General features: G+C 36.0%; 95 protein-coding genes and 1 other annotated feature (2 of these 96 running past the window's edge). Of the genes, 84 read left to right on the forward strand and 11 right to left on the reverse strand.

Translation table 11 applies throughout. The features are described from left to right. From TY13_RS20940 to murJ, 5 genes are all read left to right on the forward strand, one after another. Window positions 1-1,299, forward strand: partial view of an S-layer homology domain-containing protein gene (locus TY13_RS20940; RefSeq protein ID WP_052344203.1) — the 3' portion only. 1,452 nt of this gene lie to the left of the window's left edge; only the last 1,299 of its 2,751 coding nucleotides appear in the window; its start codon lies off the left edge, out of view; the stop codon is at window positions 1,297-1,299. 342 nt (window positions 1,300-1,641) lie between these two features. After that, a complete protein-coding gene (locus TY13_RS02045) occupies window positions 1,642-3,747 on the forward strand; it encodes a methyl-accepting chemotaxis protein (protein WP_042471031.1) in 2,106 nt (701 codons plus the stop codon). A 269-nt stretch (window positions 3,748-4,016) separates the two neighbouring features. Beyond that, complete coding sequence (locus TY13_RS02050) at window positions 4,017-5,159, forward strand: polysaccharide pyruvyl transferase family protein (RefSeq protein ID WP_042471034.1); 1,143 nt, start codon at window positions 4,017-4,019, stop codon at window positions 5,157-5,159. After that, on the forward strand, window positions 5,156-6,235 hold the full coding sequence (locus TY13_RS02055; RefSeq protein WP_042471037.1) for a glycosyltransferase: 1,080 nt from the start codon (window positions 5,156-5,158) through the stop codon (window positions 6,233-6,235). The genes TY13_RS02050 and TY13_RS02055 overlap by 4 nt, the downstream gene beginning before the upstream one ends. 141 nt (window positions 6,236-6,376) lie before the next feature. Further along, window positions 6,377-7,891 carry a murein biosynthesis integral membrane protein MurJ gene (murJ, locus tag TY13_RS02060; protein ID WP_042471040.1) on the forward strand — a complete coding sequence of 505 codons (1,515 nt, stop codon included), beginning with the start codon at window positions 6,377-6,379 and terminating at the stop codon, window positions 7,889-7,891. An 81-nt stretch (window positions 7,892-7,972) separates the two neighbouring features. Here murJ and TY13_RS02065 read toward each other — a convergent pair whose 3' ends face one another. After that, window positions 7,973-9,316: a S41 family peptidase gene (locus TY13_RS02065; protein WP_042471042.1), complete on the reverse strand. Its 1,344-nt coding sequence runs from the start codon at window positions 9,314-9,316 to the stop codon at window positions 7,973-7,975. A 27-nt stretch (window positions 9,317-9,343) separates the two neighbouring features. Then, window positions 9,344-10,666, reverse strand: coding sequence for a branched-chain amino acid transport system II carrier protein (brnQ, locus tag TY13_RS02070; RefSeq protein WP_042471045.1), 1,323 nt, complete (start codon window positions 10,664-10,666; stop codon window positions 9,344-9,346). Window positions 10,667-11,041: 375 nt separating this feature from the next. On the opposite strand from brnQ, the gene TY13_RS02075 reads away from it, so the two are divergent. Together TY13_RS02075 and TY13_RS02080 are read left to right on the forward strand one after the other, a co-directional pair. Beyond that, window positions 11,042-11,911, forward strand: coding sequence for a C40 family peptidase (locus TY13_RS02075; protein ID WP_052344204.1), 870 nt, complete (start codon window positions 11,042-11,044; stop codon window positions 11,909-11,911). 480 nt (window positions 11,912-12,391) lie between these two features. Then, window positions 12,392-12,880 carry a C40 family peptidase gene (locus tag TY13_RS02080; protein ID WP_042471051.1) on the forward strand — a complete coding sequence of 163 codons (489 nt, stop codon included), beginning with the start codon at window positions 12,392-12,394 and terminating at the stop codon, window positions 12,878-12,880. Between the two features lie 191 nt (window positions 12,881-13,071). Here TY13_RS02080 and TY13_RS02085 read toward each other — a convergent pair whose 3' ends face one another. Together TY13_RS02085 and secA2 are read right to left on the reverse strand one after the other, a co-directional pair. Further along, window positions 13,072-13,980, reverse strand: a complete 909-nt coding sequence (locus TY13_RS02085; RefSeq protein ID WP_042471053.1) for an accessory Sec system S-layer assembly protein — start codon at window positions 13,978-13,980, stop codon at window positions 13,072-13,074. 2 nt (window positions 13,981-13,982) lie between these two features. After that, window positions 13,983-16,352, reverse strand: coding sequence for an accessory Sec system translocase SecA2 (secA2, locus tag TY13_RS02090; RefSeq protein ID WP_042471055.1), 2,370 nt, complete (start codon window positions 16,350-16,352; stop codon window positions 13,983-13,985). A gap of 306 nt (window positions 16,353-16,658) precedes the next feature. Between secA2 and TY13_RS02095 the strand changes: the two genes are divergently transcribed. Further along, window positions 16,659-17,702 carry a glycosyltransferase family 4 protein gene (locus tag TY13_RS02095; protein WP_042471058.1) on the forward strand — a complete coding sequence of 348 codons (1,044 nt, stop codon included), beginning with the start codon at window positions 16,659-16,661 and terminating at the stop codon, window positions 17,700-17,702. 235 nt (window positions 17,703-17,937) lie between these two features. On the opposite strand, the gene TY13_RS02100 is transcribed toward TY13_RS02095, so the two are convergent. After that, the gene (locus tag TY13_RS02100; protein ID WP_042471060.1) at window positions 17,938-19,008 is read right to left on the reverse strand and encodes an LCP family protein; all 1,071 of its coding nucleotides are present in this window, start codon (window positions 19,006-19,008) and stop codon (window positions 17,938-17,940) included. Between the two features lie 105 nt (window positions 19,009-19,113). After that, window positions 19,114-19,749, reverse strand: a complete 636-nt coding sequence (locus TY13_RS02105; RefSeq protein ID WP_042471063.1) for a YigZ family protein — start codon at window positions 19,747-19,749, stop codon at window positions 19,114-19,116. Window positions 19,750-20,113: 364 nt separating this feature from the next. On the opposite strand from TY13_RS02105, the gene TY13_RS02110 reads away from it, so the two are divergent. The 46 genes from TY13_RS02110 to prfB all read left to right on the forward strand — a co-directional run bounded on the left by TY13_RS02110 (window position 20,114) and on the right by prfB (window position 66,056). Further along, window positions 20,114-21,268, forward strand: a complete 1,155-nt coding sequence (locus tag TY13_RS02110; protein WP_074432914.1) for a sensor histidine kinase — start codon at window positions 20,114-20,116, stop codon at window positions 21,266-21,268. A 30-nt stretch (window positions 21,269-21,298) separates the two neighbouring features. After that, window positions 21,299-21,973, forward strand: a complete 675-nt coding sequence (locus TY13_RS02115; RefSeq protein WP_042471065.1) for a response regulator transcription factor — start codon at window positions 21,299-21,301, stop codon at window positions 21,971-21,973. A 196-nt stretch (window positions 21,974-22,169) separates the two neighbouring features. Further along, entirely contained in the window at window positions 22,170-22,703 is a 534-nt protein-coding gene (locus TY13_RS02120) for a nuclear transport factor 2 family protein (RefSeq protein WP_042471067.1), read from the forward strand. Between the two features lie 331 nt (window positions 22,704-23,034). Next, window positions 23,035-23,877, forward strand: a complete 843-nt coding sequence (locus TY13_RS02125) for a DegV family protein (RefSeq protein WP_042471069.1) — start codon at window positions 23,035-23,037, stop codon at window positions 23,875-23,877. 367 nt (window positions 23,878-24,244) lie between these two features. Further along, window positions 24,245-25,630, forward strand: a complete 1,386-nt coding sequence (locus tag TY13_RS02130) for a DEAD/DEAH box helicase (RefSeq protein ID WP_052344205.1) — start codon at window positions 24,245-24,247, stop codon at window positions 25,628-25,630. Then, window positions 25,623-26,219 (forward strand): ComF family protein, encoded by a 597-nt coding sequence (locus TY13_RS02135; RefSeq protein ID WP_042471072.1) that lies wholly within the window; start codon window positions 25,623-25,625, stop codon window positions 26,217-26,219. The genes TY13_RS02130 and TY13_RS02135 overlap by 8 nt, the downstream gene beginning before the upstream one ends. 63 nt (window positions 26,220-26,282) lie before the next feature. Next, the gene (locus TY13_RS02140; RefSeq protein ID WP_042471076.1) at window positions 26,283-26,696 is read left to right on the forward strand and encodes a TIGR03826 family flagellar region protein; all 414 of its coding nucleotides are present in this window, start codon (window positions 26,283-26,285) and stop codon (window positions 26,694-26,696) included. A gap of 126 nt (window positions 26,697-26,822) precedes the next feature. Next, window positions 26,823-27,083 (forward strand): flagellar biosynthesis anti-sigma factor FlgM, encoded by a 261-nt coding sequence (gene flgM, locus TY13_RS02145; protein WP_042471078.1) that lies wholly within the window; start codon window positions 26,823-26,825, stop codon window positions 27,081-27,083. Between the two features lie 27 nt (window positions 27,084-27,110). Continuing rightward, window positions 27,111-27,605 (forward strand): flagellar protein FlgN, encoded by a 495-nt coding sequence (locus TY13_RS02150; RefSeq protein ID WP_042471081.1) that lies wholly within the window; start codon window positions 27,111-27,113, stop codon window positions 27,603-27,605. A 57-nt stretch (window positions 27,606-27,662) separates the two neighbouring features. Continuing rightward, window positions 27,663-29,246: a flagellar hook-associated protein FlgK gene (gene flgK / locus TY13_RS02155; RefSeq protein ID WP_042471084.1), complete on the forward strand. Its 1,584-nt coding sequence runs from the start codon at window positions 27,663-27,665 to the stop codon at window positions 29,244-29,246. Window positions 29,247-29,282: 36 nt separating this feature from the next. Then, a complete protein-coding gene (flgL, locus tag TY13_RS02160; protein WP_042471087.1) occupies window positions 29,283-30,200 on the forward strand; it encodes a flagellar hook-associated protein FlgL in 918 nt (305 codons plus the stop codon). A 53-nt stretch (window positions 30,201-30,253) separates the two neighbouring features. After that, window positions 30,254-30,823 carry a DUF6470 family protein gene (locus TY13_RS02165; protein ID WP_326582592.1) on the forward strand — a complete coding sequence of 190 codons (570 nt, stop codon included), beginning with the start codon at window positions 30,254-30,256 and terminating at the stop codon, window positions 30,821-30,823. 17 nt (window positions 30,824-30,840) lie between these two features. Continuing rightward, window positions 30,841-31,284: a flagellar assembly protein FliW gene (fliW, locus tag TY13_RS02170; protein WP_042471090.1), complete on the forward strand. Its 444-nt coding sequence runs from the start codon at window positions 30,841-30,843 to the stop codon at window positions 31,282-31,284. Next, a complete protein-coding gene (csrA, locus tag TY13_RS02175; protein ID WP_042471093.1) occupies window positions 31,284-31,502 on the forward strand; it encodes a carbon storage regulator CsrA in 219 nt (72 codons plus the stop codon). The genes fliW and csrA overlap by 1 nt, the downstream gene beginning before the upstream one ends. Before the next feature lie 248 nt (window positions 31,503-31,750). Then, window positions 31,751-32,563 carry a flagellin N-terminal helical domain-containing protein gene (locus tag TY13_RS02180; protein ID WP_042471096.1) on the forward strand — a complete coding sequence of 271 codons (813 nt, stop codon included), beginning with the start codon at window positions 31,751-31,753 and terminating at the stop codon, window positions 32,561-32,563. A 305-nt stretch (window positions 32,564-32,868) separates the two neighbouring features. Continuing rightward, window positions 32,869-33,207, forward strand: coding sequence for a hypothetical protein (locus tag TY13_RS02185; protein WP_042471099.1), 339 nt, complete (start codon window positions 32,869-32,871; stop codon window positions 33,205-33,207). Between the two features lie 118 nt (window positions 33,208-33,325). Next, window positions 33,326-35,356: a sulfatase-like hydrolase/transferase gene (locus TY13_RS02190; protein ID WP_042471102.1), complete on the forward strand. Its 2,031-nt coding sequence runs from the start codon at window positions 33,326-33,328 to the stop codon at window positions 35,354-35,356. A 15-nt stretch (window positions 35,357-35,371) separates the two neighbouring features. Next, the gene (gene aepX, locus TY13_RS02195; protein WP_042471105.1) at window positions 35,372-36,970 is read left to right on the forward strand and encodes a phosphoenolpyruvate mutase; all 1,599 of its coding nucleotides are present in this window, start codon (window positions 35,372-35,374) and stop codon (window positions 36,968-36,970) included. Then, window positions 36,971-38,110 carry a phosphonopyruvate decarboxylase gene (gene aepY, locus TY13_RS02200; protein WP_042471108.1) on the forward strand — a complete coding sequence of 380 codons (1,140 nt, stop codon included), beginning with the start codon at window positions 36,971-36,973 and terminating at the stop codon, window positions 38,108-38,110. Continuing rightward, a complete protein-coding gene (locus TY13_RS02205; RefSeq protein ID WP_042471111.1) occupies window positions 38,107-38,814 on the forward strand; it encodes a phosphocholine cytidylyltransferase family protein in 708 nt (235 codons plus the stop codon). The genes aepY and TY13_RS02205 overlap by 4 nt, the downstream gene beginning before the upstream one ends. Then, window positions 38,811-39,896 carry a phosphonoacetaldehyde reductase gene (locus TY13_RS02210; protein ID WP_042471113.1) on the forward strand — a complete coding sequence of 362 codons (1,086 nt, stop codon included), beginning with the start codon at window positions 38,811-38,813 and terminating at the stop codon, window positions 39,894-39,896. Before TY13_RS02205 ends, TY13_RS02210 begins: the two co-directional genes overlap by 4 nt. Further along, a complete protein-coding gene (locus tag TY13_RS02215) occupies window positions 39,893-42,112 on the forward strand; it encodes a glycosyltransferase (protein ID WP_042471115.1) in 2,220 nt (739 codons plus the stop codon). The genes TY13_RS02210 and TY13_RS02215 overlap by 4 nt, the downstream gene beginning before the upstream one ends. Continuing rightward, on the forward strand, window positions 42,109-42,981 hold the full coding sequence (rfbA, locus tag TY13_RS02220; RefSeq protein WP_042471119.1) for a glucose-1-phosphate thymidylyltransferase RfbA: 873 nt from the start codon (window positions 42,109-42,111) through the stop codon (window positions 42,979-42,981). The genes TY13_RS02215 and rfbA overlap by 4 nt, the downstream gene beginning before the upstream one ends. Before the next feature lie 677 nt (window positions 42,982-43,658). After that, complete coding sequence (gene rffA, locus TY13_RS02225) at window positions 43,659-44,780, forward strand: dTDP-4-amino-4,6-dideoxygalactose transaminase (protein WP_042471122.1); 1,122 nt, start codon at window positions 43,659-43,661, stop codon at window positions 44,778-44,780. Further along, window positions 44,767-45,501 carry a class I SAM-dependent methyltransferase gene (locus TY13_RS02230; RefSeq protein WP_230199364.1) on the forward strand — a complete coding sequence of 245 codons (735 nt, stop codon included), beginning with the start codon at window positions 44,767-44,769 and terminating at the stop codon, window positions 45,499-45,501. The genes rffA and TY13_RS02230 overlap by 14 nt, the downstream gene beginning before the upstream one ends. Before the next feature lie 22 nt (window positions 45,502-45,523). After that, entirely contained in the window at window positions 45,524-46,387 is an 864-nt protein-coding gene (locus tag TY13_RS02235) for an NAD-dependent epimerase/dehydratase family protein (RefSeq protein WP_042471125.1), read from the forward strand. 7 nt (window positions 46,388-46,394) lie between these two features. After that, entirely contained in the window at window positions 46,395-47,366 is a 972-nt protein-coding gene (locus tag TY13_RS02240) for an ATP-grasp domain-containing protein (protein WP_042471128.1), read from the forward strand. After that, on the forward strand, window positions 47,347-48,039 hold the full coding sequence (locus TY13_RS02245) for a metallophosphoesterase family protein (protein ID WP_042471131.1): 693 nt from the start codon (window positions 47,347-47,349) through the stop codon (window positions 48,037-48,039). The genes TY13_RS02240 and TY13_RS02245 overlap by 20 nt, the downstream gene beginning before the upstream one ends. A 28-nt stretch (window positions 48,040-48,067) precedes the next feature. Further along, window positions 48,068-48,766 (forward strand): WbqC family protein, encoded by a 699-nt coding sequence (locus tag TY13_RS02250; protein WP_042471134.1) that lies wholly within the window; start codon window positions 48,068-48,070, stop codon window positions 48,764-48,766. Window positions 48,767-48,814: 48 nt separating this feature from the next. Beyond that, window positions 48,815-49,792 (forward strand): NAD-dependent epimerase/dehydratase family protein, encoded by a 978-nt coding sequence (locus TY13_RS02255; protein WP_042471136.1) that lies wholly within the window; start codon window positions 48,815-48,817, stop codon window positions 49,790-49,792. 658 nt (window positions 49,793-50,450) lie between these two features. Continuing rightward, window positions 50,451-50,840 carry a flagellar protein FlaG gene (locus TY13_RS02260; protein WP_042471139.1) on the forward strand — a complete coding sequence of 130 codons (390 nt, stop codon included), beginning with the start codon at window positions 50,451-50,453 and terminating at the stop codon, window positions 50,838-50,840. Between the two features lie 27 nt (window positions 50,841-50,867). Next, window positions 50,868-53,234 (forward strand): flagellar filament capping protein FliD, encoded by a 2,367-nt coding sequence (fliD, locus tag TY13_RS02265; protein WP_042471140.1) that lies wholly within the window; start codon window positions 50,868-50,870, stop codon window positions 53,232-53,234. Window positions 53,235-53,246: 12 nt separating this feature from the next. After that, window positions 53,247-53,606: a flagellar protein FliT gene (locus TY13_RS02270; RefSeq protein WP_042471143.1), complete on the forward strand. Its 360-nt coding sequence runs from the start codon at window positions 53,247-53,249 to the stop codon at window positions 53,604-53,606. 37 nt (window positions 53,607-53,643) lie between these two features. After that, a complete protein-coding gene (gene fliS / locus TY13_RS02275) occupies window positions 53,644-54,036 on the forward strand; it encodes a flagellar export chaperone FliS (protein WP_154661516.1) in 393 nt (130 codons plus the stop codon). A 149-nt stretch (window positions 54,037-54,185) separates the two neighbouring features. Continuing rightward, window positions 54,186-54,383, forward strand: a complete 198-nt coding sequence (locus tag TY13_RS02280; protein ID WP_042471149.1) for a hypothetical protein — start codon at window positions 54,186-54,188, stop codon at window positions 54,381-54,383. Between the two features lie 605 nt (window positions 54,384-54,988). Next, window positions 54,989-56,263 carry a glucose-6-phosphate isomerase gene (locus tag TY13_RS02285; protein WP_042471152.1) on the forward strand — a complete coding sequence of 425 codons (1,275 nt, stop codon included), beginning with the start codon at window positions 54,989-54,991 and terminating at the stop codon, window positions 56,261-56,263. Beyond that, window positions 56,260-57,966 (forward strand): phospho-sugar mutase, encoded by a 1,707-nt coding sequence (locus tag TY13_RS02290; RefSeq protein ID WP_052344206.1) that lies wholly within the window; start codon window positions 56,260-56,262, stop codon window positions 57,964-57,966. Before TY13_RS02285 ends, TY13_RS02290 begins: the two co-directional genes overlap by 4 nt. Before the next feature lie 640 nt (window positions 57,967-58,606). After that, the gene (locus tag TY13_RS02295; RefSeq protein WP_042471155.1) at window positions 58,607-59,152 is read left to right on the forward strand and encodes a competence protein ComK; all 546 of its coding nucleotides are present in this window, start codon (window positions 58,607-58,609) and stop codon (window positions 59,150-59,152) included. Window positions 59,153-59,365: 213 nt separating this feature from the next. After that, window positions 59,366-59,770, forward strand: coding sequence for a flagellar export chaperone FliS (gene fliS / locus TY13_RS02300; RefSeq protein ID WP_042471157.1), 405 nt, complete (start codon window positions 59,366-59,368; stop codon window positions 59,768-59,770). 381 nt (window positions 59,771-60,151) lie between these two features. Beyond that, window positions 60,152-60,541: a PilZ domain-containing protein gene (locus tag TY13_RS02305; RefSeq protein WP_042471160.1), complete on the forward strand. Its 390-nt coding sequence runs from the start codon at window positions 60,152-60,154 to the stop codon at window positions 60,539-60,541. Between the two features lie 154 nt (window positions 60,542-60,695). Further along, complete coding sequence (hpf, locus tag TY13_RS02310; protein ID WP_042472346.1) at window positions 60,696-61,244, forward strand: ribosome hibernation-promoting factor, HPF/YfiA family; 549 nt, start codon at window positions 60,696-60,698, stop codon at window positions 61,242-61,244. A 60-nt stretch (window positions 61,245-61,304) separates the two neighbouring features. Then, entirely contained in the window at window positions 61,305-61,442 is a 138-nt protein-coding gene (locus tag TY13_RS20520) for a hypothetical protein (protein WP_154661496.1), read from the forward strand. A 6-nt stretch (window positions 61,443-61,448) separates the two neighbouring features. Next, window positions 61,449-61,619 (forward strand): nuclease-related domain-containing protein, encoded by a 171-nt coding sequence (locus TY13_RS21225; RefSeq protein WP_081796905.1) that lies wholly within the window; start codon window positions 61,449-61,451, stop codon window positions 61,617-61,619. Between the two features lie 392 nt (window positions 61,620-62,011). Further along, window positions 62,012-62,194: a hypothetical protein gene (locus tag TY13_RS02315; protein ID WP_042471163.1), complete on the forward strand. Its 183-nt coding sequence runs from the start codon at window positions 62,012-62,014 to the stop codon at window positions 62,192-62,194. 164 nt (window positions 62,195-62,358) lie between these two features. Next, window positions 62,359-64,866 carry a preprotein translocase subunit SecA gene (secA, locus tag TY13_RS02320; RefSeq protein ID WP_042471166.1) on the forward strand — a complete coding sequence of 836 codons (2,508 nt, stop codon included), beginning with the start codon at window positions 62,359-62,361 and terminating at the stop codon, window positions 64,864-64,866. An 85-nt stretch (window positions 64,867-64,951) separates the two neighbouring features. Further along, a protein-coding gene (prfB, locus tag TY13_RS02325) for a peptide chain release factor 2 (RefSeq protein ID WP_154661518.1) occupies window positions 64,952-66,056 on the forward strand; the annotation gives its coding sequence in 2 pieces (ribosomal slippage) (window positions 64,952-65,023 and window positions 65,025-66,056; 1,104 coding nt in all). Between the two features lie 179 nt (window positions 66,057-66,235). Here the strand turns inward: prfB and TY13_RS02330 are convergent. Further along, on the reverse strand, window positions 66,236-66,727 hold the full coding sequence (locus TY13_RS02330; RefSeq protein WP_042471171.1) for a competence protein ComK: 492 nt from the start codon (window positions 66,725-66,727) through the stop codon (window positions 66,236-66,238). A 327-nt stretch (window positions 66,728-67,054) separates the two neighbouring features. Between TY13_RS02330 and TY13_RS02335 the strand changes: the two genes are divergently transcribed. The 22 genes from TY13_RS02335 to TY13_RS02440 all read left to right on the forward strand — a co-directional run bounded on the left by TY13_RS02335 (window position 67,055) and on the right by TY13_RS02440 (window position 101,828). Continuing rightward, window positions 67,055-67,315 carry an IDEAL domain-containing protein gene (locus tag TY13_RS02335; RefSeq protein ID WP_042471174.1) on the forward strand — a complete coding sequence of 87 codons (261 nt, stop codon included), beginning with the start codon at window positions 67,055-67,057 and terminating at the stop codon, window positions 67,313-67,315. Between the two features lie 317 nt (window positions 67,316-67,632). Beyond that, the gene (gene uvrB, locus TY13_RS02340) at window positions 67,633-69,615 is read left to right on the forward strand and encodes an excinuclease ABC subunit UvrB (protein ID WP_042471176.1); all 1,983 of its coding nucleotides are present in this window, start codon (window positions 67,633-67,635) and stop codon (window positions 69,613-69,615) included. 6 nt (window positions 69,616-69,621) lie between these two features. Beyond that, complete coding sequence (gene uvrA / locus TY13_RS02345) at window positions 69,622-72,489, forward strand: excinuclease ABC subunit UvrA (RefSeq protein WP_042471179.1); 2,868 nt, start codon at window positions 69,622-69,624, stop codon at window positions 72,487-72,489. Window positions 72,490-72,776: 287 nt separating this feature from the next. Next, the gene (locus tag TY13_RS02350) at window positions 72,777-73,976 is read left to right on the forward strand and encodes an SHOCT-like domain-containing protein (RefSeq protein WP_042471182.1); all 1,200 of its coding nucleotides are present in this window, start codon (window positions 72,777-72,779) and stop codon (window positions 73,974-73,976) included. 502 nt (window positions 73,977-74,478) lie between these two features. Then, window positions 74,479-75,165 (forward strand): cell division ATP-binding protein FtsE, encoded by a 687-nt coding sequence (ftsE, locus tag TY13_RS02355; RefSeq protein ID WP_042471184.1) that lies wholly within the window; start codon window positions 74,479-74,481, stop codon window positions 75,163-75,165. Then, window positions 75,155-76,051, forward strand: a complete 897-nt coding sequence (gene ftsX / locus TY13_RS02360; protein ID WP_042472351.1) for a permease-like cell division protein FtsX — start codon at window positions 75,155-75,157, stop codon at window positions 76,049-76,051. The genes ftsE and ftsX overlap by 11 nt, the downstream gene beginning before the upstream one ends. A gap of 156 nt (window positions 76,052-76,207) precedes the next feature. Beyond that, window positions 76,208-77,461, forward strand: coding sequence for a murein hydrolase activator EnvC family protein (locus TY13_RS02365; protein ID WP_042472352.1), 1,254 nt, complete (start codon window positions 76,208-76,210; stop codon window positions 77,459-77,461). A 292-nt stretch (window positions 77,462-77,753) separates the two neighbouring features. Further along, window positions 77,754-78,317, forward strand: coding sequence for a TlpA disulfide reductase family protein (locus tag TY13_RS02370; RefSeq protein WP_042471187.1), 564 nt, complete (start codon window positions 77,754-77,756; stop codon window positions 78,315-78,317). A gap of 60 nt (window positions 78,318-78,377) precedes the next feature. Then, on the forward strand, window positions 78,378-79,799 hold the full coding sequence (locus TY13_RS02375) for a S41 family peptidase (RefSeq protein WP_042471190.1): 1,422 nt from the start codon (window positions 78,378-78,380) through the stop codon (window positions 79,797-79,799). A gap of 300 nt (window positions 79,800-80,099) precedes the next feature. After that, window positions 80,100-81,269, forward strand: a complete 1,170-nt coding sequence (locus TY13_RS02380) for a PDZ domain-containing protein (RefSeq protein WP_154661520.1) — start codon at window positions 80,100-80,102, stop codon at window positions 81,267-81,269. A gap of 531 nt (window positions 81,270-81,800) precedes the next feature. Further along, a complete protein-coding gene (locus TY13_RS02385; protein WP_042471197.1) occupies window positions 81,801-82,421 on the forward strand; it encodes a TVP38/TMEM64 family protein in 621 nt (206 codons plus the stop codon). 194 nt (window positions 82,422-82,615) lie between these two features. Continuing rightward, window positions 82,616-86,176 (forward strand): helicase-exonuclease AddAB subunit AddB, encoded by a 3,561-nt coding sequence (gene addB / locus TY13_RS02390; protein ID WP_042471198.1) that lies wholly within the window; start codon window positions 82,616-82,618, stop codon window positions 86,174-86,176. Continuing rightward, a complete protein-coding gene (gene addA, locus TY13_RS02395) occupies window positions 86,145-89,843 on the forward strand; it encodes a helicase-exonuclease AddAB subunit AddA (RefSeq protein ID WP_195891645.1) in 3,699 nt (1,232 codons plus the stop codon). Before addB ends, addA begins: the two co-directional genes overlap by 32 nt. A gap of 373 nt (window positions 89,844-90,216) precedes the next feature. Beyond that, a complete protein-coding gene (locus TY13_RS02400; RefSeq protein ID WP_042471201.1) occupies window positions 90,217-91,389 on the forward strand; it encodes a DUF418 domain-containing protein in 1,173 nt (390 codons plus the stop codon). Window positions 91,390-91,565: 176 nt separating this feature from the next. Further along, the gene (locus tag TY13_RS02405) at window positions 91,566-92,468 is read left to right on the forward strand and encodes a fumarylacetoacetate hydrolase family protein (protein ID WP_042471203.1); all 903 of its coding nucleotides are present in this window, start codon (window positions 91,566-91,568) and stop codon (window positions 92,466-92,468) included. A 198-nt stretch (window positions 92,469-92,666) separates the two neighbouring features. Further along, complete coding sequence (locus tag TY13_RS02410) at window positions 92,667-93,035, forward strand: YisL family protein (protein ID WP_042471206.1); 369 nt, start codon at window positions 92,667-92,669, stop codon at window positions 93,033-93,035. A 520-nt stretch (window positions 93,036-93,555) separates the two neighbouring features. Further along, a complete protein-coding gene (locus tag TY13_RS02415) occupies window positions 93,556-95,022 on the forward strand; it encodes an alpha-amylase family glycosyl hydrolase (RefSeq protein ID WP_042471209.1) in 1,467 nt (488 codons plus the stop codon). 716 nt (window positions 95,023-95,738) lie between these two features. After that, window positions 95,739-96,749 (forward strand): ABC transporter ATP-binding protein, encoded by a 1,011-nt coding sequence (locus TY13_RS02420; protein WP_042471211.1) that lies wholly within the window; start codon window positions 95,739-95,741, stop codon window positions 96,747-96,749. Then, window positions 96,749-97,699, forward strand: coding sequence for an ATP-binding cassette domain-containing protein (locus TY13_RS02425; protein ID WP_042471214.1), 951 nt, complete (start codon window positions 96,749-96,751; stop codon window positions 97,697-97,699). Before TY13_RS02420 ends, TY13_RS02425 begins: the two co-directional genes overlap by 1 nt. Window position 97,700: 1 nt before the next feature. Then, entirely contained in the window at window positions 97,701-98,663 is a 963-nt protein-coding gene (gene opp4B / locus TY13_RS02430) for an oligopeptide ABC transporter permease (protein ID WP_042471217.1), read from the forward strand. A 92-nt stretch (window positions 98,664-98,755) separates the two neighbouring features. Further along, window positions 98,756-99,601 carry an ABC transporter permease gene (locus tag TY13_RS02435; RefSeq protein WP_081796917.1) on the forward strand — a complete coding sequence of 282 codons (846 nt, stop codon included), beginning with the start codon at window positions 98,756-98,758 and terminating at the stop codon, window positions 99,599-99,601. 385 nt (window positions 99,602-99,986) lie between these two features. Next, window positions 99,987-101,828 (forward strand): oligopeptide ABC transporter substrate-binding protein, encoded by a 1,842-nt coding sequence (locus TY13_RS02440; RefSeq protein WP_042471221.1) that lies wholly within the window; start codon window positions 99,987-99,989, stop codon window positions 101,826-101,828. 79 nt (window positions 101,829-101,907) lie between these two features. Here TY13_RS02440 and TY13_RS02445 read toward each other — a convergent pair whose 3' ends face one another. Beyond that, on the reverse strand, window positions 101,908-102,714 hold the full coding sequence (locus TY13_RS02445) for a Cof-type HAD-IIB family hydrolase (RefSeq protein WP_042471223.1): 807 nt from the start codon (window positions 102,712-102,714) through the stop codon (window positions 101,908-101,910). A 162-nt stretch (window positions 102,715-102,876) separates the two neighbouring features. On the opposite strand from TY13_RS02445, the gene TY13_RS02450 reads away from it, so the two are divergent. Together TY13_RS02450 and TY13_RS02455 are read left to right on the forward strand one after the other, a co-directional pair. Next, window positions 102,877-103,629 (forward strand): prolyl oligopeptidase family serine peptidase, encoded by a 753-nt coding sequence (locus TY13_RS02450; RefSeq protein ID WP_042471225.1) that lies wholly within the window; start codon window positions 102,877-102,879, stop codon window positions 103,627-103,629. Window positions 103,630-103,677: 48 nt separating this feature from the next. Beyond that, window positions 103,678-103,992, forward strand: coding sequence for a metal-sulfur cluster assembly factor (locus TY13_RS02455; RefSeq protein WP_406601069.1), 315 nt, complete (start codon window positions 103,678-103,680; stop codon window positions 103,990-103,992). A gap of 54 nt (window positions 103,993-104,046) precedes the next feature. Here the strand turns inward: TY13_RS02455 and TY13_RS02460 are convergent, their stop codons facing one another. After that, window positions 104,047-104,739: a Crp/Fnr family transcriptional regulator gene (locus TY13_RS02460; RefSeq protein WP_042471227.1), complete on the reverse strand. Its 693-nt coding sequence runs from the start codon at window positions 104,737-104,739 to the stop codon at window positions 104,047-104,049. A 395-nt stretch (window positions 104,740-105,134) separates the two neighbouring features. Here TY13_RS02460 and TY13_RS02465 point away from each other — a divergent pair, with 395 nt between their 5' ends. After that, window positions 105,135-107,264 (forward strand): ATP-dependent Clp protease ATP-binding subunit, encoded by a 2,130-nt coding sequence (locus TY13_RS02465; RefSeq protein WP_074432915.1) that lies wholly within the window; start codon window positions 105,135-105,137, stop codon window positions 107,262-107,264. Window positions 107,265-107,317: 53 nt separating this feature from the next. On the opposite strand, the gene TY13_RS02470 is transcribed toward TY13_RS02465, so the two are convergent. Further along, complete coding sequence (locus TY13_RS02470; RefSeq protein WP_042471228.1) at window positions 107,318-107,509, reverse strand: YjzD family protein; 192 nt, start codon at window positions 107,507-107,509, stop codon at window positions 107,318-107,320. A gap of 375 nt (window positions 107,510-107,884) precedes the next feature. On the opposite strand from TY13_RS02470, the gene TY13_RS02475 reads away from it, so the two are divergent. Then, window positions 107,885-108,823 (forward strand): beta-ketoacyl-ACP synthase III, encoded by a 939-nt coding sequence (locus TY13_RS02475; protein WP_042471230.1) that lies wholly within the window; start codon window positions 107,885-107,887, stop codon window positions 108,821-108,823. Window positions 108,824-108,842: 19 nt separating this feature from the next. Next, on the forward strand, window positions 108,843-110,081 hold the full coding sequence (gene fabF / locus TY13_RS02480) for a beta-ketoacyl-ACP synthase II (protein ID WP_042471232.1): 1,239 nt from the start codon (window positions 108,843-108,845) through the stop codon (window positions 110,079-110,081). 249 nt (window positions 110,082-110,330) lie between these two features. Here fabF and trpS read toward each other — a convergent pair whose 3' ends face one another. Next, window positions 110,331-111,320, reverse strand: a complete 990-nt coding sequence (gene trpS, locus TY13_RS02485; protein WP_042471234.1) for a tryptophan--tRNA ligase — start codon at window positions 111,318-111,320, stop codon at window positions 110,331-110,333. Window positions 111,321-111,372: 52 nt separating this feature from the next. After that, window positions 111,373-111,724 (reverse strand) — a binding site (T-box leader). Between the two features lie 430 nt (window positions 111,725-112,154). Between trpS and spxA the strand changes: the two genes are divergently transcribed. The 3 genes from spxA to TY13_RS02500 all read left to right on the forward strand — a co-directional run. Continuing rightward, window positions 112,155-112,553 (forward strand): transcriptional regulator SpxA, encoded by a 399-nt coding sequence (spxA, locus tag TY13_RS02490; protein ID WP_042471236.1) that lies wholly within the window; start codon window positions 112,155-112,157, stop codon window positions 112,551-112,553. A 634-nt stretch (window positions 112,554-113,187) separates the two neighbouring features. Beyond that, on the forward strand, window positions 113,188-113,838 hold the full coding sequence (gene mecA, locus TY13_RS02495) for an adaptor protein MecA (RefSeq protein ID WP_042471238.1): 651 nt from the start codon (window positions 113,188-113,190) through the stop codon (window positions 113,836-113,838). Between the two features lie 451 nt (window positions 113,839-114,289). Beyond that, window positions 114,290-115,343 carry the 5' portion of a competence protein CoiA gene (locus tag TY13_RS02500; protein WP_042471240.1) on the forward strand. 80 nt of this gene lie beyond the right edge of the window, so the window shows 1,054 of its 1,134 coding nt (coding positions 1-1,054); its start codon is at window positions 114,290-114,292; its stop codon lies beyond the right edge, outside the window.

The following is a 115,343-nucleotide window of genomic DNA, read 5'->3' on the forward strand; positions in this document are numbered from 1 at the left end:
AATGTGTTAGATGCACCAGCAAGCTTGAAAATTTCAGCTCCTACTACGACAATTGATCCAGGTGACTCACTGCAATTAAAAGCAACGGCAACAGGTCAGAGTAACGAGAATTTAATTTACTCTCCATCTCAAATGGAATGGTCAGTTGATAGCGCTTATGGAACAATTTCACAAACAGGCTTATTTAAATCAAATGGTAAGCTTGGTAAAGTAGCGATTAATGCAAAGTTAGGTACAAAAACGGTAACGCAAGAAATCGAAGTGAAACAAACATTTAATCAACAAGTATTTGCTATTTCTAATTTTGAGAAGTCTAATGAATGGCGTGTAGAAACGGCATTAACAAAGGCTAAAGTAACTTTAGAAAGCGCGAAAACAATCGGTAAGCAAGGCAATTATTCAATGAAATTAACGTATGATATGACAGGTAATAAAGAAGGAACAGCCGCTGCATATTTACGCTTAAATTCATTAATTCAATTACCAGCAGAGCCAATCAAGCTTGGCGTATGGGTATATGGTGATGGTAATGGTACTTGGGTGCGCGGGCAAATTCGCGATGTAGCAGGTGGTAAGCATACGATTGATTTCACTGAAGAAAATGGTCAGACATGGACAGGCTGGAAATATATCGAGGCAGACATTTCAAAAGATATTCCAAAGCCAATTTCGTTAGAATCAATTTATATTGCGCAACCAAATGTAGCAAAACAAAAAGCAGGTACATTATACTTTGACAAGCTACAAGCGATTTATTCGTCAAATTATGAGGAAGCGCCATTTACAGATATTAGCGCGAAGCATAACTATAAAAAAGAGATTCAATATTTAGTGGAAAAAGGCTTAATCAATGGTTATGGTGATGGCTCCTTCAAACCTGAACAAGCATTAACACGCGCGCATGCAGCAGTGTTACTTACGAGAGCGCTAAGTTTAGATACGAAGGCAGTTTCAAATCCAGGCTTTAGTGATGTGGCAACGAGCCATCCTTATTACAAGGAAATCGCGGCAATTGTGAATGCGGGTATAATGAATGGTACTGGTTCAGGTAAATTTGATCCAAACGCAAAGCTTACTCGTGCGCAAATGGCAAAAATTTTAGTTGTTGCCTACAAGCTAAATGGTACAACACCGACAAAATTCAAAGATGTGAGCCCGCAGCATTGGTCATATGACTTTGTGCATACATTGGCAGCAAACAAGATTACAACAGGCTACGAGGATAATACATTTAAGCCTGGTTTAGAAGTATCACGTGTACACTTTAGCTTATTCTTATATAGAACGATAACAAAATAAAATGTATGCAAAAGAGCTGTTAGGAAGGTCAGATGAAAATTTGACTTCCTACAGCTTTTTAGTTTGTAAAATAGTTTAAATGAGAAAGTTTTAAATAATCGCAAAATTTTTCAGAAATGATAAAATTGAAAGCAACTTCGCTCTTTAAAAAATAATTTACAGCCAATTGAAAAAAGTGATTAATTTATCTTACTATTTTTATTATAATAGTAGTATATTTTTATTATTTAATTGAAAGGAGTATTTAGTCAAAAGTAATGCATTGTATTGAGGTATCAATTAGTTAGTTTAAAAATATAATAAGTTTCCCAAAAATGATGAATTTACATAAGGAGGAGTAGAATGAAAAAGAGACAGAGCATCCCATTAAAATTATCTTCTTTAATTATAGGGGTATTTATCTTATTATTCATTTCTTATATGTTAGTAACAGGAGCTATTATTAAGAAACAAAATACCGCTGACGCTGAAAAGTTAACATTAACAATGGCAGAGCAATCTACTTTGGAAATGAGTGAGCGCTTTAAAAAGGCCAGTACCGTGTTAGTTACAACGAAAGGTATGTTAGAAAATTTAAAAAATAGTAATGACCTATATACAGACGATGTTTTAGAAGTTATTGCTTCTAACTTACAAAATAATGAAGATATTATGGGAGCAGGAGCTGTGCTTGAACGTAATTCGTTTGAAGTTGATGCAATTGCTGAGGAGCAATATGTCGATGCGCAAGGTCGATTTATTCCGTATTTATGGAAGGAAGACCAATCAGTTTTAACAACAATACTTAATGATCTAGATGATAAACAAGCATCTGAATGGTATTGGATACCAAAAGAGCAAAAGCGCATGACACTAGTTGAGCCATACCCATACGAAGTAGATGGACAAACCGTACCAATGACTACTATTGCAGTACCTTTAATTGATTCAAGGGGAAATGTATTTGGTGCATTAACTGCTGATATTTCAATTGAATTTTTAAATGAATTGATTATAGCAGATACACCAGAAGGTGGCTATGCAGCGATTGTTTCTACTATTGGAGGGCTTGTTACTAATAGCTTAGGAGAAAGTGGAGGGAACGTTGAGTCATATAGTAACATTGCATGGGAATCGATTGAGAAACAAATGGCAAATGGCGAAACAGCAAGTATGTATGAATACTCTCCTCAATTAAAAGAGAATTCCTATACTATTTTCAAACCAATGGTTATAGAAGGAATCGAAGAAAAATGGGCAGTGCAATTAGTGTTACCAGAATCGGTTATTTTAGAGCAATATAATCAAATACAAACGCTTGCGATTATCTCTGCGATCATTATTATTGTTGTGATGGCATTAATTAGTATTTGGTATATTTATAAGCAGCTTCGACCGTTGAAATATTTACGAGCATCTATTGAGGCAGCAGCATCTGGTGATTTAACGAAAACAATTGATCCGAAATATATTAAGTATGATGAAATTGGTACTGTTACGACTGCTTATAATAATATGATTGAGCAAACAAGTGGCATTATTAAAGCAGTACAAAATTCAACTGAGACATTGAATAATGCAACGACACATGTAATGAATTCATTTAATGAAATTACAGCCTCAAGCGTAGAAGTGGCAACAGCAATTGATGAAATTGCACAAGGAACATCTAAGCAATCAGAGGACACAGAGGAAACAAATTATCGCATGATGGATTTGTCAGATGAGATTGATACACTATCATCTATTTCGAATAATATGGACGAGCTGTCTAAGCAAACGCAAGAGACGATTTCAAATGGAATGAATGAAGTTATTAGCTTGCGTGAACATAATGCAAAAACGAATGAAATGAATACGCGTATTCAGCAACAAATGCATGCTTTAGCAGCAGATATTTCTAATATTAATAATATCATTGCTTCAATTCAAGGAATTACAGAACAGACCAATTTACTTGCATTGAATGCAAGTATAGAAGCTGCTCGAGCAGGTGAGCATGGAAAAGGCTTTGCTGTTGTGGCGGAGGAAGTTCGTAACTTAGCAGAGCAGTCGAAGAAGGAAACTGAAATTATTCGTGAAACCGTTGCGGGTATTTTAGAAAACTCCAGACAAACGGTGGACGTTATTGACTCAAACGCTCAATTACTAGATATGCAAAATGCATCTGTTCAAAGTACTGAGAAAGCATTCGAAAATAATAGTGAGCTAACATTGTCAATTACGACAGCAATTGGTGAGTTAAAAGAGCATCTTGAGAATATGCTAGAAAATAAAAATCAGACAATAATGGCGATTCAAAGCATATCAGCGATTTCAGAGCAAACGGCTGCATCTGCAGAAGAGGTAAGCGCTACTGCGCAATCACAGCAAAACGAGCTGTTTCACGTATCGCAAGCTGTTATTGATGTAGAAAAAACGTCAAAAGAACTGCAAGAAGTGATTCAACGCTTTACTTTAAATGAATAAGAAAAGAAGATGCCCAGAAATGAATTTCTTTCTGGGCATCACCTTTTTAATATAGAAACATGTACTTCTGCAGCAGTCGCATTAAGATGCTCTCAAGGGGCTCAAAATGTCTTATCAGCTTCGCTTTTCTTTTTATCTGTTTAAACAGCAAACAGCATTTTACAGCACGGCATAGAAAAAGACATTATGCTATACTAAAAGGTAGAACAAATTGAAAGAAAAAGCGTCACTATATTAGATACATTGAATTAAAAAGGATGAATGCATAAGTGAAAATAGGAATTGTTGGTAACTACGGAAATGATAACAATGGGGATGAGGCAATTTTATTAAGCATTATTCGCCAGCTTGAAAAAGCCTTTAAAATCTCAACTGAAAATATCGTTGTATTTAGTAATAACCCAAAGCAAACAGCCCAGCGTTACAATGTACAAAGCTATCCGCTATATCATAAAAATGGCAATGCTCCAAAGACATTTTTTAAAACATATCGCGAAAACTCAAAGATTGTAAAGACATTAAATTTTGTCGTGATTGGTGGCGGCGGTATTTTAATGGATTTATATAAACGTGAAGCGCCACTTTATGGTTCATACGCGATGATGGCAAAAAATGCGGGTGTGCCATATGTGGTCTACGGTTGCGGAGCTGGCCCATTAAATACAGGACTTGGTAAATGGTTTATTCGCTATATGGCGAAACATTCACAAAATATTTCGGTGCGTGACCCGCAGTCGAAGGCACTGCTTGAGTCAATCGGTGTGAAAAGCGATGTTCATATTATTGGTGATCCAGCCTTTAGCCTAGAAGTAGAGCGTGAGCATTATAGTGAGCAGCCAAAGAAAGTTGGTGTAACAGCTGTACCATATTATAATGCATCGTACTGGCCGACTGGGGATGAAGAAAAATACCATAATTATATTGCAGGTATGGCGAAAAACCTAGACCGTATTATTGAAGAACAAAATGTTGAAATTACATTTTTTGCGACGAAATACCCGCAAGATGCAGACGTAACGAAAGATATTCAAAACCTGATGAAGTACGGTGAACGTACAATCATAATCGATGAAAATTGCCCACCACAGCGCATTTTAGAACTAACAGCAACATTCGATGTATTGATTGGTACACGCTTGCACTCACTTATTTTAGCGACTGATACGAAAACACCGATTATCGGCGTATCATACCATGTAAAAGTTAATGATTTCTTGCAAATGGCGGGGCTTGGTGATTATTCATTAGCGATTGATACACTACATGTGCGTGACGACTACTTCAGTACACTGTTTAATAAATTGCAAGTAGATTGGCCAGCAGCTAAAGCACTAGCTAAGGCAACAAATGATACCTTTAAAGAGAATTCCGCTCTTGGCCTGAAGCTATTACAGGCAGGTGCAAAGCAATGAAAAAAGCATTAATTATTAGCAATATGTATCCGACGAATGAGCATTTAGCTTATGGTGTCTTTGTGAAAAACCAAGTATCGCAATTAAATGAAGCGGGCATCGAAACAGTAATTGCAGTAAATGATAACCCTGCAACAGGCAAAAAAAACGTTATAAAAAAATATGCAAAATGGGCACTAAATGTACTAACAACATTTCGCAAAAATAGACACAATATTAGTCTTACACATGCACATTATGTTTTTCCCAGCGGCATGTTTAGCTATTATTTAAAAAAGCGCTATAATGTTCCGTATATTGTGACTGCACATGGTGGCGATATTAATAAAATGGCGAAGAAAAGTGCTCGTATTAAAGGCTATACTACGAAAATATTACAGCATGCTGACCATGTGATTGCAGTTGGTGAGGAGCTGGCGCAAACAATACAGGCGGATTATGGCGTCGAATCGGAACGCCTATCTGTTATGAGCATGGGCATTAATCGCAATGTGTTTAAACAAACGGACAAGCAACAAATGCAACAGGCACTTGCTATGGACCCTAAATGTACGAATTTTTTATTCGTTGGCAATATTATTGAAGAAAAAGGCGTAATAGAGCTTGTTACGGCGTTTCAGCAGCTTGAGAAGGTACATGCAGGCAAAGCTGTACTTTACTGTGTAGGTTCAACAAAGGATACCAGCTTTACTGCAAAGGTAAAATCGCTTGTAGAGAGTGAGCATATTCATTTTATTGAACCAATACCACAAGCTGAACTAGCCCGCTATTTCCAGGCAGCAGATGTTTTTGTCTTACCATCTTATATCGAAGGCTTAGGGCTTGTTGCGCTAGAGGCGATGAGTTGTGGAACACCTGTTATTGCATCTAGTGTTGGTGGCTTGAAGTACATGTTAGCAGATGGTGCTGGTGTGCTCGTGCCACCAAAGAATGCAGCGGCTTTGCAAAAGGCGATGGAGCAAGCTTTGGAAGGCTTAACAGTCAACGAAGAAAAGGTACAAGAACTCCTAATGCTGCATGATGCGCAAAATATTACTAACAGGTTAATCAAGATTTATCTCGATTCAGTTCATTAAATAGGGCAACGTAGAATAAATCCCTAAAAACGTAGAATAAATACGAAAAAACGTGGAATAAACTCAAGAAAACGTGGAATAAACCACAAAAAACAAGGGATTAACTCTCGAAAACATATCAAAGATAAGGATTGATGAAGGGTGAACCGCATTTTAAAAATTGTCGGGGCAGTAGCGGTTGTTAATATACTAGCTCGACTGTTTGGTTTTTTGCGTGATGTGATTATTGGTGGGCAGTATGGAACAACAGAGCTTGCTGCAAGTATCATTAATGCTTACACAATCCCAAACTTTTTATATTTAGTAATTGGCGGTGCGTTTACGACCGCTTTTATTTCGATTTATCATAAAACAGAAGCGTCGCTTACAGACTATATTCGTCGCACATTTACAACGATTGTTGTGTCAATTTCAATTATTTCATTACTGTTTATGGTATTTGCTGATTCAATTTTACACTGGTACTTCCAAGCATCAGCAGGCGAAGAATATGAGCGATTGAAATCACTTTATTATTGGATGATGCCATCGACGATTATGCTAGTCTTATCAACATGGCTGAGCGGTGTTTTGAATGTGCAAGGGAAGTTTCATCTATCAAGCTTTTCGGTGCTCGTTTATAATTTGTCCTTCTTAATTATTTCAGTTGGACTATCATTTATAATTGGACCAATTGGTTATGGAGTTGGCGCATTGCTTGGTGCAGCTTGTATGCTTTTTTTCCTTGTATTTGGTGTACGCAAAGTGGAGCATATGTCCTTCAAGCCGATGCTGCCAAATGCAGGTGATCAAAAAGAGCTGTGGAAAGTTGCTTTACCCATTATGCTTGGTGGCGCAACAGCACAAATGTATATTTTAATTCAACGCTTCTTTACAAATATTTTAGATGTTAGCACTGTATCTGCGGTGAATAATGCGACGAAAATGTCGCAGTTCCCACAGGCGATTTTGATGACAGCTGTAACGACGGTTATTTTCCCGTTACTTAGTAAAAAAGAGGGAGAAGGGGATACAACTTCCATTAAAGCCTTGTATTTGCGTGGATTGCGTTTGCTTTACATATTAGTAATGCCTGTATCTGTTTATTTTTATTTTCAAGCAGAGCCAATTACTCGCATGGTATTCGAGCGTGCTCAATGGGGTTCCGCATCGACTGCTATTACAGCACCATTGCTTGCAATATTTAGTATGACGATGTTTTTCCTAGCAGCGAATATGTATGTAACGCGTTTCTATTATGCAAAGGGTAATTCGATGACACCAGTTATTTTTAGCCTTATTACTGTATTTGGTGTGAATATTGCTGTGATTCAGCTTATGATAGGGCAGTATGGTGCAGATGCGATTGCGTGGGGAACGGTTGTCAGCGCAGTAGTGAATTTCCTATTGCTTGTTGCTTGGTTACAGTGGAAATATAAGCTGAAGCTTGTTGACAAAAATATGTTGCAATTTGCAAAAATAGTCTGCTTAACAGTGGGCTATATTGCAGTTACATGGCTTGTCTCAACATATGTTCATTTCGATTTCATTTGGCTACATGTTATCGTAACATTTATTATCACGATGCTTGGTTACGCCTTATTATTAGTATTACTTCGCTTCCAAGAGCTACAGCAAATCGTATCGAAAGTGAAGAAAAAAGTGTTAAAAAAATAACCTAGGGTACGTTTGATATATGCCCTTGCGATCATAGCAAAAGGGTGTCGGGGAAGTAAAAATTCCCCCAACACCCTCTTTTTAGTTTACTGTAATATGCATATACTGCCCTTTAGCTTTTGAATCCTTTAGTGCTGCAGGGTGAATGATTAGCATATATTGTGCATGCTCAGCAAGCGGTTTTGTTGGTGTTATGATGAGCTGCTTGTTATTTTGTACGATTTTTATTGGCACTGTGTTGTCACCAAGTGCTACAAGCTCGATTGCATTTGATGGGAGCTTAGTAGCGATAGGCTTGCTATAAGAAAGCGTTAAAGATTTACCATCTTTAGTTTTTACAGCAGTCAATGCTTCGTAGTTTTTGAGTTTACTAACAAGTGAATCAAAATGAGCAGTCATAATCGGTGTAGCTGTTGAGATATGTGGTTTTACTCCAACCTCGTTTATTATACTGCCGTGTGGACCAGAAAATTTCCCTATCGTTAGCTTTAAATAGCTGCCGTCTGAAAGTTCAAAAAATCCTTGCATTGTGCCTTTGCCATATGTTTTTTCGCCATAGATAATCGCTGACTTTTGGTCAACTAATGCAGCAGCTAGCATTTCTGATGCGCTTGCGCTATAGCGATTGACAAGTACACGTGTATCCTTAGGGAATTTTGTTGGCTGATAGATTGCATTGTGCACAGTTGTACCTGTTGATTCTTGTAATTTATAAGCATAGGGTGATTTAGGGAACATGCCTATTAATTGCTCGGCAGCCTCTACGTAGCCTCCACCGTTATCCTGAACATCTAAAATAAATGCTGTAGCTCCTTGCGATTTTAGCTCATTAAATGCTTTTTTTACAAGCTTTGACGCATCCTCTGAAAAAGAGCTTAAATGTATAAAGCCAACATTACCATAGAGAAGCTTGGTTGTTATATTTGGTAGGCTGAATGGCTGCCGAATAAGCGTCATGACTTTTGTTTGCCCATTTTGTAGTATACCAAGACGTATCGATGTATTTTTTTCACCAAGAATTAATGATGTTGCTTCTTGAATGGACAATGGAACAGTTGACTGTCCATTAATGCTTACGATAATTTGCCCACTTTGAATGCCAGCTTTATATGCACTACCACCTTTGATTACTTCTTTAATTAAAACTCCTTTATCATGCTTTTCTACAACGACACCGATACCAACAGAGGTCATTTCAATAGAATTTACATATTTCTCGAATTCTGACGCAGTGAAGAATGTAGAATATGCATCAAGCATCTCCATAACTTCTTGAATAGAAGATGCCTTTTGTAAGTTCCCATTAATCTTTCCGACATAGTCTGTTTTAATAATGGATTTTATTTCATCTAAAGTGTTCGCATTTGCTGTGATTGGTAATAATAAAAAGAAGCTAAAAAGTATTACCTTTAATAAGTTTTTCATTCGTCCACACCTTTATAAGTAGATATTTTATGCATTACGATACTTATTTTTAACGCTATGAATCATCAAACCAATCAATGTTGCAACAAAGGCGGGAATTAACCAACCGATGCTTTGCTTATATAATGGGAGGTTACTAATAATATTTTCATATGCACTGATTTCAATTCCCATTTCTTTTAAACCATCATAAATACTAATAACAGCAGTTGCTAGTAAAGGGAGTCCATAAACAACTGAGCTGTGCTGGAAACGATCTGCAAATAATGCTAACAACATGAGCACAATAGCAATCGGATAAATAGCTAACAAAATCGGTAGTGAATATGAAATGATCGATTTTAAGCCAAAGTTTGAAATGGCTAAACCTAATAGAGTAAACACTATTAAGAAAGTTTGGTATGAAACCTTTGGAAATAGTTTGTTGAAAAATGCGGCATTAGCTGATAGCAGTCCAACAGCTGTTGTTAAGCAGGCTAAAATAATTGTTGCAGCTAAAATAACGCTGCCTGCTTTGCCAAAAAGTGCTTTTGCAGCTTCTGCAATAATAATCCCACCATCGCTATGAAAGCCTATAACGCTAGTGCTCGTTACACCGATATACGCAAGTGATACGTAGACAAATGCTAAACCAAGTGCTGCCACAATGCCTGAGAAAATAACAATTTTAATTTGCTCAGCTTTTTTAGTTAAGCCACGCCCCTTTAATGCTTGGACAATGACGATACCGAATACAAGAGCAGCAAGGACATCCATTGTTAAATAACCTTGAATAAAGCTTTCGAAAAAGGGTGAAGTTTGATATTTTCCTTGCGATTCACCGATTGGACCGAGCGGTGTTATGACGCTTTTTGCTGCGAGTGCTAAAATAATTAGCAATAAAGCAGGTGTTAAAAATTTCCCAATGCGATCTACTATTTTTGAAGGATTAAACGCTAGGAATAGCGTTATAGCAAAAAATATGATAGTTGTGATTAATAGGGAAAGCGGATTTTCTGCCATTTGCTGTGATAAAAACGGCGCTTTGATTCCAATTTCATAAGATACAGCAGCTGTTCGAGGAATCGCAAAAAAGGGCCCAATTGATAAATAAACAATGGATGTGAAAATGATTCCGAAAAGTGGATTTACTTTACTTGATAGCTCATGCAAGTCTCCTCCGCTTTTTGCCACAGTTATAACCCCAATAAGTGGTAAACCAACGCCCGTAATTAAGAAGCCAATCATTGCTATTAAAATATGCTCTCCAGCTTGTTGTCCTAATAGTGGAGGGAAAATGATATTTCCAGCTCCTAAAAAAAGTGCGAATAGCATGAAACCTACAACGAGGTTTTCACGAATAAATTTCATGGTATGTTCTCTCCTTAAAATAGTGACTGACACACGTAGTATTCATACTAGCATACACTTTTTTTAAAGGCTTGGAAATGCCATTATAATAATTTAACTAAATGTTGCAAATAGTTAGTAATAATTCTATCTAATCCAACTTTAGTATATTTCTTTGATTACATTCAAAGAATCCTACAACATCTTAATCATAGAGAAGTCCTTTATGTAGTGCTTTTAGACTTATTTTTTCTCAATCGCAATCTATTGAATGATGAAAAAGTTAACAATAAGGGCAAATAGGCTATTGTGAATAGTTATAAATATTCGTTACAATAAAATCAATATTAGAGTGATAGGACGTTACATGAAAGTAGAAGGGACGGGGTTTGGATAATGGCAAGTAAATGGCAAGCTGCTGTTGCGAGTGCGCTCATGTTGTCAGCAATCATAGCGCCAGCAGTAGACGCAGCACCTTATCTGGTACAAAAAGGCGATACATTGACTAAAATCGCTAAAGAACATGAAGTAACAGTGCAGCAGTTAAAGCAATGGAATAATCTAAAATCAGATGCTATTTTCGTGAATCAAAAGCTTACTATAGCCAATCCAGAAATGAAAGTGAATAAAGAGGAGATAGTCGAAAAAGTTGTAGTTGTAGAAAAAACAATAAGTACAACTACATATACAGTGCAAAAAGGCGATACATTAGCAGTAATCGCACAAAAAAATAATATGACAATCGCGCAACTAAAAGAATTAAATAAGTTACAATCTGATGTGATTTATGTTGATCAACAGCTACAAGTGAATAGGACTGCGCAATTGAAGCAACTAGAGCAAAGAAAAGAGGAGCAGATAATTACAGTTGCACCTAGTACTGGTGGACAAGACATTTATAAGTATACGGTTGAGCTAGCTCATGAATTGATTGGGACACCTTATTTGTTCGCTGGAAACACTGTGGAAGGCTTTGATTGTAGCGGTTTTGTAAAATATGTTTATAGCAATGCGGGCTTAAATATTTCACGTAAAAGTAGCCTTGATTACTTTTTGCAGGATACCACAGCAGTAGAGCAACCAGTACCTGGGGATGTAGTATTTTTTAAAAATACATATATACCAAACATCTCACATATGGGCATTTATATAGGAGAAGATCAATTTATTCACGCCGGTACAAGTGGTGTTGAAATATCTAAAGTAACACAAAGTTACTGGGCAGAGCGATTTGTCGCATACAAACGTTTTAATGGAATTGAATAGCTAAAGGGATACTCACGATTGTGGGTATCTTTTTTTCCATTTTAAATGAAATATAACTTTACAAAAGAGATACATGTGCTAATTTATACAGATTTTCTATAAATAAAAAATGAAACAACATGTTATTTTTAGTTAATAGTGAGGGGCTTTTAATTATGAAAAACGCTATAATGTCAGATTTTCAATTCGAGTAGTCAATCTGATAGGTTCATTTCGGCTATAAAATATTACAAATGTTACAAAGTTGTAAGGTGAGGATAGATAATTATCTCTAATGTTTCATAAATAATGCAACCTGTTTGTAATAAAGATGTTTAAACGTTGATATAACAGGGTATATGATTAAGTCAGTATTTAACACAGAATATCATATGTGTAACTGTATTGTTACAGAACTGTAATGTTATAAGGGGATAACTCATGTTAATCTAATAACAGTTAAATTATCAGAAAACTATTCGGCTGTGTGGAGGATTATTAATGAGTTATAACAATATTTTACGAAGTACATTATTAACATTTTTAGCGGCTTTAGCTATTTTCTTATCACCTATTGGTAATGATAAAGCATCTGCTGCGGATTTCACTTCAAGTGATTTTAAAGCGACAGCACAAAAATATTTAGGTGTACCATATTTATATGGTGGTACTACAACAAGTGGCTTTGATTGCTCTGGATATATTCGTGCCGTATTTAATGATCTTGGTGTAACATCATTACCTCGCACTTCATCATCTATGTACGGTGTAGGTACAGCGGTTAGTAAAAATGATTTAATTCCAGGTGACTTAGTATTCTTTAATACTTCAGGTAGTGGTATTTCTCACGTTGGCATTTACTTAGGTAACGGTAAATTCATCCACTCACAAACAAACGTAGGTGTAAGTATTACAGATCTTAACGATAAATGGTATTGGGGTAGCCGCTATGTAGGTGCAAAGCGTGTTGCAGATGTATCGTTTGAATAATATATACTCTATACATAGTAAAATATACAGCTAGCAAAGACTGATTCATGAGGATTCCCTCGTGTGTCAGTCTTTTTTTGATAAATCCCAATATCTAATCAACACATTACCCAATGTATGTGAGTTGAAATTGAAATATACAAAAAAATCAACACTTGTCTCAAATAGACGAGTGTTGATTTTGGATTCTATTATTCTTGTGGCACGCGTGCTGTCCAACGTGAAAGGTCAATGCCTTTAATGTCTACTAACTGGGCTGGGAAAATAAATGTCCATGGCTTCGTTGTATTTGGTTGTACCGTTAAGATAGGATCAAGCTTGAATGAACCTTTTGCTACTTGCTTGTTACGTGCATCGATAATTTCAAGTGGGAGTTGTTCAAGGTTAATTGCTTTGTCGTTTCCGTTACGAATAAAAATCGATACATGTAAACTCTTATCATTTTGCAATTTTGCTTGTAAACCAGTAAAGTTGACTTCTGTTTTGCCAAGCTTCGGTAAATCCTTCACGATTTTTTCTAATGCTTCTTGCTGATCCTTCGGTAATTGTTTTTTCCAAGTTTCATCTAAATCAAGTTGATGACCACGTAAAGAAATTAAGTTGAAGGCGATTTTCCAGCCTTCTTCCTTCGGTGCCTCTGTTACACCAGACTCAAAAGAGCTTTGGTCAAATTCGAATACCCAAGGACGAGCACTTTCTGCTGGGATAATACCTAGTTCTTTAAAGTTAAACATTTTAGATGCAAGGCGTTTATCATCTTTATCTAAAATGAATAATTCGATTTCACCAAGCTCGATTGCCTCTGGTAATGAAGAACGGAAAAATGCTTTAACGTTCCAAGCGCCAGTGCGTGGATTTTCTTCTATATTAATTGCTGATAGTGAAAGCTGGTTCGGCTTTAATGGTTGTAATTCGTTTGCTAGGAAATTAAATACATATTGTTGCTCTAATGGCACATCCCACTGAGGGTGGTATGAAAGTTTTGTTACAACATCGCGATTATCCCCCGACTGTTTCGTATCCTTTAATACTTCTTTCGAGTCAATCGCACTGTCTGCTCCAACTTTGTCCCCTTTTTTGAAAAAATCAAATAATCCCATAGTTATTGCTCCTCCTGCTCTAAAATCGTTGAAATAGATTTCATAAATATTACAAGTTCTTCTACAATGCCACGGCGAAGTTCTTGGAAGTTTTTCCCGAATAATTCTAGGCCCTCACGTTGGTAAATACGCATAGGGTCTTCTTGTTGGTAGTGGCGTAATCCGATACCTTCCTTTAAATGAGACATTTGCTCTAAATGTTTCACCCATGCTGCATCAATGTAACTTAATACAACTTGTGGGATAACTCGCATAACTTGTTCGTTGCTTTGGAAGCTTTCGATAAAGTCACGTAGTTCAAATACACTTGTATTCAATGAATCTAAAATCTTTGTTACTTTTGTCTCTTTTCGATCGAGAGTAACAGGTGTTAATAATAAAGAATTAACTGTACTTTCCATTTTGTCAAAGTTCCATTCAAGTGGATCAACTTCCTCTGGCGCATTATCACGTACTGCAAAATCAACAGTTTCATACATCATACGTGTAATAAGGCTCAGTAAGTCATCACCAGCTAGAACTCTATCACGTAACTCGTAAATGATTTTACGTTGATCGTTAATAACATCATCCAGCTTTAAGTTGTATTCACGCATTGAGAAATGAGCGCCTTCTACGATGCGTTGAGTACGATTAATTAGCTCGATAATATCTTTATTCTCGATGCGTTTAATGTCATTTAAAGTCATTTTTTTACGGAACTTTTCAACCTCTTCTTTAGCGAAGCGTTTAAACATATCATCTTCTATAGACAGAATAAATTGGCTCTCCCCCGGGTCTCCTTGACGACCAGAGCGTCCGCGTAATTGGTTATCCACACGGCGGCTTTCATGCTTTTCTGTACCGATAACAAAAAGGCCACCAAGCTTTTCAACACCTTCACCTAAAACGATGTCAGTACCGCGACCTGCCATATTTGTTGCAACAGTAATGCGCCCTTTTTGGCCAGCTTCTGAAATAAGCTCCACTTCCTGCTCAACTGTTTTCGCATTCAATAGTTGATGTGATAAGTTATACTTTTTTAAATACTGTGATACTTTTTCAGATTGTAAAATTGACGTTGTACCGATTAAAACAGGTTGACCTTTTTCATGACGACGCAACGTTTCTTGTGCCACATACTCATATTTTGCCTCAACTGTTTCAAAGACGATATCTGTTTGGTCAATACGTTTGCGTGGTCTGTTCGTTGGGATTTGGATTACACGCATATTGTATACTTCTAAGATTTCTTTTTCTTGTGTTTTTGCTGTACCCGTCATTCCTGACATTTTCGGGTACATACGGAAATAGTTTTGAATTGTAACTTGTGCTTGCGCTTTATTTTCCTCCGTTACTTCAACGCCTTCTTTTGCTTCAATTGCTTGATGCAAGCCATCAGATAGTGTACGACCTTCCATGATGCGTCCTGTAAACATATCAACAAGCTCAATTTTGTTATCTCGAACGATGTAGTCTACATCGCGTTCAAACATTACATGAGCGCGCACAGCTTGAATAACGTAGTGATAAAGCGTTTGATGCTCTAAATCGTAAAGGTTATCAACACCAAATGCGGCTTCTACTTTTTCAATTCCCTGCTCTGTTAAAGAAGTAGCCTTTGTTTCATCGTCGAAATCATAGTCTTCGTCTACTTTGAAGCGTTTTGCTAGCATAGCAGCGATACGGTGTAGCTCTTCGTTTGCTGACATTTTGCCGGCGATAATAAGAGGTGTTTTAGCTTCGTCGATTAATACTGAATCGACCTCATCAATAATAGCGAAGTGATAAGGTCGTTGTACTTTATCCGCAATAGAATGTGCCATGTTATCACGTAAATAGTCGAAGCCAAATTCTGTGCCAACACCATAAGTGATATCAGCTTTGTAAGCCTCTTTTTTATCTGCTTGTTCCATCATCGGTACGTTCAAACCGACTGTTAAGCCGAGGAAGCGATGAATTTGTCCGATTAGCTCGTAGTCACGTTTTGCTAAATAGTCATTTACTGTAATTACATGCACACCTTTTCCTTCTAGTGCACGTACGTAAGAAGGCAGGGAAGCAACTAATGTTTTACCTTCACCTGTAGGCATTTCGGCGATATTCCCTTCTGTTAATACTAAGCCACCGATTAATTGAACGTCGAAATGGCGCATATTTAAAATACGCTTCGATGTTTCGCGAACGACAGCAAATGCGTCAGGGATGATTGCTGTAATTTCCTCGCCCTTTTCTAAGCGTTCTTTAAACTTGAAAGTCATGCCTTGTAGTTCTTCATCTGACATTGCAGCATATGTTGCTTCAAGTGCATTAATTTGATCTACTATTTTATAGTATCTTTTTAATTCTCGAGCACTCGTTTGCTCTTGATTCCGTTTAAAAATTGAGAACATTTTATTACGCTCCTTTGAAGTTGTCTCCTTAAAATAGCTAGCAGACACTAGCTTATTTTATCAGAAATTCAGCTATATTACTACTCATGGCCGACCGAACAATCAATATGATAAAGAGGCGAGGGTATAGTTTTCACCAATTTGAAGATAATATACAGTAATTTGCGAGAGAAAAACTATATTTTGTATATTAAACGTGTTATAATTATCATGGTTTATCATGCATCAGCAGAAATTCAGCTCTTTTCTAGAGGAAATCTGCGGGCATAGAAGTGATTATGACGATTAAATTTAAGGAGGAGAGACATGATTTACGTGTCTTTAATTGTCGCGTTTATTGCGGCCATTGTACTAACTCCACTTGTGAAGCGTTTAGCCTTTCGAATAGGTGCTGTTGACGCGCCGAATTACCGTAAAGTGCATGCTCGGATTATGCCAAGGTTAGGTGGACTAGCTATTTTTGGTGCGTTTTTAATCGGATTAGCCGTATTGCGACCTGAAAATGAATATACGTTAGCAATTATTTTAGGGGCGACGATTATTGTTGCAACTGGTGTTGTTGACGATATGTATGAAATTTCTGCAAAGGCTAAATTGATTGGACAAATTGCTGCTGCAGCGGTTATCGTGTTTGTAGGCGGTATTGATATTGACTTTATCAATTTACCATTCGGTGGTATGTTAAATTTCGGCTTTTTAAGTATTCCATTTACAATTATTTGGATTGTAGGTATTACGAATGCTATTAATTTGATTGATGGTCTTGATGGCTTAGCAGCAGGTGTATCAGCGATTGCCTTGATTACACTTGCAGGGATGGCTTTCAGTATGGGCAATATTTTTGTCCTTGTAATGGCGGCTATTTTAGCCATGAGTACACTCGGATTTTTATTTTATAATTTCCATCCAGCGAAAATTTTTATGGGTGATACTGGTGCGTTATTTTTAGGCTTTATGATTGCGGTTTTCTCGCTATTAGGGTTTAAAAATGTAACTGTAATCTCATTTATTATTCCTGTTATTATGTTAGGTGTACCGATTTCTGATACATTTTTCGCAATCGTTCGTCGTGTGCGTATGAAGCAAAAATGGTCAGATCCAGATAAATCACATTTACATCATCGCTTGCTTGATATGGGCTTCTCACACCGTCAAACAGTGTTAATTATTTACGGTATTGCAAGTATGTTCGGTTTAGCAGCGGTTATCTTCTCGATGTCTACAGTGTGGGGCGCTATTTTATTAGTGACAGTTATTTTGGTGGCTATTGAGCTATTCGTTGAAATTATCGGCTTGGCGGGGAAGAACTACAAGCCATTACTGAATTTAGTGCGTATTTTTAACAAATAAAATTAAGCTGTGGAGAAATTGGATATTTTTCTTTATTTCTCTACAGCTTTTATTTTGAAGAGGTTTCCTTGCAAGTTCTAATAAATCTGGACTAAAGTTAGCCACGGCGAAGTTGATATTTTAGATGTAGTTAAAAGTGGATAACACATAGCACTAAATAAAATAAGAGGCATCAGGTTGTGATTACCTGATGCCTCCGTTTTGTTTTGAGTAAAAAGACTTAAATCTCAAGAGATTATTGTTGATCTGCTGTTGTTGATGTTTCAGATTGCGTTTGCTCTGAGCCACTGCCTGCTAATGACGAGCCGCCTGGAAGATTTTTTGCATCTTCAGTTAGGCCAAGGTGGCTTTTTAAAATTTCTTTTGTATCGCTTAACGATTGTTCATCAAGCTGGTAGTAATATATACCAGTTGACATATCGTCATAGCCTTCTACAGTCAATGAATCGATACGTGGGACGCCTTGAGTTAAATAGCTGAAGAAACCTTTCATTTCTTTAAATGTCATGTTTGTTTTCATGTTTGCTCCAACTGCATCGATTAGCTCATCATATTTTGTGATTGATGATACTGATGCTGCTTGTTGTGCAATAGCTTTTAAAATTTCTTGCTGGCGTTTGCCACGCTCCATATCGCTATCGCGTTTACGAGTACGTGCTAATGCTAATGCTTCGCGTCCATTTAAATGTTGTAAGCCAGGCTGTAAGTTCACTGTATTACGGTCGAATTCATCTTTTTCAAGCATTGCATAAGGTACTTCTGCTTCAATACCACCAAGGGCATCTACTACATCAATAAATGCATTGAAATTCATACGAACGTAATAATCAACTGGAATATCGAATAATTCTTCAACAGTTTCGATTGTTGCTAATGTGCCACCGAATGCATGGGCGTGTGTGATTTTATCTTTATACCCTACGTAAGGAATATAAACATAGGAATCACGAGGAATACTTAATAGTTTAACTGTTTTTGTTTTGTTATTTAATGTTGCAAGTAATAGTGCATCTGAGCGTGAACCTTCTGCACCTTGACCGCGTGTATCGCTATCATCAATACCGACGAATAGCACGGATACATTATCCTGTACGGGTTCAACTTTTATTTCAGTAGGTCGCTTCGTAGAAACTTCACGATCTTCAATTTCTTCATATGCTTGATCTACTACATGCTCTGCTTTTTTCGTTAAGTACATACCATAAGCTGTTACACAAATTAGCAGAGATGCAGCTAGTATTAACGTTATTTTAAGAACGAGAGAAAGCTTAGAAGGTTTCTTCTCTTTTTGCTTTGAACGTTTCATTTTCATTCTCCTCTAGTGTGTTAGGAATATATCATTTGTCTATGAGCAAAATTACAATACTACTAATTATACTATGCTGCGTCATAACAGTAAACGGGAAATATTTTACTCGCGAATAAATTCGACAAATTGTTTATCGAAACAGTCGATTATTGCTTGTCCATTCGTCAATTCTGTCATCCATTCAACAAAAGTTGCTTCTTCATCCTTTAAAACATACGCAAATACTTCGACAGCGTCTGCATATTGGATTTCCTTTAAAGTGTAATGTGAATTTCGCACTTCATTTTCAACTTTACCTAGCCATGTATAATCAATTGATACTTTCATTAAATGATGCAATTTACGTTCTACGACTTGTGCTGCATCTAGACCCTCTGTGGTTGCTTTCCCATAGGCTCGAATTAATCCGCCGCCTCCAAGCTTAATACCACCGAAATAACGTGTTACAACAACAACTGTATCTTTTAGACCTTGCTTTTTCAATACTTCTAACATAGGGACGCCGGCAGTACCACTTGGTTCCCCATCATCATTCGCTTTTTGAATATTATCATGCTCTCCTACTAAATAGCAGGAGCAATTATGGGTAGCGGAAGGGTGCATTTTTTTTATTTTATCAATAAAATCAATCGCGTCCTGTTCGGTTTCGGCACGATTAACGTAAGCTATGAAGCGTGATTTTGAAATGACAATCTCCCTTTCCCCATAGCCTTTTACAGTTGCATAATCTTTTCGCATTGTGTTTCCTCCTTATAAATAATTAATTGCGTCGAGGGCTCTACTTAGATTTCCCCAAAATAAAAAGCAAAAAAATAATATATTAATTTAAAAAAGTGATAAATAGTACGATACATATAAATGAGATTTATTTTTAAGCCTTCTATTGAATATCTGTTAAATATACGATATTTTTGATAGTAGCTAGTGCGGAAAGCTACTATTATAAAGTATCTTTTGGAGACAAAGGATAAATTTCTCATTAGAGGTATAAAAATAAATATTCTATTAATCTAAGTATGGTGTTATTGTTTGACAATGTTCATTAACTATATGTAAAGTTTGATTCAGCACATATAGATGTCCAAGAGAATGGGGAGATTTTGTGTTTTTAAATGAAAAATTTGATATCGCCTCACTCGATGTTATTTTTAACCGCATGCTTGAAACAATTATGAGCTCTAAAAACGATATATTTATTATAAGCGAACAAAGTCAACGTAGCTTCGAAGAAATGCAAAAAGAACTAGCTGCAATTCGAGAAGAGATAGCAATTGTTATTGACGAAGCGGACTACTTAGAAAAAACTACTCAGCACGCAAAGCAGCGACTTGTCGTTGTGAGTAAAGCATTCAACACGTTCACAGAAGAGCAAGTGCGCGAAGCATACGAAACAGCTAACAGTTATCAAATAAAGCATTTGCTCATTCAGGAAAAAGAAAAGCAGTTGCGCGAACGACGTGATGATTTGGAACGCCGAATGAAAATACTCTATGATACGATAAAACGAGCTGATCAAATTGTCAATCAAGTAAATGTTGTAGTCAATTATTTAACATCAGATTTAAAGGAAGTAGGCCAAGCGCTGGAGCAAGCTAAAATTAAGCAGGATTTTGGTATTAAAATTATAGCTGCACAAGAAGAAGAACGAAAACGCTTGTCGCGTGAAATTCACGATGGACCTGCACAAATGATGGCAAATGTTTTAATGCGCTCGGATTTAATTGAGCGTATTTATCGAGAAAAAGGTATGGATGCTGCGATTAAAGAGATTGCACATTTAAAATTAAATGTGCGTGAAGCTTTGTCAGAGGTACGTCGAATTATTTACGATTTGCGTCCTATGGCACTGGATGATTTGGGCATTTTACCAACGTTGAAGAAGTACTTGTCAACGGTTATGGAGTATAATGAGGGTGTTAATATTCATTTCCAAACCATGAATCAGGAAAAAAGATTGGATTCCAATTATGAAGTGGCGATTTTCCGTTTAATACAAGAATGTACGACAAATGCTATTAAGCATGGTCAAAGTACAGAAATATTCGTTAAGATGGAATGGCTGAAGCACGTTGTAAATGTTAGCGTGAAAGATAATGGTATAGGCTTCGATAAAGAGCTAATAAAGGATCAGTCATTTGGTATTATAGGCATGAAGGAACGAATCGATATTTTAGACGGTAAAATGAATATTCGTAGTGAAATTGGGAAAGGGACACTTGTAACATTTAAAATACCTTTTCCAGATGACGAAATATAGAGTATAAGCGATAATTAGGGGGAAATATTTATGACAAAAATTGTAATTATAGATGACCATCAACTTTTCCGAGAAGGAGTAAAGCGCATTTTAGATTTCGAGGATACTTTTGATGTAGTAGCTGAAGGTGATGATGGTGTAGATGCTGTTAGTATATATCGCGTGAATACACCTGATGTTGTCTTAATGGATATTAATATGCCAGGTAAAAATGGTGTAGAGGCGACGCGTGAATTAATCGAAGAATTTCCAGATGCAAAAGTAATTATGCTATCAATTCATGATGATGAATCATACGTAACGCACGCATTAAAATCAGGTGCATTAGGCTACATGCTGAAAGAAATGGATGCGGATGAAATTGTAGAAGCGATTAAGGTTGTAGCAAACGGAGGCTCTTACTTGCATCCAAAAGTCACAAAAAATTTAGTTGCAGAGTTCCGCCGTCTATCTGAGCATGAAAATAATGGAAACTTCCATCAAACAGAAATTCGCCGCCCATTCCATTTATTAACAAAACGTGAATGTGAAGTGTTACAGCTTCTTACTGATGGACAAAGTAACCGTACAATCGGTGAAACATTATATATTTCTGAAAAAACGGTAAAAAACCACGTATCAAGTATTCTTCAAAAAATGAATGTAAACGACCGTACACAAGCTGTTGTAACAGCAATCAAGAGCGGTTGGGTAGAGGTTCGCTAGGAAAAATCCCTGTAAATGCAGCAGACATTTACAGGGATTTTTCATGACGAAAGAAATTAAATGTATTTTGTAGTAAAAAATTTCGAAGTCGAGATGAAACTTCATATTTGCTAGCGCGTCTATATGAGACGAAATATCAAATGAGCAGTTGTGCATGATATATGCTACAATATGTGCGCAGGAGGTTTTGAAGAAGATGAAAAAATGGTTGATAATGCTGGTGGGAGTATTTATGCTAACGGCATGTGGAGCTAAAGAAGAACAGCCAAGTGCGGAACAAGCGGCTGATAGTATTGCAAAAGAAGATATTGGCTTTGAGGTGATGGGGGATGAAGTTATAGCAGCTTCAGACGTACCAGATGCTGAGCGTGACAAAATAATAACAACTTTCAATGAATATATTGAAGCTCATAATACGAAGGATGTTGACCAGTATAGTAACACGCTTTCTAAAAATGCAACGGGCTTCGACTATGAAAAGGATTTAGCTGAATTGCAAAAATCTTTCGCTACTTACACGATTGATCTTCAAGCAGAGGATATTACGATTATTAAGTATGATGGTAAGGAAGCTCAAGTATACGCCAATTTAACAAGGAAAATTACTGAGGACGAAACCGGAACAGAGTTTTCAGATAAAGCACGCCAAGTAACAGTTTTAGCGAATGAAGATGGCATCTGGAAAATAACGAATATGGCTAGAATTCAAGAAATTCCTGATAGTAAATAATATAGAATTTCAAATGTTGGGAAGTTGAACTAGTGTTTTACGGTCAAGTTCGAAATTCTTGGATTTGGGTTTTATATAATTTTATGTTCCACTTTGAAGCTACTTAAGGTAGAATTATCTTGATTCAGCAAAAAGCTCCTACTTCAAGTATGTGGTGAGATGAAGGTTAAATAACTTTTCATTCAATGGGTGTTCAAACAAAAGCTGAATCAAAATAAAGCCTCTGGCGGATGTCACAGATTTTGAGAAGAAGTTTTCGAGTGATCTCGAAAAAATCTGGACTTAGGTGAGCTGAGGCGTAATTGAGGAAGGCAGAGGAGTGGAATAATTGATGAAAATTGCAATTGTAACAGATAGTACAGCTTATTTAACAGCAGAGGAACGCAGTCGTTATAATATTCATATGATTCCTCTAAGCGTTAATTTAGAAGATGGTATCTATGAAGAAGAGGTAGAAATTACGACTTCTGAATTTTATGATAAAGTGCGAAACTCTAAAGTTTTTCCAAAAACAACACAACCACCAGTTGGTAAATTTGTCGAGCTGTTCGAACAGCTTGCAAAGGATTATGATGAAGTAATTTCCATTCATTTATCCAGTGGGATAAGCGGTACATTCCAAGGTGCAGTACAAGCTGGGGATATGGTGGAAGGTATTAAAGTAACTGCTTTCGACAGTGAAATTGCTTGTTCACCCCAAGGGATGTATGTAATAGAAGCGGCTAAAATGGCTGAGCAGGGCGCCACTGTTGAGGACATTATAGCGCATTTAGAAAGTTTGAGACCAACGCTAGGTGCTTTTTTTGTCGTAGATGATTTAGGTCACTTGCAGCGCGGAGGCCGCCTATCAGCTGCGGCGGCATTAATCGGAGGTTTACTACAAGTAAAGCCTGTACTACATTTCGTAGATAAAGTAATCGTGCCATTCGAAAAAATCCGCACACGCAAGAAAGCATTGCGCCGAGTTGAAGAGCTATTAGCAGATGCAGTAGCAAAGCATGGTGATCTACAAGCAACAGTTATCCATGGCAACTGTGAGGAAGAGGCGGCTGAGTGGATGCAACAATTACAGGCTGCACACCCAAATGTAAGCTTCAAGCTAAGCTACTTCGGACCGGTAATCGGCACTCACCTAGGTGAGGGTGCCCTAGCAGTAGGCTGGTTAAAAAAATAATATTTAAAAGTCTCTACATTTTGAATGTAGGGGCTTTTTGTTTTTGGGGAGGGGAGTAACGCTAATAAAATGGGTAAAAACGCTAATAGAACAAAGAGAAAATGCGGATATATGGGAGAGGCGCAGATAAATCATGGAATTCGCAGATAAATCACGGAAAACCGCAGATAACATGTGAAATTCGCAGATAAGTTATGAGAAACCGCAGATAACACGTGAAATTCGCAGATAAGTTATGAGAAACCGCAGATAACACGTGAAATTCGCAGATAAGTTATGAGAAACCGCAGATAACACGTGAAATTCGCAGATAAGTCATAAGAAACCGCAGACAACACATGAAAAACCACAAAAAGGGGGAAAAAATATGCAACGCCGAACTAAAAAAGCACATTATCTAGGCTTACTTCTTCATCCTTCAGCCATTCATTCAATGATTGGACGTATTATGCGAAGAGAAGACCTGCCTTATACTTCAAAACTTATCAACCTCTATATAGAACGGGGGCTTTTAAAAACACAGCCAGCTATTTCAACAATACAAGGCTTGCTCAAAACACATTTTCGCTGTGAGCGATGTCTTAATACGCAATCGGAGAAATTCATTCATTTTCATTGTGCAAAATGTGAGCAAGTTTGTACCTATTGTCGACATTGTATAACTATGGGGCGGATAGCTAGCTGTACACAGTTATTGACATGGGCGGGGCCCTCACCACAGCATCCAAAAAAGCATCAATTTAGTTGGACGAGTACACTTACTGAACTGCAACAACATGCATCACTTGAATTAGCCGCCAGCATTCAGCAAAAACGTCAGCATTTGCTCCACGCAGTATGCGGGGCTGGTAAAACGGAGATACTTTTTCAACCAATCTACAATGCATTACAAAAAGGATTTCGCATTTGCGTCGCGACACCACGAACAGATGTTGTGCTAGAATTAGCGCCACGTCTACAGAAAGTATTCCCAACAACGATGATTCATGTATTATACGGTGGAGCGCCAGAGCAGCAGAGCTATGCCCAGCTTGTTATTGCAACGACACATCAATTATATCGTTTTGCCAAGGCTTTTGATGTAATGATTGTAGATGAAGCGGATGCCTTTCCTTACACTTTCGATGAATCGCTACAAAAGGCGGTATATAAAGCAAAAAAGCCTGATGCACCTATCACTTTTGTTACTGCAACACCATCTTCCAAACTACTCAAGCAACGCGATGGCTACTCCTTCCTACCTAGGCGCTATCACAACCACCCATTGCCTGTTCCACGATTCCAGTCGCTCTGGCGCTATAAGCGGCAATTCAAAAAAGATAAATTGCCAAAGCAGCTACGACAATGGGTGGAACAACGCATTGAAGCAAAGCAGCCATTTCTCATATTTTTCCCCACAATTGAAATGCTAGAGCAGGCATTACCACTTTTTTCGCCAAATATTTTAGGGGTACACGCAGAAGATCCAACACGCAAAGAGAAAATTCTTAAGCTACGTAACGCAGAAATCCAAGGGTTATTAACAACAACAATTTTAGAAAGAGGAATTACAATTGCTAACTTGCAGGTGGCGGTAGTTGGTGCCGAGAATCCAATTTTTACGGCGAGTGCACTTATTCAAATTGCTGGTCGTGTTGGGCGTGACGAGCAATATCCAACAGGTGATATCATATTTTTCCATCATGGTATCTCGCTCGAAATGGATTTAGCAAAGCAGGAAATCCAACGTTTAAATGAGGTGGCAAATGAATAAGGAAGTAACACATTGTTTATTATGTGAGCGTGAGTTGCAGCAAGTAATTACTTGGCAAACGTTATTTGAGCGTAGCTGGCCACCTGTTATATGTGAGAGGTGTGAGGCGAAATTTGAGCGAACACACTATACAACAGAGGAGCTTACAACGATCTTTTATTATAACGATGCAATGAAGAATTTTTTAAGACAGTACAAATTTTCCCAAGATATTATACTTGCGAAAGTTTTTAGACAGGAGTTAAATAAATTATTACGTAATCGCAGCGAAACGATTGTTCCTATCCCGATGAACCCATTAAAAAAGAAGGAGCGTACATTTGCACATATCGATGAGCTATTACATGCAGCAGAAATCCCTTATGAGCATTTACTTGAAAAAACGACGACAGAAACACAAGTCGGTAAAAGCAAGCTACAGCGCCAACAAGTAGCACCGCTTTTTTCTTGTACAAAAGAACTAGCTGCTAAGCACTACATTCTAATAGATGATATTGTAACTACAGGTACAACAATTGCACATGCAAAAAAGGCACTGCTTGATGCAGGGGCGGAAAGTGTGACAGCAATTGTCTTAATAAAAGGATAACAAAATAATAATAGTTTATTGTATAATGAAAGAAATTAAAGGTGGCATTTAGGAGGAAAAATTATGGCAGAGATTAGAAATTGTCCAGAATGCAATGAATTTTTTAATTACACAGGCCTGCGAGATGTATGTCATAAATGCGCACAAAAAGAAGAGGATTTGTATCAAATCGTCTATCGTTTTTTGCGCAAGCGTGAAAATCGTGCAGCAAACGTTGAGAGAATTGAAGAAGCAACAGGTGTAAAAAAGGATTTGCTATACAAATGGGTGCGTAAAGGTCGTTTGCATCCAGCGATGTTCCCAAATTTAGGCTATCCTTGTGACAACTGTGGTCGTCTTACTACAACTGGGAAGCTTTGCGATAACTGCCAAAATGATTTGAAATCTGATTTGCGCACATTCGATGCCGCAAAGGAATTCCGTGACAACATCGCAGAGCGTGATAAAGGGGCATATTTAGCAGATAGGAAAAAATAAAAGTAGCACAGACAAAATCAGCATCGATTTTGTCTGTGTTTTTTCGTTGAATTACAAATATCAACTAAACAATATTTAAACAATACCGAAATATAATATAGAAGAATTTTGAAAGGAGGATGACGTATGAAAATCAATCCTATTAATTTAAAAGCAATTAACCCATATAAAGCGCAGCCACGACCTGTAAAAAAGGCAGAGCAAGCAGCGTCCTTTGCGGATAAAATTGAAATCTCTTCAGCTGCGAAAGGGATGCAAGTAACGGCTGATTATAATACAGAGCGCGCGGTACGAGTACAGCAGCTAAAGGCTGATATCGATTCGGGTGAATATAAAGTGAACGCTCGACAAGTAGCAGAGGATATGCTGAAATATTACCGTTTCTAAAATTCCCACTAAAGGAGCATACATGATATGTCAGTGCTAGCTATACTTGAAAAACTTGAACGTATGCACAAAAGCTTATTAGAGCTTGCAAATAAAAAAACAGTTGTTATAAAAGCTAATGATATAGAAGCACTGGATGAGCTGATTAAAACGGAGCAGGCGCATATAGCGGCGATTAATACACTTGAACAACAGCGTCAGTTGATGGTAACGGATTACCTTCGAGCAAAAGGAATTGCTTACACTGACAACCCAACTGTAACAGAGTTAATTGACGCCATCGATAACAACGAGGAAAAACAGCAGCTAAGCGCTACTAGAGAGCGTTTGCTTACGTTACTAACAGAGCTAAAGGTACAAAATGACTTGAATCAAAAGCTTGTCTATCAATCATTGCAAATTATAAATATTCAATTAGAGCCATTCCGACCTCAGCGCTCAGATTCATTTAACTATTCGGGTGATGAGGTGCGCGGTCAATCCAATCAAAGAAAAGTAACATACTACGACTCACAGGCATAAAGCGCTTGTAATGCAGAAATTACAAGCGTTTTCGCTTGAACTGATAGGAGGAACACTATGCGTTCAACATTTATGGGATTAGAAGCGAGCAAATCGGGCCTATTTCTACAGCAAACAGCCCTTTATACAACAGGACATAATATTTCTAACGCCAACTCACTTGGCTACTCACGCCAGCGCGTAAACATGCAGGCAATGCCAGGCTATCCATTCCCTGGTCTAAACTCACCAAAATATCCTGGTCATTTAGGTACAGGGGCAGAAGCACACTCAATTCAACGTGTACGCGATGAATTTATTGACCGCAAATACCGCCAAGAAACAAACAAACTTGGCTACTGGGAAGAGCAAACAAAAGCTATCTCACAAATGGAAGATATTTTAGCAGAGCCTTCAGAATTTGGAATTAATAAAGCATTTGATAACTTTTGGAAATCGATGGAGGATGTCGTTACAAATCCTCAAGATACAGCAGCACGTCAAGTAATGATTGCAAAAGCAAGAGCATTGGCTGAAGCATTCAATTATTCAGACAAACAATTAAAAACGGTACAAAGTAATATTGGGGCAGAAATTAACTCTTCTGTTAATACAGTCAACTCGTTGCTAAAACAAATTGCAGATATCAATAGACAAATAATGGAAGCAGAACCGAGCGGCTATGTAACAAATGATTTATACGATGCACGTGATGTGCTATTGGATAAGTTAAATGAATATTTACCTGTATCAACTGAGCGTGTGCCTTCAGGTGGAAATGCGAGCCCTGTAGCAGAGGGAAGCTTGACTGTTACATATACTCCATATGGTAGCGATAAGCCGATTATTTTAGTACATGGTCGTGATAGTGCGAATCTTACAGTGATGAAAAAAAATGGAATACCACTTAATGGTGATAAGCCACTTGACCCGTTTGAGGGGATGCGCATTGATTGGCCACAGGATGCGGTTACCCAAACTAACCCAGACAAGCTGTTATCTGGTGCAGTTCTACCAACAGGCACAGTACACAAATATAGTGAATTTGAAAATGAAAGAGGCAAGCTAGTATCATTAATCAAATCTTATGGCTATATTGACGATAATGATGGAGGCGCAACAAAGGGGTTATACCCTGAAAATCTTGAGAAGCTTGACCGTTTAGTCAAGGAATTTGTAGATACATTTAATGCAGCTCATCAGGGTGGTTACGGTTTGGATGGTAGTACAAGTATAGATTTCTTTGATCCTAATGGAGTTACTGCTGAAACAATCAAAGTAAGCATTACAAAACCTGAAGAAGTAGCAGCAGCTGACCTACCTAATGAACTAGGTAATAATAAAAATATACTTGCGATAGCAAAATTACAAACAGAAGCACCGCCAGGCTTAGGTGGTGCCACATTCCAAGGTTTCTTCAAAGCGATGATTGGTGATATAGGGGTAATCGGACAAGAAGCTATTCGTAGTGAATTTAACTCAGGTACTCTACGTTTAAACGTTGAAAATAGACGTGCTTCAATGAGCTCGGTGTCACTTGATGAAGAGATGACAAATATGATTACATTCCAGCAAGCATATAATGCCAATGCACGTATGATTACAGTTGTAGATGAAACTTTAGATAAAATTATTAATGGCATGGGGCGCGTAGGTTTATAGGCCTCCGTAACTAGCTAAAAGAGAGGGGAAATATAAATGCGCGTTACACAATCAATGTTATCGGGCAATATGCTTCGTAACTTAAATACGAGTTATGGAAAAATGGGGAAGCTTCAAGAGCAACTATACTCTGGTAGAAAAGTAAACCGTCCATCTGATGACCCTGTTGTTGCAATTAAAGGGATGGCTTATCGTACAGAGCTTGATCGTACAGAGCAATATAAGCGTAATATTGGTGAGGCGAATACTTGGTTAGATACGACAGATGATTCACTTGGACAAGTAGGGGAAGCATTAAATCGAGTAAAAGAACTAATTGCCCAAGCAGCAAATGACACGAATCTATTAGAAGATCGTGAAAAGGTAGCAAAGGAAATGGAACAAATTAAACGCCAGCTTCAAGATATTGCAAATTCGCAAGTAGGCGGGAAATATATTTTCTCAGGTACGCAAACAGATAAGCCGTTATTTGTTAATGGTGTAACAAATCCTGCATTACAAGGTGCTACAGGGGTAACGGGACCAAACTCTTCAATTGAAATAGATGTGTTTGAAGCAGTAAGAATTAATATTAATACACCTGGAAAAGAGCTATTTGATAAAATAGATGACTTTATGGGAACAATCGTCACTACTTTACAAAGTGGTACAGGCGAACAAATTGGCGATTTGCTAGGGGGAATTGCCTCTGGTACAAATACTACTTTATCATCAATACAAAATGAAGCTCTTGAGCAACGAGCGGATGTCGGTGCACGCCAAAACCGTGTTGAATTAATGGAACAACGATTAGATTTACATGAAATAAATACAACAAAGCAAATGTCAATGAATGAAGATACTGAGTATGCAGGCACGATTACGGAGCTTGTAACGCAAGAGTCGATTCATCAGGCAGCACTATCTGTTGGAGCAAGAATTATTCAACAAACATTAGTAGATTTTATGAGATAAAATAACAAGCGTTTGAACAAATTGTTCAGACGCTTTTCTTGAAAGGTGGAAAAATGGTGCGGCTACCACAAATTCAAATTCATACTACAGATATTCAAATGGATTTACAAATCCACAAACCTGTCCAGCATATTGAGCAGCCGAGGGCCGAACAAAGGATTTCCCAACCAGCAGCTACTTTGGAAATCCATACAAAAAAAGGAGAACTGTCAATTGACTCATCAGATGCGCGTAGAGATTTAGGCTACTATCCTACAGGAGAGATGATTATGCGCTATGCACAAGAAGGACGTCAAGAGATGATGAAGGGTATTACGAGACGAGTTCGTGAAGGGCGCCAAATGATGTTAAATGCTGGTAAAGGTCAAGGGCGCACAACAATCCAACAAATTGCTGAGCAAAACACAGGACCAAAACGACCAGGACCGTACAATATTAAATTCGTGCCTTCTATTGGCTCTGTGAAAACAAAATACAAGCCTGCAACTGTTGATATCAATATTCAGCGTAACAAACCCAAAATCGACGTAACGATGAACAAGCCAATCCACAGCTATACACCTGGGAAAGTAACAGGTACAATGATACAAAGACCGCGTGTAGATATTGATGTTATCGGTTAAAAGGAGAGGGCAAAGAAATGAATATTGAAACAAAATTTTTAGGGGCAGTAGAAATTAAAGAAGAAGATATTTTAACATTTAAAGAAGGGTTGCCCGGTTTTTCGGATACACAAAGATTCGTACTCCTTCCATTGGATTCTGATTTACCATTAGCTCTTTTACAGTCAATCGAACAACAAGAGCTTGGCTTCGTACTTGCATATCCATTTGCCTTTAAAAAGGATTATACTTTTGAGTTGGGTGAGGAAGAAAAGAGCGAATTGCAAATTGAGCAAGAAGAAGATGTTATTGCATACACGATTGTCACATTAAAAGAAACTTTCCAAGAATCAACAATGAACTTACTTGCACCAGTTGTAATTAATACGAGAAAAAAGCTAGGAAAGCAAATCGTGTTGCAGGATAGTGCAGTGTATCCTTTACGTCACCCGATTGGTGTAATGGAAGGAAGTGCCGAATAATGCTCGTACTATCAAGAAAAAAAGGCGAATCGATTATGATAGGCGATCAGGTTGAAGTAAAAGTGCTCGCTGTTGAAGGTGATCAAGTCAAGCTGGGAATCATCGCACCAAAATCAATCAAAGTTTACCGCTCAGAGGTATTTGAAGCGATTCGAGAGCAAAATAGAGAAGCACTTGCGACACCTATCAATGTACTAGATAAATTGAAGAAAAAATAATAATAAAGTATCTCAATAACTTGTTAATCAATGCCAGTTTGAAAAGTTTCAAGCAAGCATATAATAGAGCCCATTAATCAGAAAAAATTAATTCAGAAAAAATTAAAAAAATTTTTAAAAAAACTATTAAACATTTAAAATAACTTACGATATATATTATGTGAGGTAGAGGTAGTACACATTACTTCTATCAAACTCTCCCACATGGATGTGGGTTATAAAAAAACAATTCAAGGAGGAATTCTATCATGAGAATTCAACACAATATCGCAGCATTAAACACACACCGTAACCTATCTTTCAACAACACTCAAGCTTCTAAAAACCTTGAGAAATTATCTTCAGGTTACAAAATCAACCGTGCAGGCGATGACGCTGCTGGTTTAGCAATTTCTGAAAAAATGCGTGGTCAAATCCGTGGTCTTGATATGGCATCTAAAAATGCTCAAGACGGTATCTCTTTAATCCAAACGGCTGAGGGTGCATTAAACGAAACACACGCAATTTTACAACGTATGCGTGAATTAGCAGTTCAAGCGTCAACTGACACAAACGAAGATGTAGACCGTAACAAATTGCAATCAGAAGTAGATCAATTAATTGAAGAAATTGACCGTATTGCGACTACTACTCAATTCAATAACATGAACGTACTTGATGGTAGCTTCACTAGTAAAGTATTCCACATCGGTGCGAATGCAGGTCAAAAATTAGACATCAATATTGATGATATGCAAGCGGCAGCATTAAGCGTTAGTGGTATCAGTATTGCAACTCAAACTGCTGCTGACGGTGCAATTACTACAATTAACAGTGCGTTAGAAACAGTATCTGAGCAACGTTCTAAACTTGGTGCATGGCAAAACCGCCTAGAGCATACAATTAATAACTTAGGTGCATCTAGCGAAAACTTAACAGCTGCTGAATCTCGTATCCGTGATACAGATATGGCAAAAGAGATGATGGGCTTCACAAAAAACAACATCTTAATGCAAGCTGCACAATCTATGCTAGCGCAAGCTAACCAACAACCACAAGGTGTATTACAATTATTACAATAATTAGTATGAGAAAAGGCTTCCTTTTTTGGAAGCCTTTTTTGTTTATGGGGAAATATTGTAAAATGTAGTTACGAACATAGGAAATGGGTCTATAGATATTCAAAATAGAAACCATTAAAGCTAGTAAGTAGAATTTATTAAAATAGTAAATTACATTTGTTAATCCATTATACCGAGGTATAATGGATTTAAGAAGTTTGATGAGGAGAAATTAAGGAATTTGTGTAACTGTAAACATATAATATTAGCCTTTTTTACCGATATAAAGTGTGATGTTTATTATTTAAAATAAAGGATGGATTAATATGCAAGAATTGATAAGAGAAACAATGGAAAGCTATAACAATTACATTATTAATGTCAAAGAAGGAGCCTTAAAAATAGCTGATAAGTTGCGCACAGAAGATATAAAGGGAGCATTAACTTTAATTTCTGACTTTTCAGAAGGATCAATTTGGCTAGTTGATGTCAACAAAAAATTAATGGATTTAGGATATCTAGTTAAATTAGAAATGAACGTTATTCAAGAGTTTTTAATAGAAATTAATGAAGGTTTAGAAAACCAAGATTATATTTTAGTTGCAGATATATTTGAATATGAAATTTCCCCATTTTTTGATCAATTAGAGCAATATGAAATATAAGGAGTAGTGGTAAAACACCTCAATTTGTAAATATACGGATAAAAAATAGCCGGATTTGATGTAGTGTGGGGAAAATGGTATTTAAGTAATGAGCATAACAAAAAGGAGCTAGAAGGTCGTGAAAGAAGTAGTCATTGAAGAAATAGTAACATTAAAAAGGCTGTATAGTGAAATTACAGATAGAATTTCAGCTAATCAACTTAAAGAAGCGCAAACTGCTCTACAACAACTAAAAGATAGTGAGAGAACAGAAAAGTACTATGAATTACTAAGCGAAATATATTTAAAAAAGAAAGAGTATATGAACGCTAAAAGAGTGTTGGAAATAGGAATATATGATTTTTTAAATTCTAAGGTACTATACTATCAACTTTTTGAAGTTTTATGGAGATTAAAGCAATATGAAGAAGCTATTGTCGCATTAGCAAGATCTGCACGTTTAACTTTTGATGTCGAGGAACGTGATAAGACTACTGAAAAAATGAAAGATCTAATACCAAAATTGTTTGATTTGGTTGGTGAAAAAAATGCAAGAAAAATTATTTCAAAGGCTACTTTAATATTAGGAGAAGGGGATGAAAGAGCATTCCCGATGGATAAGGATGCCAAGAGCTGGATTAATCGCTATTTAACAGATAGCAAAGGTCAAAAATATTATGTTAACTTATATAAAGGTTATACAGCAGAAGATATTAATATGGATGTAAGATATTTCTTAAAAACAGAAATTGTGCAAGGGAAAAACTATCGATACACTAAATTGAATTTAAATGAAGAAAGTATACTACCTATTTCATCAAGCTTTAACGAAGAAATTGAAATTACTAATGATCAAGGCTTATCTAACGCTATTCAAGAAAAGCATATGCAAAAAAACCGAATAAATTATACCAAACTTCAGAAAGGTACATATAAACTGAAAAGTAAAAATGAATTTTTTTTAGGCAACCCTATACCTAATAGCAAAAAAGAGAAAAATAAGCTTTGTATCGTACTTTACATAGATGGGTTATCACAGGTATTTTTGGATAGATACAATCTGAACAATCTAATGCCTAATACAGCTCAGTTTTTCAAAGAAAGCTATTGGAATAAAAATTGTTATACAACAAGCGATTGGACATTTCCAAGTGTAGCAAGTATTTTTACAGGGCTCACAACATTTAAACATAAAGTATATCATCCAAATGTTAATATAGATATTAATAAAAGAGGGGATATGTATACAGAAAAATTTAAAGATCTTGGTTTTTATACTACGCAAATAAATAATAATTGGAGAATTGTTCCAAGTGCAGGATATATGGAAGGCTTTGATAGAACAATTTTCCAAAACTTTCGAGGTGGTTTTGCAATTGCGGAAGTTCTAGGAGAAGTAATAGAGCATTTATCTTCATTCCCTAACAATGATCATTTTTTATGGGTAGGTATTGAAGACTTGCATGATATTGCAGATGGGTATAATCAGGATGTATATCAACAAACAAACTTAACATTAGAAGAACGTTTAAAAAATGAAAGAGCTGAAATTTCAGTGAATGCTGAATACAGTGAAGATAAAATTATAAAATATAAAAATCAATTACAAAGAATTGATATCTATTTAGAGAGTTTATACCATTATTTAGAAAAAAATCATCAAAATGATGATGTTTATGTTACCATTATTGCAGACCATGGGCAAGGGTATATAGAAAACTCCGAAAACTTCCTTCATGATGGGCGGAGAAAAGTACCTTTTATATTTAAAGGTCCAACTGTTCCAAATAAAATTAGTAACGAACTAATGTCTATTACAGACTATTTTCCAAATATGCTTGTTGCATTAGGTGATGTTAAGGGTACTGATAGTGAAAATGATGCAGTTATTTTGAAGGATTTTGGTGGACAGGGTAGAGCTAGTGTGATAACGGAAACGTTTCATCCTAAGGCGCCTTATCATATTGTAATAACTGATGATAAGTTTACTTTTTCATTAAAAACAAAAAAACATGTTGAGGATGATGGATTGATTAACTTTGATGAAGTTAAAATACAATTACTTCATAATGAGAATCAAGAGGATATTACAGAAGTAAATGTAGAAAAAGTTAAAGAGTATATAACCTTTGTCACAGAGCGCGTAATACATTATCAGTATATCCAATAGAAAAGAGTGGTCTTAGTGAAGAAAACAACGAAATTAAAACAAATGCTAGCTTCTGGTGAATTAGAATTTTTAATGGAGGCGCATAACGGTCTTTCAGCAAAAATTGTAGAAAATGCAGGCTTTAAAGGAATATGGGCAAGTGGATTGTCTATTTCAGCAGCATTAGGGGTACGAGATAATAACGAGGCATCATGGACACAAGTTTTAGAAGTAATTGAATTTATGAGCGATGCTACTGATATACCAATTCTTTTAGATGGTGATACAGGCTATGGGAATTTTAATAATATGCGTCGTTTAGTTCGTAAGCTTGAGCAACGTGGAATTGCGGGGGTTTGTATTGAAGATAAGCTATTTCCAAAAACAAACTCATTTATTAATGGTGAAGCGCAACCTTTAGCTGATATTGATGAGTTTTGTGGAAAAATTAAAGCTGCTAAAGATGCTACGATAGACCCTGATTTTGTTGTAGTAGCACGTGTTGAGGCATTTATAGCGGGGTGGGGATTAGAAGAAGCGGTTAAACGAGCTGAGGCATATCGTCAAGCAGGAGCGGATGCAATTCTAATGCATAGTAAAAGAGCAGATGCGACAGAAATAAAAGCATTCATGGAAGTATGGAATAATCGCCATCCAGTTATTATTGTACCAACAAAATATTACTCTACTCCGACAGAACAATTTAAAGATTGGGGTGTAAGTACGGTTATCTGGGCAAATCATAATGTACGTGCCGCAATCAAAGCAATGGAACAAGTAACTCAAAAAATTTATGAGGACCAGAGCTTAATTAATATTGAAGGAAACATTACTTCTGTTAGTCATATCTTTGAACTACAAGGTGCAGACGAACTAAAAGAGGCAGAGAAAAAATATTTACCTACATATGGTCAACAAATTTCTGCTATTATTCTAGCCGCTTCAAAAGGCGAAAACTTTAATTCTTTAACAGAGCTGTTACCGAAAACATTATTAACGGTTAACAATAAATCAATTTTTGATTCTCAGGTGGAGCTATTTAATGAGGCTGGAATTAAGGATTTAATCGCAGTCCGTGGATTTGGAAAGGAACAATTTAAACAATCTAATATTACGTTTATTGATAATGATAAATTTAATGAAACAAAAGAATTATATTCACTCAATTTAGCATTAGAACAGGTGAAAAATAGTGCAATCATATCCTATGGGGATATAATATTTAAACCTTATGTATTAAATGAATTACTTACATCTACTGCAGATATAACGATTATTGTAGACTCAGATGCGGAATATGTCCATGATGAATACAAAGACTATATTACAGCAACAGAGAAATACAATAAGAAGAAGTTTAATCAAGAAGTTTATTTAAATACTATTTCTAACAACGTTGAACCAACTGAAATTGATGGTGAATTTATAGGTTTATGCAAACTTACACCTGTAGGTATCCTACAATTAAAAGATGCTATTCAAGAGCTGGGCAAAACAAAGCCATTGGAAATATTACGTTTTAGTGAGGCGCTTAATTATCTAGCGCAAAATAGTGAAATTGCAATTAAATATATTAGAGGTTCATGGGTTGATGTGGATAGCATTATTGAACTTCAAAAAGCGGGTGATCTTTAAATGATTTCAATGGAATCGTTTGGTAATAAATTGGGTCAACTAGGATTTAATTTTTATAGTGGTGTTCCTTGCTCATTTTTAAAACCTATGATTAATTTTGCTATTAATAATGACCAGTTTATAATGGCTGCAAATGAAGGGGATGCTGTAGCTATTGCTGCTGGCGCCTCTTTAGGCGGCACAAAGAGCGTTTTTCTATGTCAGAACTCAGGGCTTACTAATGCAGTTTCACCATTGACATCATTAAACTATACTTTTGAAATCCCCGTATTAGGCTTTGTAAGTTTAAGAGGTGAACTGGGCGTTGCAGATGAGCCTCAACATGAATTAATGGGGGCTATTACAGATAAAATGCTAGATATTATGCAAGTTCAATATGCTGTTTTATCAATAGATGAAGAAGAAGCACTACGCCAATTAGAGGAAGCTAATATGGTAATTGAAAGTGGGAAATCCTTTTTCTTTATTGTTAAGAAAGATACATTTACTTCGGTGAAATTAATGAAACAGGAAGCTCCTAACCTTAGAAATGCTCAATTAAATAATAGTATGTCAGATACTCAAGATGTAAAACGTATCGAAGCTTTAAAAGTAGTACAAAGTGAGACAGATAAAAATACGGTATTATTAGCTACTACTGGGGTTACGGGCCGAGAGCTATTTGAACTTGAAGATAAAAATAACCAGTTCTATATGGTTGGTTCAATGGGCTGTATCAGCTCTCTTGGTTTAGGGTTAGCTTTAGCAAAACCTAATATAAAAGTGGTTGTGATTGATGGCGATGGATCTTTGTTAATGAGAATGGGATGTCTAGCGACAAATGCATATTATAGTCCTACAAACCTATATCATTTACTGTTAGATAACGGATTACATGAATCCACTGGTGGGCAGAAAACAGTTTCTTCTCATATCGATTTTATGCAGATTGCTTATGGGGCAAGATATGAAGTTGTAGATCAATTAAATAATTTAAGCGATTTAACACAATCTCTGAAAATATGGGGAAATACCCCTAAACTAACATTCGGTTATTTAAAAACGTCAAAAGGTATTAAAGACAATCTTGGAAGGCCCACAATCACACCTAAACAAGTAAAGGATAGATTTATGAGTTTTGTGAAGGAGTGTCCAATTTGAAAACAGTAGTCATTGTCGCAGCAGGTTTATCAAGTCGCTTATATCCGTTAACGAAAACAAGTCCAAAATGCTTATTGCCATTAGGTACTGAAAACATACTACAGCGAAATTTAAGATTGTTAGAGAATAATGGTTTTGAACGAATTATTATTATTACAGGTTATTTAAAAGAAATGATTGAGCACACAGTTGAATCTAGGGCAGTAACATTATTTAATCCGTTTTATAAATTTTGCAATAATATGGGGTCGTTATATTTTGCAAAAAATCTTGTTGGTCGAGAGCCGTTTTTATACTTACATGGGGATGTTGTATTTAGTGAGCTTCTGTTACAACAATTCCTTAACAATATCGATGAGCAGCATTTTATAGATTTAGCTGTTGATTTTAAAGAAGCTGATGAAGAAGCGATGAAGGTACAAATAAATGAGGAATTTTATTTAATTCGCTCTAGTAAAGATATTACTTTAGAAGATAGTAAAGGTGAATGGATTGGTTTAGCGGCTATTCATCGCCCGGAGAAGTTATTTAAGGAAATAGAAAAGCAACTAGTTGCTGAAAATATGAATGTTTATGATACGTATGCTTTTACAGAATTGGCTAAAAACGATGAAAGAATAAAATGTTTACCAATTTACGATGAACCTTGGGTAGAAGTTGATTTTATAGAGGACTATGAAAAAGCAAAGGAATTATTTGAATGAGAAATGAATTTTATAATCCTGTCAAAATTGAATTTGGTCATAATTCGTTAGATTTTTTACCTAGATATATAAATGGACGAAAAGCTCTTCTCGTTACATCAAAAAGCTTTGTTAATAGAGGGATTGTCAAAGAAATTGTAAGTAATAATCCGACTATTATGCAAGTTATTTCAAATATTCAGCCTAACCCAACCATTAATCAAATACTTGAAATTCGAAGTCAATTGGATTATGAGAATTTTGAAATGATTATTGCATTAGGCGGTGGTAGTGTTATTGATGCAGCGAAGGCAATAGCACCAATGGATTCATCAAATAATCTGCTGGAACTTTTAAATAAAGGAATCCCTAGGGAAATGGATATAAAACCGATTGTTGCTATTCCTACAACAGCAGGTACTGGTTCAGAAGTAACAATGTGGGGAACAATTTGGGATGATATAAATAAAAAGAAATATTCTATTATGGATGAACGATTATATTGTGAGGTTGCAATATTAGATCCAGTTTTACATTTGACTTTACCTTATGACATAACAGTTCAAACTGGGTTAGATGCACTTTCGCACAGTTTGGAAAGTATTTGGAATAAAAATAATAATGCTATATCTACATTGTATGCCAAACGTGCTATTAGTGAAATTTTTGAAACTCTTCCCTTGTTAGCAAATGATTTAGGAAATATTTTATACCGTGAAAAGATGCTACTAGCTTCATATTATGCCGGAATTGCTTTTTCTAATACACAGACAGCTATTGCCCATGCTATGTCTTATTATTTGACGTTAGAAAAAGGAATTCCTCATGGTATTGCTGCAAGTATTACTTTACCAATAATAATGGATGTTTTCTTAAAAGATGCTACCGATGAAAATATCTTTGGAATGTCAAATACCAATTCTGTAGAAATTCTTAAAAGATTGTTTTCAGATTTAAATATATCATTAAATTTAAAAGACTATAATTTAACAGTAAAAGATATTGATAATATTCAAAGCTCCTTAGAGTCTAATAATCGAGCACAAAATAGCAATTTAGATACTCGGAAGGTACTCATTATGTTAAGGGAGTATCTGCAATGATAAGAGGGGATTTTAAAGTGAAAAAAAGAAATATTTTAATAAATTTAATGACTGATAAATTGCAAGAACAAGACTTTAAAGAAATAAGTAAGCTTTATAAAAAAAACTTTGAGATTTTTAATTTTCAATTTTGTGTAGAAGAAGTATTTCCAGATATTTTAGGAGCAATTTTAAAAGAATTAGAAAGTCAATCTAAAGTAAATATTAAAAATGATATTATTTTTTTTCAAACAAATATAGCTGATTTAGCGCATTTTTCAATGAAATTTTATTCAGAATATATTGATGCGGTTATTGTATATCCAAAAAAGGTAGACTTTTTGATTAACTATGATAAGAGTAACTTAATGATTATTCCAATAATCCAAACACAAACTGACATGTTGAGGTTAACAAAAGTATATACGCATTTTATACCTACAATGGATGCAGAATACTTAGTGTTCTTAAATGATTTTTCATTATTTAATGATATAGAGATTGTAGAGAGGTTTGAACTACCTACATCATTAAAAATGTCTAATAATCTTAATTATAAATTTGATGATGCAGAAATTCTTAACGAAATACCAGGTGTGGCGAAGTATATAGAAATTAATATACAAATGAACGAGAAAAAAATAGAGGGATATGACTATTTACAAACATTTTCGTCATTTTTAATGGCAATTCAATATAATATGAAAGCCAATTTAAACAGCATTGTTAAACAAAACAATTTTGCTAATATAATTAGCAGCTTGAGAAAAGCCACTAGTATTATTCAGGATTTTAGTGTATATATTTATCGATATTTAAATATAAATCAGGATAAACTCCCTCTTAATGAATTTGCAACGTTAAATTATATAACAATACTGTTTAAAGATTCTGAAGCTTATAGAAGACAGTTTGAGTATTTGAAAAAAAATATAAATAATATAGATATTATGCAAGCTCATGCGCTGATTACTAATAGTCATTTTTATGAAAGTAAAATGGGCGTTAAACGGTATAGTAATTTATTTAAAGATCGCATGGAGATACGTGAAAAAATTATTCAGAAGGTGCGTAGCAACATAGATATTCCTCAAGCTGTTTATAGAGAGAAAAACAATATAGCCATAATAGCTGGACAACTGTTAAATACAATGCACTCACCTACTAAGTGGGTGTTAGATTATGCTAATAATTTGAAGAAATTTAATCCGCAATTAAATATAAAGATTTTCGTTGAAGATTGGGCAAATTATTCGCCAAATGAGTTAGTTTGGAACATATCCTTTTCCTCAGTATTTTCATCATCTGTGGCTGATGTTCATAAGGAGTATTTAGATTCTTCTATTGAAGTGTATTATTCAGATGCAACTTTAGCTAGAGAAGAAAGAATTCAAAAAGATATTTTAGAAATATGTGAATTTAAGCCAAGTCTAATATATAAACTGGGATCTAAATATAATATTGCTATAGATTTATTATATCCTTATTTTCCAATTGTGAGTCAAACAATATATGGAGCAGAAGACAACCAATTTACAGATATATTTACAGGTGGATTTACCCTAGAAAATATTGATTACTTATACAAAGAACAAAATATGTTCAATGTATCTTATATGCCACACCATGTCGGTATTGAAAATATAGAAAGTAAAGTTGTTAGAACAAGAGAGAGCTTTGACTGGACAGAAGAAGATTTTTTGCTAGTCTCTGTAGGAAATAGGCTTGATGTTGAAATGACTGAAGAGTTTATTGATACAATGATAAATATTTTAAGTAAAGATGATTCTGTAAAATGGTTAATAGTTGGGGCTAGTAGTATCAAATATATTAATGATCAATATTCTTATTTAGTACAAGAACAACGTATTAAGTATCTTAGTTATGAGAGATATTTATTTGATTTATATAAAATGTGTGATGTTTATGTAAATCCTCTAAGAAGAACAGGTGGGCACAGTGTGGCGATAGCAATGAAAGCTGAATTACCAGTAGTTGCTGCTGATAAAACTTCGGATGTTGCAGGATTCATAGGACCAGAAAATTGCATTACATTAAGTGAATTTGCTAGGGAAGTTTTTGAATTAAAAACTAATCCTCAATATTATAGAGAAAAATCCAATATGCTGTTTGAACGTATTAATAAAGAATTTTCATTTGAAAAAACTAATAAAGATTTAATAAAAATATTTGAACTCTCGGAATCTAAATTCGTTGAAAGGAATCAAACCAATTGAAAGGTATATTACTTGCGGGAGGAACTGGATCAAGATTGTCTCCTCTAACTAAATCAATTTCTAAACATTTATTACCTATTTATGATAAGCCTATGATCTATTATCCTCTCTCCGTATTAATGCTAGCAGGGATTAAAGAAATATGTATCATTAGTACAGAGCATGATTTACCGCTTTATAAAAAGTTACTGAAAGATGGTAGCCAGTTGGGAATTTCTATTGAATATAGAATTCAAAAGAAACCAAATGGAATTGCTGAAGCCTTATTATTAGCAGAAGATTTTATAGATAATAGCTCTGTGTGCTTAATATTAGGAGATAATATTTTTTATGGACAAGGTTTTACTCCTATTTTGAAAAAAGCTACTAAATTAGAACAGGGAGCAATTATTTTTGGTTACGGGATAAAGGATCCAGAACGTTTTGGTGTAGTAGCTTTTGATTCCAATAATAAGGTAGTTTCAATTGAAGAAAAGCCCGCTAAACCTAAATCTAATTATGCGATAACTGGTTTGTATTTTTATGATAATAATGTTGTAAATATAGCGAAATCAATTACTCCCTCTAGTCGTGGGGAGTTAGAAATTACAGATGTGAATAAGGAATATTTAAAAAATAATGCTCTACAAGTAGAATTGTTGGGTAGAGGATTTGCTTGGTTAGACACTGGAACTTTTGAAAGTTTGCTAGAATCTGGACAATTTGTGGAAACGATAGAAAAGCGGCAAGGTTACAAAATAGCTTGTCTAGAAGAAATCTCTTTTAAACAAGGATGGATTACAGAAAAACAGTTACTAGCATTGGCCAATAGCTATAAAAATAATAGTTATGGTGATTATTTAATAAAGATAGTTGAAGAGGGCATATAAAGATATTTTCAGAAGTGAAATTATTCAAAAGTATGTAAAAAAGCTTAACATACATTGAATTAAATTACATATATAAGCAGGGGAATTTTAGTTTTAACTATTTAATTGAAATGGATAAAATTTAAGGTTAAATTAACTAGAAGCTTAATAATACTGATGTTAAGGTAATTAAACTTTAGGAAGTTATTTGAGACATAATAATTTATTAATGCGAGACGAGCTAATATTAAGTGTCTCGCAATTTTTTTTAAAAGAACAAAAAATAAAACATATATTTTGGTAGTAAGTGCTGCTTATAAAACACTAAAGAATGATAATAAAATTCTAACTGGTAGAATTATTGCATTTGATTAAAAAGCCAAGTTTACCAAACAATTAGATTTAGATATTATGTTTTTATTCTGTTTAATTATACTTAGTCACTTTAGTAGATGGGTTACTCAGTCTAGTTTAGTATTGACAGACCAATCAATTATTTGCAAAATGAAACTAGTTAAAGTATTGAAAAATTATTTGCAATTAGTAACATTTCGGCTGAGGGGAAAAAAGCTAAAAGTCTATATAAGCACTCTCTTGAATAAATGATTAAGTTGCTAAATTTGAAGATATTGATAAGAATATCTATAGACGATATTTGTTAGACTTAAATCAAATAATAATGGAAGAAGGTTATCACCATGATTCCTTTTAACAAACCACCTGTAATTGGAAGGGAAATAGAGTATATACAAGATGCTATAGAAAATGGTCATCTTTGTGGTGATGGAAAGTATACGAGGCTATGTCATGAATGGCTAGAAAAAAATACAGGAGCAAAGAAAGCTTTATTAACAACGAGCTGTACACACGCGTTAGAGATGACAGCTTTATTATTAAATATTCAACCTGGCGATGAAGTGATTATGCCTTCTTATACATTTGTATCTACCGCTAATGCTTTTGTATTACGGGGAGCAAAAATAATATTTGTTGATATTAGGCCAGATACTATGAATATTGATGAAACAAAAATTGAAGCTGCTATTACTAGTAAAACTAAAGTAATCGTTCCAGTTCACTATGCAGGCGTTGCATGTGAAATGGATACTATAATGGAAATAGCTGATCGTTATAATTTATTTGTCGTAGAAGATGCTGCCCAAGGTTTAATGGCAAAATACAAAGGGAAAATGTTGGGAACAATCGGACATTTAGGAACGTATAGCTTCCACGAGACAAAGAACTTTGTTTCGGGAGAAGGAGGAGCACTTTTAATAAATGATAAGAGATTTATTGAACGTGCAGAAATTATTCGAGAAAAAGGGACGAACCGTTCGCAGTTTTTCCGAGGGCAAGTAGATAAATATAGTTGGCAAGATGTTGGATCTTCTTATTTGCCAAATGAACTAACTGCAGCGTATTTGTTTGCACAATTTGAGAATATTCAAATGTTACATAAAGAACGTCTGGAAATTTGGACTAGTTATTATGAGGAATTAAAGAATATAAAACAATTTGAATTACCTTTTATTCCAAATGAATGCGAACATAATGGGCATATTTTTTACCTTAAAGTAAGAGATTTGGAAGAAAGAACAAAATTGATGAACTATCTAAAACAAAATGAGATTCAAAGTACGTTTCATTATGTCCCATTACATTCAGCAAATGCTGGTTTGAAATATGGAATATTTAGAGGAGAAGATAATTTTACAAGTTCTGAAAGCGAAAGGTTAGTAAGGCTTCCTTTATATTTTGGTTTAAGTGAATTTAAAAATATTATAAAAGTATTGGAGAAATACTCAAATGAGAACCAATAATATGGATTTAAATAAATTTTCACAAGCATATGACAATGATTTTCCTTATGCATTAGATAATGAGTTAATACTAAATTGGTATCCTAAAAGAGTAATTGAAAAAACCTCTATGGGAAAATCTTTGTTAGAACTAGGAATAGGGCACGGTTATACATCGATTTCGTTTTCTAAACATTTTTCAAGACATGTAGTGATTGATGGATCTGAGGAAATAATATCTAAATTCAAACAAAATCATGATACAAGCCAGATTGAAATTATATATTCCTATTTTGAGGATTTTGAAACTACCGAAAAATTTGATGTAATTGTCATGGGATTTATTTTAGAGCATGTAGATAATCCAGATATGATATTAAATAAATTTAAAGAATTTTTAAAACCGAATGGAAAAGTATTCATTGCTGTACCTAATAGTGATTGCTTGAACAAAAGAATAGGACTAGAGGCGGGTCTTATTTCTGATATGAAGGAGTTAACTACAGCAGACTTAGCATTGGGACACCAAAGAATCTATGATGTGGATTCACTTAAAAATTTATGTGTAAAATGTGGATTTATTATCAAATCTATTGAAGGAGTTTTTTTGAAGCCAATTACTACAAGCCAAATTAAAGAATTGAAACTTTCAGAAGAAATTTTAAATGCAATGTTAGTAGTGGGAGTGAATTACCCAGAGCTTTCGGCAGCTATCTTAATGGAGATAAGTTTAAATAATTAATAGTAGGAAGTATAAGACACATATGAATATATTAGTAGTTGGTAATACCTCAATTGTTGGAAAAAGAGTTATTGAACAATTAAAAAAAAATACAAAATGTATAGTTTATGTTACTGGCAGGAATAAAAAAGCTGATATATTTTTTGATTTAGAAAATGAGCAGTTAGAGGATAATGTTAAAGGATATAATTTTGATGTAATTATTAATTGTGCAGCTAGTTTTGATGATGACAGCATTAAAGGGTCTTTGAAAAATTTGAAAATTAACACTATGGGTGCTGTTAAAATAGTCGATTTAGCATTAAATACAAAATGTCGAAGAATAATAAATCTCTCAAGTATATCTATGTACTCAAATAAAGAAAATGAATACTATAATTCATATGGTATTTCTAAAAGTTTTGCAAGTGAATATTTTAAATTACTTTGTAAACAATATAATATTGATTTTTGTGAATTGCTTCCTAGTCAAATTTATGATGAAGCAGGTGAACAAAAAAAGCATCAGGGGCTACTATATTCTATCATTGACCAAGTAAGTAAAAAAAGCGAAATTACTTTCTGGGGAAATCTTGATGTAAAACGTAATTACATATTTATTAAGGATTTAGTTAATATTATAGAAAAGGTAATATTCTCTGATATTACAGGCTCATACCCGTGCTGTTATATTAAAAGCTACACGCTTAGTGAAATTGTAAAAATTGCCTCAAAAGTTTTTGAACAAAAAATTCAATATACTTTTGATGCTAAGAAAGAAAGCTTGAAAACGATTTATATACCTGAAACAAGCTATGAATTATATGAACAAATTAATTATACACCACAAGTCGATTTAGAAAAGGGATTGAAGTTAATTAAAAAGACCTTATATGTAAAGGAATGACGACAGATTGTATAAAATATTAGTTACAGGTGTTGGCGCAATTATAGGCTATGGAATAATACAGTCTTTAAGACAATCGAAATATGATGTTACTATAATAGGCACTGATATATATGATGATGCAATTGGAAGAGAGTGGTGCGATATTTTTGAGCAAGGAGTACTTGCTAATTCTAAAGAATATCCACAATTTTTGAAGAATCTTATAATGAAATATGATATAGATTTAATCATTCCAGGCATTGAACAGGATATCAATAGGATTGTTCGTGAGTATGATTACTTTAGTACATTAGATACTAAATTTGCAATAAACAATCGACAACTGATTGAAATCGCAAATGATAAATGGTTAACGCATTTAATGTTAGTTAAAAATGGTTTTCCAGTAATACCTACCTACATAGATGGTGAATTTGATGAAGTGAAATTAGCTTTAGATATCCCAATGTTAATGAAGCCTAGGAATTCATACGCTTCTAAAGGGATACATCAAATTGATACTCCTGAAGATTTTAATTATTGGAAAAATAAATTAGAAAAAGAATTTATGGTCCAAAAAATTGTTGGGGATGCGGATTCAGAATATACTGTCGCAGCTTTTGGATTAGGTGATGGTACATGTTCACAAAAAATTTCATTAAAAAGAAAATTAGGTGCAGATGGAGCTACATCTAAAGCTAATGTAGTTATTAGTACCCAGTTAGATACAATAGTTGACCGATTAGTAGCAAGTTTCAAACCAATTGGTCCTACTAATTTTCAATTTATATATCATAAAGGGGAATTTTTATTATTAGAGATTAACCCTAGAGTATCTTCATCTACTTCAATAAGAAATGCCTTTGGATATAATGAGGCAGAAATGTGTATTGATTATTACTTGAAAAATCAAATACCTAAAATAAGAGAAGTGAAAAGAGGCTCTGCTATTAGATACATAAAGGAAAAAATTTATTATGATAGCGATTATATCTGATATTCATGGAAATTATGCTGCGTTAAAAGCTGTTTTGGAAGATATTGATGGAAGAGGTATAGATAACATCATATGCTTAGGTGATACGGCAGGATATTACTGTATGATAAATGAGTGCATAGAAGAACTCAAAGAAAGAAATATTTACTCACTTCAAGGAAATCACGATTATTACTTAATAAGTGGACAAAGATGTTTAAGATCAAATTCAGCTAATAAATGTCTTGAATTTCAACATACTGTCTTGACATCTTCCAATAAAAAATGGTTAGAAGATTTAACTTCTAGCTCACTAGTTTTTAACAATATGAATTTTGTACATGGTGGCTGGAACGATAACCTAGATGAGTACATATATAGTATCTCGACTGACTATTTTGAAACAATAAAAGGCAGATATTTTTTTTCAGGACATACGCATGTCCCTATAATTTATGATATGGGAAATAAACTATACTGTAATCCAGGGGCGGTTGGGCAACCGCGGGATGGAAAATCGGCCGCATCATATGCAATCTTCAAAAATGGATTAGTAGAAAATATAAGAGTGGCCTATGATATTGATTTGATTGCCTTTCATATGAAAAAAAATGGATTTGATAATTATTTTTTTGAAAACCTTTATTTAGGGCAGAGAATTGGTGGAGGAATATCTTCTACAGTTATTATGTGATAATGAATTATTAGAAAGGGTTTTCTAATTGAAAAAAGTAGCAATTTCACAATCAAATTATATTCCTTGGAAGGGATATTTTGATTTAATATCGACTGTAGATATATTTGTTATATATGATATTGTCCAGTATACAAAAGATGACTGGAGAAACAGAAATAAAATTATTACTTATAATGGTGTAAAATGGGTGACAATTCCTACGGAAAAAAAAGATTGTTTAAATAAAAAAATTAACGAGATTAAGATTTCCAAAAGAGATTGGTATGTTAATCATTTAAATCAAATAAAAGAGTCATACAGAAAAGCACCATTTTATGAAGAAGTGATAAATTGGCTTGAAAATATATACTTTGAATGTAAAGAATATATCTACCTATCACAAGTAAATAAACATTTTATATTAGCGATTAACGAAGTTTTGGAAATTGTCACAAAAATTATTGATTCAGAGAATTTTGAAGTGGGAAACGAGAGAAATCAAAGATTAATAGATATTTGTTTAGCATTAGATGCAACAAATTATGTATCAGGTCCGGCGGCAAAGAAATATTTAGATGAATATTTATTCAATAGCAATGGGTTAGTTGTTGAATGGATGAATTATGAAGGGTATCCTAAATATCCACAGTTGTCCGATGCTTTTGAGCCAGCAGTTAGTATTATAGACTTGCTGTTTAATGTTGGATTAAAAGAAGCGAAATTTTATATTAAAAAGGCTTTTTAATAAATGATTTTCATTTTTTTATAATACTAAAAAATGTGAGGTTAATAAATGAAAATTTTAGTGACTGGTGCTGGAGGTTACATAGGAACTGTATTAGTTCCTAAGCTTATAGAAAATGGACATGAAGTAGTTGCTGTAGATTACTATTATTTTGGGGAAGAGAAATTAGATTTGCATGAAAAACTTACAAAAGTAAAGTTAGATGTTCGACATTTTGATGTTAATCTTCTTCAAGGAGTAGATGTTGTTATTGATTTAGTAGCGATATCGAATGATCCGAGTGGAGAGGCATTTAAAGAAATAACTTACGAAGTCAATTATAGAGCACGTGTAAAAATTGCGGAGTATTCCCGAAAATTAGGAGTGAGTCGTTATATTTTGCCTTCATCTTGTAGTATTTATGGTTTTCACGAGGACGAAATATTACTAGATGAAAATTCTCCAATAAATCCACTGACGACCTACGCAAAAGCGAACCGTATGGCAGAGCAAGAAATTTTAGAGTTAGCAAGTGAAGATTTTTGTGTAACAATAATGCGACAGGCAACTATTTATGGGGTTTCCAAAAGGATGCGATTCGATTTAGCGGTAAATGCGATGGTTTATGAAATTTGGAAAAATGGTAAACTCCCGTTAATGCGAGATGGAAAACAGTGGCGGCCATTTTTACATATTGAAGATACAACTGATTGTATGATGTATTTAATGAATACTGAAAAACAGAAGATAAATGGGGAAATTTTTAATATTGGATCAAATGAAGAGAATTATCAGATTATTGAAGTGGCGAATGTAATAAAAAATACTGTTAATCCTGAAAGTATCATTGAATGGTATGGTGATCCAGATCATCGTTCTTACAAAGTCGATTTTTCAAAAATAAAAAGAATGATAGGATGGGCTCCCAAAAGAACAATTGCTACTGGTGCGAAAGAAATCTTAGAAAAATTGGAAAAGAACGAAATAAATAAAACGGAAGATACTATAACATTAAATTGGTACAAAAAAATAGGTATAGATATCTAATCAAACTATTAAATGCTTATTTATATTTGATTACTTAAAATAACAAGTATAATTTTAGGATGTATATATGGGATAAAAGCCAATTCGTAATGCTGCGAATTGGTTTTTCATTTATATTGAAGCTGAATTATATATCAATGTAGGGACTGAGGGGAAGGGTACATTAAAAGGTATAAATTTAATTAATGATGAAGCGATATTAATAATATTTTCAAGAGTTTATATGTAGCGGTAAAGCATATGAAGATACATGTTGTGCGGGCTGGAAAATCACAATTAGTAAAGAAATGCATTAGAAATATCAAAAAACAAAAAGAAGCCTTATTCGAAAGAGATTAAAGAGGTACACCAAGCGTAATAAAAAGCAAAATGATGAAAGAATTAAGCCCAATTTATTTTGAATGATTAAAAACAATGTTAAATGATGCTAGAAGATGGACTTTGAGGCATTCACAAGGAGCCAGATGAGGTGGTAGACTAGTTTCTTTCTGGTGAAATAATAGCTGAATCAGAATATCAAATAGTAATATTAAGATATTACTATTTTTTTACTGAAATTTAAACTTTAACAACGTTTCATAAAAAAACTGAAATTCTCATTTTTTCAACCGATAAGAGTAGTAAGGATATCTGTATTAGATTCAAGGAGGATGAAAATATGCGTATTACAGGGAATGCAGATACAAGTGCAGTTGCTCTTAATAAATCAATAGCTTCAAGTACACCAAAAGTAGAAGATGTAGCAAAGCAAGGAAGCGAAGCTACAATGCACAAGAATGTACTTAATATTGAGCAAGTCCAACAGCCAAGTACTGATGAAGAGATAAAAGTAAAAGTGCAAGAAGCAGTTGAAACAATGAATAAAATGCTAGAGATTCATAATAATGCTGCTAAGTTCATGTATCATGATGGTTTAGATCGCTATTATATAACCGTAGTAGACCGAGACACGGAGGAAGTAATAAAAGAAATTCCGCCGAAGAAGCTTTTGGATGCTTTTTATGAAATGCAAAAGTTGTTCGGTATGATTGTAGATAAGAGAATATAATAGAACGAGAATATGGAGGAATAAATTATGGTAATGCGAATTGGCGGATTAGCGTCAGGTATGGATATTGATGAGTTAGTAAAAAAATTAATGACAGCAGAAAGAGCACCGCTGAACAAGCTTTTACAAAGTAAACAACGCTATGAATGGCAACGTGATGCTTATCGTGATGTCAATAAAAAATTAAAAACATTTGATACGTATATTGCCGATAATTTAGTATTGAAATCTTTAAATACTAAAACAGCATCAAGTTCAAATTCAAGCTTAGTTTCAGCAAGTGCAACTAGTAAAGCGACTGGGACTCTTTCCATTGAAGGTGTTTCACAATTAGCACAAGCAGCTCGCATCACAGGATCACAAGTTAGTGCAAATGGTTCAACAAAGATGAATGAATTAGGCGCTACAGGAACAATTGAGCTAAAAGCCATTCAAAGTGATGGGACAATGGCAAAGGAAGCTACAAAAATTGAAATTACATCTGATATGACAGTAGACGCTTTTGTGAAAAAAGTGAATGAGAGTGGAGCTGGTGTATCAGCAGTGTTTGAAAATGGTCGTTTCTCATTTACTGCGAAAAACACTGGAGATAACAAATCAGGTGATGAAATTGAAATTACAAGTGGACAAGCAATTTTTGATCAATTAGGTTTTTCAGTAAATGATACTATTGATAAAGTTGAGGGGAAAAATGCGGTTTTCCAAATAAACGGTATCGCAACAGAGCGCTCAACAAATACGTTTTCAATTAATGGATATAGTATTACTTTAAAGTCAACTTTCAATGGAGCACAGGCAACTGCTATACGCTACAACGCAGCGCATGAAGAATGGAAAAATACAACAACAGCAGAATATAATCAAATGATTGCTGATAAATTAGCTGCGAAAAATGCAGCTGGTGATGCATATACAACGGCGAAAAATAGCTATGATGATGCTAAAAATGCATTATTTGGTACAGTAGAGCTAACAAATGCTAATAAAGTAGCATTTGATAAAATTAGTAATCCACAATTTGCACGTAATTTATCAGAAGCAGAAGTGCAAACGATTTCTGGGAAAACATTTGCCGATAAAACGGAATATGAAGCTTGGTTAAATGATAATTCTACAGATGCTGATTTAAAAGCCAAATTAAAGGGTGCAAATATTAATTTTGATCAATTTAAAGCGATCGGCTCTTTAGATTATGAAAAAATTCAAAGTTTATCGGCTCAGTCAGTATATAATACATTAGGTCGCTCGTTCTTAAACGGTTTAACAGATGAAGAAAAAGGCTTAGTCAAAGCTTTACCTTCTACAAAAGAAGATTTTGATAATCAAATTAATGCTTGGAAGGAAAATGGCACTGTCGAAGAGAAAGCTTTAGCTGAAAAGTTATCGAAGCTGAGCGAAAAGCAAAAGGAAACATTGCGTCAAACTTCAGATTCAGATTTTGATAAACTAACAGCTTTAGCAACGGCACAAACAGACCACGATGCGAAGTTAAAAGAAAAAACAGCAGCAGAAAATGCTTATCAAGCACTTGTTGACCGTCAAGCGAAGGCGGAAGTTGACTTTAAAGATGCTTATAAAAATCAATTTGGCACTGATTATACAACTGGTGATCCAGGTAAAGTGAGCAATGTGCCTGGAGCAACAGAAAGCCCTGTTACACTAACTTCTACTACAAACGTAGATGAGATGATGAATAAAATTAAAGATTTTGTTAACACCTATAACGGTTTAATTAAAGAGTTAAAGGATCAAACGACTGAAGCGAAATATCGTGACTATACTCCATTATCGCCAGACCAAAAAGAAGAAATGAAGGAAAGTGAAATTAAGCTTTGGGAAGAAAAGGCAAAGAGTGGTTTATTACGCAATGACGAATTAATTAACAATGGATTATCTAAAATGCGCGCACTTATTTATGAATCGAATCCAGGCTTAGAGGATTCGAAATTTAAAACTCTCTTCAGTATCGGTATTACAACCTCTAAAAATTATAATGAGGGTGGCACATTAGAAATTGATGAAGCGAAACTGCGTAAAGCGTTAGAGGAAGATTCGGACGCAGTGGAACGTCTATTTAATAATTCAGACGGTAAAAAAGATGCAGTAATTGATGGGAAAACAGTTGATACACGCGGCTATCTTGATAAATTACGTGACTCAATGAAGTCATTCGAAATTTCTATTGAGAAAAAAGCTGGTCGTGCTACGATGACAGATAACCAATATTTAATTGGTAAGAGCTTGCAAGATACTGAGAAGCGCATTTCCACATGGCAAGATAAACTAAAAATGATTGAAGCTCGCTATTGGAAACAATTTGGCGCAATGGAGGCAGCTATTAATAAAGCAAACCAACAATCTGCAATGTTATTCCCAGGTATGGGACAACAATAAGGGGTTTAATAAATGGATAAACTTCAACAACTTCTCCAAGTATCAGCGAAGCTATATCAGCATTTAACAGAAATTTCTTCAGGGGAAGAACGGGATGAATATATCGAGCAAATCGATAGTTTACTTGAGGAACGAGGTGCTTGTATGCAAGGCTTGTTAGCTGATGGCTTTAAATTTGATAGTGCAAATCGCGCTCATCAAATGCTAGCTGAGCTTGATAAAGGTATCCGTGAACGACTGAATAAGGTAATGGAAGCTGTGAAAGAAGATATGAAAGATTTAAACAATGCCAAAAAGAATGAGAAGCAATATATCAATCCATATGCAAGTGTTAGTACGATGGATGGGCGTTATTACGATAATAAGCAATAACTAAAGCATTAAAGGAGTGTCGTGATTGACAGCACAAATGAACGCTTACAATGCATACAAACAAAATAGTGTAACGACTGCCTCACCAGGTGAATTGACGTTAATGCTGTACAATGGTTGTATTAAATTTCTAGGGAAAGCGAAAGTAGCTATTGAAGAAAAAAATATTCAAGATAAAAACACAAATATTCAAAAGGCCCAGGCAATAATTGCTGAGCTGATGGCTACATTAAACATGGATATTGAAATTTCTAAGCAAATGTTGCCATTGTATGAATATATGAATCGTCGCCTAGTTGAAGCAAACATCCAAAATAGTACTGTGATTATTGGCGAGGTAGAAGGTTTAGTAATGGAGTTCCGTGATACATGGAAGGAAGTACTAAAAATTACCCGTCAGCAGCAATATGGTGGCACACAGCAAATATAATAAATGAATATGACCGCATAGATGTGATGGAATTCTAAGTCTATGCGGTTTTTTCTATATAATGGGTAGCTTGATTGGTGAATTAAAATGCAAAATACATATACTTTTCGGCTGTATCATCAGGTATGATAAACTTATGAAAAATCAAATTGAACAAAGCAGAGTTATCATTGTTAGCTGTATGGCAAGGTTTGTGTAGCTTGCAATTGTTGCCAATTGGTGCAGAGGGAATACTGTGGAAACGATGTGATGTGGGGCTTTCTTCAGACTCAATAATTGTTGCCGATAAACATAGAAAGATAAAAATTTATACAGATGCCTTAGGTGTCACAGATAATTTAGGCTGAAACAAATAAGTTTCACGTAAACTTAATAGTAGATTTTTTGTTGATTTACAACTTGAGGGTATGGAAAAATAGAAGGGTTAAAGTAGCCTAAAGTGAGTGTTTAAACATTTGGCTGTATGGAATAGAGGAGCTAATGCATTGAAACCTTCACCTATACAATAATTATGATTAGATATACATATGGAAGAATTATTTATTCCACGATGGTGTAAAACTTGGCAAAGGAAGCATTTTAAGCAAATTGTTTAAAGGGAGATATTTCTTTGGAACCGCATAAAGCAAGTTATGATAAAGTAAGTGAATCGTGACTATTAGTATTTAGCTCTTCTGAGAGTGAAGTGACAATGGATTTTTGGGGATTTTATAGGTTCTTAGTTATAAAATTACTTCATTTGAAATTGTCGTTATTCTATTAATTTGTGAAGAAGCGAAAATTAATAATTGTATTTCAATACTATAGTGATAATGTAAAAAAATAACACGGATTCAGGGGGAATGTACACTACAAACATATTTGCGAATGTACACTCTACTCTGAAATATCTGATAAATGTATTAACTAATGAAGCTTATTATATGTCAATATAGAAACTGAGGGTGAATTTATGAACGCATTATCCCTTTATTCTAAAATAAGTAATGATGATATACTAATTTATAGAGAACAAGTGGAAAAAATCCATCACACATTATTAAAGCATCAGGCAACTGGTTGGATTGGTTTCCCATTCCAAAATCAAGAAAACTTAATCAATTCTATTAATTATGTTGCGAGCGAAATCAAAGCTTGTGCAGATGTGCTTGTTGTTATTGGTGTTGGTGGTTCATTTTTAGGCGCACGAGCGATTCAAGAAGCATTAGCACCGTATTTTGGTTTGCCCAAAGGTGGCATTGAGATTGTCTACGCTGGGTTGAATATGAGTGGTGCTTATATCAAGGAGTTGCTGGCATATCTAGATGGTAAACAGGTGTATGTGAATGTCATTTCAAAATCAGGTGGGACGATGGAGCCTGCGCTTGCTTTCCGTGTATTACGCTTATATATGGAAGGGCGTTATGGGGATAAAGCTGTAGAGCGTATTATCGTAACGACAGATGAGAAGAAGGGTATTTTAAAGGAAATTGCAGATAAGACGGGGTATCGACAGTTTGTCATTCCAGATGATGTAGGAGGGCGCTATTCTGTTTTAACAGCAGTCGGTCTATTGCCTGTAGCTATAGCTGGTATTGATATTCAAGAATTAATGGATGGGGCACGCCATGCTGCGACAGAGCTTGCAGAGAAGGATTTAGCGTTTAATGATGCATATAAGTATGCAGTTATGCGTCATATGTTGTATGAACAAGGCTACACAAATGAGCTCCTTGCTTCGTTTGAGCCTGGATTAAGCAAGTTTCATGAATGGTGGAAACAATTATTTGGTGAAAGTGAAGGGAAAGACCATAAAGGGCTGTATCCTTCAACAGTGACGTTTTCAACTGATTTACATGCGATTGGACAGTATATTCAAGACGGTCGTCGTATTTTATTTGAAACCTTGCTTCATTTCCATGAAATTGAAGGTGATATGGAAGTGCCTTATGATGTGCGTGATGAAGATGGCTTAAACTACTTAGCAAATCGCACATTTAATGAGATTAATGCGATTTCAAAACAAGGGACGGCATTAGCCCACGCAGAGGGGGATGTACCAGTAATTCAAATTGAACTACCAAAGCTAGATGCGTATCATCTTGGCTATTTAATTTACTTCTTTATGAAAGCTTGTGCAATGAGTGCTTACTTATTAGAAGTAAATCCTTTCAATCAACCAGGGGTAGAGGCGTATAAACGTAAAATGCTAGAATTATTGCAAGAAGAAAAGGCGGTAACGGAGTGAGCGTAAACAATTTATATAGACAATGGACACAGCAATTATTGCCTAGATACTTAGCCGATGAACTAGTAGAGATTGCTTCAGACGAGCAGGCGATGGAGGATCGATTTTATCAATATGTATCGTTTGGTACAGGAGGAATGCGTGGCGTGCTTGGTGCTGGTACAAATCGTATGAATATCTATACAATTCGCCGTGCAGCAGAGGGGCTTGCGCGTTATGTAGCGGCAAATGGGGAGGCTGCAAAGGCTCGCGGTGTAGTCCTTGCATATGATACACGACATTTTTCGTATGAGTTTGCTTGTGAAACGGCGCGTGTGTTAGGTGCACATGGCATACGGGCTTATGTTTATCAAGAGCCACGTCCAACACCACAGTTGTCGTTTACTGTACGTGAACTAAATGCTTTTGCAGGTGTTATCATTACAGCAAGCCATAATCCCAAGCAGTATAACGGCTTTAAGTTGTACGGCGAGGATGGTGCACAATTAACACCGCAGACTGCAAATGAGATTATACAACATATGAACAGCATCGAGGATATTTTTGCAATTGAAGTAGCAGAAGTGTCAGCGCTTGAAGAGCAAAGTCTTCTTACATGGTTATTGGCAGAATTGGATGCGTCATATTTGAAGCAGCTTATTACATTAAAGGAGACACGGGAAGTCGCATTGGATATGAAGCTTGTCTATACACCGTTACATGGTGCAGGGTTAGCACCTGTAAGAGAAGGTTTGCGAGCGTTTGGTTTTACGGATGTAGCAATTGTTGAGGAACAAGTAGTGCAGGATGGCGCATTTCCAACAATCCCTTATCCAAATCCAGAGGAAGCAGCTGCATTTACATTAGCAATGGCGCAAGGACAACAAATCGGAGCGGAGCTCTTATTAGCAACAGATCCTGATGCGGATCGTTTAGGTGTTGCTGTGTGGAACGGTGTCCGTTATGAACTATTAACAGGGAATCAGTTAGGCGCATTATTATTGCATTATTTATTAACAACGAAGCAGCAAAATGGTACATTACCTAGCAATGGTATAATAGTCAAAACGATTGTGACAGCGGAGCTCGGTGCGAAAATCGCCGAAAGCTTTAATGTAATGACGGAAAATACATTGACAGGTTTTAAATACATCGCTGAAAAAATTGCTCAATATGAAGCAACAGGCGAGCACACCTATTTATTTGGTTACGAGGAAAGCTACGGCTATTTAATCGAAACATTTGTACGCGATAAGGATGCAGTGCAAGTGGCATTAAAAGTAGCAGAAATGGCGGCATTCTATGCATTACAAGGCGAGACGTTATTAGATCAATTAGAATATCTATATCAAAAATTTGGCTATTACCAAGAAACACTTATATCTCAGATATTTGAGGGCAAAAATGGACAAGAAGAAATGCAAGCAATTTTACAGTGTTTACGTCAAAGTATCCCGAATGAGATAGCAGGCTTGGCTGTACAATGTGTAGAAGATTATTTAACAGGCAAAGCAACCTTAGCAAATGGTGAGACAGAGAACCTCACATTACCAAAGGAAAATGTGCTGAAGTTTATTTTAGCAGACGGTACATGGATTGCAGTTCGTCCATCTGGTACAGAACCGAAATGTAAGTTTTATATTGGCGTTGTGGATGAGACGATGGAGGCAGCGCAGGATAAATTGGAGATAATGGTGCAGGCTGTGTTGAAGTTGGTTAAATAAGTGAATGTAACAGTAATTTTGTGATTTTTACAAAGTTATTATTTTGTAGTTTAAGTTGTAGGACTTAAGGTTTAACAAAGCTTTTTCGGTCAATAATATTTAAAAAACATCTATCCAGAACAGTGTATCGATTATTGGCGAGATAGAAGGTTTAGTAACGGAGTTCCGTGATACATGGAAGGAAGTACTAAAAATTACCCGTCAGCAGCAATATGGCGGCACACAGCAAGTATAATCAATTTAATTTACCGCATGGAATCAATAAAAAATTGAATCTATGCGGTTTTATTTTGTCTAATTTTGAAAGCTTTTGTCGATTTATAGATATTTTAATAAAACATGTGGACATACTAGGTACAATGGTATAGTATATAGAAAACTTGTATAAATATTACATTATTTTACTTTTAGTGTGACCGATTTTCTGTAGATTTCTACTAACAACAGTCACAAGATAATTGTAGAGGGGGAGAGCATTAAATAATTTCAAAACAAATGATTTAATAGTATTTTTAATTTAGCAAGTGTCTTTTGTTAGCCAAGATGTAATGGATGAAAGTTATATCTTTCAAAACTTTTGATGCAATATATACCAATTTTTATGGTGCATTCCTTTTGCATAAACTTAAGGAGGGGTATTATGGATGTATTGAAAAACTATATTTTTACTACTGAAACAGCAATGTTAGCTGAGGGGACAAATGAGTTTGGAGAATATTTTTCCATCGTTATTGAAAAGGATTGTATTTTATACGTAGCTATGTCGAAGCAGAAGTTAGTGGAGTATAATTTAAAGCATTTTGGGTCGAGCTATCGGGGAGCAAGGGACGGATCACGAGCGGTTCTAGGAAATGTTCATATGTATCCGATTGCGATTAATCCAGCACAAAATATTTATTGGTTCCCAAGTGAGTCAATTACTTCTCCATCAAGTGTGTGGATTGCGTTACATTGTTTAAGTCACTTTGAAGATGATGGAAATAGGAGAACAAAAATTATTTTAACAAATGGAAGAAGCTTTATCGTACCTGTATGCTTTAAAGCATTTACAAAGCGTGTGGACCATGCGCATTTATTAAGGGCAAAAATGGAGCAGCGTGCACAACATATGTCTTCAATTGTTTTAGAGCGTTTATCGGAATATGAAACAATCGATTTAAAAGCAGGAAACCCACTTCTTATTTAAGTTAATTACAATTTTCCTAATCTGCGTTGAGGTGTAATAGATTAGAGGATCGTATCCACTTTCTGCTTCTTAATAATCAAAAATATTTTAAAAATAAAGGTAAATCATCCTGACTATTTCACAAAAACGTTGCTTTTCTACTAATTAATGCTATCCTTTATAGTATAAAATAATAATAAATAGAATGTAATTTAAAAAAGGGGATGTCAACCATTGTCAGCACATACATCTGCATTTAATGCATATAAACAAAATAGCGTTACAACAGCATCGCCAGGTGAGCTAACACTTATGTTATATAATGGTTGTTTAAAATTTTTAGTGAAGTCAAAAAGGGCGATTGAAGAAAAAAACTTCGAAGAAAAAAATAAGAATATTTTAAAGGCGCAGGCTATAATTGCTGAATTAATGTCAACTTTAAATATGGATATTGAAATTTCCAAGCAAATGCTACCATTGTATGAATATATGAGTCGTCGCTTAATTGAAGCAAATACAAAAAATGATACAGCTATTATAGTGGAAGTTGAAGGCTTAATGACAGAATTCCGTGATACATGGAAAGAAGTATTGAAAATTACACGTCAACAACAGTACAATAACACGCAGCAAGTATAACTTACCAATATCCACAAGGCGATGAGTGCGCTTTGTGGATATTTACATATTATTCAATGTAATTATTTCACTATATTATAGTCTTTTTTATTTGGGTATAAAATACTATTATCTGTACTTGTAAAATAGTGATAAAGATGATAGACGACTATTAGAGCTTCGTGAATAATGAAAGTAGGATAAAGCGAAACTTCAATCAGTGGGGTTTTTCCTCATCCTCAATGATTATTAGCTTTCACCAATCGGGCTTTTACGGACAACTATCCTTTTGTTTTTCTCAAGTCTTGAAGAGGACGTCTTAATTTTGTGATTACTAATTGCAGTAAAAACTACTGTCCGTTAATGCGGGATAAAAGCTTGCATGTGTTTAGGAGGGGTTATATGTTTTTTAAAAGACAAGAAAGCTTTCGTTTTTCATTTGATGAGCCAATACAAGCAAAAGTAAAAGTGCTTATAAATGGTCAGTCAGTTGTGAAGGATAATGTTGAAATTTTTGATGCGAGCATACTAGATATAAGTCCACATGGTATTAAAATGTTTGCGGAAACAAATTTTAATGATATTGGCAATAAAATTCCACTTCTTGAAGTTCAATTTGTCTTAGATTCTAGTGAAATTGTTGGAATTGGTGAGATTGTTTGGACTAAAGCATTTGGGAAAGGAAAGCAGTATGGGATTGTATTCCAAGAGCAAGCAGCTATTGAGAGTTTAATTATCAGTGAATTAAAAATGCGACGAAGAAAAGAAGTGTTTAAACCAAAAAACACATAATATGATTTTGTTAATGTAAATAGCTGTTTTCTAAACTTATTTTAAGGGTAATAAAAAAAATGTCGATATTTGAAAAAGAATTTTAAAAAAAGAAGGAGAATTCTTTACAATGTCGAAACATATTAATATAGCCTTAAATAAAGGAGGAGTTCATATGCTAAACTTTAATATTCGTGGAGAGAACATCGAGGTAACTCCAGCGATTCGTGAGTATGTTGAAAATAAAATTGAGAAGGTTGAACGTTATTTCAACGATGATATGAACGCAAGCGCTAACGTTAACTTAAAAGTGTATAACGATAAACAAACAAAAGTGGAAGTAACAATTCCAATGAAAAATTTAACGCTTCGTGCTGAGGAGCGCAATGGCGATATGTACGCAGCTGTTGATTTAATCGTCGATAAGTTAGAGCGCCAAATCCGTAAACATAAAACAAAGGTAAATCGTAAATTCCGCGATCGTGAAGGAGCAGGTGTATACTTTGCAACTGTCGCACAAAATGAACCTACTGCTGAAGAAGAAGAGTACGCAATCGTTCGTACAAAACAATTTAACTTAAAACCAATGGATCAAGAAGAAGCTATTTTACAAATGAACATGCTTGGTCATGATTTCTACATTTTTACAGATGCTGAATCAGACAGTACAAACATCGTTTACAAACGTAAAGATGGTAAATACGGCTTAATTGAAACAAACTAAACTTAAAAGAGCTGCTAGGAGTTTTTCTAGCAGCTTTACTATTTCCAAAGGAGGAATGGTGTGATTGTTTTACAACGCGGAAAATCCGTTAGGGAGGCAATGCTTGCGGCAGCTCGCCGAGGATTTTTCGAATATAATGATGAATTGACTCGTGTGCAACAAGGATTAATAGGAGAATCTTATATTGACCGGCAGTGAGACGATATGCAATTAATAGAGCCCTATTTTTTATTCCACGATTTTCAAACTTCTACTTATCAAATGGATACTATTTTTCTTTGTTCTATATTCCTGCTCATTTTAGAGATTAAAAACATTACAGGTTCTATTGCGATAGATGATACTACATATCAATTTAAACGTAGGTCGAAGTGAGGGTTTCACAATCCATTTAATCAAGTTCAGCGTCATCAGCGGATACTTAAGCAACAAATATCTACACTCCTAATTCTTTGCGTTGTCGTTTTGGCCCATCCAAAACCATTATTAAGCGATCGCCACAAAATGCACCGATTATTCATAGTAATGGACTAGAATTTTATGTTCGCAAGCTACTTTCCTCATACCAGCCCTGTGTAACAAGCGACCAGCTTGAACCTCTTCTACAACAATTACTTCAAATGAAAGTTTCCAAGCAATCTAAATTAAATATTGATGCTTGTTTGATGCAAAAAGGCGTATTATGCAGTCAATGTACGGTATAGATGCATTTTAAGCATGGCAATTTTATTTGCATCGCTTGTGCGTTGAAAGGTGATGGGACTTTAATGCAGCAGGCTTTGAGTGATTATAGTTTGTTAGTAGGTGAGAGGATTTCGAATGAGAAATTTAGAACATTTTTAGGAATTGATTCTATTCACGCGGCGAAGCGTTTTTTAAAAAAGCTGGGGTTGCTTTATGTCGGGGAGAAAAAGTCTAGAAAATACCATATTAATTGGAATCGCCAATAAAATAAGAAAAAGCGCCAATTAATCCCGATAATTTCCAATGGAATGAAATGAATCCTTCGAAATGGGGTGTTAAGTATCGACTTTTTATAATACACGAATGTTTGCACCACCTCTATAGATAATGCTAAAATGAAGCTTAGAGAAAATACAGGAAGTGAAAACAAATGTTAAATATATTAAATAAAATGTTTGACTTTAATAAAAAGGAATTAAAACGTTTAGAGAAAAAGGCGGATGCTGTTGAAGCATTAGCTAGTCAAATGGAAGCATTATCTGATGATGCATTAAAGGCGAAAACGGAAGAATTTAAATTGCGCTTCCTAAAAGGTGAAACGCAGGAGGATTTATTGCCAGAAGCGTTTGCAGTTGTGCGTGAGGCGGCCCGTCGTGTCTTAGGCATGTATCCATTCCGTGTGCAAATTATGGGTGCTGCTGCATTAAACGATGGTAATATCGCAGAAATGAAAACCGGGGAAGGTAAAACTTTAACTTCTACATTAGCCGTTTATTTAAATGCATTAACTGGTAAAGGCGTTCATGTTGTTACAGTAAACGAATATTTAGCTAGTCGTGATGCAGCTGAGATGGGCGAGCTATTCACATGGTTAGGCTTGACAGTTGGTTTAAATTTAAATAGCTTATCAAAAGAAGAAAAACGAGAGGCTTATGCAGCTGATATTACGTATTCCACAAACAACGAGCTAGGCTTTGACTATTTACGTGATAATATGGTGCTTTATAAAGAGGAGCGTGTTCAGCGTCCATTACATTATGCTGTGATTGATGAGGTGGACTCAATTTTAATTGACGAAGCGCGAACTCCATTAATTATTTCGGGACAGGCTGGGAAGACAGCGCAGCTTTATGTACAATCAAATGCTTTTGTACGTATGCTAAAGGCTGAAGAAGACTTTAACTATGATGAGTCAACAAAGGGTGTAACATTAACTGAAAGTGGAATTGAAAAAGCTGAACGTGCATTCGGTATCGATAACTTATTCGATTTAACACATGTCCGTTTAAATCATGCAATTAACCAATCTTTAAAGGCGCATGTATCAATGCATATTGATGTTGATTATGTTGTACAAGAAGGAGAAGTTGTAATCGTCGATGGCTTCACAGGTCGTTTAATGAAGGGACGCCGCTATTCAGATGGCTTACACCAAGCGATTGAAGCGAAAGAAGGTCTAGAAATTCAAAATGAATCAATGACAATGGCAACGATTACGTTCCAAAACTATTTCCGTATGTATCAAAAGCTTGCTGGTATGACTGGTACGGCGAAGACGGAAGAAGAGGAATTCCGCAACATTTATAATATGGATGTTGTTGTTATTCCTACAAATAAGCCAATTGCGCGTGATGACCGACCGGATTTAGTATACGCATCAATGAAAGGGAAATTCGAGGCGGTAGCGGCAGACATCGCAGAGCGTTATAGAGCAGGTCAACCTGTTTTAGTAGGTACTGTTGCAATTGAAACGTCAGAAATTATTTCTACACTATTAACAAAGCATAAAATTCCGCATAATGTTTTAAACGCGAAAAACCATGAGCGTGAGGCAGAAATTATCGCAGATGCTGGTAAAAAAGGTGTTGTAACGATTGCCACGAACATGGCTGGTCGTGGTACGGATATTAAGCCTGGTGAAGGTGTACTTGAGCTTGGTGGTTTAGCAGTTATTGGTACGGAGCGTCATGAATCACGCCGTATCGATAATCAGTTACGTGGACGTTCTGGACGTCAAGGTAATCCAGGTGTGACACAATTCTACTTATCTTTAGAAGATGATTTAATGCGTCGTTTTGGTTCAGAAAATATGAAATCAATGATGACAAGACTTGGGATGGATGATTCACAGCCAATCCAATCGAAAATTGTATCAAGAGCGGTAGAATCAGCGCAAAAACGCGTTGAAGGTAATAACTTTGATGCACGTAAGCGATTATTACAATACGATGATGTATTGCGCCAACAACGTGAGGTTATATATAACGAACGTCAAGATGTTATTGAATCTGAAAATATGCGTGAGCTTGTTGAATCAATGATTCGAGAAGCTATTGAAAATGCAGTAGCAGTTCATACGCAAGGCGAAGAAAAAGATTGGAAGTTGGAGCCGCTTGAAGATTATATTGCAGCAAATTTACTTGATGAAGGTAAAGTTACTGTGAGCGATTTCCAAGGAAAAACGCCAGAAGCTATAGTTGAAGTAATTTATGCTGCTGTACAAGAGCGTTATAACGAAAAAGAAGAGCAGTTAACACCTGAGCGCATGCGCGAGTTTGAAAAGGTTATTTTGCTTCGATCAATTGATACGAAATGGATTGACCATATTGATGCGATGGATCAATTGCGTCAAGGAATTCACTTGCGTGCGTATGGTCAAACAGACCCTTTACGCGAATATCAACAAGAAGGCTTTGCCATGTTCGAGGATATGGTCGCGGCTGTGCGTGAGGATGTTGCCAAGTATGCAATGAAAGCTGAAATTCGGAACAATTTACAGCGTGAAGAGGTAGCAAAAGGGCAAGCTATCGACCCGAAAGAGGAGGCAGCACCGAAGAAAAAAGCACCTGTTCGTAAAGTTGAAAACATTGGACGTAATGAACCTTGTCCATGTGGTAGCGGTAAAAAGTATAAAAATTGTCATGGAGTTGTGAACTAGACAAATGAAGAATGGAAGTCGGGGCATTGCTACCGATTTCCTTTCTTACTTCCTATAGAGGGAAATTAACGGAGGAATTGAAATGATTGAATTAGCAGAAGCAAGAAATATATTAGAAAATACGGCTGGGAAATTAGCTGATTTTAGGGGGTCTCTTTGACTTAGAAAACAAAGAGGCACGTATCCAAGAGCTAGATGAATTAATGTTGATGCCTGATTTTTGGAATGACCAGCAGGCAGCGCAAGGCGTTATTAATGAAGCAAATGGTATTAAAGCAATTGTTAACGAATACAATGATTTACTTTCAACGCATGAGAATTTAGAAATGACATTAGAGCTTTTACGTGAAGAGCCTGATGAAGAATTACAAATGGAGCTAGAAAGTGAACTAGAGCAATTTAAAGAGAAGATGGAGAATTTTGAATTACAAATGCTACTATCCGATCAATATGATAAAAATAATGCCATTTTAGAGTTGCATCCAGGTGCAGGTGGTACGGAATCGCAGGACTGGGGCTCAATGCTACTTCGTATGTACACACGCTGGGCAGAGAAGCGCGGCTTCAAAGTATCAACGATTGATTATTTACCTGGTGATGAAGCGGGCATTAAATCTGTTACACTTTCGATTACGGGTCATAATGCGTATGGCTATTTGAAATCGGAAAAAGGTGTGCATCGTCTTGTGCGTATTTCACCATTCGATTCTTCTGGTCGCCGTCATACATCGTTTGTATCGTGTGAAGTAATGCCAGAGTTTAATGATGATATTGAAATTGAAGTGCGTACAGAAGATTTAAAAGTTGATACGTATCGTGCAACTGGTGCTGGTGGACAGCATATTAATACAACAGATTCTGCTGTTCGTATCACACATACGCCAACTGGTGTCGTGGTGCAATGTCAGGCAGAGCGCTCGCAAATTAAAAACCGTGAGAAAGCGATGCAAATGTTAAAGGCAAAGCTATATCAATTAGAAATTGAGAAGCAACAAGCACAACTTGATGAAATTCGTGGTGAGCAAAAGGAAATTGGCTGGGGCTCACAAATTCGATCTTATGTATTCCACCCGTATTCAATGGTAAAGGACCATCGCACAAACGAAGAAACAGGAAACGTTAGCGCAGTAATGGATGGCGATATTGATGCGTTTATCAATGCATATTTACGTTCGCGTATTGCAAAATAAAATATTGTGAGAGCATAAAGAAGGCTACACATAGTATAAAATATTAAGGCCCTCGTATGCTAAAAAGGTATACGAAGGCTTTTTTAGTTTAGAGGATATAGGAATGATTCTATAAAAAATTTAAATCACTTACACTTTAACTCAACCTATGCTTACGACTTCGTTTTCGCAATGATGAATTAAGAAAAATGTGTCCATTTAGATGTTAGATGTTTATGTAACATCGCTGCACTGACATATTGTTTACAAAATGATGTATATTGAATATCTAATTTGGAATCTAAAAAATTTTTGAATGTGACGTTAATTTGACCTTCTTGATCTTGGATATTAATTAAGGAGTTAAACGATACCCATACGTTTAAAGGGGATTTTGGAGACATTAAAGGGAATATTACGCAAGGATCTCCGTAGTTGACTGCGACAACAATGGGAAGTTTATGTTTATTTGCGCCGAGGCACTGTTTGGAAAGATCTGTAGCAGATTGATAGCTACTTCCCATTTGCCTGCAAGAGGCGCGAACTATTTTTATAGGACTTTGAGAAACATATAGACAACCAGTTTTATCATAGACGAGTGTATGTAACAGCTTGTCTTTTTTAATTGGCAAAAGTAAATAAGTTGCATTTGTAATATAGTAAGACTTTAAATGTTTGATGTCTGTATTCAAATTAAAATCTCCTCCAATCAATTATGCCTTGATTAACTTTAGTTTAGATTTTTTGTACTAATCTACATTATGTAGACCTTCTAAATTAAATATTGTGACATAAACTGCCAAATAAACATTTGTTTCACTATGTGAATCCTTAGTATCAGTAGCTGCCACTGTAATAAAGATGGAACATTCCATATAACCTCTATATTATCCATTATAATACATGAAAGTTAATATAATCAACTATAATCATAATCGGAAAATATATAATTATCAGAAAATATTGCAAATTAATTTTATGTTCTATATAATAGAAAAAAGAGCATCGAGGTGATTAACATGGATAAATTCTATTCATACACTGAGTTTTTACGCACGGTAGGTCAGCAAGGTATTAAAAATCAATGCGAACAATTGTTGAGTGACATTTATCTGGACTTATTCTTAAGTAGACTGCAAAGATTACAAAGAATTGAGAAATTAAAAGAGTTAATCGATGTAGCGTTAGATGAAAGGAATGAACAAGATTTTTATCTTTATACAAATGAATTATGTGAGTTGGAGGAACAACCAAATGAAGAAAGCATTGCCTTTATGTGAATCACTTAAAGGATTGCAACACAAATAAGGCAGCATGTTAGAAAATTGAAAATCTAACATGCTGTTTTTGTTTGCATTTAAGACAAAAAATTAAAGCTAGATACAGTACAGCAGGAGTATTAGCTATGTTATTCAGCCGAAATAAGTTCGCTGAAGCCACATTGAAGTAAAGGCAAATCAACGCATTGATTCTACAATTTTTATAAAACGAAATGATTTTTAAAGGTTAAAGAATATATGTTCGCTTAATTGTCGATATTTGAAAATGAATATGTTAAAATACAACTAACTAGATTGGCAAGAAGGGACGAAAAAGCATGACGGAAACTTTCGAATTACAATCGACCTATAAACCAAGCGGTGATCAACCAAGTGCTATTCAGGAACTTGTTAAAGGTGTTAGGGAGGGGAAGCGCCACCAAACGTTATTAGGTGCAACAGGTACAGGAAAAACATTTACAATTTCAAATGTAATTAAGGAAATAAATAAGCCTACACTTGTAATGGCACATAATAAAACATTAGCAGGTCAGTTATATAGTGAATTTAAGGAATTTTTCCCGAATAATGCAGTGGAATATTTTGTTAGTTATTATGATTACTATCAACCAGAAGCGTATGTACCGCAAACTGATACGTATATCGAAAAGGATTCAAGTATTAACGATGAAATTGATAAGCTGCGACATTCAGCAACATCTGCGCTATTTGAACGTAATGATGTCATTATTATCGCTTCTGTATCTTGTATTTATGGCTTAGGTTCACCTGAGGAATATCGAGAAATGGTTGTTTCTATTCGAACAGGAATGGAAATAGAACGCAATGAGCTGCTTCGTCGCCTTGTTGATGTGCAATATGAGCGCAACGATATCAATTTTATTCGTGGAACTTTTCGTGTGCGTGGAGATGTAGTCGAAATTTTTCCAGCATCCCGTGATGAGCATTGTATTCGTGTGGAGTTTTTTGGAGATGAAATTGATCGTATTCGAGAAGTTGATGCATTGACTGGTGAAATTTTAGCAGAGCGTGAGCATGTAGCGATTTTCCCAGCATCTCACTTCGTTACACGTGAAGAAAAAATGCTTAAAGCAATAAAAAATATTGAGATTGAGCTTGATGAACAGTTAACGAAATTCCGCGCTGAGGATAAATTGTTAGAGGCACAGCGTCTAGAACAACGTACAAATTATGATTTAGAAATGATGAAGGAAATGGGCTTTTGTTCTGGTATTGAGAACTATTCACGCCATCTAACATTGCGTGAATCTGGTGCAACGCCATATACATTGATAGATTATTTCCCAGAAGATTTTTTACTCGTTGTTGATGAAAGCCACGTAACATTGCCACAGGTGCGTGGAATGTATAATGGTGACCAAGCGAGGAAATCGGTCTTGGTAGAGCATGGTTTCCGTTTACCATCAGCCTTGGACAATCGACCTCTGAAGTTTGACGAATTTGATTCAAAAATTAGTCAGGCAATTTATGTTTCAGCGACGCCAGGTCCGTATGAGCTAGAGCATACACCAGAAATGGTTGAGCAAATTATTCGTCCGACAGGTTTGCTCGACCCACTAATTGATGTGCGTCCGATTGAAGGGCAAATTGATGATTTAATTGACGAAATTCACCAGCGTATTGAACGCAATGAGCGAGTGCTTGTAACGACATTGACGAAAAAAATGTCGGAGGATTTAACTTCTTATTTGAAGGAAGCTGGTTTGAAGGTAGAGTATTTGCATTCTGAAATTAAGACGCTAGAGCGCATCGAAATTATTCGTGAGCTACGCAAGGGAACATATGACGTGTTGGTAGGTATTAACTTATTACGAGAAGGGCTTGATATTCCTGAAGTATCGCTTGTTGCTATTTTAGATGCTGATAAAGAGGGCTTCCTCCGCTCCGAGCGTTCATTGATTCAAACGATTGGGCGTGCTGCACGTAATGCAAATGGGCACGTTATAATGTACGCAGATAAAATAACAGACTCGATGCAAAAAGCTCTTGACGAAACAAGTCGCCGCCGCTCGATTCAAATGGATTATAATGAGAAACATGGCATTACACCGAAGACGATTATCAAAAAAATTCCTGATGTTATCCGTGCAACTCAAGTAGCGGAGGAAGAAGAAACATACGTAACGAAAGTGACAAAAGGGAAAAAATTAACGAAGGCTGAAATTGATAAATTGATTACATCACTGGAAACAGAGATGAAGGAAGCATCGAAAGCGCTTGATTTTGAACGAGCAGCAGAGCTTCGAGATACAATCTTTGAATTAAAGGCAGAAAGGTGATTCCACTTGAAAAATACAGAAATCGTTGTACAAGGTGCCCGTGCACATAATTTAAAAAACATTGATGTGACAATTCCACGCGATCAGCTAGTTGTATTGACAGGACTATCTGGTTCAGGAAAATCTTCATTAGCATTTGATACAATTTATGCTGAAGGTCAGCGTCGCTATGTTGAATCCTTGTCTGCCTATGCTCGTCAATTTTTAGGGCAAATGGATAAGCCAGATGTTGATACAATCGAGGGCTTATCGCCGGCTATTTCAATTGATCAAAAAACTACGAGCCGTAATCCGCGTTCTACTGTCGGAACGGTAACGGAAATTTATGATTATTTGCGACTATTATTTGCGCGTATTGGTAAGCCTATTTGTCCAACGCATGGTACCCCAATTACATCACAAACTGTTGAGCAAATGGTGGACCGTTTAATGGAATATCCTGAACGCACGAAAATGCAGCTACTTGCACCAATGATTGAAGGGCGTAAAGGAACGCATGTAAAGCTATTAGAGGACTTGAAAAAGCAGGGCTATGTGCGTGTACGCATTGATGGAGAGCTACGTGATTTAGACGATAACATTGAGTTAGATAAAAATAAAAAGCATACGATTGAAGTGGTCGTTGACCGTGTTGTTATGAAGGAGGGCATTGCTGCACGCTTAAGCGATTCATTAGAAGCGGCATTGCGTTTGGCAGAAGGGCGCGTACTTGTAGATGTAATGGAGCATGAGGAACTGCTATTCAGCGAACATCATGCCTGTCCGCAATGTGGCTTTTCTATCGGGGAGCTAGAGCCACGTATGTTCTCGTTTAATAGCCCGTTCGGTGCATGTACATCTTGTGATGGGTTAGGCATGAAGCGCGAGGTTGACTTAGATTTAGTCGTACCAAATTGGGATAAAACGTTACTTGAGCACGCGATTGCACCGTGGGAGCCAACAAGTTCGCAATACTATCCGCAATTATTAAAAGCAGTATGTGATCATTATGGTATTCCAATGGATGTGCCGATTAAAGATATACCGAAAGCACAAATGGACAAGGTGCTAAAAGGTTCTGGTAAAGAAAAAATTCAATTTAACTATGAAAATGAATTTGGTCATAAGCGTAGCCAATTAGTCGAGTTTGAAGGTGTATTGAATAATGTAGAGCGCCGTTTCCGTGATACCTCTTCTGACTATGTGCGTGAGCAGATGGAAAAGTACATGGCGGAGCAGCCATGTCCTGCTTGTAAAGGTTATCGCTTGAAGCCAGAAACGCTAGCGGTGAAGTTAAACGAAAAACATATTGGTGAAGTAACAAAGTTTTCTATTTCAGAAGCAAATGCTTTCTTTGATGGTTTGAAATTGTCAGATAAGGACCTGAAAATCGCTCGCTTAATTTTACGTGAAATTCATGAGCGATTAGGCTTTTTAGTGAATGTTGGTCTTGATTATTTAACATTATCACGTGCGGCGGGTACTTTATCTGGTGGTGAGGCACAGCGCATTCGCTTAGCAACACAAATTGGCTCTCGTTTAACAGGTGTGCTTTATATTTTGGACGAGCCTTCGATTGGCCTACATCAGCGGGACAATGACCGTTTAATTACAACGTTGCAAAGTATGAGAGATTTGGGAAATACGCTAATTGTTGTAGAGCATGATGAAGATACAATGTTAGCAGCAGATTATATTATTGATGTTGGACCAGGAGCTGGTGTGCATGGTGGTCAAATTGTTGCACAAGGGACACCAGCAGAAGTTATGGATAACGAATCTTCATTGACAGGGCAGTACTTAAGTGGAAGGAAATTTATTCCGCTTCCTGTAGAACGCCGTAAGCCAGATGGTCGCAAGCTCGTTATTAAAGGTGCGACGGAGAATAATTTAAAGAAAGTGAACGTCGATATTCCACTTGGTGTGTTTATCGCTGTAACAGGCGTGTCAGGCTCTGGTAAATCAACGCTTATCAATGAGATATTATATAAATCACTTGCTGCTAAATTGAACCGTTCAAAGGTAAAGCCTGGTGCACATAAATCAGTGGATGGCATCGAGCAGCTAGAAAAGGTAATTGATATTGACCAGTCACCAATTGGGCGCACACCACGTTCAAACCCTGCGACATATACAGGTGTTTTTGATGATATACGTGATGTTTTTGCAGTAACAAATGAGGCGAAGGTACGTGGCTATAAAAAAGGGCGCTTTAGCTTTAACGTAAAAGGAGGTCGCTGTGAGGCTTGCCGTGGTGATGGCATTATTAAAATTGAAATGCACTTCTTGCCAGATGTATACGTGCCTTGTGAGGTATGTCATGGTAAGCGCTACAATCGCGAAACGCTAGAAGTGAAGTATAAAGATAAAAATATTGCGGAAGTGCTTGAGATGACAATTGAGGATGCGGTAGTCTTTTTCGAGAACATTCCAAAGATTCATCGCAAGCTACAAACGATTGTCGATGTCGGTTTAGGCTATATGAAACTTGGTCAGCCTGCAACTACCTTATCTGGCGGTGAAGCACAGCGCGTGAAGCTAGCATCAGAACTGCATCGACGTTCAACAGGTAAGTCATTTTATATTTTAGATGAGCCAACGACAGGCTTACATGCAGACGATATAGCTCGTTTACTAGTTGTGTTACAACGACTTGTTGATAATGGTGATACAGTGCTAGTTATTGAGCATAATTTAGATGTTATTAAAACGGCGGATTATATGATTGACTTAGGGCCAGAAGGTGGCGACAAAGGCGGTACAATTGTTGCAACGGGTACACCAGAGGAAATTTGTGCTCATGAAGCCAGCCATACAGGGCACTATTTAAAGCCAATTATAGAGCGCGATCGTAAACGTATGACACAGCAAATTGAGGCACTAACTAAATCATAAAGTACGCAAATTTAAGCGATTTTGAAAAATTGTTTAAATTTGCGGTATCCTAATGGCGAAAATATACTAGTACATTATTTGACTTCTACTTGCAGAAGTCTTTCATCTCTATAGGTAATAAGATTAATGTGTTTACTATGCCTAGTTCAGCGAGTATCCAAACAACGGCAAGCTTCAAATCGAATCCAGACGCAATTACGCCTTGACGTAATTGATTAAAAAAATTGAAACCTTTTTCCTCCCTTGTCGTATTACTTAGTATACAAACCAAAGGGAGGCTTTTTAATATGCAAAACGAACGTCAACGTATTTTAAAATTAGTTGAAAGCGGAACAATTTCAGCAGAAGAGGCCATTGTATTATTAGAAGCATTAGGGAAAGGTGAACCTGTACAAGCGACAACACCAATTGCACCTAAAGTAGAGGAACAACAAACTACAAACGACGACTTTAGTAAAGTTGAAGAAACAGAAAAGCGTAAATCAACAGGTTTTGAAGACCTATTTAATAAAGCATTCAATGATAAAGAAGCAAATCACAAAATGAATGAATTTATGAATGATTTAAAAGAAGATTTATCCCAATTTAGCAATCGTATGATGGGTCTAATGAATGGAGCCTTTTCAAAGGTAAAGGAATTCGATTTTGAATTTCCGTTTGGCGAAAAAGTAGAATTTAATAAAACATATGTATATGATGCAGATGAAATAAAAGGTTTCGAAGTGGATTTACCAAGTGGTAAATTGACGATTGAAAAAGCAACAGATAATAAAGTACTTGTAGAAGCAAACGTAAAAGTAACGAAATCAGATAATAATGAAGAGCAAACTATTGCTAAGTTTACAAATGACTTTATTACATTGCATGATGGCAAGCTGACGATTGCAACAGCAGCAAAAATGTCTTCAGTTGATTTGCGTATACATGTGCCAGAGAAACATTATGATATTTTAATCGTTCGTTTGTTAAATGGTAGCGTTACTGCTAGTGATATTCAATCTACTTTATTAAAATTGAAAACGTACAATGGAGCAATTCGCATTGAAAATGTGGAATTCCAACGTGCAGATTTAAATTCTGGCAATGGCATGATTGAAGCTCGTTTAGTAAAGGGTGAAGATTTAGAGGCTGAGTCAGTAAATGGTCGCATTTATATCGACGGTGATATTCAAGAAATTGAAGCTGAATCTGTCAGCGGAGCTGTTACATTAACAACAAGCTCTGACAAAGCCCGTAAATTGAAAGGCTCTGCTGTAGCTGGTACAGTTGAGTTATATGTGCCAAAACACTTAGCGTTAGATGGACGAGTTACGACAAACTTCGGGAAAACAGATGTTGGGTTACCAGATGTAGCTGTTAGCACAAGCGAAGATCAATTTTTACTGAAAACAGCACATTTTAGCAAAGTAGTTGAAGGAGCGCCAGTTTTAAAATTAGTAGGCGAAACGCGCACAGGTTCAGTTATCGTCCGCTACCATAGTAATTAAAAAAAGTTAAACTCTTGGGTTGTCCGAAAAGCAGGCTGACGTGCCGCTTTTCGGGCAACCTTTTACTATTGGATTGAAATGTTAACAAATGTAAGCATTTTTTAAAATGAATCACTAGAGCTAATCCTTACTTTAAATCAAAGGCGATTTCGATTTTCTGGACACTTTATTAGCTTAAAACACAATTAAATTAGAGCAAGCTGCGAGCAATTTACACTAAAAATTTTAATTTTAAACAATAAGAGTAAGACAGTTGATATTAATTTTAAAGCTAAATTGAAATATTTTGTAATATTAATCACAAATATTTAACATGGACTATCGCTATATAAGTGGTGAAGGCCTGTTTGACCAAATGTTTTTATTAGCTACGGCTTTTGCCGTGTGAAATTCAATCTATATTGACATGAAAATGTAATAACAAGAAGCCTAGACAATGTTATAATGAGGAAGAGTGAAAAAATTGTCAACTTGTGACATGACGAAATTTAGGTGGTAAAAAATGATTCAAATGAACAACGTTATAAAAAAATATCCAAATGGTGTAGTAGCTACTAATGGTATCACTATTGATATAAGACAAGGTGAATTCGTTTATGTTGTTGGTCCAAGTGGTGCAGGTAAGTCTACATTTATAAAGTTAATGTATCGTGAAGAAAAAGCAACTTCTGGTGATGTAATAGTAAATGGCATAAATTTAACGACTTTAAAGCAAAGCCGCATCCCGAAAATGCGTAGACAGCTAGGGATTGTCTTTCAAGACTTTAAGCTATTGCCGCGGTTAACAGTGTATGAAAATGTAGCGTTTGCGATGGAAGTTATTGAAGAACAACCGAAAAAAATTCGACAGCGCGTACTAGAAGTCTTAGAGCTCGTTGGCTTAAAGCATAAAGTGCGTATGTTACCTAGTGAGTTATCTGGTGGTGAGCAGCAGCGTGTAGCAATTGCTCGCTCTATTGTTAACATGCCGAAAGTAGTTATTGCAGATGAGCCTACAGGAAATTTAGACCCTGAAACGTCATGGGAGATTATGAATATTTTTGAAGAGATTAATGCGCGTGGTACAACGATTGTAATGGCGACACATAATCGGGAAATTGTTAATACGATTCGCCGACGTGTTATTGCGATTGAAGGCGGCATGATTGCCCGTGATGAGTACGGAGGTGATTATGGCTATGAAGGGTAGAACAATTCGCCGACATTTCCGTGAAAGCTTCAAATCCTTAGGGCGTAATGGTTGGATGACATTTGCTTCAGTTAGTGCGGTAACTGTAACATTGCTACTTGTTGGTGTTTTTGCCGTTATAATGATGAACTTAAATAAAGTAGCAACGGATCTAGAAAATGATGTGGAAATACGTGTATATATTGATCTTATCGCAGATGCAGAAGAAGCGAAGATGGCAGAAGATCAGCTTGTGGATGAAATTCATAGCTTACCTGAAGTAGCTGAAGTTATTTACTCTTCAAAAGAGCAAGAGTTGGATAAGCTTATAAAAGATTTTGGAGAAGAGCTAAGCTTATATGAGCAAAATAACCCATTGCATAATGTTTTATATGTAAAGGCTGTCGATCCACACGAAACGGCAAATGTAGCCAAAGCAATTGATAAGTTCGACAATACATATGAAGTGAAGTATGGTGAAGGAAAAGTAGAGAAACTATTCAACTTTATTAAAATTAGTAGAAATGTAGGTTTAGTATTAATTTTAGGACTACTTTTCACAGCAATGTTTTTAATTTCAAATACGATTCGCATTACAATTGTTGCACGAAGAGATGAGATTGAAATTATGAAGCTTGTTGGTGCGACGAATTCATTTGTGCGTATTCCATTTGTTTTAGAAGGTATGTGGCTTGGTATTTTAGGCTCAATCATTCCGATGGTTGCTGTATCAGTTGCATATTACAATATTTATCAAATTTTATTGCCACGTTTAAAAGGACAAATGCTACAAATTCTGCCTAATACTCCTTTACTTTATCAAGTAAATGGCTTAATTATCACAATTGGTATTCTGATTGGCGTATGGGGCAGCTTTATGTCTGTGCGTAAATTTTTAAAGGTTTAAATTTGGCTTAGGAGAGTAAGAGTTGAATTTTGTCTGAGAACATTGTGTAACGATTGTTGTATTGTCCATAAAGCCTTGAGCAAGTTCAGAAAAAATCTGGACAAGCGTTAGCTGAGGCATAATTGATGAATTTAATTTTGAAGGGAGTTTATCGTGTTGAAGTCAACGTCATTTAAATGGCTATCAGTCATTTTAGTGTTATTGCTTATCGTACAAATGCCAGCAGTTTCAGCAAATACGTTGAATGACTTAAAAGGCAAAAAAAATGAAGTAGAAAAGCAGAAAACGGATATAACAAACTCCATTAATGAAACAAAATCTGAAATTAAATCTAACGAAAATAGACAGCAGGAAATACTAGCGCAAATTGAAGCGCTTGACCAAAAAATTGTGCAAACGAATGATGAAATTGATGCAGTTGTAGCAGATATTAAAGTAGCGAATCAGGAAATTGCAGAGCTTGAGGCAGCGATTGCAGAACTTGAACAAAAAATTGCACAGCGTGATGAATTGTTGCGTGAACGCATGCGCGCAATTCAGGCTAATGGTGCTGTCTCTTATTTGGACGTGCTACTTGGAGCAAATAGCTTTGTCGATTTTATTGACCGTTTTTCTGCTGTTAGTACATTAATGGAAGCAGATCGACAAATTATGCGCGATCAAAAGCGAGATATTGATAGTTTAGAAGAACAAAAGCTTATTTTAGAAAATAAAAAGAAGAAATTAGAAGAAAATCAAGCTCAACTTGAACGCTTGCGAGCTTCTTTAGATACTCAGAAAAAGGATAAAAATAAATTAATTGATGAACTTGAGCGAGAGCAAGAGAAGCTGAAAAAAGAAAAACGTTTATTAGAAGCAGAGTATTCAGAGGCCCTGCAAGTAAGTGAGGACTTACAGAAGCAAATTATCGCAGAACAAAATCGCCTTGCTGAAATTGCTCGTCAGCAAGAATTACAACGTCGACGTGAAATGGCAAATAATAATATTCCAGTTGTATCATCGGGAACTTGGACAAAGCCTACAAATGGTCGTTTAACATCTGGCTATGGCTGGCGTAATATTGGTTTTGGTACAGAATTCCACTATGGTGTTGATTTAGCAAATGCATCCGGAACACCAGTTGTTGCGGCGACAGATGGCGTTGTTTCGTATGCTGGTCCACTGTCTACATACGGCAACGTTGTTATTTTAACACACTCTATTGATGGGCAGATTTTTACAACGGTGTATGCACATTTAAGTGGGTTTAACGTGGGTGTAGGTGAGACGGTAAGTAAAGGTCAAAGAATTGCTTCGATGGGCAGTACAGGTCGTTCCACAGGACCACATCTGCATTTCGAAATCCATATTGGACCTTGGCGAGGACAAAGCGTAGGCTCAGTAAACCCTTTACGCTATATTCCACTATGATTTAATTGAAGAGCATAGGACGAGAAAAGGGGCTGCCGAGGAAGTTTTATCTTTCTCGACAGCCCTATCTTAATTTTGGAAATCGCAGGTATAAAAGAGAAGTCGCAAATATATTAAAAACCACTGATAAATTATTAAAAAGCGCTTAACCAACAAAATAGATTTTATATCATTGCAGAAGTTCAGTGTTTTCAAACTTTTAAAAAATGTAAGTACTTCTCTAAATGGACAGTGCTTCGAAAAATCATCTGGACCAAAGTAAGATGAGGCGTAATTGACAAGGAGGGATTTGATGAAAAAAACTATAAGTTTGCTGCTTGTTTTTCTATTAATAACAATTGCTTTAGTGACTTATATAAAAAGGCAAATTGAAGATAATCAAAAGATTGCTGAGGCAGCAATTGGACAAGAAGTTGAACTAGTCGGCTTAGATAAAGGGCAATTTGCTCCTAATTTTACACTGCAAACACTTGATGGACAAACAGTGTCATTAGCAGACTATCGAGGAAAAAAAGTGATGATTAATTTTTGGGCAACTTGGTGTCCGCCCTGTAAAGTGGAAATGCCACACATGCAAAATTATTATAAAAAGCATGCAGCTATAGATAACGTTGAAATTTTAGCAATTAATTTAACATATCAGGATGGTTCACATAAGCAAATCCAGCAATTTGTCAAAGGACTTGATGTGCAATTTCCAGTTTTACTCGCTGAATCAAAAGATATTACAGAAACGTATAAAACTATGGCATATCCTACAACTTTTATGGTTGATTCAGAAGGTCGCATCCAATATCAAATTACAGGACCACTTGATTTAGAGATGCTACAACAATATGCATCGAAATTAAAATAAAACAATGGTACGTATCATTTCCTTCTAGTATTCATAATTTGTTTAGTAGGAGGTTAGTAGATGCGCAAAAGCCGAATTGTTTTATTATTTTGTGTCGTTGCTATTGTTGGGGGTAGTTTGTTTTTATGGAACAATGATTTTTTATTTGCTAAAAAGGCGCCGACAGAGGAGTTAGCGGTTGTTGATGAATTGTATACAATTATTTCGCAGCAATCTGTTTATGATACAGCGTCGAATGTCTTAGTTGAAGGGGCATTGCGCGGCATGGCGTCAGCAATTAAAGATCCGTATAGCACGTATTATAGCGGACAGGAGGCTGCGATACATAGACAGTCACTTGCAAGCGAACGAGTCGGTATCGGTGTCGAGCTAGCTGAAACGCATGGTAAATTTGTCATCGTTTCACCTGTTAAAGACTCCCCTGCTGAGAAAGCTGGTGTACGTCCGTTAGATGAGATTGTACAAATTGATGAGGAGCGCCTTGACGGTAAAACGATGGGAGATGTAATGCGTTTAATGCAAGGCAAGATTGGTCAAAAAGTGACACTAGTCTTATACAGACCACAAGCAGAGCGTCATATTAAGCTAACGATTGAAAGAGCAGCATTGAAAAATGAAACAGTGGAAGCTACTGTTATTGAACGTGCAGAGGAATCTTTTGGTTATTTATCACTTAGCATGTTTGGAGAAAAAACAGCAGAAGAGTGGAAAAATGCAATTGCTGAAGTAGCAAAGAAAAACGTTGAAGGCTGGATTATTGATGTGCGTGATAATCCTGGAGGTTATTTGCATAGTGTTGCTGAAATTATAAGTACGCTTGAAAATCGAGAGCGCATTTTTGCTTATATGCAAAACAATGTGGGAGCGCTAGAGCCCCTTGCAACAAAACCTGAGCAAATTGAAGCATTAACAAAGCCGATTGTCATTTTACAAAATGAAGGTAGTGCTTCGGCGAGTGAAGTATTTGCTGCTGCATTGCAAGCATGGGAACGTGCAACTATTATTGGCAATACTAGCTTTGGCAAGGGTACGGTTCAAAAATCTTGGGAGCTACAAAATGGTGGCGAAGTAAAGCTATCAACGAATAAGTGGTTAACGCCAACAAAAGAATGGATTCATGGTAAAGGAGTTTTACCAGATATAGAAGTAAAGCAACATCCACTCTTTGCACTGGAAATGATGCCGTTAATCGGTACTTTCAAACAGGGTGATTTTAGTGAAGAAATTGCTTACGTACAAAATGTATTAAATGAGCTTGGTTATTCAGTTGCACGGCAAGATGGTTTTTTTGATAAGGAAACAGCAGAAGTTGTGCAACAGTTCCGTAAACGACACAAACTGGTAGCAGGGGAAGAATTGAACGAAGACTTCTTCACAGCATTGCAAGAAGAGGCACTGTCTTATAAAGAAAAGCCAGAGCATGATTTACAGTTAGAAATGGCAATTAGCTTTTTATTACATGAACTAGATAGCCGTAAGTAAAAGCTGTAAGCAGTAGGACGTTTCTTTCCCTTACTGTCAGCTAAAGCATGACCTTTTACCCACTACAATTTAAGCTACGCAATACTATAGTGTTTTGCTACAATATAAACTAAGAATTCCGAAATTAAGAGATAAAGACCTCGGTGGAGTCACAGATTTTGAGAAGAGGCTTACACGACGTAGGTCAGTTAACCAATAGCATGTGTAGTGACCGCTTTAGGTATTCAACTCAAAAAAATATGGACTAGAGTTAGCCGAGGCGTGTTTGATAGAAATAGATGAAGCTTGGTAGGTGAAGTTGTGTATATAGATATCATTCTAGAAGTATTAATGGCATTTTTACGATTTTTTATGAATCCATTATTGTATATTGCTGCTTTTTTTGCAGTTTATCTTGGCTATCGTCGTGTTAAAAGAGAGCGTCGTTTTTTTAAAATCCGAATTTTGAATGGTTGGTCAGAGTTAACGAGCTTTTTGAAAATAAGGTGGATTGATAGCATTGTCATATCCATCATTATTTTGGCAGTTGGTTTAGTGATTCCGAGTGAATTTTTATTACTGTTAACAGCTATAAGCATATTAGCAACTATTGCTTTTATGTACCATTTATTATCACCGATTGTAACATTTGCAATCAGTTTTAGTGTACTTGCTGGAATGGCTTATTTCGATAAAACCTTTACTATGTTGGATTTTACTTTTGAAGGCTTTTCCTATGAGAATGGTGCTGCAATAACAGTTACTTTAATAGCTGGAATGCTATTAATACTAGAAGCCCGCTTTATTCGTATTGCAGGACCTAAATTTGCTTCACCAATAATGGAACAAACGAAGCGAGGCAGAAACGCTGTCACATATTTAAGTAAAAGTATTTGGGTAGTACCGTTATTTTTCATTGTCCCTGGTGAGGCAATTTCTACTTATTTACCATGGTGGCCACAATTTACTTTAGGTGCTGGGAAGTTTTCCTTTGTACTTTTCCCATTTGTTTTTGGATTCCAGCAAATGACAAAGCGAACATTACCCGTTTATTTCTATCCAAAATATAGCCGATCTATTTTTATTTTGGCACAGCTGGTATTGATTGGTGGATTGGCTTCGTATTTCATGCCGTTGATTGGTGTAATAACATTAATAAGTGCAGCTATTTTACGTTTACTGATTAGCCTTTATTATAAAATCAAGGAACGTACTGATGCCTATGCAGTTGCTCCTTTATCTAGCGGCGTAATTATTGCAGGAGTATTGCCAAATTCGCCAGCTGAAAAGATGGGTTTAGTTGCTGGTGAAGTAATCCGTAAAGTGAATGGAAAGGAAGTATTTACTGAGAGTGAATTATATGAGGCTCTACAAGTAAATGCTGCCCACTGTCGCTTAGAGATATTGAATCATCAAAATGAAGTTCGTTTAGCGCAACACGTTGTGCACAGTAATGATCATTATAAAATCGGTTTATTGCTAGTAAATTAAAAAGGGAGTGCTAGGAAAAGCGGATGTCTATCTGCTTTTGCAGCACTCTTTTTGCGTTTTTTAGCATTTTTTAGCATAGAAAATATAAAAGAAAAGTTGCTCATACAGTGAGGGACGATACATTTGGATTAAATTACATAAAAGTGAAAATTATTAAATACTGCGGCTAAAGTTGTTGTTCGCACGTGAAAACGTGGAATTCGCACGCAAGAATAGGAAGCTTGCTCAGTACAGCGAATTTGTGCAAGATATTGGTATCTATTATTAATCGCAACTTTACAGTATGTTTTACGTCTAAATTGTGTAAAATATTTATGATATATTTGAGAAAATGACGGCGGAAAATGATGAATAATGTTAAAAATTAAATGTTAGTTAATATGTTAAAATTAATATAATAAATAAGCTAGTAATGGTACTTTTTATCTTGATTCGGTGGGTATCAGAGATATCGAAAAGTATTTTCTATACTCGTTCAAAAAATCTAGATTAGAGTTAGCAAAGGCGTAATTGATATAGGAGTGATAACCAATGAAAGATTGGTTTACAATAGCGAATTTGGAAAATTTAATAGAGCAATACCATCTATTGGGTCCGATTTTTGGTGTTTTTTTGACTGCACTTGAAGCTTTTATTCCCATACTACCACTTGTAGTTATTGTTGTGGCGAATGTTAATGCATATGGGATTGTTATAGGGGTAGCTATTTCTTGGATTGGTGCTGTCGTTGGTGCTTACGGATTGTTTTTAGTATCAAGGAAATTTGGGAAGCATCCAAAATTGCAAAGATTTGTACTAAATAAACGTGTGCAAACCTTAATAAAATGGGTGGATATGAAAGGACTAGCCCCGATATTAGTACTGCTATGTTTCCCATTTTCGCCAGCAGTCATTATTAATATCGTGGCAGGGCTATCGAATATTCGAAAATATTACTACTTAATAGCGCTACTTATTGGTAAGTTTGTTATGATTGTTGTTACTGGTGGATTGGGCTACGATTTGCGCGCTATTTTAACCGATCCAATAAAACTAACACTGGTTATAATAGGAATTTTCCTATTGTGGATTATTGGAAAATGGGTTGAAAATAAATTAAATAAACGAGTGGAACGTGATTTACGAGCAGTCAGTAAGGAAAGCCATTCTTAAAAAAGTAGCAATAACAAATTGCTACTTTTTTTATCTTAAATTTATCGCCAAAGCATCATATACAAAAGACATTCTCCTTACAGGGAGAGATGCAGGACAACTACCAAAATATGGACTATAGTAAGACTAAAAGTAATTGTCTATGATGAAACATGCGTTCCGTTATATAATAGTAAAAAGAGGAGGGAGTAGATATGTCTTTACGCATTATTTCAGGGAGAGCTGGAACAGGGAAAACAACATTGCTTCAACGAGAAATTGTGCAGTATTTAAAGAATGACCCTTTCGGTACTCCACTATTTATCATTGTACCTGATCAAATGTCATTTAAAACAGAGCATGATTTAACGAACCGTTATGATATTAGTGGTATGGTACAGTCGCAAGTATTAACATTTAAACGTTTAGCATGGTTTATTTTGCAGCAAACAGGTGGTATTGCTCGCAATAAAATTGATAGCTTTGGCTACCGTATGTTAATTCGCCGTATTTTGCAGGATAATAAGGAGCAATTTTCAATATTTACACAAGCAGCTAGTAAGCAAGGATTTACACAGGAAATTGAACAATTATTGCGTGAGTTTAGTCAATATGATGTGACAAGCACGTCAATTGTTAATTTAATAAATGAGCTTGAAGCATATGGAGCCGCCCATACATTAATTGCAAAAATGAAGGATTTTCAAATTATTTTGCAGCAGTTAGAGGAAAGTATTGGTGAAAGCTATGTAGATGGGGAAGGATTTTATCCAATTTTAGTGGAGCAATTAAAAAACTTTGAAAAAATACAGCAGTCGGAGATATATATCGATGGCTTTACGGCTTTTACAAAAAGGGAGTTTGCAATTATTGAGCAATTATTATTACTTGCGAAACGTGTGACGATTGCGTTACCTTTTGATGATGTTCAAGATGCAGCAGATTCGCAAGCATTATTTCATCGTGCAGCATTTACATATGATAAGTTAATGGATTTTGCGACACAGCATCATATTGAAGTGGAAAACAGAGTGCATTTATCAGTAAATCATCGTACAACACAACTAGATTTATTGCATATTGAAAAGAATTTTCATGCCTCTGTGCCAGCAACACAATTAGCAAGTGGGGCCGTTCAAATTATTGAAGGTACAAATCGACGTGTAGAAATTCAAAGTATTGCACGGGAAATAATGCGTCTTGTTGCTGAGGAACAAATACGTTACAAAGATATTGGGATTATGTATCGTCAAGCAGATGTTTATGATCCGTTAATTGCAACAATTTTTAAGCAACACGAAATTCCATTTTTCACAAATGAAAAACGACCAATGCTACATCACCCATTTATCGAGTTTATGCGTTCTTCTCTAGAGGTTGTAATATCTAATTGGCAATATGAACCTGTTTTTCGTGCAGTTAAAACAGATTTATTTTTGCCATTACATGTAGAGGCAACAAAATATAGAGAGCAGCTAGATAAACTTGAAAATTTCGTAATAGCTAAAGGGATTATTGGCAAGCGTTGGCATGACGATGATGTTTGGCAGTATCGAAGATTTCGTGTATTAGAAAAAATCGGAAGTGTACAAACCGATAAAGAGCTTGAGATGCAAGAAATGTTACAGCGTGCGCGTGATATTGTACGAGAGCCATTGTTTATGTTAGAGAAAGCTTTAAAAAGGGCAAAAACGGGCTTAGAAATAGGGCGGGCTTTATATGATTATGCAGAGCGTTTACAGCTTTATGAAAAGTTACAAATAATGAAGGAGTATGAACTTGAAAATGCTGCGTTTGATTTTGCTAGCGAGCATGATCAAGTATGGAATGGTTGGGTTAATATACTTGAGCAGTTCGTCTTGATGTTTGGTGAGCAAGAAATAACATTACAGGAAACGGCGCAAATGCTTGATGAAGGCTATGATTCATTGCAATTTTCAAATATCCCACCTGCAATTGACGAGGTAACAGTTTCGACAGTGGAATACTCACGTTTTGATAATATGAAGGTAGTATTTATTATTGGTGTTAATGATGGTGTTTATCCAATGCGTATTGATAAAGAAGGATTGCTTACAGATGCAGATCGTACTTATTTTGAGCAGCTTGATTATGAATTGGCACCAAATGCGAAAAGTAAGCTACTACAGGAAGCATTTTTAATTTATCGAGCGCTTACTTCACCAACAGACAAGCTCTATATTACGTTTGCAAGTGCTGATGACGATGGTAAAAGCTTGCTACCATCGCTTTATATTAATCGTTTGCATAAATTATTTACCATAGAAGAAAAACGTACATTATTGCATACACGAGTTTTTGTAGATCCAATTGAAGAAATTGATGAAAATAAAATACTACCTTATTTACGTCATCCGAAAGTGTCGATTGCTTATTTAGCAATGCAATTAAAAGAAGCGGAACATACGAAGTCGCTTTCGGCAGAATGGCGCGCATTACGCGCATTTTATCGCCGTTATCCAGAGTGGGAGCGTATGCTACAGTTTGTGACAAAACCGTTGTATACGATTAATAAAGCAGAGCCATTACAGCCGACCATAACTGAAAAGTTATATGGCGAGGAATTACAGGCAAGTGTTTCACGAATAGAAAAATTTTATCGTTGCCCATACTCACACTTTGCTACTTATGGTTTGCGATTGGAGGAGCGCGCAGAATATCGTTTAGAAACGTTTGCAATGGGTGATTTATTTCATGAAGCATTGCGAACAATTTTAACGAGTGATGGTGTGCCGCCAGCAAGCTATAGAGAATGCCTACAAAAAGCGAGAGGGGCAGTGGAACCACTTGTCCATATATTCTCCTACCGCATTTTAGAAAGTAATTCGCGTTATTTATATATAAAAGAAAAGCTTATCCGCGTTGTAGCACGTACGTTATTTGCTTTAACAGAACATGCCAAGGTGGCAAAATTTAAACCAATCGTTCACGAAAAACCATTTGGTAAAGTGGATGATAAAACGACAAAAAAAGGAATAAAGCCACTACCAGCGCTAGAAATTTCACTAGAAAATAAACGTAAAATGTATTTGCGTGGACAAATCGACCGTATAGATGCTTACGATGAAAATGGCCAATTGCATTTACGAGTTGTTGATTATAAATCATCAAGTCGCGACTTAGATTTAAATGAAGTGTATCATGGGATTTCACTACAGCTATTGACGTATTTAGATGTAGCAGTGAAAAATGCAAAGGAGCTACTTGCGTTACCCGAAGGGCAGGAAATTTCTGTTACACCAGCAGGGGTATTATATGTGCATGTACATGATCCACTTATTCGCCTAGAGGAATATGTTGATGAGCAAATGCGTGAGTTACAACGTCTTGAAAAATACCGGATGCAAGGGCTTTTAACGAATGAAGTCCCAGTATTAGAGGCAATGGATGAAAACTTATTAGAACAAAAGAAATCACCAATTATTCCTGTAAGCATGACATCGAAAGGGGCAATTGGAGCATACTCCAAAACAGTGGACGTAGAAACGATACCGATTTTACAGGATTTTGTTATTGAGAAACATAAAGAGGCAGGAAACAAAATATTCACAGGGGCTACCGAGATTTATCCGTATAAATTAAAGAATCGAACAGCCTGTGATTATTGCGGATTCAAAGCAGTTTGTCAATTTGATCCATCAGATGGGCATCAGCAATATAATAATTTGCCAGTGAAAAAGGTGGATGAGCTGATTTCACGTGTCAGAAAGGAATGTGGTTATAGTGACATTAATGATACCGAAGAAGCCGATTGATGCGCAATGGACTGATGAGCAATGGAAGGCGATATGGGCGACAGGGCAGGATACGCTTGTATCTGCGGCGGCGGGATCTGGGAAAACCGCTGTTTTAATTGAGCGCCTTATCCAGAAAATTATCGCGAAGGATGAACCACTCGATGTAGATGAGCTACTTGTTGTAACATTTACCAATGCTTCAGCAGCAGAAATGCGTAGTCGCTTGGCCGCAGCATTGGAGAAAGAAATTGCTAAGGATCCACATAACAAATTTTTACGACGTCAATTGAGCTTAGTGAATAAAGCGCAAATTTCAACATTGCACTCGTTTTGTTTAGCGATTTGTCGACAATATGCGTACATGATTGATCTTGATCCTGGTTTTCGTATAGCGAGCCAGGATGAAGTGGCTTTATTACAGGATGACGTACTTTCTACCATACTAGAGCAGGCATATAGCGATGATGGAGATTTATCACAATTAGAAGTGTATGAGCTTGTTGATAGCTTTTCTTCAGATCGTCATGACCAAGAAATTGAAGTGTTGTTAGAGCAACTTTACAATATGTCACGCGTGCAGCCAGACCCGTATAAGTGGCTTGATACATTAGCGAAAGAATATGATATTGCAGAAGATACGACAATCGATGATCTAGTGTTTACACCGCAATTAAAAAATTCAATTTTAAATTCTTTGTACGCTGCTGAAAATAATTTAATAGCAATGCAGCGTTATGCTGAAGGGAATTTTGGCATAGGTGCATATAGCTCATTAGCAGTAGAGGAGCTTGCCTTCGTACAAGTAGCGATTGATAAGTTAAAAAATGGCACATGGCAAGATATACATGAGCATCTAGAAAAAGCACAATGGAGTAGGTTACCAACTTTAAAAAAATCAGACGAGCCAGACCCAATAATAAAGGATATTGCCAAAAATCATCGTGATGAGGCGAAGGATATTGTGAAAACAATAAAGGGGACGTTTTTTGTACGCAAGCCTCAATTTTTATTGAATGAAATAAGACAGATGAAGCCGATTATCGAAACGCTTGTGAAGCTTGTGAAAGTTTTTAGTGAGGCATTTAAAGCGGCTAAGCTAGAACGGGCATTAGTAGACTTTTCCGATTTAGAGCATTACGCCTTGGAAATATTGACTGTAAAAACGGAGACAGGCATTGAGCCATCAGCAGTGGCAAAGGATTTCCAACAACGCTTTAAGGAAGTACTCGTTGACGAATACCAAGATGTCAATTTATTACAAGAAACGATTTTACAGCTTGTGAAAAGTAATGATGAGGCAAATGGGAATCTATTTATGGTTGGCGATGTTAAGCAGTCGATATATCAATTTCGATTAGCAGAGCCACGTCTATTTTTACGTAAATATAAAGATTTTGCTGAAAATCCGATGAATACAGGTTTGAAAATTGATTTGAACGCTAATTTCCGCAGTCGTCAGGAGGTACTGGAGGCAACGAACTACATTTTTGAACGAGTGATGGATGAAACAGTTGGTGAGATAAACTATGACGAGCAAGCAGCATTAAAATTCCGCGCTCATTATAATGAGGCGAATATCCCTGTCGAATTCGTTGTACTTGATCAGTTTAGAGAGCAAGGTGAGCAGGAGCTTGAGCTTGATGAAGAATTAGAGGATTTAAAAACATCTCAACAAGAAGCTCGTTATATGATCAAAAAAATTCAGTATATGATTGACAGAGAAATGCCTATATTTAACCCAAAGGATGGCACGACAAGGCCAATTCGCTATAGCGATATTGTTATTTTAATGCGTTCAATGGCATGGTCTGCTGATTTTGCTGAGGAATTTAAAGCGGCTGGTATCCCGTTATATGCGGAATCGTCAAAAGGTTATTTCGATGCGCTAGAAGTAATGATTATGCTAAATGTTTTAAAGATTGTTGATAATCCGTATCAAGATATTCCGCTTGCTTCGGTACTGCGTGCACCATTTTTTGGTTTAACGGAAAATGAGCTAGCCGAGGTGCGTTTAGCTAAAGGCAATGTGCCATTTTTTGAGGCTTTGACAACTTTTATGGAGCAACCATCTAATGCAAAAATTGCAACAAAGCTTGAGTATTTTTTAGCGCTATTAGAAAAATGGCGCCAGTTAGCACGACGAGGCTCTCTTGCGGATTTAGTTTGGATAATTTATTTAGATACTAATTATTATGAGCTTGTAGGTACAATGGCGAATGGTAAGCAGCGCCAAGCAAATTTAAGAGCGTTACATGATCGCGCGCTTGCTTATGAAAAAACATCGTTTCGTGGTTTGTTTCGATTTTTAAGGTTTGTTGACCGCATGAAATCGCGAGGTGATGATTTAGGTATTGCAAAATCAATTGGGGAAAGCGATGATGTTGTTCGTTTAATGACTATTCACTCATCAAAAGGTTTAGAATTCCCTGTAGTTTTCGTAGCTGGTATGGCGAGATCCTTCAACCAACAAGATTTTAAAGGCTCGTATTTATTTGATCAAGATTTTGGCCTTGCAGTAAAGGCTATTAATACAGAAGAACGCACAATGTTTACATCTTTGCCTTATTTAGCTACAAAGGAAAAGAAAATTGCGAAACTTAAAGCAGAAGAAATGCGTATTTTATATGTAGCGATGACACGTGCAAAAGAGCATTTAATTTTGCTAGGTACAGTGAAAAATTGGCAAAAGAAACTTGAGAAATGGGAAGCACTTCAAGACCTACCGCAAAAAAAGTTGCTGCCAAATTATTTGCGGGCTAGTGCTAATTCATTTTTCGATTGGATGGCTCCAGCACTTGTTAGTCACCCGGATTTTTTAACACGTGCTGTACAAGATGAGGCACTAGGAGGTAGTGAAGCTACAGGGCTAAAACCTTCGTTATGGTCAGTCAAAATATTGTCAGCAGAGCTGTTCCAAAGCCCAGAGGAACAGGAAACATTAGTGCAATTATTAGCTGATGAGGAGGTAGATGAACAACTAGTAGAACAGTTTACAGAACGCTTCACAACAACTTATCTGCATTTACAAGCAACAACGAAAAAATCAAAAACATCTGTTTCTGAAATTAAACGCTTTGAAGCACTACAACAAGAAGAGGATATCATGTATAATCCACAGGCAATAAAACAAGCATCACTGGCAAAGCGCCCAAGCTTTATTCAAGCCAAAGCCTTAACCGCAGCAGAAATAGGAACGGTGATTCACTCAATTATGCAACATGTGCCACAGCAGGGCTTTGCAACACTCGATGAGGCAAATGAGTTTGTAGTTGGCTTGGTTGAGCGAGAACTATTAACTAAAGATGAGGCAGCTATTGTAAATATGGAGAAAGTATTGGAATTTTTTAGGTCACCTATTGGTATCCGCTTTAAAAATGCAACGAAACTTCTCCGGGAAGTGCCTTTTACAATTAGTAGAATAGATTCTGAGGGTGATAGTCAAATCGTTCAAGGGGTGATTGATTGCTTGTTTGAGGAAAATGGGCAATGGATACTATTAGATTATAAAACAGATAAAGTTCGACCTCCATTTGATGTAGAGCCAGCTTTAACGGAAGAGATGACAAAACGTTATCAATTGCAGCTACAAATTTATAGTGAAGCTATTGAGATGACCTATATCATAAAGATTAAAGAAAAAATACTTTACCTTTATGACATTGGTAAAGCGATTGCGTTGGAGTAGCTTACAGATTTTATCCCGTATTAACGGGCTGTACTTTTGCGACGAGTAATCGCAGGAGCAGATATTTTTTGCGACGAGTAATCGCAGGAGCAGATATTTTTTGCGACGAGTAATCGCAGGAGCAGATATTTTTTGCGACGAGTAATCGCAGGAGCACCAGTCCCCTGCTTTAAAATATCAGATAAAATCGAGATGTTTATGTGGGGAATCAAACAGCTTGTCAAAAAGAGGCCAACATGATGCTGGTCACACAAGCGTTTCCTCAGGATGAGGAGTGATTAGCTTGTGTTCCTCTGTACTAATCAGTGGGGCATGCTCTGTCAGCTAGCCCCACTTATGAAATTATTTTAAAAATGAATAAGGAGTCGTGATTGTGAAATTTCAACCTACATTAATGCATGAACGAGTGCATACAATTGATGTCTTGCGAGGTATGAGCTTACTTGGTATTTTATTAGTCAATATGTTTGGCTTTTATTTGCCGCAGCCACATATCGATATAGCTTATTGGTTTACCGAAGCAAGGGATATAATGTGGCAGCAAACGCTAGATATTTACGTACAAAGCAGCTTTTATCCATTGTTCTCAATGCTATTTGGTTATGGATTAGCGATGCAATATTTGAAATCGCAAAAAACGGGTATTAATTTTTACAAATTTGCACCGAAGCGTTTGCTAATTTTATTAGCGATTGGTTTACTTCATGCCTTCCTGATATGGTGGGGCGATATTTTAGTAATGTATGCATTTTGTGGTTTCTTTTTAATTGTATTAATGCGCTTAAAAAGCCCATGGTTAATGACAATTGCGGTAGTATTAAACTGTTTAATGCACGCCTTTATGTTATTTGTATTTGCGATTTTGGGCGTACTAAATCTGGAAATGGAGCAAATGCCAGTTGATATTGTGATGGTTCAAAATGCTATTACAGCTTATGGCACGGGGACATGGATGGATGCATTTATACAGCGTCTAGCCGACTTGTCAGTGCAAATGCAGGTAGGTATGTGGATTATGTCACTGTTTACTATTTTACCGTATATGTTAATCGGTGCTGCTGCTGCAAAATGGCGTTTAATCGAACGGGCGAAAGAGCTTAAATTGATGTGGATTATTTTCGCTGTAATCGGTATAGGCTTAGGATTATTTATAAAAAGTGCACCCTATATGTTTACACGCACTTATTTATTAGATTATGTAAAAGTATATGCTGGCGGACCAATTTTAGCAGTTGGCTATATGGCTGCTATTATTGTCATTTGTTTATTGCCTTTTGCAGTGAAAGTGCTATCACCACTAGCTAAGCTGGGTCGTATGTCTATGACGATGTATATAATGCAATCTGTTGTCGCAACTTTTATTTTCTATAACTTCGGGCTTGGTCTGTATGGGAAAATGACTGTGCAGATGGGGACATATATAGCGCTAGGTATTTTTGTTGTGCAGCTTATAGTTGCGGAGCTATGGTTGTCGAAGTTTTCACAAGGACCACTTGAAGCGGGCATTAAAAGATTGACTTACGGTAAAAAATTATCAGAAAAGTAAGGCTTTTTGTCGCATAATGATGTATGATGTATAAAATGAAACTTCCAACAGTAGATATTTCTTTCCTACTGATAGTTAGTTTTCATTAAACGGGCATTTACAGGCTGTTCGATTTTTTAATAAGAAGAAAGGGCAACCTGCTAATGCGGATAAAAAGAAGGAGTGCTGACACGATTATGAAACTATTATCATTTAAATTAGACGGACAAGTAAAATTTGGACCGAAAGTAAAAAAAGAAGAAGCGGTTTGGGATGTATTAGCAATCCAAGAAGCACTACAAGTTTTTCCTTCTTTTCCGTCAACGATTATTGAAGGTATTGCATTAGGCTTTGATTTTGTAGAAAAAACAAGAAAATTAGTAGATGCCGCGCAAAAAAGTGAGGGTGCGGAACAATTTAAACATACATTTAACGAAATCGAATGGTTAGCACCAATTCCACGTACACCGAAAAATATTTTATGTGTAGGTAAAAATTATGATGACCATGCGAAAGAAATGGGAGCAGACGGGGCACCAGAGGATATTATTGTATTTACTAAATCACCAACGGCTATTGCTGCGGACGAAACAACATTACCTATTCATGCTGATAAAACTTCAATGCTAGATTATGAGGGAGAACTAGCTGTTGTAATTGGAAAACGTGGCAAAGATATTCCTAAAGGAATGGCTTATGATTATGTATTTGGTTATACAATTGCAAACGATCTTACAGCACGTGACTTACAAGAGAAGCACAAGCAATTTTTCTTAGGGAAAAGCTTAGATGGAACTTGCCCACTAGGTCCTTACTTAGTATCAAAGGATGAAATTCCTGATCCACAAGTATTGTCAATTGTAACGAAAGTAAACGGCGAGCTGCGTCAAAATAGCTCAACAAAAAATATGATGTTTGAAGTAGCAGATTTAATTTCTATCATATCGAAGTACGTTACATTAGAGCCAGGGGATATTATTTTAACTGGCACGCCAGCAGGAGTTGGAAAAGGCATGAATCCACCAACATTTTTAAAAGCAGGCGATGAAGTAAAAATTTCTATTGAAGGAATTGGAACGTTAGCGAATCGTTTTGCATAGTAGAGTTTTTTAGACTAGGTTAATTCCATTAATACTATTGTTTTCAAGTGAAAAACATTGGTTAAAAGTACGTATGGCTGTCAAGAAATGCAGGTGACAATCTGTATTTTCTGACAGCCTTATATATTCATATTCATTGAAACAACTTACCTCACATGATAGGATATGTCATGAAGAGAAAAAATGAGGTGGGATACGATGAGCTTTTTAACTAGCACGACGCATCTTCATATTACGACATGGGTACTTGCACTTGTATTGTTTTTCGTTGCAGCATTAGCAAGTAAACCAAACAAAGTTGTACATATGATACTGCGTGTAATGTACATTTTAATTATCATTTCTGGTGGTGCGCTGTTTATGGAATGGCGTGGAAAACTTGACGATGCCGGTATGAACTATGATATGAAAGTATTATTTGGCATACTTGTTATCGGCTTTATGGAAATGATTTTAGTGCGTAAGAAAAAAAACAAGCCAACAACAATGTTTTGGGTATTGTTCGCAATCGTGTTATTAGTAACGCTTTATTTAGGATTATCAACTGGAATTGGTAGTAATTTTTAATTAAAAAAGGTTGTCCTCAAAGCGGCGCGCTAGCCTGCTTTAGGGACAACTTTTGCTGTTTTATTGGAGTTTTCCCATTTAAAAAACATGAAAGTATTCTTTAAAAAGTTGAAAGCACCCATTTTACAACATTTCCCGAATGAGTAAAAAAGGGTTTTTGGTTGTGTAAAAGGTCATTTGTATTTTCTGAACCTTTTTTGTTCACTTGTTTGTCGTATTTAGCATTTAATTTACATTATTGTAATAGAAAAAAGGGCGACCGACGTTCGAAAGTTTGGTAAAATGACGATGAACTATTTTTTATAGAAAAATCCCTTAGACTGGATAAGAGGAAACTTCAATCAGTAGAGAATTACAGATGCGCAAGACTTGCAAAGGTCGATACAGATATATTGCTCCTGCGATTACTCGTCGCAGAAAAAATTGCTCCTGCGATTACTCGTCGCAGAAAATAATTGTTGCCCGTTTATGCGGGATAAATTTAATGAAGGTGATAGATTTTGATAGGAGAGAACTTCGAATGAAAATGATGAAATGGGTTTCTGCAATTATCGTGGTAATTTTATTAGCATCTCCATTTTCAGCCGTTAGCTATGCGGAAGAAACACGAACAATTGTAGACGAAAGTATATACGATGTACTAGTTGATCGCTATTTTAATAAAACGGCTCAAAATGATATTAACGTAGATAGACAAGATGCGGCTCAATTTGCTGGCGGTGATTTTGCTGGTTTAGTAGAGAAGCTTTCTACAATAAAAAAAATGGGCTTTACAATTGCTTCAATCGGTGCGGTGTTTACAACTGAAACGTATGATGGTCGGACACCTACAAGCTATAATAAATTAGAGCCTCATTTTGGAACTGAGCAAGAGCTAACAGATTTAATTGCTGCTTATAATAAAGAGGGCATTCAAATAATGGTAGATTTTCCTCTATCAAATGTAAGTGTACATCACGAGTGGGCGAAAGATCCAATGAAGAAGGCATGGGTTAAATCACAACAAAATGGGCTTGTGCAATGGGATTTAGCAAATGAGGAAGTACAGGCTGCTTTACAAGAAGCTTTAATACAATTCGTTAAGAGCTATAATTTTGGTGGTATTCGTTTAACGAATATTGGAGGTGCGGATACAGCATTTATAAATAGCTTAATTGAAACAGTAAAGGCACAAAATAGTGCTGTATATGTTATTTCAAATGAAGTAAGCGATGCAAATTTTGATGCAAAATTTACTGCGGATGCAGCAGATATATACCGCAATATGTTTAAAAATGTAGATTTACCAACGAATGATTTATTAAAGCATATTGAACCATACTTAGCTAATGAGCAAGTAGCACCACAATTAATGATTGACTCATTACAAACGAATCGCTTTGTACTTGATACTACGGAGCAAAAAATGTATCCACCAACACGCTTAAAGGGAGCACTATTGCCTATCATGTTCTTACCTGGTGTGCCAGTTGTACAGTATGGTACAGAAATTGCAATGAATGGTGTAGCAGGTGAGCAAGCGCATCAAATTTATAATTTTAAAACAGATGAAGAGCTTGTTGATTTTATTGGAAACTTACAAGGATTACGAAACAAATCTGTTGCGATGCGCCAAGGTGATTTTAAGTTAATTGAAAATGATAACGGATTAATTGCTTTTACTCGTAAATCTGAAAAAGAACAGTGGTTAGTAATTGCGAATAATACGAGTAAAACAAAGTCTGTTGTTTTGGCAGAGGAAGAGATTGGTGAAGGTAAAGAGCTTCGCGGTTTATTGAGTAATGAAATTGTAAAGCAAAATAAAAATGGGGAATATATTGTTGTTCTAGATCGAGAAGTTTCAGATGTTTATCAAATTATAGATAAACGAGGTTGGAATGTCCCATATTTAGTAGCATTAGGTATTGTTTATGTGTTATTTACAATTTTTGTGATTATGATTGTAAAGCGTGGCCGAAAAAAACGTAGATTGCAAGACGATAATTAAGAATAAAAAATGCCTTATCATCCATTTTACGGGAAATGATAAGGCGCTTTTTTATATTTAAAAATTATTTTTTATAAATTTTTTTAAGGAAAAAATGCTGGGAATGTACAGGAATATTGGTTCGACACGCGAAATATAACATATTTCACGAATAATTAAATTGAAAAATATAAAAAATGAAAGGCGAGATTGCCCAAAATTCGTATTGCTAAGTAATGAGAAAAATATTATTTTTTCATAATTATTTTAATAAGTTGTTTATTCCATATTTTACGGTATTTAGTACCTTCAACTATGAGCGCAAATTCAGTATAACGCAGATATTGCCAATTCAGAGAGCAATTGTTTGAATATTCTTATATCTAATCTGGTTATATTAAATTATTTTTGTATAATTTATTTCTTGTAAAAAAATACACAAAATTAGCGTATAATGTAGAATAAAAAGCAATAACTAGCACTTTAAAGTATTGAAGTAAGAAAAAATTAAAAAAAAGCTTGTCAAAAATATTATTTAAATTTAGAATCATGTTATGTCAGAATAGCTAAAGATGGACATATTGACTTTGAAGATTTACAGAGAGTATAATGTGAAGCGGTATAGTCAGCTTTTAAATTATGCCATGAAGAATTAGAAGCCGTTTAGAATAATTGATTTTTTTTGAATAGTAAATTGTCATAATATTCTCAACTGGTTGCTTGAAAGGAGAAAAAATTTGAAAACGTCAGAGGAGCTTTTAGTAATTAAAGATTTACATACAGGTTTTCGAATTAAAGATACATATTTTGACGCTGTAGATGGTGTATCTTTAACATTAAGAAAAAACGAAATCCTGGCGATTGTTGGCGAATCGGGTTGTGGTAAAAGTACATTAGCCACATCGATTATTGGACTTCATGATCATAATAAAACGCGAGTGCAAGGTGAGATTTTATTTAAAAATAAAAATCTTGCAAAGTTGGGCGAGGATGAGTTCAACGATGTTCGAGGTATAGATATAGGAATGATTTTCCAAGATCCGTTATCTGCGTTAAATCCGTTAATGCGTATTGGGGAGCAAATCGAGGAAGGTTTAATCTATCATACTAAATTAACAAAAGAGCAACGTGTAAATCGAGTTTTCGAACTATTAACGCAAGTTGGAATTCCGAATCCACAACGTGTTGCGAGACAATTCCCTCACCAATTATCTGGGGGTATGCGTCAGCGCGTTATTATTGCGATTGCAATTTCTTGTAAGCCGCAAATCATTATTGCGGATGAGCCGACAACGGCGCTTGATGTAACAATTCAAGCTCAAATTTTAGACTTACTAAAAGACCTACAAGCAGAAACAGGCTCAGGGATTATTTTAATTACACATGATTTAGGTGTAGTAGCTGAAGTTGCTGATCGTGTAGCTGTTATGTATGCGGGTCAAATTATTGAAGAAGCACCGGTAGAGGAATTATTTAATAATCCGAAACATCCATATACTCGTTCGTTGTTTAACTCTATCCCACAGATGAACTCAGACGGAAAGAAATTAAACGTTATCGAGGGGATTGTACCATCTTTATTAAAATTACCACGTCAAGGATGCCGTTTCTCACCACGTATTTCTTGGATTCCAGAAAGTGCACATGAGAAAGATCCTGTGTTGCATGAAGTAGCACCAAATCATTTTGTAAGATGTACGTGCTATAAAGAATTCTACTTTAAAGGCGAAGAAGGAGGACGTGCATAATGAGCTTTATGCAAATTAAAGATTTGAAAGTCCATTACCCAATTCGCGGTGGATTTTTTAATACAGTAGTTGATAATGTATATGCTGTTGATGGCATTTCGATGGAATTTGAAAAAGGAAAAGCCTATGGTCTAGTTGGAGAATCTGGTTGTGGTAAATCGACAACAGGTAAATCAATTATTGGTCTTGAAAAAATTTCAGCCGGCTCTATTATTTATGAGGGCGAAAATGTAACGAATAAGCGTCGTGATCGTGCTTCTGCTTATAATCGTGATATTCAAATGATTTTCCAAGATTCCCATTCAAGTTTAAATCCAAGAAAGCGTGTACAAGATATTTTAGCAGAGCCAATTCGTAACTTTTTGAAGCTTACACCGCAGGAGGAAAGTCGCAGAATTAATGAGCTTTTAGCAATTGTTGGTATGCCAGAAGATGCAAGATTAAAATATCCACACGAATTTTCAGGTGGTCAAAAGCAACGACTTGGTATTGCACGTGCTATTGCAACGAATCCAAAATTAATTATTGCGGATGAGCCAGTTTCTGCTCTTGATTTATCTGTACAAGCACAAGTGTTGAACTTCATGAAAGATATTCAAGATGAATATGGTTTAAGCTATTTATTTATTTCACATGACTTAGGTGTAGTAAAGCATATGTGTGACTATATTTCTATTATGTATAAAGGACGTTTCGTAGAGTCTGGTACGAAAAAAGATATTTACGATAATCCTCAACATATTTATACAAAACGTTTACTGTCAGCAATTCCAGATGTTACACCAAATGGCCGTGAAGACCGTAAACTTGAGCGTATTGAAGTAGAGCGCAACTATCAAGCAGAACATAAGCAGTATTTCGATGAAAATGGTCGAGTATATGATTTATCACCAATTTCAGACACGCATTTTGTCGCTGCAACTTCTTCAGCACTGAAGGGAGGCAATTAATATGTGGAAAACAGTTGTTAGACGTTTTTTAATTATGATTCCACAATTATTTGTGCTAAGTTTATTAATTTTCATTATGGCTAAAAATATGCCTGGGGATCCATTCACAGGTAAAATTACGCCAGAAACAGATCCTGCGCGTATTGAAGAATTGCGTGAATTAAATGGTTTAAATGATCCATGGTATGAGCAATATGCACGTTGGGTAGGGAATGCTTTCCAAGGGGAATTTGGAAATAGTTATACGTACAAAGTAAAAGTATCAACGTTAATCGGTGAGCGAGCGATGAATACGTTCTGGTTATCGTTGTTAACAGCTGTTATGCTTTATGCAATCGCAGTGCCATTAGGGGTATTGGCAGGGCGCTTTCACAACAGTTGGTTTGACAGAGGGGTAGTTTTATATAGTTTTATTAGCTATGCGATACCGACATTCGTTCTAGCATTAATTTTGTTATACTTCTTCGGTTATAAATTACAATGGTTCCCAACTACTGGTTCAGTAGACGTTCGTGAAGTACCAGGTTCTGCGGGCTATTATATAAGTAAAATTTACCATATGATTTTACCTGCATTTACATCGGCAGTACTAGGAACGGTAGCGATTATTCAATATTTACGTACAGAAGTAGTAGATGCAAAAAGTATGGACTATGTACGTACAGCGCGTGCAAAAGGTGTACCAGCAAATAAAGTATATTCAAAACATATTTTCCGTAACTCGTTATTACCAGTAGCGGCGTTTATCGGTTTTACAATTACAGGCTTATTAGGCGGTTCGATTTTCATTGAAACAATTTTCGCATATCCAGGTATGGGACAACTATTTATTTCGTCTATTGCATCTCGTGATTATAGTGTTATTACAGCGCTCGTTATGTTATACGGCTTCTTAGCGTTATTAGGTAGTCTATTATCCGATATTATTATGAGTATTGTTGACCCACGAATTAGGATTGAATAGACAAAATAATAAGTTAAGGAGAGGTGAAAAAAGTGGTTAAAGAGAAAGACAATAAAAAAGAGCAAGAAATAATAAGCGCTCCACCAACTGGTATGCAGGTTGTTTGGCGTGAGTTTATTAAAGATAGAGTTGCAATGTTTTCGTTAATTATTATGGTTTTGGCGATTTCAGGTGTTTTTATAGCATCATTATTTTTCGATCCAGCAGAGGTAATGAAAGTTTCATTACGCTCTAAATACGCACCACCGAGTTCGCTACATTGGCTTGGAGCAGATATTGGTGGTAGTGATGTTTTTGGACAGCTTATTATTGGGGCGAAAAACTCACTATTAATCGCGATTGCTATTACATTGATTACAGGTACAGTAGGTATCTTTATTGGCTTAGCTTGTGGTTATTTCGGTGGATGGATTGATAATATGTTTATGCGTATTATCGACTTCTTTATTACATTACCATCTTTAATGATTATTATTGTATTTATTACAATTGTACCGAAATATACTGTTTTCACATTCATTTTAATTGTTAGTTTATTTGGTTGGACGAGCATTGCACGTCTTGTGCGTTCAAAAGCACTTTCGGAAAGCCGTCGTGACTATGTAAATGCTTCAAAAACACTTGGAACGAATGATTTTGTTATTATTTTCAAGGAAGTAATGCCAAATATTAGTTCGATTTTAATTGTTGAAGCAACATTAAGCTTTGCGGGGAATATTGGGATTGAAACAGGTTTAACTTTCTTAGGCTTCGGTTTACCACCATCAACGCCTTCATTAGGAACACTTGTAGCATATGCGAATAACCCATTAGTTATGTCTACTTATTGGTGGGTATGGCTACCAGCAGCATTGTTTATTTTAATCTTAATGCTTTCAATCAACTATGTTGGACAAGCATTACGTCGCGCGGCAGATGCTAAGCAACGCTTAGGTTAAATTTTTAATTAAAAATTGCAGAGGAATAATTAGAAAATATAAAATATTTTCTAATTTTCCTCGTTATTTATGAAAATATGCTAGACTTTTTGCATATAAAATAGTTAAGATATGAAAGAAGTAGCTGATAATAGGTATTTCTTTAGGGAACTAGTAATTTATTATATTCAGAAAAAACTGAAAATTGATTTTTTTGAAAAGATTTACTAGAATAGTTGTAAAGGATTTGTATCTATCGTTGACGCTTTACTTTCGCGCAAACGCTTTCGGTACAAAAAAGGTTGGTACCATCACATTTACCGATATTTGGTAGGTGTGTTTTGATAAATATGGCTAGTGTTTATAGGTACAACTTCTAGCTGAGGGAAAAAAGGGAGGAAAAAAAATGAAGAAACAACGTTGGGCACTTCTAACAATGTTACTTGCGCTAATGTTCGTGTTAGCTGCATGTGGCGGAGATAAAAAAGAAGGCACAGACAAGAACACTGATACAGGCAAAACTGACGGTGGCACAACAACTGGTGAAGAAGCTAAAGAAGAGCAGGGAGATAGCTTCTCATTATCTGTTGAAAATGAAGGGACTGCTATTGAAGGCGGTACATTAATGGTGGCTCTACAGAAAAGTGAACCTTTCCAAGGTATTTTCTCATGGGTACTGTATGAAGATGCATACGATGGAGAATTAATGTCATTCACAACTAACTCAATTTTCAAAACTGACGGTGACTTCTTAATTACTGATGAAGGTATCGCAAGTATGGATGTAAAGCAAGCAGAAGCAGAAGGTGAGCCAAACATCGTAACGATTAAAATTCGTGAAGGTGTAAAATGGTCTGATGGCGAGCCATTAAAAATTGAAGATATAATGTTACCTTACGAAATTATTGCTCATAAAGATTACACAGGTGTTCGTTATGACGAAGAATTACGTAATATTATTGGTGTTGAAGAGTATCATAATGGTACTGCTGACACAATTTCTGGTCTTAAAAAGATTGATGAAACAACTTTAGAAATCCATCTGAAAAAGGTTTCTCCAGCTTTAGCTTCTGGTGGTGATGGTCTTTGGACATATGCTGAGCCAAGTCATGTTATTGGTGATATTCCAGTAGCGGAATTAGTAGAAAGCGATGCAGTTCGTAAAAACCCAGTTACATTAGGTGCGTTCAAAATTGACCGTATTGTTCCAGGGGAATCTGTACAATATACAGCAAACGAACACTACTGGAAAGGTAAACCGAAATTAGATGGCGTTATCGTGAAAGTAGTACCACCTGCTTCTATCGCAAAAGCATTAGAGGCTGGCGAATATGATTTAGCATTGTCATTTGGTTCTGCACAATATCCTGAAATTGAAGCTTTAACAAATATTGATGTGTTAGCTCGTCCTGAGCTTTACTACTCATACTTAGGTTTCAAATTAGGTAAGTGGGATTCAGAAAAGAAAGAAGTAGCAACTGATTTAGAGAACTCTAAAATGGGTGACGTAAGCTTACGTCAAGCTATGGGTTATGCATTAAATGTTGAAGAAGTAACAGAAGTATTCTATGATGGTTTACGTGAGCGTGCAAACGCAATTCTTCCACCAGTATTCACATCATTCCATGATGCAAGCTTAGAAGGATACACATATGATCCAGAAAAAGCTAAGCAATTATTAGAAGATGCTGGCTTTAAAGATGTTGATGGTGATGGTATCCGTGAAGATAAAGAAGGTAAGCCACTTGAAATTAAATTAGCTACAATGGCAGGCGATGATGTAGCTGAGCAAATTGCAGCATTCTGGTTACAAAACTGGAAAGAAGTAGGTTTAAATGTTGTATTCACAGACGGTCGTACAATTGAGTTCAACTCATTCTATGACAAAGTTCAAGCAGATGATCCAAACATCGATGTATTCATGGGTGCATGGGGCGTAGGTTCTAACCCATCTCCATCTGGTGTTTATGCACATAATGCTCAATACAACTTCTCTCGTTACACATCTGATAGCTTAAAACAAACTTTAAGCAATATCGATTCTAAAGAAGCATTCGATGCTACTTACCGTGCTGAGCAATTTGCAGCATTTGAAAAAGAAATTCATGATGTAGCACCAATCATTCCAATGATGTACCGTTTAGAGCTTTCACCAGTTAATAAACGTGTGAAAAACTACAGCATTGATTATGCTAATCCAACAGAGCTTCAAGATATTGAATTAACTGCTGACGCACCAATTAAATAATAATTAGTGTGAAGGTAAAAAAACCTCTCTTGCAATGGCAAGGGAGGTTTTTTATGCTCTTTGTATGAGAATATTTCTATTATAGCTTCAAACGCTCTGCTAAAAACTTGCCAATTCCATCCTCGTTGTTAGATAGCGTAATTTCATTTGCAATATTTTTGAGTGGCTCAATACCATTGTTCATGGCAACGCCTACACCTGCGTAATCAATCATTTCTAAATCATTATCCTCATCACCGAATGCAATAATGCGTTCGCGTGGAATTTGCATTTCGTGTGCAATATGTGAAATACCAACTGCTTTATTTAATCCTTTGCGCACAACTTCAATGACGTTAAATGGGGAGCCCCAGCGACGGTGCTCAATTAATTCAGCGTGTACATCTTCTAAGTGTTGACGGATTGTTGAAACATGCTCGTCTGTAGCTTGAATCAATAAACTAGTTGGATCATCTAATAAGTGTGTTTTTAAATTACCCGTTGTAATGCGAGGGTTGCCCATGCTTAAAATATTGAGCATTTTTTCATCTGCATTGTGTAAATAGACATCATCAATTACTTCGGCAATTAAATTTTCATAATTAAATTTATCAACTGAATCGACAACGTCATGTACGACTCTCATTGCAAGTGGTGAATGCAATTGCTGCCAAGAGCTGTTGTTAGGATGATGAACAAACGCACCATTAAAATTAACGATGGGTGTTTTCAGATTAAGCTCACGATAATAAATTTCACTTGCTCGATATGGACGACCAGTTGCAATCATAACAGCATGTCCAGCCTGCTGTGCTTTCATTAAAATATCCTTTGTATATGATGAAATTTGTTGGTGGTCAGTTAATAATGTACCATCTAAATCTAAAACAATTAAATGTTGTTTCATAATAATTTGAATCCCCTTTTTGTCCATTAATAAGTAGTCTTTTCTTGGATGATTAACTGTCTGTTAATTTTACTTCTTTTTATAAGCACACGTCAAAGTTTTGTCATATCATTCAATTTTTGTTACTCTAAATATAGATAGAGTTGGTAGGAGTGAAATCTAGTGATTGTACAAAATGAAGTATGGGAGCACATACCATTATTACATGTGCACACAAATGAAATGACAGCTAAAAATCCTGTAGCCATTTTTATTCATGGCTTTGGAAGTGCTAAGGAGCATAATTTACATTTCGCATACCAGTTAGTGAAAAAGGGCGTACGTGTAATTTTACCAGATGCTCATTTACATGGTGAGCGTGCTAAGCCTAATACAACGTCACAGCAGCTTGAGCCAGTATTTTGGGAGATTGTTATGCGCACAGTAGGGGAAGTCGAACTTATTTATAAAGAGCTCCAAAATAAAGGCATACTAGCTACAAATGCAGTTAGTATTGCAGGTACTTCAATGGGGGGGATTGTAACTGTAGGCTGCTTAAGCAAATATGATTGGATACAGACAGCGGGTGTTTGCATGGGAGCAACGAGCTATACAAAATTTGCAGAGCACCAGCTTACCCAGTTTGAAAAAGCGGGTGTACAATTACCTTTTACAGAGCAGCAGCTTGCTGAGACAATGACGATGTTATCAGCATATAATTTAGAAAATAAAACGAATGTACTACAGCAAGTACCGACGATTTTCTGGCATGGCAAAAAGGATCAAGTTGTACCATTTGAGATGAGTTACCCGTACTTTGAAAAGTATGGGGAAAATTCGCGTTCCGCATACATTGTAGATGATAAAGCAGGACATGCTGTATCAAGAGTGGGAATGCTTGCTGTAACAGACTGGCTAGCACAGCATTTGGCATAAGCTCGGAGTTCTGCTATCATAAATTGTAATAAGAAAGGGGTGTTGAAAATGGCGATTGATCAAGATATGAAAGATAGTATGTATAGCGCTTTAGAAAACGTAATTGATCCCGAGTTAGGAATTGATATTATTAACTTAGGCTTAGTATATGATGTAGATTTAAATGAAGAAGGTTTAGCAACAGTAACGATGACATTAACTTCTATGGGCTGCCCACTTGGCCCTGTTATTGTCGACCAAGTAAAAACGGCTTTAGGTGAGCTACCTGAAGTAAAAGATACTGAAGTAAACATTGTCTGGACACCAGCATGGTCAAAAGATATGATGACACGCTATGCTAAAATGGCATTAGGCGTTCGTTAAATTGATTAGGGTTATAGGGAAAGCAGATGTCTGTCTTTCCCTATAACCCTTTTTTTAGTCAATCCGGCAAATCATTAAAGGACAATTTTCGCAATTAATTTCATCCTTTAAAAACTGTAAATTGTGTACTGTAATATGACCTTTATTAAAGGAAATGATATTGTGTTTTTTCAAATCATTGAGCATGCGGTTAATCAATTCACGACTTGTAGCACATAGATTTGCTAGCTCTGAATTAGTTAGAGCGAAATTAATAAAGATGGAGTCATCTTCCTGTGTTTCACCATACGTATTGGTTAAGCGAATTAATGTTGAGAAGAGAGCACCTTTTTTTCCATGCAGCATTAAATCACGTAAACGACTTTGGTGTTTCATCGTTTCGATTTGCACCCATTGCAAATATTCCAACATTAATTTAGGATGTTCTGTTAATAATAATTCAAATGTATGATGTGAAAGTGCTAGTAATGTGGTCGCCTCTAATGCTCTGGCACTTGCCATATGGTAATTTAATTGGCAAAATGGTGAGCTTTCACCAATTAATACATTGCTACCACAAATTCGCAATGTTAATTCTTTACCTTGTTCAGTTTCTTTGCTGAGCTGAATTTTCCCATTTTTAATAAGAAAAATACTTTCGGCTTTTTCACCTTCTTGGAAAAGCTGATTTCCTTTATCTATTTTTACTAATGAGCCGTGCTCTTCAAAGAGCAGATAAATCTCTGTAGGTATTGTTTGAAAAGACATGTATATACATTCCTTTCTTACGTAATGTGAAAATTATGATTGGTATTTTCAAAAATTGATTAAAGCTATAATAACATAATATGTATGAGGAAAATATAGCTTTATCATTAAAATATTACTTCCGGTGTAAAGCGATTCGTTATTTAGTCAGCTTAGTATAAAAACTATGATTGGCAAAATAAATACAGTTTTGCTCAAAGAGATAGTGTGCTTATTTGCTCAGATTTTAAATAAAAAGCTAAATAACATCCTTTTTATTTAATCAATCTTAAGTTCTGATAATGAACCATTAAATTACTCAGATTAATTTCATAGAGTATTTTTTTGCAAACTTTATTTTGAAGATTTATAATTCAATTAGTCAATAAAGGTCAAACTTTTGGGAGGGATATTTTATGCAATTTAAACAAACTGAAGATAACCGTCCTCCTTTAGAGCAATTTGGACGCAATTTAGTTGAAGAAGTGAAAAAAGGGAAAATGGATCCAGTTATTGGGCGGGATGAAGAAATTCGCAATGTTATTCGAATTTTAACCCGCAAAACGAAAAACAATCCGGTATTAATTGGCGAGCCTGGTGTTGGTAAAACTGCAATTGTAGAAGGATTAGCGCAGCGCATTGTGCGCAAGGATGTGCCAGAGGGATTGAAGGATGCGCAAGTTTATGAACTTGATATGAGTGCATTAATTGCAGGGGCGAGCTATCGTGGGCAGTTTGAAGAGCGCTTAAAGGCTGTGCTAAAGCAAGTAAAAGACTCGGAAGGGCGCATTATTTTATTTATCGATGAAATTCATACGATTGTTGGAGCAGGAAAGACAGATGGGGCAATGGATGCTGGTAATATGCTGAAACCAATGCTGGCACGTGGTGAGCTACATTGTATTGGAGCGACAACTTTAGATGAATACCGTATGTATATTGAGAAGGACCCTGCTTTAGAGCGTCGCTTCCAGCAAGTGTTGGTACGTGAACCTTCAACTGCGGATACAGTGTCAATTTTACGTGGCTTGAAGGAACGTTTTGAACTACATCATGGTGTACGCATCCATGACCGTGCCATTATTGCGGCAGCAGAATTATCAAATCGTTATATTACGGAGCGCTTTTTACCAGATAAAGCAATTGATTTAATCGATGAAGCATGTGCGATGATTCGTACAGAAATCGATTCAATGCCGCAGGAGCTTGATACAATTAAGCGTCGTTTAATGCAACTTGAAATTGAAGAACAGGCATTGCAAAAGGAAAAGGATGAGGCGAGTAAAAAGCGTCTTGAAGCATTGCGCAGTGAGCTAGCAACATTAAAGGAATCATCTAATGAGATGTTGAAGCAATGGGAAACGGAAAAAGCGGGCTTGCAATTAATTCAAAAGAAACGTGAGCAGCTTGACAAATATCGCCGTGATTTAGAAGATGCTGAAAGTAAGTACGATTTAAATAAAGCAGCTGAGCTTCGCCATGGTAAAATACCAACATTAGAAAAAGAGCTAGCTGGACTTGAAATAACATTAAATGCTGATGAGATGCGTTTGCTACGTGAGGAAGTAACTGCTGAAGAAATTGCAGCAATTGTTGCACGTTGGACAGGTATACCTGTAACGAAGCTTGTAGAAGGGGAGCGTGAAAAGCTACTGCGTTTAAAAGATGTTCTACATGAACGTGTTGTAGGGCAGGATAACGCAGTGACACTTGTAACTGAGGCAGTATGGCGCGCGCGAGCAGGTATTAAAGATCCAACAAAGCCAATTGGTTCATTTTTATTTTTAGGACCTACAGGTGTCGGAAAAACAGAACTGGCCAAAGCTTTAGCTGCGCAATTATTTGACTCAGAGGACCACTTTATCCGTATTGATATGAGCGAATATATGGAGAAGCATAGCGTTTCTCGACTTGTCGGTGCACCTCCAGGCTATGTTGGCTATGAAGAAGGTGGGCAGTTGACAGAGGCTGTTCGCCGTAATCCATATGCGGTTGTGCTGCTTGATGAAATTGAAAAGGCACATCCTGATGTTGCAAATATTTTATTACAGGTACTTGATGATGGGCGCATTACTGATAGTCAAGGGCGCAATGTTAATTTCAGCAATACGGTTATTATTATGACATCTAATATCGGCTCTAACTATTTATTAGAAAATAGTGCAGAGGCGGATGCGCTTGTTATGACAGCGTTACGTCAGCATTTCAAACCAGAGTTGCTAAATCGTGTTGATGATATTATTACGTTCCATGCATTAACGGATGAGCATTTCTACGCAATTGCTTGGAAATATATACAAGAGCTACAGCATCGCATTGCAGAGCAGGAAATTACAGTGGATGTTGATGATGCGGTTGTTCGCTGGGTAGTTGAACAAGGTGTCGATGCCAAGTTCGGTGCGCGTCCATTAAAGCGCTTTGTGCAACGCCATATTGAAACAGCTGTGGCAAAAGCATTGTTGCAAGGGGATGTATTGCCAGGAGATACGTTAAAAGTAACACTTGTCAATGGTGCAATTCATATTGAGAAAAATAATACAAGATAAAAAGTTGCAGGAGAAGCAGGCAGTAGTGCCGCTTTTCCTACAACTTTTCGTTTTTAATGGCTATCAGCGTCTGCTATTGGATCGTTTGGAATAATTGCAGAAACGATAAATACTAAAATACTTACTGCTACAGAAAGTATGGCTGCTAAACCAAAGTTAGGGACTACACCTAAAATTGAGCTTACTACATAAGTTAACATTGATACAAGTAGGAATGACCAAATAAATGTCATAATGTATTGCATTTGTTTCACCTCTATTTAGACTTTTGTATATCATTTTAATCCAGCTTCAGCGGGTTATCAAGCTCCCGTTGAATCAAGATAAAGCCTCTGGCATATTGAAAGGAGGGGTCGGTTAATCGTTGTCACAAAACGCAACAGTTATAAATTAACTTCTTCTCAATTAGTTAAAAAACTAAGTTTAAATTAGCCGAGGCGAAATAGATTAAATAATCACATCTTTAATATAATACCACACGTTATGTAAAAATAAAATTACTGTTTTATAAACAATTGTGAAGGTTATTTGAAAAAGAATTTCTTGCGATTCGAAAAATTGTTAGCTATAATTAGTACCAAGTATTAATAATTAGTGTTAACCAAGAAAGGGGACGCTGTATGAACGCAGGGATTATCGGTGTCGGAAAATACGTACCAGAAAAAGTAGTAACAAATGAGGACTTAGAAAAAATTTTAGATACAAGTGATGAGTGGATTCGTACACGTACAGGCATCGAGGCACGTAGAATTGCGGGCGATGATGAGGACACGTCGGATATGGCATATAAAGCTGCTTTAGCGGCGATAGAAAACGCAGGCATTACTGCTGAGCAAATTGGTTTAATTTTAGTAGCAACTGTTACACCAGATCAGGCATTTCCAACTGTAGCATGTCAAATACAGGAGGCACTTGGGGCAAAAAATGCAGCAGCTATGGATGTATCAGCAGCTTGTTCTGGCTTTATGTATGGTTTAATTACAGCGAAGCAATTTGTCGAAAGCAGCAGCTATGACTATGTACTTGTAGTTGGTGTTGAAAAGCTTTCTAAAATTATCGATTGGCAGGATCGCAATACAGCGGTATTATTTGGCGATGGAGCAAGCGCAGCTATTGTCTCAAAAGTATCTGAGGGGCGCGGTATTTTGTCGTTCGAGCTTGGTGCAGACGGCACTGGAGGCAAATATTTGTGCATGGATGAGCGCAATGCGATTGCAATGAATGGCCGAGAAGTATTTAAATTTGCAGTACGTCAAATGGGTGAGTCAGCAATGAAAGTTGTTGAGAAAGCAGGTTATAATAAAGAGGATGTGGATTATTTAATTCCGCATCAAGCGAATATTCGCATCATGGAAGCTGCTCGCGAACGTTTAGGTTTACCAGAAGAAAAAATGTCGAAAACGATTCATAAATATGGCAATACTTCAGCAGCTTCAATAGGCTTATCTTTAGCAGATGATTTAGCTGAAGGTAAAATTAAAGATGATGATTTAATCGTATTAGTTGGATTTGGTGGCGGTCTAACATGGGGCGCTGTCACACTACGTTGGGGAAAATAATACTAGAGGGGGAATAGACATGACAAAACGTAGAGTTGTAGTAACAGGAATTGGAGCAGTGACACCTCTTGGAACGACTGCTGAAGCAACATGGGATGCTATTAAAGCTGGTAAATCGGGTGTTGGTCCATTAACACGCGTAGATGCAGAGAAATTTACAGCAAAAGTAGCGGCTGAAATAACTGATTTTGATATTGAACAATTTGTTGAGCGTAAAGAGGCTCGTAAAATGGACCGCTTTACACAATATGCGGTTGCAGCATCTATGATGGCTAAAAAGGATGCTAATTTAACGATTACTGAGGAAATGGCACCACGTGTAGGTGTATGGATTGGCTCAGGTATCGGTGGTATGGAAACATATGAGCAGCAATTTTTAACTTTCCAAGAGCGTGGAGCTCGTCGCGTAAGTCCGTTCTTTATTCCGATGCTTATTCCTGATATGGCTTCAGGTCAAGTATCGATTTATCTAGGAGCAAAGGGACCAAACTCATGCTCAGTAACAGCGTGTGCTTCTGGTACAAATTCAATTGGTGATGCATTCAAAGTAATTGAACGCGGAGATGCAGATGTAATGATTACAGGTGGAGCAGAGGCACCAATTGTTAATTTAGCGATTGCAGGTTTTACTGCAAATACAGCACTTACAACAAACGCTGACCCAGCAACAGCAAGTCGCCCATTTGACAAAGATCGTGATGGCTTCGTTATTGGTGAGGGTGCAGGTATTGTTATTTTAGAAGAGCTTGAGCATGCTTTAGCACGTGGTGCGAAAATATATGGTGAAGTAGTCGGCTATGGTTCGACAGGTGATGCTCATCATATTACAGCGCCAGCACCAGAGGGTGAAGGTGCAGCTCGTGCGATGCAGCAGGCATTAAATGATGCAGGTGTTGAACCAAATGCAGTGGGCTACATTAATGCACACGGTACAAGTACGCCATATAATGACTTATTTGAAACACAAGCGGTAAAAACTGTATTTGGTGAACATGCATATAAACTGGCAATGAGCTCAACGAAATCGATGACAGGTCATTTATTAGGTGCTGCTGGTGGTGTTGAAGCGATCTTTACTGTTTTAGCATTGCATGAGGGGATTTTACCACCAACAATTAATTTGCACACACCAGATCCAGAGTGTGATTTAGACTATATACCAAACGAAGCAAGAAAAGCTTCTGTAGAATATGCATTAAGTAACTCACTCGGCTTTGGTGGTCATAATGCGTGTTTATTATTCAAAAAATTTAATTAAGAAAAATGCGTCGAGATTTCGCCTCGACGCATTTTTTACATTTTAGTTGAATATTTCTGTATGGAAAGGATGATGTTATCGTACGTTTTGCTTTATTTTTGTTTTGTTATGGGATAAGCGTTGTATCTATTAGCAATTGCATTTTATATTTAAATTATCGTACGCTAGGTTATTCTTGGTCGGCAGTATGGAGCTTTTTACTTGGCACATACGAGCTATATATAGCGATTGCCTCACTGTGTGTGCTATTTATCGTCGTTTTCGACCTAAGCCCATGGCGTTCTCCATTTTCTTAAGCGTTTTAGAAGCGATTGCATTCGCTTTTTCTGCGCCTGCATCTAAAATATCATCTAATTCAGGTGAGTCGATTAATGCATAATAGCGCTCTTGAATAGGTGTTAAATGCTCGATAACTGCAGCTGCTACACCTGCTTTAAAATCGCCATAGCCTTTGCCGTCGTATTTTTTTTCTAAATCAGCAATTGAAACGCCAGTTAAAGCAGATTCAATTGTTAATAAGTTGGACACACCTGGTTTATTTTCTACATCGTATTTCACAATACCTTCAGAGTCTGTCACAGCGGATTTAATTTTCTTTTCAATTTCTTTTGGTGTATCAAGAACACGAATTGTTGCTTTTGTATTAGGGTCTGACTTACTCATTTTTTTCGTTGGCTCTTGCAACGATTTAATGCGTGCGCCTTCCTTTGGTAATTGAATATCAGGTATAGTGAAAATTTCGTTATAACGTTTGTTGAAGCGCTCCGCTAAGTCGCGTGTTAATTCAATATGCTGCTTTTGATCTTCACCAACCGGAACGATAGTTGTGTTATAAAGTAAAATATCACCTGCCATTAATGGAGGATACGTTAATAATGCAGCAGACACTGATTCCTTTCCGCTTGATTTATCTTTAAATTGTGTCATGCGCTCTAATTCGCCGATTGAAGCAACACATTGAAGCATCCATGCTGCTTGGGCATGTGCAGGAACCTCTGATTGAATAAATAAAATAGATTTTTCTGGATCAATACCAACAGCAATATACATAGCAGCAAGGCTTCGAATATTTTTGCGTAACTCTAATCGCTCCTGTGGTATAGTAATGGCGTGTTGATCCACGATACAGTAAATAGCTTGCCCTTGATTTTGTAAAGCAGGGAATTGTCTTATTGCACCGATATAGTTACCAAGTGTAATAGTACCTGTAGGCTGAACGCCTGAAAAAATTGTTGTCATTTGAATTCCTCCTCGATATAAATAAAAAAACACCACGCGTCCTACTTAAAATAGTAGGGACGAATGATGTTTGGAATCCGCGGTACCACCCAGCTTGCTCATCAATTATGCCTCGGCTAACTCTTGCCCAGATTTTTTTGAGCTTGCGAGGGAAACTTCTTCAAAAATCTGTGACATCCGCCAGGGCGTTTATCTTAATTCAGTACGTGTACAAACACGCACTGAATTAAGATAAACCTGAGCCACTTAACCTTCGTAACGTGAAGTATGCCGAGCTTTGCTACTGTATTGTTCACAAAGCTAACTCAGAAGCCCATTCCGCTTGTATGACGATCTGTTCACACCCACCACAGACTCTCTAAACATCAAAGCTCAAACGTACTTTTCTTCTTCATTGCTTTTTTCTTATATTTTGATTATGACTGCCATTATAATATATGTGTGCAAAAAAATGCAATACTTTTGTATAAAGTAAAATTAAAAAGGTTAATCTTGTTGTAGTAACAGGGAACTTTTTCGAGCGATAAGCGTAATTGTAATTAGAAAGAACCTTTTCTCGATTATTTATAACTAATTGAGAAAAAAGAGTCAAACGCATGTTTTGTTGTAACACAGTTTGGGTATAAGTATACTGTTATAAATATTATTTAATACGCTAGTAACAGTTGAGATTAGTTATATTTCATTATTTTTTTAAATTAAGGGGTTTTTTATTGACATCCTATATTCAAAGTAAATGAAATAGTGTATAATGACCATAGTACTTAAATTAAATTAATTCTAAATTAAGAATTCTATAATATAGTCGATTCCAAAAAGGAAGGATGTGTTACAATGAAAGTTACTTTATTTACATCACCAAGCTGTACATCTTGCCGTAAAGCAAAAGCATGGCTTGAAGAACATGATATCCCTTATTCAGAGCGTAATATTTTTTCAGAGCCATTAACAATTAGTGAAATTAAAGAAATTTTACGTATGACTGAAGATGGAACAGATGAGATTATTTCAACCCGCTCAAAGATTTTCCAAAAATTAAATGTTGATGTGGAAAATTTACCATTACAACGTTTATATGAGCTTATTCAAGAATATCCGGGGCTTTTACGTCGTCCGATTATTTTAGATGAGAAGCGATTACAGGTTGGTTACAATGAAGATGAAATTCGACGTTTCTTACCACGAGGTGTACGTGCTTTCCAATTACAAGAAGCACAGAGAATGGTTGATTAATGATGGGTGCTACGTTGTTTAAAACGTAGCATCTTTTTATCTTGGGTAATTTACGAGCATAAAAATTTTGGTGAAAGAGAAGAGCCTCATCTCAAAGTATAGCACACCAGCAGAATAATTATGAAATTAACTAGGCGTAAAAAGATTTAAAATAGCTTAACAGTGGTGTAATTGATGATTAAATTAGTAGGACTTGCCTTACTATTTATTACATAGTACAATGTAATCTCAATATTCTAATAATTACAATGCTAAATTTAAGTATTTTTATCGTTTTTGGTGTTTTTCCTTTTCATTTTTTACGGGAACATCATACAATAGAATTATAGAAAAGTATTGGCGCTTTCTATAATATAAGTCAATTACACTTTAGCGTAATTGCGTAAGGAATTTTTTGAGCTGGCTTGAAAAATTCCATAAAAAAATCTATGACATCTGCCAAAGACTTCAATTTGATTAAGCGAGTGACCAAATACGCGCTAAATTAGGCAAACGGAAAATCTATTTTGCCAAATCAAGATAAAAGTTTGTGGCATGTTCTACGGTTAAGAATATGTATGAAAAAGCTTCAAAAGTTGAATGATAATTTATACATGTTCGTTTAGCAAATGACTGTGAAGGGAGTTGAGGTCGAATGGACATCGAACGCATCAATGACAATACATTAAAGCTGTTCATTACGTATAGAGATATTGAGGATCGCGGCTATAGCAGAGAAGAAATTTGGTATAACCGTTCCAAAGGTGAAGAGCTATTTTGGGATGTCATGGCTGAAGTCAATACAGACGATTATTTTGATTTAGAAGGGCCAATTTGGATTCATGTTAACGCATCAGAGCAAGGACTTGAAGTAATTGTTACGCGTGCGAATATGAGCAGTGATGGCGAGAGCTTAACAAATAGCTTTGAAGAAAATCAAGATATCGCAGCACAGTTACGCGAAATGGAAGAAACCCTTTTAGAAACAATGGAAAATGAAGATAATGAAGAAGGCACCAACTTATTGAGTGCTCGCTATAAATTTAAGGATATTGATGAACTAATTCCGGTTGCCAAACGTCTAGTAACATATGGAACGGCATCATCATTATATAAATTGGACAATGAATACTATTTATCAGTCGATTTTTCAGATATGGCAGACGCCTATGAGCGTCGAAATGCAATCGCTATTTTAAAAGAGCATTTACAGCCAACGAAATTAACAATCCATCGCATTGAAGAATATGGTCAACCAATTATGCCAGAAGATTGTTTCGAAACGGTTATTCAATATTTCGCATAGGAGAGGGCTGTCGGGAAAAACTACCCGACAGCTTTTTGTATTTTTGCCCCGCATTAACGGATAGTAATTTATTCTGCGACAAGTAATCGCAGGAGCAATAACTTTTCTGCGACGAGTAATCGCAGGAGCAATAATTTTCATATAGAGAATGTAATGACAGATGTTTTTTTGCGTGAAAGCGACAGGTACAAGCTTTCCGCTTCAAAAATTAAGTGAAGCACAAATTAACCGCCTGTATAAGCTTGATTGAGGACACGTGATGATGGTAACAGAAGCATTACCACAGGATGAGGAGTACTTTGTTTGTGTTCCTCTTCATTAATTGGTGAAACACCCACTCTTCGGAATCTTACTGTACTTAAGGATTTATGATTTGGAAAAATAATGCTAGTATTTGATTTGAAAACTCAGATAATTATTTTATAATGAAAGGAGAAAGGGAGGTGAAATTTTGTTAGTTGCTCACACCGAACAAGGAGAGCTATTTGTTATTACACTAGACACATGTTTAAAAAAATTACAGCAATTGCGCCAAACTACCACATTTTATTGTCCACAATGTAAACAACCACTGCAATTAAAAATTGGACGAGTTAAAATACCACATTTTGCCCACATAAAATCAAATGCTTGTGATGCTTCTTTTGCAGAGGGAGAATCTGCTCAACATCTATTAGGGAAGCAACAGTTATTTTCTTTTTTTCAGCAGCGAGTAGAAAATGTAGTTCTTGAAAGTTACTTATCCCCACTACAACAAAGACCTGATTTATTTGTTACACATTATAACAAACATTATGCGATTGAATTTCAGTGTAGTGTTATCCCATATAAACAAGTATTTGAGCGAACAGTAGGCTATGAAAGACATGCTATTGTCCCTCTATGGTTAGTAAAAACTCCGAATAAAATTCCTACATTTGGCATAAGAAAAATATCATTAAGCCAATTTTATCAACAATTTTTCATGCGCTATAAAGAGCAGGTTTATTTAATCACATACGATACGGTTCATAGTCGCTTCATCTATTTTAGCAATTTACAATATGTGCAAGGCCGTACTTGGATTGCTAATGTACAGCCTTTGTCACTAGATGCACAAAGTTTTCCCTTCTTTGTACCAAAACCATTAACAGAGCAGCACCTTAAAGAGATGTTCTTTTTATATCAGCAGCACCGAGCTAGTTTTTTCCGAACAAAGATTCTTTTTAATAGAAAAGGCTTAAACGATTTATTTTTACGTGGGCTTTACGAACAACGGTTAAATTTTGAGCAACTACCAAATTATATTGGTATACCAATTAGCGGAGGAGAAGCCATTTCGTTATTTAGCGCAGAATGGCAAAGTCATTTATTTTTCTTTTTACACATTTTTAATTTAAAACTTAGTCAGCTAGATGAGCAAAAAATATATGCTTTTTTGAGATGGGCTAAATTGCCACAATCCACTGAAGGATTCTCAGCTATTAAGCGATATATTACTTTTTTATGTAAGATTGGTGTTGAAT

This window comes from Bacillus ndiopicus (assembly GCF_000612805.1).
In the GTDB taxonomy this organism is placed as follows: domain Bacteria; phylum Bacillota; class Bacilli; order Bacillales_A; family Planococcaceae; genus Metasolibacillus; species Metasolibacillus ndiopicus.

Excerpts from the sequence above, each read along its gene's own strand:
- TY13_RS02045 (WP_042471031.1), top strand. The coding sequence starts at position 1,642 with ATGAAAAAGAGACAGAGCATCCCATTAAAATTATCTTCTTTAATTATA.
- TY13_RS02055 (WP_042471037.1), top strand. The coding sequence starts at position 5,156 with ATGAAAAAAGCATTAATTATTAGCAATATGTATCCGACGAATGAGCAT.
- TY13_RS02065 (WP_042471042.1), bottom strand. The coding sequence starts at position 9,316 with ATGAAAAACTTATTAAAGGTAATACTTTTTAGCTTCTTTTTATTATTA.
- brnQ (WP_042471045.1), bottom strand. The coding sequence starts at position 10,666 with ATGAAATTTATTCGTGAAAACCTCGTTGTAGGTTTCATGCTATTCGCA.
- TY13_RS02075 (WP_052344204.1), top strand. The coding sequence starts at position 11,042 with ATGGCAAGTAAATGGCAAGCTGCTGTTGCGAGTGCGCTCATGTTGTCA.
- TY13_RS02080 (WP_042471051.1), top strand. The coding sequence starts at position 12,392 with ATGAGTTATAACAATATTTTACGAAGTACATTATTAACATTTTTAGCG.
- TY13_RS02085 (WP_042471053.1), bottom strand. The coding sequence starts at position 13,980 with ATGGGATTATTTGATTTTTTCAAAAAAGGGGACAAAGTTGGAGCAGAC.
- secA2 (WP_042471055.1), bottom strand. The coding sequence starts at position 16,352 with ATGTTCTCAATTTTTAAACGGAATCAAGAGCAAACGAGTGCTCGAGAA.
- TY13_RS02095 (WP_042471058.1), top strand. The coding sequence starts at position 16,659 with ATGATTTACGTGTCTTTAATTGTCGCGTTTATTGCGGCCATTGTACTA.
- TY13_RS02100 (WP_042471060.1), bottom strand. The coding sequence starts at position 19,008 with ATGAAACGTTCAAAGCAAAAAGAGAAGAAACCTTCTAAGCTTTCTCTC.
- TY13_RS02105 (WP_042471063.1), bottom strand. The coding sequence starts at position 19,749 with ATGCGAAAAGATTATGCAACTGTAAAAGGCTATGGGGAAAGGGAGATT.
- TY13_RS02115 (WP_042471065.1), top strand. The coding sequence starts at position 21,299 with ATGACAAAAATTGTAATTATAGATGACCATCAACTTTTCCGAGAAGGA.
- TY13_RS02120 (WP_042471067.1), top strand. The coding sequence starts at position 22,170 with ATGAAAAAATGGTTGATAATGCTGGTGGGAGTATTTATGCTAACGGCA.
- TY13_RS02125 (WP_042471069.1), top strand. The coding sequence starts at position 23,035 with ATGAAAATTGCAATTGTAACAGATAGTACAGCTTATTTAACAGCAGAG.
- TY13_RS02130 (WP_052344205.1), top strand. The coding sequence starts at position 24,245 with ATGCAACGCCGAACTAAAAAAGCACATTATCTAGGCTTACTTCTTCAT.
- TY13_RS02135 (WP_042471072.1), top strand. The coding sequence starts at position 25,623 with ATGAATAAGGAAGTAACACATTGTTTATTATGTGAGCGTGAGTTGCAG.
- TY13_RS02140 (WP_042471076.1), top strand. The coding sequence starts at position 26,283 with ATGGCAGAGATTAGAAATTGTCCAGAATGCAATGAATTTTTTAATTAC.
- flgM (WP_042471078.1), top strand. The coding sequence starts at position 26,823 with ATGAAAATCAATCCTATTAATTTAAAAGCAATTAACCCATATAAAGCG.
- TY13_RS02150 (WP_042471081.1), top strand. The coding sequence starts at position 27,111 with ATGTCAGTGCTAGCTATACTTGAAAAACTTGAACGTATGCACAAAAGC.
- flgK (WP_042471084.1), top strand. The coding sequence starts at position 27,663 with ATGCGTTCAACATTTATGGGATTAGAAGCGAGCAAATCGGGCCTATTT.
- flgL (WP_042471087.1), top strand. The coding sequence starts at position 29,283 with ATGCGCGTTACACAATCAATGTTATCGGGCAATATGCTTCGTAACTTA.
- TY13_RS02165 (WP_326582592.1), top strand. The coding sequence starts at position 30,254 with ATGGTGCGGCTACCACAAATTCAAATTCATACTACAGATATTCAAATG.
- fliW (WP_042471090.1), top strand. The coding sequence starts at position 30,841 with ATGAATATTGAAACAAAATTTTTAGGGGCAGTAGAAATTAAAGAAGAA.
- csrA (WP_042471093.1), top strand. The coding sequence starts at position 31,284 with ATGCTCGTACTATCAAGAAAAAAAGGCGAATCGATTATGATAGGCGAT.
- TY13_RS02180 (WP_042471096.1), top strand. The coding sequence starts at position 31,751 with ATGAGAATTCAACACAATATCGCAGCATTAAACACACACCGTAACCTA.
- TY13_RS02185 (WP_042471099.1), top strand. The coding sequence starts at position 32,869 with ATGCAAGAATTGATAAGAGAAACAATGGAAAGCTATAACAATTACATT.
- aepY (WP_042471108.1), top strand. The coding sequence starts at position 36,971 with ATGATTTCAATGGAATCGTTTGGTAATAAATTGGGTCAACTAGGATTT.
- TY13_RS02210 (WP_042471113.1), top strand. The coding sequence starts at position 38,811 with ATGAGAAATGAATTTTATAATCCTGTCAAAATTGAATTTGGTCATAAT.
- TY13_RS02215 (WP_042471115.1), top strand. The coding sequence starts at position 39,893 with ATGATAAGAGGGGATTTTAAAGTGAAAAAAAGAAATATTTTAATAAAT.
- rffA (WP_042471122.1), top strand. The coding sequence starts at position 43,659 with ATGATTCCTTTTAACAAACCACCTGTAATTGGAAGGGAAATAGAGTAT.
- TY13_RS02230 (WP_230199364.1), top strand. The coding sequence starts at position 44,767 with ATGAGAACCAATAATATGGATTTAAATAAATTTTCACAAGCATATGAC.
- TY13_RS02235 (WP_042471125.1), top strand. The coding sequence starts at position 45,524 with ATGAATATATTAGTAGTTGGTAATACCTCAATTGTTGGAAAAAGAGTT.
- TY13_RS02245 (WP_042471131.1), top strand. The coding sequence starts at position 47,347 with ATGATAGCGATTATATCTGATATTCATGGAAATTATGCTGCGTTAAAA.
- TY13_RS02255 (WP_042471136.1), top strand. The coding sequence starts at position 48,815 with ATGAAAATTTTAGTGACTGGTGCTGGAGGTTACATAGGAACTGTATTA.
- TY13_RS02260 (WP_042471139.1), top strand. The coding sequence starts at position 50,451 with ATGCGTATTACAGGGAATGCAGATACAAGTGCAGTTGCTCTTAATAAA.
- fliD (WP_042471140.1), top strand. The coding sequence starts at position 50,868 with ATGGTAATGCGAATTGGCGGATTAGCGTCAGGTATGGATATTGATGAG.
- TY13_RS02270 (WP_042471143.1), top strand. The coding sequence starts at position 53,247 with ATGGATAAACTTCAACAACTTCTCCAAGTATCAGCGAAGCTATATCAG.
- fliS (WP_154661516.1), top strand. The coding sequence starts at position 53,644 with ATGAACGCTTACAATGCATACAAACAAAATAGTGTAACGACTGCCTCA.
- TY13_RS02285 (WP_042471152.1), top strand. The coding sequence starts at position 54,989 with ATGAACGCATTATCCCTTTATTCTAAAATAAGTAATGATGATATACTA.
- TY13_RS02295 (WP_042471155.1), top strand. The coding sequence starts at position 58,607 with ATGGATGTATTGAAAAACTATATTTTTACTACTGAAACAGCAATGTTA.
- TY13_RS02305 (WP_042471160.1), top strand. The coding sequence starts at position 60,152 with ATGTTTTTTAAAAGACAAGAAAGCTTTCGTTTTTCATTTGATGAGCCA.
- hpf (WP_042472346.1), top strand. The coding sequence starts at position 60,696 with ATGCTAAACTTTAATATTCGTGGAGAGAACATCGAGGTAACTCCAGCG.
- TY13_RS21225 (WP_081796905.1), top strand. The coding sequence starts at position 61,449 with ATGCAATTAATAGAGCCCTATTTTTTATTCCACGATTTTCAAACTTCT.
- TY13_RS02315 (WP_042471163.1), top strand. The coding sequence starts at position 62,012 with ATGCAGCAGGCTTTGAGTGATTATAGTTTGTTAGTAGGTGAGAGGATT.
- secA (WP_042471166.1), top strand. The coding sequence starts at position 62,359 with ATGTTAAATATATTAAATAAAATGTTTGACTTTAATAAAAAGGAATTA.
- TY13_RS02335 (WP_042471174.1), top strand. The coding sequence starts at position 67,055 with ATGGATAAATTCTATTCATACACTGAGTTTTTACGCACGGTAGGTCAG.
- uvrB (WP_042471176.1), top strand. The coding sequence starts at position 67,633 with ATGACGGAAACTTTCGAATTACAATCGACCTATAAACCAAGCGGTGAT.
- TY13_RS02350 (WP_042471182.1), top strand. The coding sequence starts at position 72,777 with ATGCAAAACGAACGTCAACGTATTTTAAAATTAGTTGAAAGCGGAACA.
- ftsE (WP_042471184.1), top strand. The coding sequence starts at position 74,479 with ATGATTCAAATGAACAACGTTATAAAAAAATATCCAAATGGTGTAGTA.
- ftsX (WP_042472351.1), top strand. The coding sequence starts at position 75,155 with ATGAAGGGTAGAACAATTCGCCGACATTTCCGTGAAAGCTTCAAATCC.
- TY13_RS02370 (WP_042471187.1), top strand. The coding sequence starts at position 77,754 with ATGAAAAAAACTATAAGTTTGCTGCTTGTTTTTCTATTAATAACAATT.
- TY13_RS02375 (WP_042471190.1), top strand. The coding sequence starts at position 78,378 with ATGCGCAAAAGCCGAATTGTTTTATTATTTTGTGTCGTTGCTATTGTT.
- TY13_RS02385 (WP_042471197.1), top strand. The coding sequence starts at position 81,801 with ATGAAAGATTGGTTTACAATAGCGAATTTGGAAAATTTAATAGAGCAA.
- addB (WP_042471198.1), top strand. The coding sequence starts at position 82,616 with ATGTCTTTACGCATTATTTCAGGGAGAGCTGGAACAGGGAAAACAACA.
- TY13_RS02405 (WP_042471203.1), top strand. The coding sequence starts at position 91,566 with ATGAAACTATTATCATTTAAATTAGACGGACAAGTAAAATTTGGACCG.
- TY13_RS02410 (WP_042471206.1), top strand. The coding sequence starts at position 92,667 with ATGAGCTTTTTAACTAGCACGACGCATCTTCATATTACGACATGGGTA.
- TY13_RS02415 (WP_042471209.1), top strand. The coding sequence starts at position 93,556 with ATGAAAATGATGAAATGGGTTTCTGCAATTATCGTGGTAATTTTATTA.
- TY13_RS02425 (WP_042471214.1), top strand. The coding sequence starts at position 96,749 with ATGAGCTTTATGCAAATTAAAGATTTGAAAGTCCATTACCCAATTCGC.
- opp4B (WP_042471217.1), top strand. The coding sequence starts at position 97,701 with ATGTGGAAAACAGTTGTTAGACGTTTTTTAATTATGATTCCACAATTA.
- TY13_RS02435 (WP_081796917.1), top strand. The coding sequence starts at position 98,756 with ATGCAGGTTGTTTGGCGTGAGTTTATTAAAGATAGAGTTGCAATGTTT.
- TY13_RS02440 (WP_042471221.1), top strand. The coding sequence starts at position 99,987 with ATGAAGAAACAACGTTGGGCACTTCTAACAATGTTACTTGCGCTAATG.
- TY13_RS02445 (WP_042471223.1), bottom strand. The coding sequence starts at position 102,714 with ATGAAACAACATTTAATTGTTTTAGATTTAGATGGTACATTATTAACT.
- TY13_RS02455 (WP_406601069.1), top strand. The coding sequence starts at position 103,678 with ATGGCGATTGATCAAGATATGAAAGATAGTATGTATAGCGCTTTAGAA.
- TY13_RS02460 (WP_042471227.1), bottom strand. The coding sequence starts at position 104,739 with ATGTCTTTTCAAACAATACCTACAGAGATTTATCTGCTCTTTGAAGAG.
- TY13_RS02465 (WP_074432915.1), top strand. The coding sequence starts at position 105,135 with ATGCAATTTAAACAAACTGAAGATAACCGTCCTCCTTTAGAGCAATTT.
- TY13_RS02470 (WP_042471228.1), bottom strand. The coding sequence starts at position 107,509 with ATGCAATACATTATGACATTTATTTGGTCATTCCTACTTGTATCAATG.
- TY13_RS02475 (WP_042471230.1), top strand. The coding sequence starts at position 107,885 with ATGAACGCAGGGATTATCGGTGTCGGAAAATACGTACCAGAAAAAGTA.
- fabF (WP_042471232.1), top strand. The coding sequence starts at position 108,843 with ATGACAAAACGTAGAGTTGTAGTAACAGGAATTGGAGCAGTGACACCT.
- trpS (WP_042471234.1), bottom strand. The coding sequence starts at position 111,320 with ATGACAACAATTTTTTCAGGCGTTCAGCCTACAGGTACTATTACACTT.
- spxA (WP_042471236.1), top strand. The coding sequence starts at position 112,155 with ATGAAAGTTACTTTATTTACATCACCAAGCTGTACATCTTGCCGTAAA.
- mecA (WP_042471238.1), top strand. The coding sequence starts at position 113,188 with ATGGACATCGAACGCATCAATGACAATACATTAAAGCTGTTCATTACG.